The organism is Dyella amyloliquefaciens (assembly GCF_004296575.1).
Lineage (GTDB): Bacteria > Pseudomonadota > Gammaproteobacteria > Xanthomonadales > Rhodanobacteraceae > Dyella > Dyella amyloliquefaciens.
Genome location: NZ_SAYT01000001.1, coordinates 745,635 through 860,977 on the forward strand (window position 1 = coordinate 745,635; position 115,343 = coordinate 860,977).

Genomic DNA, 115,343 nt, shown 5'->3' on the forward strand with positions numbered 1-115,343 from the left:
CGTTCTACACGCCGAGGAACCAGGAGCAGCAGAATCCGCTGGTGCGAGGTTTGCGCCTGTTCGATGCGTACGTGAACGTCACCGGCTACAACACCTACAGCTTCGAGGAGTGCGCGAAGAGCCGCCCGTTCAACATTCCGTCGAGCCGTTTCCTGCGGCCGTATACACCGTCCGTCGCGTGGCTGGACGGCCTGCGCCTGCATCGCATCAAGAGCGCGATGCGCCATGCGGCGATGAACCATCGGTTGTTCCATCTGTGGTGGCATCCGCACAACTTCGGCGCGCATGTGGAGGAGAACCAGCGATTCCTCGGGCGCATCCTGGAGTACTACGGCGAGCTGCGGCAGCGTTACGGCATGCAGTCGTTGAACATGGGTGAAATTTCCACCCTGCTGGAGCAGACGCATGCCGCCTAGGCCCCGCATCGTGATGTTGGCGGGTCCTGGCCTTTCCACCGTGCTCATGTACAACGGCCTGCGGGATACCTGCGATATCGTCGCCGTGGTGCTGGAAGAGAAGCCGTCTTCCAGGAACATGATCAAGCACCGGGCGAAGACGCTGGGCTGGGGCACCACGCTGGGCCAGCTCGCCTTCATCGTGTACAGCCGATGGCTGGGCGTGCGATCAAGCCCCCGCGTGCGCCATCTGCTGGATCGCTACGAACTGGACGATGCACCACTGCCTTCGCATGCCGTCACCAAGGTCGTCAGCGCCAATCGGCGCGAGGTGATCCAGCTGCTGAAGAAGCTGGCACCGGATGCCGTGGTCGTGAACGGTACACGCATCCTGTCGGGCAAGCTGCTGGGATCGATCGATGCTCCCTTCATCAACACCCACATGGGAATCACGCCGGCCTATCGCGGCGTGCACGGAGGGTACTGGGCACTGGCCATGGACGATCGCCGCCATTGCGGGGTTACCGTGCACATGGTCGACGAGGGCGTGGACACCGGCGGCGTTCTCTATCAGTCCACCATCGACATCGAAGACAAGGACAACTTCGCGACTTACCCCATCCATCAGATCGCCAAGGCGATCCCGATGATGCAGACCGCGCTGAACGACGCCGCGCAACGCCGCCTTGCGCCGCACGCGAGTGAAGGCCCCTCGCAGCAGTGGTATCACCCCACGCTGTTCTTCTATCTGAAGCAGCGCCTGCGGAACGGGATCAAGTAGCGTCTGGTCCGCTTGGGTGATGAGGCCGCTGGCCCATCGGCGAGGAATCCTGCTTCCGGGCTTTGCTGCAGCCATTTCACCGGCAGGGGGCGGCTATACTCCAGGAGCTTGCCCGTGCGGCTGGCCCGCCTGGGCCCGTCGCTGCTTTGCCTGGGCAGTTTGATGTCTGGCTTCGAGAGCTCCGGTTTCTTCTGTCATGAAAAACGCACCAGAATGGACTTTCCTGCGTTCCCTGCCGCGCCCATCGAGGATAGGTCGCGTGCGACAGGTCCTGCTGGCTGGCCTGGTTGCGCTGGCCAGTGCGAGCTCGGCCATGGCCACCGAGGCCCCGCTCGCCGCCACCCAGCTGGTGGAGCGCCAGCAGGCCGGGCAGGCGCCGCTGCTGCTCGATGTGCGACGTGCCGACGAGTATCGCGACGGCCATATCGCGGGTGCGCTGAATATCCCCGTCGAGCAGTTGGGTAGCCGGGCCGGTGCGCTGGGCGTACCCCGTGACCGCGAGATCGTGGTGTACTGCGTCTCGGGGCGGCGTGCCGCACGTGCGCAGGAAACACTGCAGTCGCTGGGCTACAGCCACGTGCGACTGCTCGATGGCAGCCTCAACGCCTGGCGCCAGCAGCAGTTGCCGCTGGTGCAGGAAGGCGGCGCGGTCCCCGAACACACACACTGACAGGTCGGCATGGTCAACAAGGCAATTTCCCTGATCGGCGTTCCCACCGACATTGGCGCGGGTCATCGTGGCGCGTCCATGGGTCCGGAAGCGCTGCGCGTAGCCAACCTCGGCGCCAAGCTCGCCAAGCGCGGTCTCGATGTGGTTGATCGCGGCAACCTGCAGGGGCCGCTCAATCCGTGGCAGCCGCCGCACAACGGTTATCGACACTTGCCTGAAGTGCTGGCCTGGAATCAGGCCGTGCACGAAGCGATTTACGCGGAGCTAGTGGCGGGACGCGTTCCGGTCATGCTGGGTGGCGATCACTGCCTCGCCATCGGTTCCATCAGCGCGGTGGCGCGCCACTGCCGTGAGCAAGGCAAGAAGCTTCGCGTGCTGTGGCTGGATGCGCACGCTGATTTCAACACCGCTGAAGTCACGCCGTCGGGCAACATCCACGGCATGCCGGTGGCGTGCCTGTGCGGCAAGGGTCCGAAGGAACTGGTGGAGGTGGGTGGCCAGGTGCCCGCCACCACGCCGGATGTGTACCGGCAGGTCGGCATCCGTTCCGTGGACGAGGATGAAAAGCGCCTCGTGCGCGAGTCGAAGGTCAGCATCTTCGACATGCGCCACATTGATGAAGTGGGCATGAAGCGCACGATGGAAGAGGCGCTGGGCGACGTCGATGACAACACGCATCTGCACGTCAGCTTCGACGTGGATTTCCTCGATCCGGCCATCGCGCCGGGCGTAGGCACCACCGTTCGCGGCGGACCGAACTATCGCGAAGCGCAGCTGTGCATGGAGATGATTGCCGACACGGGCCGCATCGGTTCGCTCGACATCGTCGAACTCAACCCCGCTTTTGACAAGAAGAACCAGACCGCGCGCCTCGCGGTGGATCTGGTCGAATCGCTGTTCGGCAAGTCCACGCTGATCCGATGAACACTACTCACCACAACATCAAGAACGAACGCTCATGAAGACCCGCGTACTTACCGGCATCACCACCACCGGCACGCCGCACCTCGGCAACTACGTCGGCGCGATCCGCCCGGCAGTGACCGCCAGCCTGCGCGATGACGTGGATGCGTTCTACTTCATGGCCGACTACCACGCGCTGATCAAGAGCGACGATCCGGCGCGCATCGAGCGTTCGCGCCTGGAAATCGCCGCGACCTGGCTGGCCGCAGGTCTCGATCCGCAGCGGGTCACGTTCTACCGCCAGTCGGACATCCCGGAAATTCCGGAACTGACCTGGTTCCTCACCTGCGTCACCGCCAAGGGCCTGCTCAATCGTGCGCATGCCTATAAGGCGTCGGTGGACAAGAACACCGAGGCGGGCGAGGACGCCGACGCCGGCGTCACCGCCGGCCTCTACATGTATCCGGTGCTGATGGCTGCCGACATCCTCGCGTTCAACGCGAACAAGGTGCCGGTGGGCCGCGACCAGATCCAGCACATCGAGATGGCGCGCGATATCGCGCAGCGCTTCAACCACATCTACGGACGCGAGTTCTTCGTGCTGCCGGAAGTGGTGATCGAGGAGCAGGTGGCAACGCTGCCGGGCCTCGACGGTCGCAAGATGTCCAAGAGCTACGACAACACCATCCCGCTGTTCTCCGGTGGCCAGAAAAACCTGCGCGAATCGATCATGCGCATCGTCACCGACTCGCGCCTGCCGGGCGAAGCGAAGGACCCGGACAGCTCCTCGCTGTTCACCATCTTCCGCGCGTTCGCCAGCGAGGCCGAATCGGAAGCCTTCCGCCAGGCGCTGGTCGGCGGCATCGGCTGGGGTGAGGCCAAGCAGGTGCTGTTCGAACGCATCGAAGTGGACGTGGCGCCGATGCGCGAGAGCTATGACGCGCTGATGGCCCGCCCTGCGATGATCGAGGAGATCCTGCAGGAAGGCGCCAAGAAGGCGCGCGCCATCGCTGCGCCGAAGGTGGCCGAGCTGCGCGACGCCATCGGCCTGCGTTCGGGCGTTTCGGTGGCGCCGCAAGCTGCAGCAGCCAAGCCTGCGCCGAAGACCGGGAAGATGCCGCGCTTTGCGAGCTTCCGCGATGCCGATGGCAGCTTCCGCTTCCGCCTGTTCTCCGCCGATGGCGAAGAGCTGCTGCTGTCCCGTTCATTCGCCGATCCCAAGGCCGCAGGTGTGCTGCAGAAACGCATCAAGGAGCTGGGTGCCGCCAGCGCCGTGGTGCAGGTGCAGCCGCTTTCCCTGGTACTGGAGCTGGATGGCGAGCATGTGGCCGTGACGCCCGATTACGACGGCGAGGAGGCCCGCGACGAGGCCCTGACCCGTCTGCGGGGCGCCCTGGAACAATTGGCCGCGCAGGAATAAGCGCGGCAGGCACCGGCATCCAAGGAGTGAACTGACGCATGCGTTACCTGGCCATCCTGCTGCTCGCGCCCTGGTTGCTGATCCTCGGCTGGGCGTACTGGGCGTATCCCAAGAGCCTGCCGCGTACGTCCGCACGGCGCGGCTTCGACATGGCGGCGCTGCTGCTGGCCGCTTTTGCGGCCGTGGAATGCGCGGGTGCGGCGTTCGACACCGCCAGTGTCCCCGCCGTGGGTCAGTACGGCCCGGCCAGCGGTGCTATCTGGCAGCAGGTATTGCCGGCGCTCTATGGCTATGGCGCCTGCGTGGTGGTGCTGGTGCTGGCGATGATCGTGCGCCACCTTTTGTGGCGCACGCGCGCCCATTGATCGACGAGGTTTCTCCCATGCAAGACGCTGCGCTCCAGCAATACCTCCTGCAACTGTTCCAGCGCCACGGCGTCGAGCTCGAGCCCGACGAAGACTGGTTGATGACCGATGGCGACTTCCCGGCAGTGCGTGCCACGTGGACCGAAGGCGCCAGTGGCCAGCCCGGTCGCCTGGATGTCGATATCGTGCTCAGCGAAGAGCGCCACATCGAGGAGAGCTTTGCGGGCCATGGCAGTGGTGACGCCGGCTGTCGCGATGCCCTGGACACCTTCGAGCGAGGGGCGCTCCATGTGCTGCTCGCTGCCTGCTGGTATGTGACCGACGAGCGTCGTCTGCAGACCTATGGCTGGGAGCTTGGCCTGCGTACCTGGGATGTGTTCGTCGGCCCCTGGTTGTCGAATCGCGAAGATGCGGCCATCCCGCAGGACCTCCTGCCGGCGCTGCGTGAAGCCTTGCAGCGCGAGGTGCTCGGTGGCGAGCCGCACTGGATACGCCTGTTCCATCGCCGGGGCGATGACGGCCGGGTCAGCGCCGAGGTCCTGCTCGACAATGCGCCGTGGCCTGCGGGCGATCGCGCGCTTGCGTCGCTCACCTGGCCTGCGGACAACGGTTACAGCGTGCGAGGCTTCGTCATGCTGGACATCCGGGACTACTGAGTCCCCGCACAACCTATGTAGGAGCGCACCCAGTGCGCGATCGCCGTTCCGCGAGTTCCTCGTGACCTGATACGTGCGTGGTCGCGCACTGGGTGCGCTCCTACAGGATAGTCAGGGCAGCAATTTCCCTGGATTGAGTATTCCCTCGGGATCGAAGGCGGCCTTCACGTTCCGCATCAGCTGCAGCGTTGTCGGTTGCAGGGCGAGCGGCATGAACTCGCGCTTCACCAGTCCGATGCCGTGCTCGCCCGACAAGGTGCCGTCCAGCGCGATCACCAGCGCAAACACCTCGGCCAGGCAGGCATGCGCGCGTTCGCGCTCGGCCTCGTCACGTGGCAGCAGGTTCACGTGCAGGTTGCCATTGCCGGCGTGACCGAAGCTCACGATCAGTACGTCGTGCTTTTTCGCCAGGTGCTTGATGCCATCGACCAGTTCGGGCAGCCGGCTGACCGGTACCACCACATCCTCATTGATCTTGTTCGGCGAGATAGTTCGCTGAGCTGGCGACAAAGCCTTGCGCGCCGACCAAAGCGCTGTGGTTTCCTCGGCAGTCTCCGCCACGCGTAGTTCTTCCAGTCCTTCGCCGCGCGCGGCACGCGAGACCGCTGCGACCGCACTCGGCAGCGTGTCCGGTTCGCCGTCCACTTCGATCATCAGCATGGCGCCGGCCACCGGTACGCTATCCCCGCCATGGTCGCGTGCGAGCTTCAGCGCCACGTCGTCGATGAACTCCAGTGCGCAGGGCGTTACCGGCTGCGCCATGATGCGGGCAACGGCACGTGCCGCGGCGCTTACATCGGTGTACGTGGCGCGCATGGTGCGCAGGCCGGAAGGCTTCGGCGTAAGCTTGAGCGTGGCTTCGGTGATCAGTGCGAGCGTGCCCTCCGAGCCGATCAGCAGGCGCGTGAGGTCGTAACCCGTCGCTCCCTTGCTGGTATAGGTGCCGCAGCGGAAACCGTCGCCCGTGCCCGCTACCGCCCGCAGGCCCAATGTGTTCTCGCGCGGGCTGCCGTACTTCACCGTGCGCGGGCCGGCCGAGTTGCAGGCGAGGTTGCCGCCGATGCTGCACCACGGGGAAGAGGTCGGGTCGGGTGGCCAGAAGAAACCGTGTGGCTTGAGTGCCTGCTGCAGGTCGCCGTTGAGCACGCCCGGTTCGACCACGGCCAGGCGGTTATCCGGATCGATGCGCAGGATGCGGTTCATCCGCTCGAAACTCACCACCACGCCGCCGTCCACCGGCACGGTGGCGCCCGTGGTGTTGGTACCGCGCCCGCGTCCGATCACCGGCACACGATGTTCGCGGCAAAGCTGCAGCAGAGACTCGACCTGTTCGTGGGTGGTGGGGAACACCACGGCATCCGGTGAGGCATTACGGCGCGAATTGTCATACGCATACGCAAGACGCTCGGCCATGTCGACTGACATCGCGTTGCCGGGAAAATGCTGGCGCAGTGCGGAAAGGAGGGCATCGGGCAGGTTCATGCGCGCAGTATCCCACTGCGGGCGACCAAGCGGCGTCGCGCTGGATGGTTCGGGAGCGATCCGGTCGGGCGCGTGGCCGGCGCGGCATTCATCCTGCGGGTCTGGCCTGCGCCGTGGTCGATGAGGCCGGAATCACGTCCTCGATGCGGTCGTGCACGTACGGGTAGAAGGGATTGGAGCTGATACGCAGTACCGCATCGAGGTTGAGGATCAGCGCCCCGCGTTCGCCCCGTGGTGCCTGCGTGCCCAGGCGAACACCGTAGTTCTCCGACGTGTCGGGGTCGGTGCCGTAAAGCGGATCATTGGGCGGGAAGGGTAGGGCAATGTGCGACAGCGAGAAAATGTTGTCCGGATAGATGATGGACAGCGGCGTGGCGGTGACCTTGTCACTGTCGGCAGGCGTGCTGCGAGCGACGGTGTGGCTGTCGTTCTCCGCTTCATTGGCGATCACGGTCGTCTTGTAGTGCTGCGGTCCGGGCGGCAGCAGGTTCTTCAGGGCCTGCAGCGAACTGGCGCGCAGCAAGGAGTCGAAGCGATGGTTGCGATTCACGTCGAACAACACGATCTCGCTGCCGTTGTCCGGTAACTGTGCATAGAGCGTGCGCACCACGGCCCGTGCACTCACCGTGTCGTCGATGACCGACTGGAAGGTGAGGATGGGTGGCAGACGAGATAGCTGGTGCTCGCGGCCAAGGCGCAGCAGCTGGCTGCGCAACACATCCGTCAGCAGGTAGGTCTGCCGGGCTGCATTCACGGGGAACGAGTTGTACTTGAACGGGTTGTATTCCGGCAGCAGGTCCAGCCACGCGGCCTTCGCAAAGGCTGGCAGGAGTGCGGGCAGTCCTGCCAGGCCCGCAAACCGCGCAAACGTCGTGACACCGATCATCGGCGACAGCAGTACGAGTCGCGATGGCATCGCCAGCTCCGGGTGCTCGCAGGCATCGAGTGTGTACTTCACTGCGAGCGCGCCTCCATTGGAATATCCCACCATATGGATCGGCGCCTGCGGGCCGACGCGCCGACGCGCTTCGCGCATGGCCAGCCGCGTTGCCGCCAGCCAGTCGGGCCACTGCGCCTCGGTCAGCGCCGCCGGCACCGTGCCATGCCCGGGTACGCGCAAGCCGATCGCGACAAAGCCGCGCGCGCGATACAGCTCGGCAATATCGCGCAGGCTATAGGGAGAATCGGTCAGGCCGTGGATCAGCACCACCGCACCGACCGGAGGCCTGGTGGGTTCAAGCACGTACGACCGGTTCCAGTCCACCTTGAAGTGCTCCGGATACATCGGCGCGCCTTCGAAATAGCGATTGGTCCCCACGCGCTCCGACGCATCCAGCTTGTCGCTGACCTGCGTGCGCACCTCGTCGAATACGCGTTGTTCCGCAGCGATATAGCCCGCCCAATCCGTGGCATCGATCTCCGTTGCGGTCAGTTCGTGGGGGATATAGGTCTGCCATGGCGCCAGCGGATCGCCTCGCTGCGAATCCCAGGCACGGATACCCAGCAGGGAGCACAGGAAGATCAGGATGACGATGGACGTCCATTTGCCGATCTTGACCAGAGCGCGAAGCATGCTGATCCCCTGAGGTTGACCCGTCGCCCGACGACTATGCCCGGCAGTTTGCCCTACGAGATATGAGCAAATCGTTGAGGAGTTTTCCCGGTACCGAGGGCGGCGTCTTCCGCTCAGGCCGGCATATCAATGGCCGCGGCAGCAGGGTGCCTGCTGCTGGACGGGCGGGCAGGGCACCGTTCCATAGGAACAAAATACGCAGCAGTCCCCGGCTTTGGGACGTAACAGCGCGCCGCATCCCGCGCAGTCGTAAAAGAAGATGCAGGCGTTCGTTGGCATGACTTCGGTGGTCTGATGACCGCATTCAGGACACGTCAGCGTGGACTCCAGAATCGGAGTTTCCGTATGAGTGCTCATGGCGGCTTTCTCCGCGACATCATGCGTCTACGCGCAGGTGGCGTCGGGTGGTCGATTCCCTGCAACGAGGAAAGCCTGGCATGATCGAGATGCCCGAATTCCCGTCAGCGCCGCAATGGGTTCTTTTCGGCCCTGGGAACTTGTGGAGCCTGACCAGAGTGCGTCGGGTCACGGGCAAAGCGGTTCGTCGATTGGAAGCCTTTGGTCTGGTCCACTGCGGTGGAGATTTTCTTCCCCGCATAGACCGAATGGATAGTAGCGACCGACAGAGGCTTGGGTGTGTCGTTCATTCGGACACCTGTGTACGTGGCGGGCAGTTGGACCAACATACACCTTCTTCAAGGCGGCTGCATTTGGGGGCTTGGCCCGCACGCGTTAAGGCCGTGGTTCCGGGTCAGAACTTCATGCGTCGACCCAAAAGCATGCCGATCAAGCTGCCTGCCGCGCAGAAGGCAAACGCGAAATTGCCCAGCCCCCATGCGGGCGCGATCGGCAGCGTAAACACGGATGCAAGCGCCCATGGCGCGGGAAACATCAGTGCGCCGGCAGTCAGCATGCCCATGTATCCACTGGCCCTGAGCGCCTGAGTACTCACTGCGGTTGAGGGTTTCGATGCCATGTCTCCCTCCCGTGGGTTTCAGACATGGATGCTACGCTCAATCGACTTGTGCGCGTGGCTACGGTGATGATCAGTGCGATGCGCTTCGTCTCCTGGCGTCATCACGGAATCACCCCGCGCGTTCGTGGGTTTCCACGTTACGATCGGGTGAATTTTCGACGCAACAGCGGGTGCGGTTCAGCTGCAGTGCCCTGCGCGTTCACCCTGTTTCAGCAACAGCCAGCTTCGCGCGACTAAGCTAAAAAAAATGGGATGAGACCTGAGGTGCCGCCATGTCCGCGGATACGAAGACTCCGTTCGAACACGTGAACGACGTCCTTGCGCAGCTGAAAGAGATGCGCCATTACGCGAAGAACAATGTCGAAGCTCTGACGGCGCAATGGCTGTTGTTTGATGGTGAACTGAAGAAGCTCAAGCGGGCCGGTCCGATTGAAACCTTGATGACGCGCCAGAGTGAGCTGCACGACGCGTTGAACGATGAAATCGCTGCACTCGAGGAGTTGGCTGTGACACTGCAGCCAGCGGAGGAGGAGGAGGCGGCACCTCCGGCCCAGCCGGCGGCACGCGGCAAGTCGTAGGCGGCCGCGCTCAGCATCCGTCGGGCACCACGTGGGCCCCGTGATTCGCTGGCATCTACAGCTCGATTACTTCTGGTTCGCCAAGCCCTGGAGACGCAGCTGTCAAAACGCAGCGCTTGGTCCGTTGATGAAGAGGCCATGCATGCAGCTCATCGGAGATGACATGTCACGTCGCTTCGAACGCGCTGCGCCACCAGGTCATTGTGGCACTGTCAGTCGGCCCGTCGTAGCTCACAACGTCGAAGCGGCAAGGCCGGCTGGCATGTTGGGGGTGGTGGGACAGCCAGAGCTCGGCAGTCTGGATAAGTTTGGCCTGCTTGCTTGCCGTGACGCTCACGGCGGCACTGCCGTGGCTGCTTGTCAGGCGGTGGCGCACTTCGACGAAGACAAGGGTGTCCCGATCCAGCATCACCAGATCGAGCTCGCCATAGCGGGTGGTGTAGTTGCACTCCAGCAGTTTGAGGCCTGCGCGTTGCAGTTCCGCGCAGGCCCGTTGCTCGAAGACTGCGCCGGCGGCGCGCATCAGCCGTTGTTGGGGTGGTCGTTGGCCGGAGGCGGCGTGCTGTTGTCGGTCGGCGGCGCGAGTGCCGGCGCGCTGTCCATCTGAAGGCTGCCGTTGATCGGGCGGGCCAGTCCGTCCTGGAACTTGGCCCATACCAGCACACGGCGGATGCGGCCGAACTGATCCGCCGTGAGCTGGCCGCTGGCACCCGGGAGATAGCTGCCGGGGTGCGCGCGCAGCCAGTCGACGTAGGGTGCGAGGTTCCACGCATCCATGCCGAAGGCGAACAGGCGCGCCGAGGTACCGCGTGCGGCGGGCAACAGGCCCGCGATGTCGCCGTGGTTGGGCAGGCCGGGCTGCACGTCGAACAACCAGGGGGCGTCGCAGAACTCGACGCCTTCCAGGTCGCGGTTGGCGCCGGCATCGTCCACGCCGGCGTAGATGTGCGAGGTGCCGAACACGGGCAGGTTCACCCGGGCCAGCTTGAGCTGCGGCAGCAGCAGGCGCGCCTGTTGCGGGCGCATGCTGATGAAGATGCCGGCGTTGTTCGTGGCGGTCGCGGCGGCTGCGTCGCCGCTGTCGGTGGGCATGCCCAGGCCGCTGATGGTCGAGGCGTAGTTGACGCCGGTGGCACCGAGATTACCCATGCCGGCGACCTTGCCGCCGCGCGCTTCCATCTCTGCCTTGAACGACTTGGCCGCGCGCTGCGCAAAGTCGTCGTTGCCGGCGATGACGTAGGCGTTGGTGATGCCGCCTTCGGCCATATGATCCGCAGCTTGCGATCCTTCCGTTTCCGGCAGCAGGCCGAACTCGCTCACGCCGTTGGCGGGCAGGCTCTTGTCGTCAGGATGGTTGAGCGCGAGCAGCGGTACCGGAAGCTGCGGCAGGCCGAACAGGGCGGACACTTCACCGCGCGTCAGCGGGCCGATCACCAGTTGCGCACCGTCGTTGACGGCCTGCTGATAGGCCTTGATCGCACCGTCGGCAGTGCCGGCGCTGTCGTAGATGCGCACGGGCGGGCGCGGCACGTGGTTGCGTCCGGCGTCGGCATAGGCAGCGAGGAAGCCTTCACGCACGGTGGTGCCCGCTGAGGCGGTGCTGCCGCTGATCGGCAGCAGCAGTGCCACATGCGCAGGCATCTTGAAGCCTTCGCGTACGTTGGCGCCTTCTCCCGGAATCATGGTGCCCACTTCCTGCTCCAGTGACGGAGCGGGGCGCGCCACGGCAACGCCGAGCTGGGTCAGCGCCTCGTTGACCCACGGCAGCATGCGGTCGCCTTGCTGCATGGCGGCGGCACGCTGCTTGAGCGGTTCGACTCCGAGCTGGGCAAGCACGGTGACGATCTGCTTGCGATTCTGTGCCTGGTCGATGCCACTCAATTGGCCGTCCATCTCGACGCGCGTGCGCGCGGCGCCCCACAGGTCACCGGTCTGCTGCATGGCCTGCGAGCGCAACTCCAGCAGGCGAACCTGCAGAGGGGTAGGCACGCTGAGGTTCGGTTGCGTGGTGAGCTGCAGTGCGCGCGGGGCGTTGTGCTGCTTGAGCGCGAGCTCCGCCTGCAGGAGATCCAGTCGCACCGGCTCGTCGTCGGTGAGGCGTTGTCGGCGAATGCTGTCGAGGAAGGGTGCCGCACGATCGAGCTGGCCTTCCTGGCGGTAAGCCTCGGCGGCGAGCAACTGATACTCGTCGCGATTGCCGCTGGTCTGGGCCAGCGTGAGGTACGCCTGTGCCGCCTCGTCGAACTTGCCTTGCTGCGCCAGTACCTGGGCCTGCTGGGCCGCGGCAATCTCTGCGGGAGATCGCTGGGCTGCGGGGGGTACGCAAGCAGTGAGTGCGAGTGAAATCAGCAGGGCGATGCCTGCAGCGCGGTACAAGCGCATGGCCAAATCCCTTCGAGCTTTTTACGCAGATGGGCGATGATAGCCCATTGGATCGCCGCCTCGCGGCGCACGATATGAGTACGGAGTCTACGATGTCACAGATTCAGCCCGGCCAGCTATGGGTTGTCGCCACGCCGATCGGCCATCGCGACGACTTTTCCGTGCGTGCCATCGAAACCTTGCGCTCGGTGGCGGTGATCGCCGCGGAGGACACGCGGCACAGTCGCCCGCTGCTCATGCATTACAACATCGGCACGCCACTGGTGGCCTTGCACGAGCACAACGAGCGCGATGTGGTGGATGCGATCGTGCGGCGGCTGCAGGGCGGTGAATCGGTGGCGCTGATATCCGATGCGGGCACGCCGCTGATCAGCGATCCGGGCTTCCGGCTGGTCCGCGCGGCGCGTGCGGCAGGGATCCGTTGTGTACCGGTGCCGGGCGCGTGCGCCGCCATTGCGGCGTTGTCGGTGGCAGGGTTGCCCAGCGATCGTTTCGTATTCGAAGGCTTCCTGCCGCCCAAGGCGGCCGCGCGGCGTTCGCGCTTGCAGGAACTTGCGGGCGATGCGCGTACGCTCATCTTCTATGAATCCTCGCATCGCGTGGCCGAAAGCCTCGCGGACATGCGCGATGTATTTGGCGAAGCGCGCGAAGGCGTGCTGGCGCGCGAGCTGACCAAGCTGTTCGAGACGGTGATCGGCGAGCCGCTGGGCGAGCTGGCGGCTCGCGTGGCGAATGATCCGGACCAGCAGCGCGGTGAGTGCGTGCTCCTGGTCGCGGGACGCGGTGAAGAAACCGATGCGCGCGAGGCGGAAGGGCGGCGGGTATTCGCCATCCTGCGTGAGGAACTGCCACCGGCGAAGGCCGCGAAGCTGGCGGCGGCGATCAGCGGGGCGCCGCGGAAGTTGTTGTACGAGGGTTGAGGGTCGGGCGACCCGCTATTTGTAGGAGCGCACCCAGTGCGCGACTACGGTCGGGCAAGCGCCTGACAGCTGGTGCGAAAACCCAAAACTGATGCCTTGCTGTGGCTCTCCGGTCGCGCACAGGGTGCGCTCCCACAAATAAAGCTGCGGATTTCCGTTAAACGGAGTTGTTCGCACTTCCAACTCTCAAGCGCTTTGATCCTCACATTCCACTAGAATGCGCCCCGGAGTCGGCCGGACAGTCGCGTCGCGCGCAAGCGCATCGAGGAAAGTCCGGGCTCCATAGGGCAAGGTGCCAGGTAACACCTGGGCAGCGTGAGCTGACGGCCAGTGCAACAGAGAGCAGACCGCCGAACGGCATCTCCGGATGTGCGTGGTAAGGGTGAAAGGGTGCGGTAAGAGCGCACCGCGTGCGGGGCTAACGCCGCATGGCACGGTAAACCCCACCTGGAGCAAGACCGAATAGGGGAACGATAACGCGGCCCGCGTTGTTCCCGGGTAGGTTGCTGGAGCCTGGCGGTGACGCCAGGCCGAGAGGAATGACTGTCGCGCCGCAAGGCGTACAGAACCCGGCTTACAGGCCGACTCCACCCTCCTTCTTGCCGGCCGTTGCCGCCGTGTCGAGTCCCGACACGGTGGCAACGGCCGCGTATGGAAGGTCTGAACGGACGGTTCATGCGGGATGGCATTTCGGCGGCCGGAGAGCAGTCCGGGGATGGTGGCCAGGAAACAAAAAATCCTAGTCATTCAAGCACCTTCGGATGGTTCCTCATAAAAGGCTGGAATTACTGCCAGATCACCGCCTTTCTCATTGATTCACAAGCAAAATTCCCTTGACAGTCTCAGGGGGCGAGACTATCGTGGGTTCCTGTGTGAAATCGTGGGAATTAGTGGAGCCTAACGGTCGTGTTCCAGGGCGAAACCGCCATCACTGTTGACGATAAGGGCCGGCTGGCCATTCCGACCGCGTACCGCGAGTTGGTGGCCGACGCCTGCGCCAATCGTCTGGTGATCACCTACAACCCCTTCGAGACGGGCTGCCTGTGGCTGTTCCCGTATGCCGAGTGGGAAAAGGTGCGCGACCAGGTGAACGCATTGCCCAAGGTCAAGGCCGCCCATCGCGACATGCAGATGAAGCTGGTCGGTGCCGCGGCGGTGGTTGAGCCGGATGGCGCCGCCCGCCTGCTGTTGCCTGCCAGCCAGCGAGCCACCACGGGCATCGAGAAGAAGGCGGTGCTGCTGGGCATGGGCAACAAGTTCGAGCTTTGGAGCGAACAGGCCCACCTGGCCAAGATCCGCCAGACCATCGGCGAAGACGAGATCACTGACGAGATGGCGGAGCTGCAGCTGTAACCGGCAACGGTGGCAGCGCGGCGGAATTAACGGGACGGGAGCGGGAGTGCGGCATGGCCGAGCAGTTGCGGCACATCCCGGTGATGCTGGGTGAAGCAGTGGAGGGACTCGCCGTGCAAACTGGCGGGCGCTATCTCGATGGCACCTTCGGACGCGGCGGTCACGCCCGCGCCGTGCTGTCGCGTCTGGGTCCCGACGGCCGCCTGCTGCTGATGGACCGCGACCCGCAGGCCATCGCCACCGCCCAGGCCGAGTTCGCCGGCGATCCGCGCGTCTCCATCCGCCACGCCAACTTCTCGACCATGGCCGAGTGGGATGAAACCGCTGGCGGCCTCGACGGCATCCTGCTCGATCTCGGCGTGTCCTCGCCCCAGCTCGACGAAGCCGCCCGCGGCTTCAGCTTCATGGCCGATGCGCCGCTCGACATGCGCATGGACACCACCCAGGGCGAGAGTGCTGCGGATTTCCTCGCGCACGCCTCGGAGAAAGAGATCGCCGACGTGCTGTGGATTTACGGCGAGGAACGCTTCAGCCGCAAGATCGCCCGCGCCATCGTCGAAGACCGCACCGAAAACCCGATCACCCGCACCGGTCAGCTGGCCGGGCTGATCGAGCGCGTGGTGGGCCGCCGCGAGCCGGGCAAGCATCCGGCCACGCGCAGCTTCCAGGCGCTGCGCATCCGCGTGAACGGTGAACTCGACGCGCTGGCGCAGGGTCTCGAGTCGGCGCTGGAGCTGCTCAAAGTGGGCGGCCGTCTTTCCATCATCAGCTTCCACTCGCTGGAAGATCGCGCCGTGAAGCTGTTCATCCGCGACCACTCCGGTCGCGTGCAGGGCAGCCGTCGTGGTCCGCCGGTGGCTGCAGCGCCGGCACGCCTGGCAGCCGTGGGCAAGGCCCAGTTTCCTTCGGACGAAGAGCTCTCCGTCAATCCGCGCTCCCGCTCGGCCGTGCTGCGCGTGGCGGAGAAACTCGGATGAAGGCCATCGGCGCCCTCTTCATGCTGATCCTGATCGCGGCGGTGCTGTCCAGCGCCATTGCCGTGGTGTGGACGCGCCATGAGAGTCGCGTGCTGTTCGTCGAGCTCACCCGTCTGCAGAACGCGCGCGACGACATCAACATCGAATACGGCAAGCTGGAACTGGAGCAGGCCACCTGGGCCGAGCCGCGCCGCGTGGACGAAGAGGCGCGGAAGCTGGGCATGCTCAATCCCAAGCCGCAAGACATCCAGCTGGTGCGTCGATGAAGCCGCGCCCGCGCACGACACCTTCGCCCACCCGCCGCCGCACCGCGGCCCCCAGCGCCCGCCGCCGCATGTTGCTGGTGGTGGGCGTGCTGTCGCTGGCCTCGCTGGGCCTGGTGGCGCGTGCGTTCGACCTGCAGGTGGTGCGCAAGGAGTTCTACCAGAACCAGGGTGACGCCCGTTTCCTGCGCGAAGTGCCCATCGCGGTGTCGCGCGGCACCATTTTCGATCGCAACGGCGAGCCGCTGGCGGTGTCCACGCCGGTCGTTTCGATCTGGGCCAATCCGTCCGAGGTGCTGAACAGCGAAGACAAGCTGCCGGCGCTGGCCAAGGCCATCGGCATGGATACGGACGCGCTCAAGCAGTACCTGATGCAGCGTTCGGAGCGCGAGTTCGTCTACCTGAAGCGCCAGATGTCGCCGGATGCGGCACAGGTGGTGCTCGACCTCGCCGTGCCGGGCGTCAACGGCCAGCGCGAATTCCGCCGCTTCTATCCGTCGGGCCCGGTGACCTCGCACGTGCTGGGCTTCACCAACATCGACGACCACGGCCAGGAAGGCCTGGAACTGGCCTTCGACGACTGGCTAGCAGGCAAGCCGGGTGCCAAGCGCGTGATCCGCGATCGCATGGGCCACGTGGTGGAAGACGTGGAACTGGTGCGCGCGCCGCAGCCGGGTCGCGACATCACGCTAAGCATCGACCGCCGCATCCAGTTCCTCGCCTACAACGAGCTGAAGAACACCATCGAGCAGTCCGATGCGGACTCCGGTTCGATGGTGATCCTCGACGTGCATACCGGCGAAGTGCTGGCCATGGTCAACTGGCCGACCTACAACCCGAACGCCTTGCGCGGCAGCAATCCGTCGAGCCGCCGCAACCGCGCGATGACCGACGTGGTGGAGCCGGGCTCCACCATCAAGCCGTTCGTGATGGCGGCGGCGCTGTCCAGCGGCAAGTACACGCCGACCGGTCCGCTGGTCGACACCGGCAACGGCCACTTCTATTACATCTCGCACGATATCCGCGACACACACGCCTACGGCATGCTGTCGCCGACCGGCATCATCGCCAAGTCCAGCAATATCGGCGCCGCCAAGGTCGCGATGACGCTGGATACCGGCCTGATGTACGACACCTACCGTGCCTTCGGCTTCGGCAACAGCACCAACAGCGGCTTTCCGGGCGAAGCCTCCGGTTACCTCAAGCCAGGCAAGAGCTGGGGCATGCTGGAGAAGGCCATCCTGGCTTACGGTTACGGCCTCAACGTGACGCCGCTGCAGCTGGCGAACGGCTACGCCACCATCGCCGACAGCGGCGTGATGCACCTGCCCACCTTCGTGAAGGGCTCGGACAACGACGCCAAGCAGATCGTCGATCCCAAGATCGCCAACGAGCTGGTGCAGATGATGGTGGCGGTGACGCAGCCGGGTGGCACCGGTGCACCCTACGCGTGGATCGCCAACTACGGCGTGGCCGGCAAGTCGGGTACGGCGCACAAGGCCACCGCCGGCGGCTACTCCAAGAACAACTACAGCTCGGCCTTCGCCGGCATCGTGCCCGCGTCCAATCCGCGCCTCGCGGCTGTCGTGATCATCGATAACCCCAGGAAGGGCAGCTACTACGGCGCGCTGGTCTCCGGTCCCGTGTTCTCCAAGGTCGTGGACGGCGCACTGCGCCTGCTGGACGTGCCGCCAGACAATATCGGGCGCTGGTACGTCGGCGGCCCGCTGCAGGGACAGAACGGTTTGACCAGCAACAAACAGCCCGACGTGGAACCGGTGCCCGACGCACCGATCGAGGAGGCGACACCATGAGCGCCCGCCTCGACCGGCTTCTCCACGGCATCGCCGACACCCCGGGTGTTGGCGATATCGTCGTTTCAGGGCTCACGCTGGATTCGCGCGAGGTGAAGCCCGGCGATGCATTCTTTGCACTTCGCGGCACGCGCGAGCACGGCATCAGTTTTGCGAAGGGTGCGGTGGCACGCGGCGCACGCGTCGTGCTGGCCGAAGCGCCTGCGGCCGACGCTGCGGGCATCGATGTGCCGGTGCTGTGGGTCGATGGCCTGCATGGCAAGGTCGGTGAGATCGCCGCGCGTTTCTTCGGGCGTCCGTCCGAGTCGCTGCACGTGATCGGCGTGACCGGCACCAACGGCAAGACCTCCACCGTGCAGCTGCTCGCGCAGGCGCTGGAGCTGCTCGGCCATCGCGCCGCCACCATCGGCACGCTGGGCGCCGGGCTGCATGGCCAGATCAACGAAGGCGAGCGCACCACGCCGGATGCCATCAACGTGCAGGGCCTGCTGGCCTCCTTCCGCGAGCAGGGTGCATCGCACGTAGCCATGGAAGTGTCCTCGCATGCGCTGGAACAAGGTCGCGTGGGCGCGGTCGCATTCGAGGTGGCTGCGTTCACCAATCTCACCCGCGACCATCTCGACTACCACGGCAGCATGGAGGCCTACGGCGAAGCCAAGGCCAAGCTGTTCGCGTGGCCGACGTTGAAGGGCGCCGCGATCAATGTCGATGACGCGTTCGGCCGCACGCTGGCCGGCCGCCTGCCGCAGGGTGTGCATGCGCTGCGCCTGAGCGCCGAGGGCGATGCGGCTGCCGAGGTGCGCGCGACCGACGTGGTGACCTCCGCCGAAGGCCTCGCGTTCACCCTGCATACGCCGTGGGGCGAGCGCGCCGTGCGCAGCCGCCTGCTGGGCCGCTTCAATGTCGCCAACCTGCTGGCCGTGGTGGCCTGCCTCGGTGCCATGGGCGAATCGTTCGAGCGCATGGCTGACGCCATCGCCGTGCTGGAGCCGATCAACGGCCGCATGAACCGCCTCGGTGGCGTCGACGGCGTGCCGTTGGCGGTGGTCGACTACTCGCATACGCCGGATGCGCTGGAGCAGGCGCTCAAGGCGCTGCGCGCGCATTGCGAAGGCCGCCTGATCTGCGTGTTCGGCTGCGGCGGCGACCGCGATGCCGGCAAGCGTCCGCAGATGGGCGAGATCGCCGAGCGCCTGGCTGATGCCATCATCATTACCGACGACAATCCGCGCACCGAGGACGGCGACGTCATCGTGGCGAACATCGTCGCCGGCCTTCGTCGTCCCGAAGCCGCCACGGTCGAGCGCGATCGCGCCGCCGCCATCCAGCATGCGCTCGCGTCGGCCAAGGCCGGCGACGTGGTGCTGATCGCTGGCAAGGGACACGAGACGTATCAGGAAGGCGCGACGGGGAAGCGCCCGTTCGACGACCTGGCGGTCGCCCGCCACGCGCTGGAGACACGAGCATGATGCGCTTGAGCGCCATTGCCCTGTGGACCCGTGGACGCCTGATCGGCGAGGACGTCGACGTCACCGGCGTCGCCATCGATACGCGCAAGCTGCATTCCGGCGACCTGTTCGTGGCGATCAAGGGCGAGCGCGTCGACGGGCACGATTTCCTGGCCGACGCGAAGGCCAAGGGCGCGATCGCCGCGATGGTCACGCGCAAGGTCGACTTCGACCTGCCGCAGGTGCTGGTCGACGATACGGAGCTCGCCCTGGGCGACCTCGCCAGCGCCGTGCGTGCGCAGAGCAACGTGCGCGTGATCGGCATCACCGGCTCCAACGGCAAGACCACGGTGAAGACGCTGACGGCGTCGATCCTGTCGCGCCATGGCCGCACGCACGTCAACGCCGGCAACTACAACAACGAGCTGGGTCTGCCGCTGACCCTGCTGGCGATGCCGCAGGATACCGAGTACGCCGTGCTCGAAATGGGCGCGGGCAAGCCGGGCGACATCGCCTACCTCGCTGCCATCGCGCGGCCCGATATCGGCCTCGTCAACACCATCGCGCCCGCGCATCTTGAGCGCATGGGCAGCGTGGAAGTCGTGGCCGAGACCAAGGGCGCGCTGTATCAGGCATTGCCGGTCGACGGTGTGGCGATCATCAATGCGGACGAGGCGTTCGCGAGCTTCTTTACGGGGCTGGCCGGGACGCGCCGCCAGCTGCGCTTCGGGCTGGACCACAAGGCCGATGTGGGTGCCGACATCCTCGATCAGCGCGTGGACGGGTCGCACTTCCTGCTCAGTACGCCGGTGGGCGATGCCGAAGTGCAGCTGCCGCTGGCGGGCCACCACAACATCGCCAACGCGCTCGCCGCGGCGTCGATCGCGCTGGCGCTGGACGTGCCGCTCGACACCATCGTGGAAGGCCTCGAGAACGTACCCGGTGTCGCCGGTCGCCTGCAGTTCGAGCGCATGCCCGGCGGCTGGACGCTGATCGACGACAGCTACAACGCCAACCCCGGTTCCGTCGGTGCCGCCATCGACACGCTGGCCCTGGCCGAAGGCGAACGCTGGCTGGTGCTGGGCGACATGGCCGAGCTCGGCGAGAACGCCGTGGCCCTGCATGCCGGCATCGGCGAGCGCGCGCACAAGCGCGGCATCGATCGCCTGTTCGCGGTCGGCCCCCTGAGCGCCGCAGCGGTGAAGGCGTTCGGCGAACGTGGCGAGCACTTTGCCGACAAGGCGGCGCTGGCCGCCGCATTGAAACAACATCTGCACAGCGGCGTCGCCTGTCTGGTCAAGGGCTCGCGCTCGTCCGGGATGGATCAGGTGGTCGCTGCGCTCCGCGACAACAAGAAAACAGGGGAGGGCGCATCCGATGCTGCTTGAACTCGCAGACTGGATGGCACGGCACTTCACTGCCCTCCACCTGTTCCAGTACATCACGTTCCGCACCATCATGGCCGCGCTTACCGCGCTGGCGATGTCGCTGCTGTTCGGACCCAACGTCATCCGCAAGCTGGCCGAGCTGAAGGCGGGCCAGGTCGTGCGCAAGGACGGCCCGCAGACGCACCTGTCCAAGGCCGGCACGCCGACCATGGGCGGCGTGATGATCCTGCTGGCAGTCAGCCTCTCCACCATCCTGTGGACTGACCTGCACAACCGTTATGTGTGGCTGGTGCTGGCGGTGCTGCTCAGTTTCGGCGTGATCGGCTTCTACGACGATTACAAGAAGCTGGTGCTGAAGGACAGCCGCGGTCTCGCCTCGCGCTGGAAGTATTTCTGGCAGTCGGTGTTCGGCCTGGCTGCCGCGTTGTTCCTCTACTACACCGCGCCGCATGGCGTCGCCAACGCGCCGGTAGCCGAGACCGCCCTGTACGTGCCGCTGTTCAAGCAGGTGGCCGTACCGCTCGGCGTGCTGTTCGTGGTCATCGCCTATTTCATGATCGTGGGCTTCTCCAACGCGGTGAACCTCACCGACGGCCTGGATGGCCTCGCCATCATGCCGACCGTGCTGGTCTCCGGCGCACTGGGCGTGTTCGCGTATCTCGCGGGCAACCGCCTGTTCTCCGAATACCTCGGCATCCCGTCGATTCCCGGCGCCGGTGAACTTGCGATTTTCTGTGGTGCGCTGTCCGGCGCAGGCCTGGGCTTCCTGTGGTTCAACACCTATCCGGCCCAGGTGTTCATGGGCGACGTGGGCGCGCTGGCGATCGGTGCGGCGCTCGCCGCGATCGCCGTGATCGTGCGCCAGGAAATCGTGTTGCTGGTGATGGGTGGCGTGTTCGTGATGGAAACCGCCTCGGTGATGATCCAGGTGGCGAGCTTCAAGATGACCGGCAAGCGTGTGTTCCGCATGGCGCCGATCCATCACCACTTTGAACTCAAGGGCTGGCCGGAGCCGCGCGTCATCGTGCGTTTCTGGATCATCAGCGTCGTGCTGGTGCTGATCGGCCTCGCCACGTTGAAGGTGCGCTGATCATGTTCTTCGACACCACCCAGGCCAAGCGACGACAGGGACCCCGCGGCAGCTTCGACATGCCGCTGGTGATCGCGCTCGTCGGTCTGGCCTGCATCGGGGTGGTGATGGTGGCGTCGAGCTCGATCGCCGTGGCCGAAAGCCAGCACATCGGCGCGTTCTACTTCCTCAAGCGCCACCTGCTGTTCCTCAGCATTGGCATGGTGCTGGCGGGCATCGCCATGCGCACCGAGCTGAAGCTGATGGAGAAGAACGCCTACCTGCTGCTGGCGGGCGCGGTCGTGTTGCTGTTGCTGGTGTTCGTGCCGGGCATCGGCATGCGCATCAATGGTGCGCGCCGCTGGCTCAACTTCCTGATCACCAGCTTCCAGCCGGTCGAGGCGGTGAAGCTGATCCTCGTGGTCTACACCGCAAGTTACCTGGTGCGCCATCGCGAGAGCGTGGAAACCAGCTTCTGGGGCCTGTTCAAGCCCATCATGGTGGCGGGCCTGTTCGTGTTGCTGCTGCTGGCGCAGCCGGACTTCGGTTCAGCCACGCTGATGATCGCGGTGACCATCGGCATGATCTGGATGGGCGGTGCCAAGCCCATGTACCTCGGCGGCATGGGCCTGCCGGTGGTGGCGCTGCTGTGGTTCGTGGCGAAGTTTGAGCCGTACCGCATGCGTCGCCTCACGTCGTTCATCGACCCGTGGGCCGATCCGTTCAACGACGGTTTCCAGCTGACCCAGTCGCTGATGGCGATCGGTCGTGGCGAGTGGACCGGCGTGGGCCTGGGCTCGAGCGTGCTCAAGCTGTCCTACCTGCCCGAAGCACATACCGACTTCATCTTCGCGGTGATCTCCGAGGAGCTGGGCCTGGCCGGCATCCTGCTGGTGATGGGCCTGTTCGCGCTCGCCGTGGGCCGCGGCTTGTACATGGGCCTCAAGGGCATGGAGATCGGCCAGCGCTTTGCCGGTTACGTGGCCTGCGGCGTGTCGCTGATGCTGGGCCTGCAGACCATGGTGTCGATCGGCGTGAACCTCGGCGCGCTGCCGACCAAGGGCCTGACCCTGCCGCTGATCAGCTACGGCGGTTCGTCCATCGTGCTCACCTGTGCGATGGCCGGCGTCCTGTTGCGCACCACCTATGAAATCAACCGCGCCCTCGATGCACGCCAGATGGCGGCGCGCATGCCGGCGAACGCCGTGCCGGACGCGAACACGGCCGTGGCTGCGACGCCTGCGCGCGAGGCGGTGACCGCATGACGGCGCCCGTGCTCATCATGGCCGGCGGCACCGGTGGCCACATCTTCCCGGGACTCGCCGTGGCCGAAGCGCTGCGCGCGCAGGGCGTGCCGGTGGTATGGCTGGGTGCCGAAGGTGGCATGGAGACCAAGGTCGTGCCGGCGCATGGCATCGAGCTGGTGACCGTGCCGGTGGGTGGGTTGCGCGGCAAAGGTTTGAAGACGCGTCTGCTGGCGCCCTTCATGCTCGCGCGTGCACTGCTCGCTTCGCTCGGTGCGCTTCGCCGCATCAAGCCGCGCAGCGTGTTGTCGATGGGCGGCTACGTGGCCGGCCCCGGCGGCGTCGCTGCGCGCATCACGCGCCGGCCGCTGCTGGTGCACGAGCAGAACCGCGTCGCCGGCTTCACCAATCGCAAGCTCGCCGAGCATGCGCAGCGTGTATTGGCTGGCTTCAGCGATGCGTTGCCGGGCGCCGAGTGGGTGGGTAATCCGGTGCGTGGCGCCATTGCCGCGCTGCCGACGCCGAGCGAGCGCATGGCCGCACGCACCGGTCGTGCGCGCCTGCTCGTGCTGGGTGGCAGCCTGGGTGCCCGTGCGTTGAACATCGCTTTGCCGCAGGCGCTGGCGCTGCTGTCGCCGTCGCAGCGCCCGGAAGTGCTGCACCAGTGCGGCAACCGCGGCATCGACGAAGCGCGTGCCGCCTACGCCAAGGCCGGTGTCGAAGCGCAGATCGTGCCGTTCATCGAAGACATGGCCGGCACCTACGCCTGGGCTGACCTCGCGGTATGCCGCGCGGGTGCGCTCACGCTGGCCGAGCTCACGGCTGCCGGACTCGGCGCCGTGCTCGTGCCGTTCCCCTATGCGGTGGATGACCACCAGACCCGCAATGCCGAGGCGCTGGTCGCCGTGCATGCGGCCGAATTGATTCAGGAGAAGGATCTGGACGTACAGCAGTTGGCGCAGCGCCTCGAGGCGCTGCTGGATGATCGCGAGCGACTGGTCGCGATGGGCGAGGCTGCGCGCACGCTGGCCAAGCCCGACGCCGCGGCAGTGATCGCACGCGCCTGCATGGAGGTGGCCGCATGACGCCGCGTCGTTTGCTCGCGCACGAAGACTTGATGACCACGTTCCGCCGAGTGCATTTCATCGGCATCGGCGGCGTGGGCATGAGCGGCATCGCCGAAGTGCTGCACAACCTGGGCTATGCCGTCTCCGGTTCCGATCGCGCCAACTCACCGACCGCACAGCGCCTCTCCGCGCTGGGCATCGAAGTGCATGTCGGCCACGCCGCCGAGAACATCGGCGACGCCGACGTGGTGGTGACTTCCAGTGCCATCAACGCTGAAAATCCCGAATTGCAGGCCGCCCGCGCTGCACGCATCCCCGTGGTGCCGCGCGCCGAGATGCTGGGCGAGCTGATGCGCTTCCGCCGCGGCGTCGCCATCGCCGGCACGCACGGCAAGACCACCACCACGAGCCTCGCGGCGAGCGTGCTGGCCGAGGCCAACTACGACCCGACCTTCGTGATCGGCGGACAGCTCAATGCGGCCGGCGCGAATGCGCGCCTGGGCACGGGCCAGTACATCGTGGCCGAGGCCGACGAATCGGATGGTTCGTTCCTGATGCTGTCGCCGGTGGTCGCGGTGGTTACCAACATCGACGCCGATCACCTGGAGAACTACCACGGTGACTTCGCGCTGGTGAAGAAGGCCTTCGCCGACTTCCTGCATCGCCTGCCGTTCTACGGCCTCGCCGTGCTGTGCGTGGACGATCCGGAAGTCGCCGAGCTGGCCAAGTCCACCACGCGTCGCGTGATGACTTACGGCATCGAGACCCAGGATGCCGACGTGCGCGCGAGCAACCTCTCGCAGCACGGCTTCGAGATGCATTTCGACCTGTGGCTGCCGGGTCGCAACGAGGCGTTGCACGTCAAGCTGAACCTGCCGGGTCGACACAACGTGCTCAACGCGCTCGCTGCCGCCACGGTTGGCTGGCAGCTGGGCGTGGAAGCCGAGTCGATCGCGCGAGCGTTGGAGAACTTCCAGGGCGTGGGTCGCCGATTCCATCGTCGTGGCGAGATCGCCCTGGACAAGGGCACGGCCCTGCTGGTCGACGACTACGGCCACCATCCGCGCGAACTCGCGGCGGTGTTCGCCGCAGCACGCGGCGGTTGGCCGGATCGTCGCCTGGTGGTCGGCTTCCAGCCGCATCGCTACAGCCGTACGCGCGACCTGCTGGACGATTTCGCCAATGTGCTGGCCGAAGCCGACGTGCTGGTGCTGACGGACGTCTATCCGGCCGGTGAGGCACCGATCGCCGGTGCCGATGGTCGCGCGCTGGCACGCGCGGTGCGTGCGCGCGGCAAGGTCGATCCGGTGCTGATCGACCATCCGCGTGAATTCAAGGAAACGCTGCCCGCGCTGTTGCGCGACGGTGACCTGTTGCTGCTGCTCGGAGCCGGCGATATCGGCGCGGCGGCGGTGGAAATGGCGAACGCCGGTCAACTGAAGACGAGCAAAGCATGAGCAAGACGATCACCGATCCCGCACAGTTTGGCCGCGTCGCCGTGGTGATGGGTGGCAGCTCGGCCGAGCGCGAGGTGTCGCTCGACTCCGGCCGCAACGTGCTGGCCGCGCTGCAGGCGCGCGGCGTGGATGCGCACGCCATCGACGGCATCCCGGCGCTGCTGGACGCCGTGCGCGCCGGCCACTTCGCCCGCGTGTTCAACATCCTGCACGGCGGTGGCGGCGAGAACGGCGAGCTCCAGGGTGCGCTGCAGTCGCTGCGCATTCCGTTCACCGGTTCCGGCGTGCTGGGTTCGGCGCTGTCGCTCGACAAGATCCGCGCCAAGCTGGTGTGGCAGGCGATGGGCCTTCCCACGCCGAAGTTCAAGGCGCTGCCGCGCGGTGCCGACGTGCATGCCGCTGCACGCGAGATCGGTTTCCCGCTGATCGTGAAGCCGGCCTGGGAAGGCTCCAGCGTGGGTGTCAGCCGCGTGTTCAAGGAAGAGGATCTCGATGACGCCGTGGCGCTGGCGCAGCGCTATCCCGGCGACATGCTGATGGAGACCCTGATCGAGGGCGGCGAGTACACCGTCGGCGTGCTCGATCGCCAGGTGCTGGCCACCATCAATATCGTGCCCAAGGGCGAGTACTACGACTACAACGCCAAGTACATCGCCGAAGACACCCAGTACATCTGCCCGGGCCTGCACGGCGACGCCGAGCGCGAGATGCAGGAACTGGCGCTGCGTGCGTTCGATGCGCTGGCCTGTTCGGGCTGGGGACGCGTCGACGTGATGCGCGACAAGCAGGGCAAGAACTGGCTGCTGGAAGTGAACACCGCGCCTGGCATGACCTCGCACTCGCTGGTGCCCAAGGCCGCTGCCGTCGCCGGCATCGATTACCAGACGCTGTGCTGGCGCGTGCTTGAAACGAGCTTCCGGGAGGGCGTGTGAGGGGAGCTATCCGCCTCGTTGCCTGGGTTCTGGCCATCGCGCTCGTGGCGCTGCCGATCGTCGGCGTGCTGCGCGGATGGTTTGCGGCCAATCGTTGGCCGGTGACCCAGTTGACGGTGCAGGCCGAGTTCAAGCATGTGACCGAGGATGAGCTCCGTTCGGTCGTCATGCCGCGCCTCGGCAAGGGGTTCTTCGCACTCGACCTCGATGGCGTGCAGAAGGCGGTCTCCGCGTTGCCGTGGGTGGAGTCGGTGGAGGCGCGCAAGCGCTGGCCCGACACGCTGATCCTGCGCATCTACGAGCGCCAGCCGTTCGCGCGCTGGAACGAGAAGCGCCTGATCAGCCGCCAGGGCCTGGTGTTCGACGCGCCCGACGTGTCGGCCAATACCGATCTGCCGGACCTGCGCGGCCCCGATGCGCGCCTGGCGGAAGTGGTGAGCTTCTATGCGGAAACGCAGAAGGCGTTTGCCAATACCAAACTGAAAATCACCGGCGTCTCGCTCACCGAGCGTGGCAGCTGGAGCCTCACCACGAGCAGTGGCGCGCAGATCGTCATTGGCGACCGCGACCAGGCCGGTCGCCGCCTGCGCCGCTTCCTCGACGTCTACCCACAACTCATGGCGGGCCATGCCGATGGCTTCGCCTACGCCGATCTTCGTTACACCAATGGATTTGCCGTTCGATGGCCGCCGCAGGCGAGCACCGTGAACGCTGGAGGCTCACCCCGCACATGAAACCCAAGAACGACAAGCAGCTGGTCGTAGGCCTCGATATCGGCACCTCGAAAGTGGTGGCGATCGTCGGCGAGTACGAGCCTGGCGAGCCGATCGAAGTGATCGGCATCGGCACCCACGTCTCGCGCGGCATGAAGCGCGGCTCGGTGGTGGACATCGAATCGACCGTGCACTCGATCCAGCGTGCCGTGGAAGAAGCCGAGCTGATGGCCGGCTGCGATATCCGCTCGGTCTACGCCTCGATCTCCGGCAGCCACCTGGAAACCAAGAACTCCCATGGCACCGCCGCGATCCGCGATCGCGAAGTGACCCCGGGCGATCTCGACCAGGTGCTGGAAGCCGCCAGCGCAGTGGCGATCCCGGCCGACCGCAAGGTGCTCTACAAGGAATCGCAGGAATACCGCATCGACGGCCAGGACGGCATCCGCTCGCCGGTGGGCATGAGCGGCGTGCGCCTGGAAGCGAGCGTGCATCTGGTCACCGGTGCGGCCGCGGCGGTGCAGAACATCTCCAAGTGCATCCAGCGCTGCGGCCTGACCGTGGACGAGCTGGTGCCCTCGGCGGTGGCCAGCGCCAAGTCGGTGCTGACCGACGACGAGCGGGAGCTGGGCGTGTGCCTGGTCGATATCGGCGCGGGCACCACCGACATCGCCATCTATACGCAGGGCGCGATCCGCTACACCAAGTCGCTGCCGGTCGGCGGCGACCAGGTCACCAACGACATCGCCTACGGCGTGCACACGCCGACCGCGCATGCGGAGGAGATCAAGATCAAGTACGCCTGCGCGCTGGCGCAGCTGGCGCACGCGGAAGAAACCATCCAGGTGCCGAGCGTCGGCGATCGCCCGCCGCGTCGCCTGGCTCGCCAGTCGCTGGCGCAGTCGGTGCAGGCGCGCTACGAGGAAATCTTCGAGATGGTGCAGGACGAGCTGCGTCGCTCCGGCTACGAGAGCCTGGTGGCGGCGGGCGTGGTGCTCACCGGCGGTGCCTCGCGCATGGAAGGTGCGCTGGAGCTGGCCGAGGAGATCTTCCACAAGATGGTGCGCATCGGCGTGCCGCAGCACGTGTCGGGCCTGGGCGAGGTCGTTGCCAATCCGCTGCATTCCACCGGCGTGGGCCTGCTGCTGCATGGCGCGCGCAATGGCGGCATGCGCGTCAGCGGCCCGGCGGGCGGCAGCGTGGGCGGACTGGTCGACAAGCTGCGCGGATGGATTACCAAGAATTTCTGATTTGGGTGGGGCAGGAGGCCTCGCCACGGACGAATGGATGTTCGTCCACCACCAAGGGGCGACAGGAACGTCGACACCCGCGGTTACAACGACAACAGAGCTCTACGGAGGACGGGAAATGTTTGAACTGATCGAAAAACTCGCACCCAATGCAGTCATCAAGGTCATCGGCGTGGGTGGCGGCGGCGGTAACGCCGTGGCCCACATGCTCAATGCAAACATCGAAGGCGTCGAGTTCGTCGTCGCCAACACCGACGCGCAGGCCATGAAGAGCTGCGGTTCGCGTACGCACCTGCAGCTGGGTGCCAACGTGACCAAGGGCCTGGGCGCCGGCGCCAACCCGGAAGTGGGCCGCCAGGCCGCACTGGAAGACCGTGAGCGCATCGAGGAAGTGCTCGAGGGCGCGGACATGGTGTTCATCACCTGCGGCATGGGCGGCGGCACCGGCACGGGCGCAGCCCCGGTCGTGGCGCAGCTCGCCAAGGAGAAGGGCATCCTCACGGTGGCCGTGGTCACCAAGCCGTTCCCGTTCGAAGGCCGTCGTCGCATGCAGGTCGCGGCCAAGGGCATCGAAGACCTCTCGCAGCACGTCGATTCGCTGATCACCGTGCCCAACGAGAAGCTGTTGTCGGTGCTGGGCCGTGAAGTGACGCTTCTTAATGCGTTCAAGGCCGCCAACGACGTGCTGCAGGGTGCCGTGCAGGGTATCGCCGACCTCATCACCGCGCCGGGCCTGATCAACGTCGACTTCGCCGACGTGCGCACCGTGATGTCCGAAATGGGCATGGCGATGATGGGTTCGGGCACCGCCCGCGGCGACGACCGCGCGCAGGCTGCCGCCGAAGCCGCCATCAACAACCCGCTGCTGGAAGACGTCAACCTCAATGGCGCCTGCGGCATCCTCGTCAACGTCACCGCCGGTCCGAACCTGACCATGCGCGAATTCGACGAAATCGGTCGCATCATCCACGACTTCGCCAGCGAAGACGCCACCGTGGTCATGGGTACCTCGCTCGACCCGGAAATGCAGGACGACGTGCGCGTCACCGTTGTGGCCACCGGCCTCAACCGCGCTGCGGCCCGCCAGCCGATCCGCCCGGTCGTCACCCAGCAGGTCGAAATGCGCCAGCGTCCGCGTCCGGTCGTGCTCCGCACGGGTACCGGCAACGAAGTGGTGGATTACGCCCAGCCGGAAGTGACCACGACCAGCCGCGTCGAGGCCAGCACCTCGGCCAAGAGCGCCGATCCGAGCTTCGACTACCTGGACATTCCGGCCTTCCTTCGCCGTCAGGCCGACTGAGATAGCTGACAGGGCAAATAATTTGAAGAAAAATTGAACAAATCGCCGGTTTCACTTGTCAGTAACGAAACGCACGCCTGATCCTTTTTCATGGAAAGCGGGTGTGCGCAAGGTCTTACGCCCTTTGGGCGGTATGTCCACTGACGTGGCCGGCGTGCGTTCTGAACGTACGCAAGCTCCAACGACTGTGCTTCAGGGATGACGCATGGCCTGCCGAGAAATGATTTTTCGGCTGGCCCGGCACCCCGTGACCGGAATCCCGTCCCGGTCCGGGGTGCTGTGTCAGAACCTAAGTTATTGAAGTTGTTGGAGATGTAACTGATCACCCCATGAATGAATGTTATTCATGAATGAAAGGAACATGAAAGGGTGAACAGTGTGTGCGGAATGGATCGCCTTTTCACAGGTTAAGACTGTGTTAGCATCCGTTCCCTAAATTGGCTGCTGCCCCTTACAGGTACCCAAAAAATGATCAAGCAGCGTACGCTCAAGAACATCATTCGCGCCACAGGCGTCGGTCTGCATACCGGCGACAAGGTGTACATGACGCTTCGCCCCGCGGCCCCTAATACGGGCATCGTGTTTCGTCGTACCGATCTGAATCCGCCGGTGGAAATCCACGCCCGTCCCGACAACGTCGGTGACACGCGTCTGTCCACCACGCTGGTCAACGGCGATGTGCGCGTCTCCACCGTGGAGCATCTGCTCTCGGCGATGGCGGGCCTTGGTATCGACAACGCTTATGTCGATCTTTCCGCGCCGGAAGTGCCGATCATGGACGGCAGCGCGGGTCCGTTCGTGTTCCTGCTGCAGTCCGCAGGCATCGAGGAACAGAACGTCGCCAAGCGCTTCATCCGCATCAAGAAGCCGATCAAGGTGCAGGAAGGCGACAAGTGGGCCACTTTCGAACCGTTCGAAGGCTTCAAGGTTGGCTTCTCGATCGAGTTCAACCACCCGATCATCAGCAAGCGCACCTCCAAGGCGGAGATCGATTTCTCCACCACGTCGTTCGTGAAGGAAGTGAGCCGCGCCCGCACCTTCGGTTTCATGCGTGACATCGAAATGCTGCGCGAACACAACCTCGCGCTCGGCGGCTCGATGGACAACGCCGTGGTGCTCGATGACTACCGCGTGCTCAACGAAGACGGCCTCCGTTACGAGGACGAATTCGTCAAGCACAAGATCCTCGACGCGATCGGCGACCTCTACCTGCTGGGCCACAGCCTGGTCGGCGCCTACTACGCGCACAAGTCGGGCCACGAGCTCAACAACAAGCTGCTGCGCACCCTGATGGCCGACGCCACGGCGTGGGAAGAAGTGAGCTTCGCGGACGACCCGGCCACCGCGCCGATCTCCTACGCGCATCCCGCCCAGGCGATCTGATCGCGTAAGTACTTCACAAAGCTGAATAAACTGAACGGCCGCGTCTTCAGGGACGCGGCCGTTCGTTTTGTGATATACCTCGCGCCTTCCATTGGCAGCTGTTCACGTACTGATGACATCAGGGTCTATCAGGGCCGTGGGGGCGTGGTATAAACCCACCCGGGCCGACCTCAGGGTCGGTGCAGGGGAAGTACCGCAATGGTATCGGTGGAGCGCGGACGTCAGTCCGTCGGTTCACCGAATCGGGAATCAGAAACTTCGGCGACGGACGCCAGCTCAAGGAACAGTTCCCGCAATTCGGGGTCTGTGGTTGAGGCTGCGGCGGCTCTCAGGTGAGAGGCGGCGGCCTTCGAAAGCGGTTTTGACCGATCCGGCACGATGTCTGCCGGTGGAGGGGGGGCCACTTTCACGGTGACCGAACTGGCGTACGTGCCTACAGCACGCGCGGTCGAGAGGATTTGCGTCTGGAGAAGACGCAGCCTGGCGGCCAGGGCCGGCGAGGGAGCCAGAAAAACGAGGCGGCCGTCTTGCAGGTTGGCGAAGCGAACCTGCTCGCGGAGTGGTGACGGTAACGTCTGGCGTAGTGCGCGATCCAATGCATCCAGCTCACGGGCTTTGCGGGCCAGTGAGGCAATGGGGCCGAAGGCGGTGACGGGCGTAAGCCCAGAACCCTTGCGGCGGGAGGGTGGTGGAGCGTCGCGCTGCATGGATACCGACATCTTCGACGAAGAAAGACATGCAAATCATACTTGTGTCCCGCACCAAAAAGGTGCCCAAAACGTTCAATCTCGCCGACCGGCGCCTGCGATGGCGACTGTTGGGCGTGGCGGTCGCGGCGGTGGTGGGATGTGCGGGATTGGGCGGTGCCCTCGCGATGGCCGTGGCCAGTCCGCATGACCGCGCGTTGACCGAGATCCGCCAGCTGCGCCAGCAGGTCCAGCAGCAGGACAAGCAATTGGTCGGCGTCCGCAAGGATGCCCAGCGCGATATCGATGCCCTGGCCGTGAAGTTGGGCCAGCTCCAGGCTCAGTCGACCCGTCTCAATGCGCTGGGCGAACGCCTCACCCAGGTCGGCAAGCTCGACGATGGCGAGTTCAATTTTGACGAGCAGCCTGCCGTCGGTGGTGTGGAAGACTCGCTGGGCGGCGGCTACGCCCTGCCGCAGACCCTCGATACCAGCATCAACCAGCTAGCGAACCAGTTCGACAGCCAGCAGGCGCAGCTTTCCGCGCTGCAGAGCCTGTTGCTGGACGCCAAGATCGAATCCAATCTCAAGCCCACCGGCATGCCGGTCGACGGCTACATCTCCTCCTATTTCGGTGGTCGCCCCGACCCGTTCAGTGGGCACAGCGCGTATCACACGGGTCTGGATATCTCGACGCCCAAGGGCACCGAGGTGCATGCGGTCGCCGAAGGCATGGTCACCTACGCCGGCGAGCGCACCGGTTACGGTGAGGTGATCGAAATTGACCACGGCAACGGCTACATGACCCGCTATGCGCACAACAGCAAGCTGGATGTCCGTCCGGGCCAGCGTGTGCACGTGGGCGACGTGATCTCCGAGGCCGGCTCTACCGGGCGGTCGACGGGTTCTCACGTGCATTTCGAGGTCTGGTACAAGGGGCGCGTGGTCAACCCCCTGGCCTTCGTGAAAAACCATCGCTGACCGCGGTCCCGGGAGGCCCCTTGCCGCCCTTGAAAGCCTTTGCGCGAGCCGCCACACCTAGACCGGGACGATGATCGGGGGAGTCCGCGGGGCGCCATGACGGCGGATGTCCCGCCAGGCCGCGGGAGGGTGACCTCCGGCGTTTGGGATAGCCCGCCGACCCTAGTATCATCAATCCTTTCGTCCCGCCCGGTTTACCCGGAGCGGGCGGCTCATGAATCCTGATCCGGAAGATCGATGCTCAACCGTGCCCTGACGAGCCTTTTCGGTAGCCGCAATGAACGCGTGCTCCGCCAGCTCTCCAAGACTGTCGCGCGCATCAACGCGCTGGAACCCGAGTTCGAGAAGCTGAGCGACGAGGCGCTGCGCGCCAAGACCGACGAGTTCAAGCAGCGTGTTGCCGGTGGCGAGTCGCTGGACAAGTTGTTGCCGGAGGCTTTTGCGGTCGTGCGCGAGGGTGCCAAGCGCGTGCTCGGCATGCGCCACTACGACGTGCAGATGATCGGCGGCATGGTGCTGCATTCGGGCCGTATCGCCGAAATGCGCACGGGTGAAGGCAAGACCCTGGTCGGCACGCTGCCGGTGTACCTCAACGCCCTGGAAGGCAAGGGCGTGCACGTGGTGACGGTCAACGACTACCTGGCCCGCCGCGACTCCGCCCAGATGGGCAAGCTGTACGGCTTCCTGGGCCTGACCACGGGTGTGGTGTGGCCGGGCATGGACCATGCCGACAAGCATGTCGCGTATTCCGCCGACATCACCTACGGCACCAATAACGAATTCGGCTTCGACTACCTGCGCGACAACATGGCGCTCAGCAAGGATCAGCGCTACCAGCGCGGCCTGCACTACGCCATCGTCGACGAAGTCGACTCCATCCTGATCGACGAGGCGCGTACGCCGCTGATCATCTCCGGCCCGGCCGAAGATTCCCCGCAGCTGTACATCTCGGTGAACAAGATCGTCCCGAAGATGATCCGCCAGGAAAAGGAAGATGCGTCCGGCGATTATTTCGTCGACGAGAAGCAGAAGCAGGTGCACCTGTCCGAAGAAGGCATGTCGCATGCGGACGAGCTGCTGCGCGAAGCCGGCGTGATCGATCCGGAAAGCGGCCTGTACGACTCCAAGAACCTGGCCGTCGTGCACCACCTCAATGCGGCGCTGCGTGCGAACGCGATCTATCACCGTGACGTGGACTACATCGTCCGCGACGGCGAGGTGGTGATCGTGGACGAATTCACCGGCCGCACGCTGCAGGGCCGCCGCTGGTCGGATGGCCTGCATCAGGCAGTGGAAGCGAAGGAAGGCGTGCCGATCCAGCGCGAGAACCAGACGCTGGCGACGGTTACGTTCCAGAACCTGTTCCGCATGTACAAGAAGCTGGCCGGCATGACCGGTACGGCCGATACGGAAGCGTACGAATTCCAGCAGATCTACGGCCTGGAAGTGGTGGTGATTCCCACCCACAAGCCGATGATCCGCAAGGACAACCCGGACATGGTCTTCCTTGGCCAGCAGGCCAAGTACAACCATGTGATCGAGGACATCAAGGATTGCAACAAGCGCGGCCAGCCCGTGCTGGTGGGCACCACGTCCATCGAAGTTTCCGAGCTGCTGTCGAACCTGCTGCGCAAGGAAAAGATCCCGCACGAGGTGCTCAACGCCAAGCAGCATGAGCGCGAGGCGCACATCGTGGCCCAGGCCGGTGCGCCGGGCTCGGTGACCATTGCCACCAACATGGCCGGTCGCGGTACCGACATCGTGCTGGGTGGCAGTCTCGAAGCGGCGATGGCGACGTTGCCGGAAGACGCTTCGGAAACCGAGCGCGCGAAGACCAAGTCCGACTGGAAGAAGCGCCACGAGCAGGTGCTTGCCTCGGGTGGCCTGCACATCGTGGGCACCGAGCGCCACGAGTCGCGTCGTATCGACAACCAGCTGCGTGGCCGTTCGGGCCGCCAGGGCGACCCGGGCTCCTCGCGCTTCTATCTGTCGCTGGAAGACAACCTCCTGCGCATCTTCGCTGGCGACTGGGTCGGCCGCTGGATGCGCATGTTCGGCATGAAGGAAGATGACGCGCTGGAAGACCGCATGGTCAGCCGCCAGATCGAAAAGGCGCAGCGCAAGGTCGAACAGCACAACTTCGATATCCGCAAGCACCTGCTGGAGTTCGACGACGTCGCCAACGACCAGCGCAAGGTGATCTATGCCCAGCGCGACGAACTGCTGGAAGTGGACGACGTGTCCGACACGATTGCCGACATCCGCGACGACGTGGTCACTGACCTGGTGCGTCGCCACGTGCCGGCGGACAGCGTGGACGAGCAGTGGGATATCGCCGGTCTCGATCGCGAACTCGAGAGCGAGTTTGGCCTGTCGCTGGATATGAAGCACTGGGTCGAACAGCAGCACGAGATCGACGACAAGACGATCCTCGAGCACGTGCGCGAGGGTCTCGAGCAGCTGTTCAAGGGCAAGGAGCAGCAGATCGGCGGCGAGACCATGCGCCAGCTCGAGAAGCACATCATGCTCAGCGTGGTCGACAACGCCTGGAAGGAACACCTGGCGAGCATGGACTACCTGCGCCAGGGCATTTATCTGCGCGGCTATGCGCAGAAGCAGCCCAAGCAGGAGTTCAAGCGCGAATCGTTCGAGCTGTTCTCCAGCATGCTCGACCGCATCAAGAGCGAAGTCGTGCAGATGCTGGCGCGTGTGCGCGTGCGCAGCGAAGAAGAAGTGGCTGCGATGGAAGCCGAGCAGCAGCGCCTCGCCGAACGACTGCAGCGCCAGATGCTGGCCAGCGGTGGTGGTGCGCCGGTTGGTGCGCTGGGCGCGGATGCGGAAGCCGTGGCGGCGAGCAGCATGGCTGCGGTGCCGCAGGGCAACCAGGAAGGTTCGCGCGTCGGTCGCAACGATCCTTGTCCCTGTGGCTCTGGCAAGAAGTTCAAGCACTGCCACGGTCAGCTGAGCTGATACGAAAAAACCCCGCCTTGGCGGGGTTTTTTTATGGCGCCCGGTTTCTTCTTTTGTAGGAGCGCACCCAGTGCGCGATCAACGCAGCGTTGCTATCCGTTGGCCGGGCTACTGCGTTGCCGCTTCGTAGGCTTTTCGCGCACTGGGTGCCCTCCTACAAAAAAGCGGGGCGAGATGGTGGCGTCAGTCACCGCCGCCAGGCGGACGCTTGCGATAAGGCTCCGCGTCGACGGCGATATAGCGCGGCTCTTCCTCGTCGAGGCGTAGTGCGGTGAGCTGGCCGCCCCACACGCAACCCGTGTCGATCGCATGGATGCCCAGGCCGGCGAACCGACCGAGCGCAGACCAGTGGCCGCACACGATGCGCGTCTCGCGGCGACGCATGCCGGGCACTTCGAACCATGGATACATGCCCGGCTTCTGCGTGCCGGGAATGCCCTTGCTTTCGAAGTCGATGCGCCCCTGGATATCGCAATAACGCATGCGCGTCAGCGTGTTGATCGAGGCGCGCATGCGCTCGATGCCCTGCAGGCGACCGTTCCAGGCGGCGGGGCGATTGCCAAACAGATTCTTCAGCAGGCGCGGGTGACGCGGACTGCCGAGTTCGCGCTCGATTTCCTGCGCGGAGCGCTGCGCCTGGCGTAGCGTCCAAGAGGGCGCGAGTCCGGCATGGACCATGGTCCAGTTGAGCTGCTCGTCATGATGCAGCAGCTTCTGCGAACGCAGCCATTCCATCAACACGGGCGCATCGTCCGCGAACAGCACCTCGCGCAGCTCGGGATTCACCTTTGACTGCGCTTCGGGACGCCGCTGCGCGATCGCCAGCAGACTGAGGTCGTGGTTACCCAGCGTCACCACGGATTGCTCGCGCAGGCTGTGGATCAGGCGCAGGGTCTGCAGGGACTGGCCGCCGCGATTGACGAGGTCGCCACAAAACCACAGGCGATCACTGGCGGGGTCGAAACGAAGCTTGTCGAGCAGGCGCTGGAGTTCGGGATAGCAGCCCTGCACATCACCGATCGCATAGATAGCCATCAGTGCAGCGTTCGCGGAATGGACAAGGTGAACGCCGGGATCGCCGCTTCGAAGTGGGTGCCGTCATCGGCCAGCATCTGGTAGCTGCCCTCCATGATGCCTACCGACGTTTCCAGCACGGCGCCCGAGGTGTACTCGTAACGATCGCCGGGGCGCATCCACGGCTGCTCGCCGACCACGCCCTCGCCAGTGACTTCTTCCACCTTGCCGTTGGCGTCGGTGATGACCCAGTGGCGCGACAACAGGCGTGCAGGTACATCGCCCGCGTTGTGCAGGGTGATGGTGTAGGCGAAAACGTAGCGGTTGTCGCCGGGACGGGATTGGTCGGGGACAAAGCGGGGTTCCACCTGCACGTCGATCGTGTAGGAAGATCTGTCGTTCATGCCGCGATTGTACGGGTTGTCGCATCCCATGGGGGAAGCTTGCATGCGTCGGGCTGAATCGGGGCGCGATGCGCGCGGACCCTTCGTATTCACTCCACGACGACACGCGCGAGGCGCACGTAATCCTGGGGCGAAAGCGTTTCTGCGCGCGCCTTGGGGTCGACATCGGCGGCCATGATCGCCTGGGCATCCATGACATGCTTGAGCGCGTTGCTCAGCGTCTTGCGACGCTGTGCGAACGCTGCCTTCACGATCGCGTAGATGCGCTCGGGGTCGGCATCCGGCAACTGGGCGGGCTCCAATGGCACCAGGCGCACCACGGCCGAATCGACCTTCGGCGGCGGCCGGAACGCGCCCGGTGGCACCACGAACAGTGGTTCCACGCGACAGGCCAGTTGCAGCATCACGGAAAGGCGTCCGTACACCTTGCTGCCCGGCTCGGCCGCCATGCGGTCGACCACTTCCTTTTGCAGCATGAAGTGCATGTCCTGGATCGCACGCGCATGTTCCACGCAATGAAACAGGATCGGGCTGGAGATGTAATACGGCAGGTTGCCGGCGACGCGCAGCCGCTCCACGCCATGCCGATGCGCGAGCGCCGTGAAGTCCACCTTCAGTACGTCCGAGTGGATGATGCTCAGCTCTCCCACGCTGGCGGCGCGCGCCTGCAGGTCGGGGATGAGATCGGTATCGAGCTCGATGGCCGTGAGTTTCTGCGCCGCTGCGAGCAGGGGCAGGGTCAGTGCGCCTTCGCCGGGGCCGATCTCGACCACGAAGTCGTCCGCGCGCGGCGAGATCGCGCTGACGATCCGCTCGATGTAGCGCTTCTCGTGCAGGAAGTGCTGGCCGAAACTCTTCTTGGGGCGGGCGTTCATCGGGGGAGACATAGGCTGCAAACCTCGGTGAAGTGGATCGTGTCGTTCTTCACGACATGTCGGCGCGGCGACGGATCAGGTCCAGCGCCATATTCGCCGCGGCGATCAGGCTGGACGGGTCGGCCTTGCCGGTCCCGGCAAGGTCGAGCGCGGTGCCGTGATCGACCGAGGTGCGGATGAAGGGCAGCCCCAGCGTGAGGTTGACCGTGCGGTCGAAGGCTTCGCTCTTGAGCACCGGCAGCGCCTGGTCGTGGTACATGGCGAGCACCGCGTCGTAGCGTCCGCGTTGGGCCGGTACGAAAGCGGTGTCAGCCGGGAGCGGTCCCACCAGCGACATGCCCTCGCTGCGCAAGGCGTCGAGCAGGGGGATGATCGTGTCCAGTTCCTCGCGCCCCAGGTGCCCGCCTTCGCCCGCGTGGGGATTGAGGCCGAGCACGCCGATACGCGGCTCGGCGAAGCCGTACTTGGCGCGCAATTCATGGTGGACGATGCGCAGCACGCGCCCGAGCACCTCGCGGGTGATCGCCGCGGGTACGGCGGACAGCGGGAGATGCGTGGTGGCGAGCGCCACCCGCAGCTCGGGGCTGGCAAGCATCATCACTACGTCGGCCTGGGCACGCTCGGCGAAGAACTCGGTGTGACCGCTGAAGGGGATGCCGGCTTCGTTGATGGACGCCTTCTGCAGCGGTGCCGTAACGATGGCGTCGTAACGGCCCGCCATGCAGCCATCGGCGGCCTCGGCGAGCGTGGCAAGCACATGGCTGGCATTGCGCGGGTCGGGGTGGCCGGGCTGCTCTGTGGCGGCCAGTGGCACGTGGTGAACGCGCAGCTGGCCCGCCGCGCGCCGATCCGTCGCCGTGCCGTCGTCATCGATCAGCTCGATGTCCAGCCCACAGCGCGCTGCGGCGCGGCGTAGCAGTGCGCGGTCGCTCACCGCAACGAAATTGGCCGCCAGCGGAGTGGCGGCCAATCGGATGAGCAGTTCGGGACCGATCCCCGCCGGCTCACCCGCGGTAACGGCCAGCCGGGGCAGGGCGCGGTCAGCGTTCAATGCGGCCTCAGGAGGACTTGCCGCCCTGCGGCTGGCTGCCCGGTTCACGCAGCTCGGGCACCAGGATGTTCACGTAAGCGCTGGAACGCATCTCGCGCAGGTAGTCGTCGTACACCTGCTCGGCCTTGCGGTTACCGATGGCCTGGCGCGCCTGGTTGCGCTCCATTTCATCGGTACGGTCGCTCTGGCGGGTGCCAAGGCGCTCCAGGATGTGCCAGCCCACTTCGCTCTGGAAGGGCTGCGTGATCTGGCCGTCCTTCAGGTTGGCCAGCTGTTGGCCGATGCTCGAACCCCAGTCGCCCTGGGCGAACCAGCCCATGTCGCCGCCGTTGTTGGCGGTGGTGTCGTCCTTGGAGTTCTCCTTCGCCAGCTTGGCGAAGTCCTCATGCTTGTTGACGATACGGTTGTACAGGTCTTCCGCCTTCTGGTGGGCCTGTTCCGGCGTCAGCAGTTCGCTGGGCTTGATCAGGATCTGGCGGGCGTGGAACTCCTGCACGACCTGGCGGCTCGGGGTGCGCTGCTCGATCAGCTTGAGGATGTGAAAGCCGGTGGGGCCGCGCATGGCCGGAGTGACGTCGCCCGCCTTCATGTTGGACACGGCGTCGGCAAAGGCCGGCGGGATTTCGTCCAGGCGGCGCCAGCCGAGGTCGCCGCCGTCCAGGGCATCCTGGCCGTCGGAGTAGCGGATGGCCGCGGCGTGGAAATCCATGCCGCCCTTGATGGCGTCCACGGCCTGGGTGGCCTTGTCCTGGGCGGCCTTGATGTCCGCGGCGCTGGCGCCGGCCGGCAGGCTGACCTGGATGTGGGCCAGGTGAACTTCGCCCGCCTTGTAGGTCGGGCTGGCCAGCATGTTGTTGATTTCGCTGTCGGTGATGCTGACCTGGTCGCGCACCACGCTGTCGTGCAGGCGCTGCGCTACCAGCTGGTCACCCAGCTGATGGCGGAAGGCGGCCCAGCTGGAACCGTCCTGCTCGACGGCCGCACGCAACTGGTCCGACGACATGTGGTTCTGCTGCGCCACGGCGTTCACGGCCTGATCGACGTCGGCGTCCGAGACACGGATGCCCTGGTCGTCGGCGCGCTGCACCTGCAGGCGCATCAGGATCAGGCGATCCAGCACCTGACGCTGCAGCACGTCCATCGGCGGCAACTGGCCCGGGTTGCGCGCGTACTGCTGCTGGACGGAACGTACCGCCTCGTTCAGCTCGCTCTGCAGGATCACGCCCTCGTCCACCACCGCCACGATACGGTCAAGCGGCTGCTTGCCTGTCGCCGCTTGCGGCAACAGCTGGGCATGGGTGGGCAGGGCGGTCGCGGTGGCGATCGCGAGCAGGAACAACGCCAAAGGCTGCTTCATCAGTCGGGGGCCTTCAATCGCCAGAGGCGACAGGGAAGTTATTGATAACCAAGAATACCATTACGCAGGGAGCTTTCCGACTGACCGGTGAACCCGCCCATGCCCTTGAACTCGACTTCCAGCATGATTGCCGTGTTGGCCGAGCCCAGCTGCGTCGAGTAGTTATAGGTGTTCACGTAGTGCCGGCCGATCAGGCGCAGTGCCACGCAGCAGCTGTCGTACTCCACGCCCGCCAGGGCCTCCACCGTCTTCTTGTCGAGCACTGAATAGGTCCAGTGGCCGAGCAGGCGCCAGCGATCGGAAATGGGATAGACCACCGAGGCGTCATATTGTTCCAGCAGGGGCGTTTCCGTACCCGGCTGGCGACGATAACGGTAGGAGAAGTTGATGATGCCGTCGGTCTTGATGCGCTTCTGCAGGGTCAGGGCGCCCAGGTCGGTCAGGCTGGTATTGGGGTTCCACTGGTACTGCGAGGTCAGGCGCCAGTCGTCGCTGAGCTGGGTATTGAGCTCGACCACATAGTCCGAGCCGGACCAGTCGGTGGCCGGCGAGACCGTGCTCTGGCCATTGGGCAGCTGCACTTGCTGCTGGGTGAAGTAGCGGATCTGGCCGAAGGTGGCCGACAGCCGTTCCACGCCGTTATCGTCGAGCAGGCGGGAGGTGAGCGCGGCACTCAGGTTGTTCGCGTTCATCTGACGGTCCGCGCCCGAGTACGTGTTCGTAGTGAATAGCTCCCAGGTGTCGAACGACATCAGGTTGGTATCGAACAGCGGAATGTTGTCCTGGTTGCGATACGGCACGTACAAGTAGTACAGGCGCGGTTCCAGCGTCTGTGTGTAGTTGGTGCCGAACAGTGACGTGCTGCGATCGAAGACCAGGCCGCTGTCCACGCTCACGACCGGCAGCGAGCGGCTGGGCGAGTTGCTGGTGAACGGTGAGGCTTGGTTCGGCACAAGCGGGCCCTGGTAACCGTATTGCTCGTAGTTGCCCTGCAGGTCATAGGCGGTATAGCGGTAGGCGACCCTGGGCTTGACGAACCATGCGGCGCCGCGGAAGTCCGCCGCGATATACGGGTACAGGTCCAGGCGGTTGCCTTCCACCACGTCTTCCTTGCGGAACGCGACGGCCTCGGTGTTCGCGCCGACATCCAGCCAGCGGTTGATCGGGTAGTCCACGTTGAAGGCGCCGCGCGGCCAGCGCTTGTACTGCACCACGCTGTCGGGCAGCGAAGGGTCCACGTTCTGGTAGTAGTCCGCACCCAGTTGGGCGTTCCAGTAGGCGCTGCCCCAACGGCCAGCACCATTGATATAGGTACTGGAGCCGAGCGTGCCGATGGCCGAGGTGTACAGGTCGTTGCCGAAGTCGCGCAGGTAGTTGCGATCAGAGGCGCGATTGATGGAGGCGCTGAGTGACCACGGGCCATACAGGTGCGTGATGTCGTTGTACTTCAACAGCCAGCGATTATCGCCCTGAGTGTTCTCGGTGCTGTCCGGGTCCGACTCGCCGCGGTCATTGGGCAGGAATTCGAAGTTCAATTGGCCGAGGCTGCCCGGGACCAGGTAGCGAAATTCACCGCCCAGCATCACGCCGCGATCGGTATAGATGCGCGGATCCAGCGTCGCGTCATAGTTCGGCGCAAGGTTGAGGTAGTACGGCGCGCTGACCGTGAAGCCCGAGCGGCTGGAGTTGCCGATGGTCGGGGTCAGGAAGCCGGTCTTGCGTCGATCGTCGATCGGGAACGAGAACGTGGGCAGGTAGAAAAACGGCACGCCATAGACCGACATGGTGGCGTCATGCGCGACGCCTTCGCCGGTCTCCTTGTCCATCCGGATGTCCTTGCCCTTGATCTCCCAGATGTGATCGCCCACGTCGCAGGTGGAGTAGGTGGCCTGCGTGTAACGACTGCGCTGGTCGTCCAGCATCTGGCCCTGCTGGGCGACGCCGTTGCCGCGGTTGGTCAGCATCTGATAGCTGACGTTGTCCGCGATGGCCGTACTGGCGGTCTGGTTGCCGCGGATATGGTCCGCCGACATCAGCTGGCCGGCTTCCTGGTAGCGCACGTTGCCGCGGGCGTCGTAGTCGGTGGTGTCGTCGTTGTAGTCCGCGACGTCCGCCTGCATGCGCTGGTCGGCGCGGTCCACCTTCACCTCGCCTTCCAGGTGATAGACGGTCTGGTTGGAACCGTCCACGCGCTGGGCGGTGACGTAGGTGTTGGAGGTGTCGCGTACCGAGCTGTCCTTGCTGAGTGTCGGGTCGTAGAACGACAGCATGGCGTTGGGGCGGCACATGGCATAGTTCACCGGACGCGTCGGGCAGCGGAACGCGCCCAGCGGACAGTTGGCTATGGCCGGCGGCGGCGTGTTGCTGGCCGGCGCCGTGGGCGCGGGCTGGTCCGAGGTCGACTGGGCCTCCACCGGGCCACCGAACAGGGCGAGCGCGGCAGCGACCGCCAGCAGGCGGCGCGGGGGCAGGTGGCGCGAAGTCGGCTTGGGCGTCACGTTGGCGGTCTGTCGGCTGGGAGGCTCGTAAAACTAGCAGAAAGCCCCCATGGAAGGCAGTTGGACACCACCAGGATCAGAGGAGGATTCACGTGAGCGAGCAGAACCCGAGCACGAAGGACGACCAGTGGCGCAGCCGGCTGACGCCCGAGCAGTACGCCGTATGCCGCTGCTCCGCGACCGAGCCGCCGTTCAGTGGAAAGTGGTACTGGCACAAGGCCGCTGGCACCTACATATGCGTCGCGTGCCGCGCGAAGTTGTTCGCGTCCGAGGCCAAATACGATTCGGGCTCCGGTTGGCCCAGCTACTTCCAGCCGATTTCACGGGCGGCCGTCAGCGTGCTTCAGGACGAGAGCCATGGCATGCGCCGCACCGAGGTGCGCTGCGCCGGATGTGACTCCCATCTGGGACACGTGTTTCCCGATGGTCCCAAGCCCACCGGACTGCGTTACTGCATCAACTCCGTGGCGCTGGATTTCCTGCCGATCGCGTGAGGGCTTCAGGCCTCCAGCAGTTCGCCGACGTGCGCGGCGACGCTGGTGGCCAGGGCCAGCAGGTTGTAGCCACCTTCCAGGGTCGAGACCAGGCGGCCCTGGGCGTGGGCGTCGGCCACATTCACCAGGCGGCTGGTGATCCAGGTGTAGTCCTCGCTGCCCAGTCGCAGGTCGGCCAGCGGATCGTTGCGGTGGGCATCGAAGCCTGCGGACACCAGCACCAGCTGCGGCTTGAACGCGTGCATGCGCGGCAGCAGCACGCCCTCCCACAGCTCTCGGAAGGCGTAGGAACCATCGCCGGGTGACAGGGGGCCATTGACGATGTTGCCGGCGCCACGTTCATCCTCGCGTCCGGTTTCCGGGTACAGCGGCATCTGGTGGCTGGACAGGAACAACACGCGCGGCTCGCGCTCGAAGATGTCCTGCGTGCCGTTGCCGTGGTGCACGTCGAAATCGGCGATGGCTACCCGCTTGAGGCCATGCGCGGCGATGGCATGGGCCGCGGCCAACGCGACGTTGTTGAACAGGCAGAAGCCCATCGCGCGGTCGGGCGTGGCGTGATGGCCGGGCGGACGAACCGCACAGAAGGCACGTCCACCTTGCGGGCCCAGCACGGCATCGACCGCCGCCACCAGCGCGCCGGCAGCACGCAGTGCAGCCTCGGCGGAGCCCGGGGACATCAGCGTGTCCTCGTCGAGCCGTACCGTGCCGGTCTCGGGTAGGGTGCCGAGAATGCGATCGATGTGCTCCGCCGTGTGCACGCGCAGGAGCTGTTCGCGCGTGGCGCGCGGTGCTTCGATGCGGTCGAGCGCGGCGAAGCGATCGTGATCGAGCGCCTGCAGCACGGCACGCAGGCGCCCGGGAGACTCGGGTTGATCCGGGCCGGGATCATGCTGCAGGCAACTTGGATGGGTATAGAGCCGCAGCATGGGTGGCGTTCAGGCCGTGGGCTTGCGACGGCGCTCGTGCTGCCACAGCACTTCGCCGTGGCCGCTGGCCCGGGCCAGCACGCGAGAGATCACGAACAGCAGGTCGGACAAGCGGTTGAGATAACGCTGCGCCTGCGGACGGATCTCCTCGACGCGGCCGAGCGCGATGACTTCACGTTCGGCGCGGCGGCACACGGTGCGCGCCAGGTGGCAGCACGAAGCCGCCATGCCGCCGCCGGGCAGGATGAAATCCTTCAGCGGGGGCAGCGGGTCGTTGAAGCCGTCGAGCACCTGCTCCAGCCGCTCGATGTCCGGATCGTGGACCATCGCCATGCCGGGAATGCACAGCTCGCCGCCCAGATCGAACAGGTCGTGCTGGACCTGCGTCAGCGCCTCGCGCACGTCGTCGCCGACGTTGTCGGAGGCGAGCACCATGCCGATCGTGCTGTTGAGTTCATCGACCGTGCCATAGGCGGACACGCGCAGCGAATCCTTGGCGACGCGGGAACCGTCACCAAGCCCCGTGCTGCCGTCATCGCCCGTACGCGTGTAGATCTTCGAAAGACGATTGCCCACGCGCTGCCTCAGTGCGGCAGCTTGGAGTGGCTGGCATGACCCAGCGTGCGCGAAAGCTGTGTGGCGAGCGCATGCACCACCAGGCCAAGTGCGATGTAGAGCACCGTGGCTTCAAGGAAGAACAGGTACCAGTCGCCCATGTTGGCGAACCAGGCGCCCATGCTGCGCGGCTGCGGCACGCTGTTGCTCAGCCAGTAGAAGCTGCCGTTGGAGATGACGTAGCAGGCCACCCAGCCGCCCAGCACGGCGACGGCCGCCATGCCCAGGCCACGCAGGTTCAGGCCCGGCTGCTGGCGGGCGAGCCAGCTGCCGCCCAGCCACAGGCTGAAGTAGGAAGGCACCAGGAACCAGTAGGCCGCCGACACGCAGTAGTGATCCCAGAAGCTGATGCCCTGGTTGCTGATCACCACGTAGTCCACCAGCACCGCTTCGACCATCAGCAGCGGGAAGGCCCAACGGACCGAGCCGCGCAGCCAGAAGCCGGCCAGGAAGAAGATTGCCCAGGAGGCGTCCCACACGTCGTGGTGGAACAGCGAGAGATGCACGCGGGTGGCGGCCATCACCAGGGCGAGGGCCAGGAAAATGCCGAGCCGCTGGTTTTGCGTCGTAGCCATGAATTGCTCCAAGTGTTGCGCAGAGTGCAGACGATAAGTCTATCCCAAACCGGCGTGGCCCTGATGGGGCTGAGGGCTGCCTGCGCGTATCATTCGGCGCCATGACTACCTCTTCCCCCAAGCTCGCCACCGGGCAGCCGCCGGTTCTCATCATTGGCGGTGGGCTGGTTGGCGCCAGCCTGGCCATCGCGCTGGACGCCGCAGGCATCGAGGCCGTGATGGTCGAGGCTGCGGCGCCGCGCATCGGCGAGCAGCCAAGCTACGACGAGCGCAACCTTGCGCTGGCCCGTGCCACCGTGAACGGCCTGGCCGCCATCGGCGTGTGGCCGCATGTGTCGGCGCAGGCCACGCCGATCCGTCACATCCACGTCACGCGTGCGGGCGAGTTCGGCAGCGTGCGCATGGACGCGGACCGTCATGGCGTCGACGCGATGGGCTGGACCCTGCCGGCGCGCGAACTCGGTGCGGGCCTGCTGCGCCGGCTCGATGAGTGCCGCCACCTGAAACGGTTGGCGCCGGCCAAGCTGGAGGCGCTGGAATCGACACCGGGTGGCTGGCGCGCACGCATCGGCACGGCCGAGGGCGTAATTGAACTCGACACGCCGCTGCTGGTGGGTGCGGACGGCACCGCGTCGTTCGTGCGCGACCGCCTGGGCGTCGCTGCCGAGCGCCACGACTATGGCCAGACGTTGTTCGTCTGCACGGTAACGCCGGAGCGCGATCACGCGTATCGCGCGTACGAACGTTTTGCCGACGATGGCCCGGTGGCCTTGCTGCCGCTGTCGGGGCGTCGTTGCGGCCTGGTGCTGACCGTGCCGCGCGAGGAGGCCGAAGCCGTGGCGGCGCTGGACGACGAGGCTTTCATCGCACTCGCTCAGCAGCGCTTCGGCTGGCGTCTCGGTCGGCTCAGCCGGCCCGGTCGCCGCCATCCGTATGCCATCCAGCGCGTGGCGGCGAAGGAGCTGATCGGTCCTCGTGCCGTGCTGGTGGGTAATGCCGCGCAGACCGTGCATCCGATCGGTGCCCAGGGATTCAATCTCGGCTTGCGCGATGCGTTGACGCTGGCCGAACTGGTGGCAGGCGCCGATGATCCGGGGGCGGAGGCTCTGTTGGAACGCTACGCGGCGCGTCGTGCGGCCGATCGTGACGGCACCATGGCGATGAGCCATGGCCTGGTGCAGCTGGCCTGCCTGCAGCAGCCGCTGCTGGGTCCGCTGCGTTCGATGGCGATGCTGGCATTCGATCGCGTGCCACCACTGCAGCGCCTGATGGCACGGAGCGGCATGGGTTTTCGCAGTGAGCCGCCGCGTGCGGTGCTGGAGCGCTTGCCATGAACACCGCATCGTTGTCCCGGACCGAATCGGCCCGTCGCCGCGGACCTGCGCTGGACGTGGCGGTGGTGGGCGGCGGCATGGTCGGTGCCGCCACCGCGCTGGCCTTGGCACGCGCCGGTTTTGCCACCGCGCTGATCGAAGCCCGTGCGCCGGCGCCCTGGTCGGTACAGGACGAGGTGGACCTTCGCGTGGTCGGCCTGGCGCCTTCGTCCGTCGCGCTGCTCGATGACCTGGACGTCTGGGCTTCCATCCGCTCGCAGCGCGCCGGCCCGTATGCGCACATGCATGTGTGGGATGCGGCCACCGGTGCGGCGATCCATTTCGATGCGGCTAACGAAGGTCGCGACCTGCTTGGCTACATCGTCGAGAACAGCCTCGTGCAGTGGCAGCTGTGGCAGGCGCTGGAGCCGGCTGGCGTGCGGCGCCTGTGCCCCGCGCAGGTCAGCGGTTTCGACGTTCTCGAAGATCGCGTGCAGCTCACGCTGGAGGGCGCGGAAACCGATGCGTTGTCCGCACGATTGCTGGTAGCCGCCGACGGCGCGAATTCGCCGCTGCGCACGCTGGCGGGGATCGAGACGCAGGGTCGCGACTATGCCCAGCGTGGCGTGGTTGCGCACGTCAGCACTGAGCGTCCGCATGAAGGCACCGCATGGCAGCGCTTCCTGGAGACCGGGCCGCTGGCGCTGCTGCCACTCGCCGATGGACGCAGCTCGATCGTCTGGTCGCTGCCGGAAGCCGAAGCACAGCGCGTGATGGCGCTGGACCATCAGGCCTTCCTCGACGAACTGGGCGTGGCCAGCGACTTCCGGCTGGGACGCATCGTGGGAAGCACGCCGCGCGCTGCGTTCCCGCTGCGTTTGCAGCTGGCGAAGAGCTACCAGTCCGAACGTTTCGTATTGCTGGGTGATGCCGCGCACGCGGTACATCCGCTGGCGGGGCAGGGTGTGAATCTGGGCCTGCGTGACGTGAGCGAACTGCGTGATGCCTTGGTGGAAGCACGCGAAGACGGCGTCGATATCGCCGCTCCGCAGGTGCTGCGCCGCTACGCTCGTCGCCGGCGCAGCGCCGATACGCTCGACGCGCTCGGCTTCGATGCGCTGGCGCGCGTCTATGGCTGGACCTTCCCACCACTGGTGGCCGCACGTGGTCTCGGCGTGCGCCTGCTCGACCGTTTGAGTCCCATCAAGCGCCGGCTCGCCGAACACGCGGCCGGCCTCTGATCTTTTCGATCCTGCAACGAGGAGTGCAAGTCATGCGCATGGCCCGACTTTGCTGTTTGCTGTTGCTGTCCGGATTTGCCTTCGCCGCCCAGGCGAAGATGGTGCACAAGCCGGTGGAATGGACCGAGGGCGGTACCAAGTTCCACAGCGTGCTCGTTTATGACGATGCCGTCGCCACCAAGCGACCTGGCCTGGTGATGGTGCCGAACTGGTATGGCGTCAACGACGGCGCCCTGAAGAAGGCTGATGGCATCGCCGGCAAGGACTACGTCATCCTGGTCACCGACATGTACGGCGAGACCGTGCGTCCGACCAGCGACGATCAGGCGATGGCGGCGGTGAAGCCGCTGTACGGCGACCGTGCGCTGATGCGCAAGCGCATCGACGTGGCGCTGGAACAGCTGAAGGCGCAGGGAAAAGATGCGCCGATCGACCTGACCAAGCTGGGCGCGATCGGCTTCTGCTTCGGCGGGTCGGCCGTGCTGGATCTGGCGCGCAGCGGTGCGGACGTGGCAGCCGTGGTGTCGTTCCATGGCGGCCTGCAGACGGATGACCCGTCGCTTGCCAAGCAGATCAAGGCACGCGTGCTGGTGATGAATGGCGCGGACGACAAGGGCACCATGCCGGATGCCGACAAGTTCATGGACGAGATGCGCGGCAGCAAGGCCGATTGGCAGTTCGTAGTGCTGGGCAACGCGGTGCACTGCTTCACCGAGACCGACCAGCACAAGCCGGGCTGCATGTATGACGAACGCGCCGCGCAGCGCAGCTACCGGCTGATGCGCGACTGGCTGCATGGGGCGTTTACCGGAACGCCGTGATGCGTGCGGCGGCGGGGCGAGCCTCGCCGCCTGGTGTTCAGTCGAGTTCGCGCCAGTGCACGCTGGCGCGGATGCAGGAAAATAGAAACGCCAGCGCCAGCACCGTCAACCCCGAGAGCAGGGCGTAGCTCGTCCAGAAGGCTGCGGCATCGAAAGTCATCGAGACGTACAGGTCGCCGCCGAAATGAGTGCGCCCGCGGACGTCCGTGAAGTCGGAGTCGCCGCAGCGCTTGAGGAGGCACGGCATGGCTCCGTTCGATAGCGCGAGATAGGAGATCCATCCCAATGGGCCGATCGCGCTGATCGCGGCGAGCAGGCCCATGACTACGCCGCCACGGAATCCGGGAACTGGTTTCTTCGTCTTTTGGTAATGGCGTGATTCGCAGACGAGCGCAACGACGATGGTGACCACGGCCACGGCGATCATCTGCCACGGCGCCAGGGCATCGCTGTTCAGTGCGATGCGAAACGAATGGAACGTGTTCGCGGCCCACTGCGGGTCGGTCTCAGACATCGTGTCATCCTTGAGCGCGGAACAGATCCCGGGCCAAGTATGTCCTGCGGTGCCATCGCGAGAAAGTCCCACCCCCGTTCGCGTCGGAGCCGGTGAATTTCGAGTCGCAAGCCCGGCGGGCCAGCCGGGCACGGAAGATCAGAAGCTGCGCTGCACCGAATAATCCGCGAGTGTGGCCATGGCTTCGCGCCACGGCGAATCCGGCAGCGAACGTAGCGCATCGCGGGCGGCGTCGGCGTGGAACACGGCGCGCTCGTGCGTGCGCTCCAGCGCACCCGAATCGCGGATGGCGGCGATGATGCGGTCCAGCGAATCCAGGCCGCCGTGTTCGATGGCGTGGCGCAGCGAGCGCTTCTGCTCCTCGTCGGCGTTCTGCAGCGCGTAGATCAGCGGCAGCGTGGGTTTGCCCTCGGCGAGGTCGTCGCCGATGTTCTTGCCCAGCGTGTCGGCGTCGCTCACGTAGTCGAGCAGGTCGTCGGCGATCTGGAAGGCATAGCCCAGCTCCATGCCGTAACGGCGCAATGCCGCGACCTGGTCTTCCGGCAGCCCGCCCAGGAGGCCACCCAGTTCGGTGGCGGCGGCGAACAGCACGGCGGTCTTGCGTTCGATCACCGCGAGATAGGCGGCTTCGTCCACATCGGCATTGCCGATGTTGAGCAGCTGCAGCACCTCGCCTTCGGCGATAGTGTTGGTGGTGTCGGCGAGGATACGCATGATGCGCATGTCATCCAGTTCCACCATCAGCTGGAACGAGCGCGAATACAGGAAGTCACCCACCAGCACGCTGGCAGCGTTGCCCCACAGTGCATTGGCGGTCTTGCGGCCACGGCGCAGGTCCGACTCGTCCACCACGTCGTCGTGGAGCAGGGTGGAGGTGTGGATGAACTCGATCACCGCGGCCAGCTTGATGTGCTGGTCACCCTGATAGCCAGCGGCATTGGCGGCCAGCACGTGCAGCATCGGGCGCAGGCGCTTGCCACCGCTGGCGATGATGTGATCGGCGATCTGGTTGATCAGCACCACGTCCGAGGACAGGCGAGTGCGTATCAGCGCGTCGACGCGCTGCATGTCCCCGGCAGCGAGCCCTTTGACGGCGGCAAAGTCGGCGGTACGGCGAGTGTCGGCGTGAGTCGTGGTCATGAGGGAGTCGCAGCGTCTTGTGCCGTGATTATAGAGAGACTTCATCGCAAGAAACCGCCGCGACACGGGACCGCGTCTTGTTTTGCGGGTCCAAACGTATAATCGGGGGAGAAACCGCCCAGAGAAGAACCCTCGGTGAGCAAACTTTCCCCACTCGAACGGCGCAGCGCGCTGACGCTGGCCTGCGTGATCAGCCTGCGGCTGTTCGGCCTGTTCCTGATCATGCCGGTGTTTTCGCTGTACGCGCAGAAGATGCCGGACGCCACGCCGCTGCTGATCGGGCTGGCGCTGGGCGTCTACGGGCTGGGGCAGGTGCTGCTGCAGATTCCGCTGGGCCTGCTGTCGGACCGTATCGGCCGCAAGCCCGCGATCACCCTGGGCCTGCTGGTGTTTGCCGCCGGCGGCCTGGTGGCGGCGCTCTCCCACAGCCTGCTGGGCATCGTGATTGGCCGTGCGCTGCAGGGCATGGGCGCCGTTGCGGGTGCCGGCACGGCGCTGGCCGCCGACCTCACGCGCGAGGAAAACCGCGGCAAGGTGATGGGCATCATCGGCGTATCCATCGGCGTAGCCTTCCTGCTCGCCCTGATCCTGGGGCCGCCGCTGGAGGCGATCCAGGGGCTGTCCGGTCTGTTCGGCGCCACCTCGATCCTGGCGCTGGCCGCGCTGGTGCTCTTGTGGCTGATCGTGCCCACGCCGGAGCGCCGCAAGGCGCCGGCGGCCGCGGCATTCGGCAGCGTACTGTCCATGCTGCGCGACGGTCGCATGCTGGTGTTGAACGGTTCGGTGTTCTTCCTGCACATGCTGTTGACGGCCAGCTTCGTCGGTCTGCCGCTGTTGCTGGCCGACCGGCTGCAGTTGCCGGTGAACCGTCACTGGGAGCTGTACCTGCCGGTGATGGTGATTGCCGCGTTCGTGATGGGCGCCAGCCTGCATCGCATGCGAGACGTGGCCCAAAGCCTGCGCATCGTGGGCATCTGCGTGGTGGCGATCGGACTGGGTCTGCTCGGGTTTGCGCTGTCGGGTCATCATCTGGCGGCGTTGGGCGTGGCGGCGGCGGTGTTTTTCTCTGCGTTCAATCTGCTCGAGGCGGCACTGCCGAGCCTGGTCTCGCGGTTGGCGCCTTCGCATCTGCGCGGCGCGGCGATGGGGGCCTATTCCACCAGCCAGTTCCTGGGCGCCTTCGTGGGTGGTGCGGCGGGCGGCATCGCGCTGGGGCGACTGGGCACGGATGGCGTGTTTCTCTGTGCCGCCGCGATGACGCTGCTATGGTTGCCGCTGGTGCTGGCCGGCGCACGCCGGATCCGCGAAGGTGACGCCGACATCGATTCGGCCGTGGTGGCGCGGGGCGCCTGACCCCTCAGCGGACTGACCCGCGGCGCGCTGCCCGACATGTGGCGGCGTTCCTTGGCAGCGGTGCGGCCAGGGTGTATGACGACACGTCTTGCAGCGTGATGTGGCGGTGGCGCAGTTGGCCATGACGCATGGCGCCGCGCTTCCTGTTACGTCGACGAGGCCGTCCGCATGGCGATATCCCGCATTTCGCGTTTCCCAGCCGTCACCTTGTTGGCCGCGGCGACCAGCCTGCTTGCCGGCCAGGCGCTGAGCGCCGACATCGGCCGGGGCGATCGTTACTCAGGCAACACCTGGGCCTCTCGTTCCCCGGTGATCGCCCAGCACGGCATGGCGGCCACCGAGCAGCCGCTGGCTTCCCAGGCGGCGCTGGATGTCCTCAAGAAGGGTGGCAGCGCGGTCGACGCGGCCATTGCCGCCAATGCGGCACTGGGCTTGATGGAGCCGGTGCTCAATGGCATCGGTGGCGATTGCTTCGTGATCGTGTGGGACCCGAAGACGCACAAGCTCTATGGCTACAACGGTTCGGGCCCGTCGGCCAAAGGCCGTGACCTGGCGAAGATGAAGGCCGAGGTGAAGGCTGCCTACACCAAGGCCGGCATGCCGGTGAAGGAGCACATCCCCGCCGTGGGTTCGTTGCCGGTGACCGTGCCGGGCACCGTCGACGCGTGGTTCGCGCTGCACGAGAAGTTCGGCAAGCTGCCGATTGCCGAGGATCTCGCCCCCGCCATCGGCTACGCGAAAGACGGCTTCCCGATCACCCAGCTCGTCGCCAAGTACTGGAAGGGCAACTTCGCTGCGTTCGAAAAGCAGAAGGGCCTGATCGAGGAACTCGACAACGCCCGTCACACGTATCTGATAGACGGCCATACGCCCGCCGAGGGCGAAGTGTTCCGCAACCCGGATCTCGCACGCACGCTGTCGATCATCGCGAAGGATGGTCGCGACTCGTTCTACAAGGGCGAACTCGCGCACACGATGGATGCGTATTTCAAGCGCATCGGTGGTGACCTTCGTTATGAGGATTTCGCCGATTACCACGGCGAATGGGTGACGCCGCAATCGGTCAACTATCACGGATACGACGTCTACGAACTGCCGCCCAACGGGCAGGGTTTCGCGGCACTCGAGATGCTGCAGATCCTCAAGGGCTTCGATCTGCGCAAGATGGGCGTCGGCAGTGCTGAAGCCATTACCGCCATGCTGGAAGCCAAGCGGCTGGCCTATGAGGATCTGGCGAAGTTCTACGCCGATCCTAAATTCGTGAAGGTCCCGATGAAGGGGCTGATTTCCGAAGGCTACGCCGACCAGCGCCGCAAGGAGATCCATCTCGATCACGCCAACCCGTCGATCGGCCCGGGCGATCCGCGCCTGTTCGACGGCGACACCACCTATTTCACCACCGCCGACAAGGACGGGATGATGGTGTCGATCATCCAGTCCAACTATCGCGGCATGGGCTCGGGCCTGGTGGCTGACGGCCTTGGTTTCATGTTCCAGGATCGTGGCGAGCTGTATTCGCTGGATGCCAAGGCGGCAAACGTCTATGCGGCGGGCAAGCGTCCCTTCCACACCATCATTCCGGGCTTCGTGCTGAAGGATGGCGAACCCTTTCTCGCGTTCGGCGTGATGGGTGGCGACATGCAGCCCCAGGCCCATGTGCAGGTGCTCACCAACATCATCGATTTCGGCATGAACGTACAGGACGCCGGCGACGCCGCGCGCTGGCGGCACTATGGCAATGCCGAGACGACCGGCGAGCCGTCCATCGGTATCGGCAAGGTTGAGATGGAGTCGGGCTTCGACCCAGCGGTGAAGGCTGAACTGGCTCGGCGCGGCTATACGATCGAGCCGGGTACCGGCAATTTCGGTGGCTACGAGGCGATCCTGTTCGACGCCAGGCAGCGGGTGTACTGGGGCGCCACGGAAATGCGCAAGGACGGCGAGGTGGTGGGGTACTGAAAGCTCGCACCCCGGCCAACCGGCCAATTGTTTTCGGCCCGTGTCGACCCAATGAACGGCGTGCTGCAGGAACATCGATGGTGAGGTTCGCATGGCCCATCAAATCGTCGCGCTGATTGCCCAGTACGGTTTGCTGCTGGTGTTCCTCAACGTGCTCGTCGAACAGGCGGGTGCGCCGGTGCCCGCGGTGCCGACCATGATCGTGGCGGGTGCGCTGGCCGCGATGGACAAGCTACCGTTGGGCGGAGTGCTGGCGGTGGCGTTGGTAGCCTGCCTGCTGGCGGATTTCGCCTGGTACCTGGCGGGCCGTTACTTCGGCGGCGGGGTGATGCGCACGCTCTGCCGCATCTCGCTTTCGCCCGATTCGTGCGTGAAGCAATCCGAGCTTCGCTTCCAGCGCTGGCGCGGCAGCGTGCTGCTGCTCGCCAAGTTCGTGCCCGGTTTGTCGACCGTGGCGCCGCCGCTGGTGGGCGCCATGGGATTGCGTGTGGTGCCCTTTGCCTTGTTCGATGGCATCGGCTCACTGCTCTGGATCGGCTTGCCCGTGTCATTGGGCTTTGTGTTTGCCGATCAGGTCGATGGCGTGATCGAGGCGCTGGCCAATGCTGGCAGCGTCGCACTGATGCTGGTGGGCTGCCTGCTCGCCTTGTACATCATCGCCAAGTGGTGGCAGCGGCATCGCCTGCTGAAGACGCTGCGCATGGCACGCATCACCGTAAACGAGCTCAACGAGGCGATCGAGGGTGGTCGCACGCCGGTGGTGGTGGACGTTCGCTCCGACGCGTCCCGAACGATCGACGGCCGCATCATTCCCGGCGCCTTGCTGGCGGACGTGAACAGCGTCGAGCGCATCGCTGCCGAAGTGCCGGTCGAAGCCGAGCTCGTGATCTATTGCACCTGTCCGAACGAGGCCTCCGCGGCGATGGTGGCAAAGGCGCTGATGGATCATGGCTACAAGCGCGTACGGCCGCTGTTGGGTGGGTTGGACGCGTGGGAGACGGCGGGTTTTCCGGTGCATCGGGTGACGGGGGAAGAGTCGGTGGTGGTTTCGCACGCGGCGTAAGTGCATACCGTTTGTAGCGTTGATAGCGACGCTAGGTGCCAAGGTGTCGGCTGCGTGGCGTGCCAGTAATCCCCGCCCTTGCTTTAAGTCCTCAGTGCACCGGCGCGTTGCGGTGTAGCGGCGCCCTATGAGGTAACACGTCCCTGATTCGGCTTGCCCCGATCATCCGACGCTTCTATCCCCCGGACTGCTATGAGCCCTGGCTCTAAAGGCCATTTTCTTTGGGTTACTTTTCTTTTGGGCCAGCAAAAGAAAAGTGACTCGAGCGCCGGCAGGGGATCGAAACGCCCGCCGCGTCCCACAGGGACTAGCATTGCGTCGTAGGCGGCAACCTGGCGGCAACGCATCATCGGGAGCCGGGTATTGGGGTGACCAGCCATGGGCCGCTAGCTCCAGCCACTAGTAGGACAACAGCGGGTAGGGGACTGCGCGAGAGCCGCACCCTCTCCCCAGCCCTCTCTCCCACAGGGACTACCTTCGGGTCGCCGGGGGAGAGGGAGTAACGGCTCGCTTCCTGGGGCGTGTTCGTCTCCGTTTCCAGGTGCACCCGAAAGACGGCATGGGAGGAATCGGGGCGCGCCTATCGCGCACTGGGTGCGCTCCTACAGGTGGAGGAGCGAGGACGTTGCGGGGCGGGGCGTCAAAATTTTACGGGTTCTATACGCGCCCGCCGGGTTTCGCTACCCCTTTCTTATACGCAGGTTCCGACAATTTGCATCGTTGAAGAACACGATGAGTCGGTGCCCATGGATGTCGTCTACCTCCTCTTTTCGTTGGTGCTGTTCGCCGCCTCGATCGGCTTCCTGCTGATCTGCGACCGCCTCGGCCGACGTCCCTGATCGACCGCCGCCGCCCGGACGGCGGCGCCTTCCCAGCTCGCGCCCTTCCTGCGGGAGATCCAACCATGAATGTCATCTACCTCGTGGCTGCCGTAATCGCGGTGGCCCTGACGGGCTACCTGTGCGTGGCCCTGCTCAAGCCGGAGTGGTTCGAATGACCACCAATGATTTCCTCCAGACAGCGATCTACCTGGTCGTCCTGTTGCTGCTGCTGAAGCCGGTGGGCAGCTATATGGCGAAGGTGTTCGCCGAAACGCCCAACGGCGTGCTGCGTGCCGGCCGTCCTGTGGAAAACCTGCTGTATCGCCTCAGCGGTGTGCGCGCCGAGGAGCAGATGGGCTGGCGTCGTTACGCCATCGCCATGCTGATCTTCAACATGGCGGGCCTGGTCGTAGTGTATGCGTTGCAGCGCCTGCAGCAGTGGCTGCCGCTCAACCCGCAGCATTTCGGTGCGGTGACGCCGGATTCGGCGATGAATACCGCCATCAGCTTCGTCTCCAATACCAACTGGCAGGGCTACGCGAGCGAAAGCACGATGAGCTACCTGACCCAGATGCTGGGCCTGGCGGTGCAGAACTTCCTGTCGGCGGCCACGGGCATCGCGGTGCTGGTGGCCGTGGTGCGCGGCTTCGTTCGTCGTGGCGCCGACAGCATCGGCAACTTCTGGGTCGACATGACCCGCAGCACGCTCTACATCCTGGTGCCGTTCTCGCTGGTGATCGCGCTGCTGCTTGCATCGCAGGGCGTGGTGCAGAACTTCCGCTCTTACGTCGACGTGCCGTTGGTGGAGCACACCACGGCGGTCGAGACGGTGAAGGATGCGGCCGGCAATACCGTGAAGGATGCCGCCGGCAAGGATGTCACCAAAGAAACGACGGTAACCACGCAGACCTTGCCGATGGGCCCGGCCGCGTCGCAGATCGCGATCAAGCAGCTCGGCACCAATGGCGGCGGCTTCTTCAATGCGAACTCCGCGCATCCGTACGAGAACCCGACGCCGTTCAGCAACTTCATCGAGATGTTGGCGATCTTTCTGATTCCGGCAGGTCTTTGCTTCACTTTCGGCAGCATGGTGGGAGACCGGCGGCAGGGCTGGGCGATCCTCGCCACCATGCTGCTGATCTTTGTGCCGCTGGCGCTGGGTGCGGTGGCTGCGGAACAGGCCGGCAACCCGGCGCTGCACGGGCTGGCGATTGACCAGCAGGCCAGTACGCTGCAGGCCGGCGGCAACATGGAAGGCAAGGAAACGCGCTTCGGCATCGCCGCCAGCGGCCTGTTCACCGCCATCACCACGGCCGCCTCGTGTGGCGCGGTGAACAACATGCACGACTCGCTGACGCCGCTGGGTGGCCTGGTGCCGATGTGGCTGATGCAGCTGGGCGAGGTGATCTTCGGCGGTGTCGGTTCGGGCCTCTACGGCATGCTGGCCTTCGCCGTGGTCGCGGTGTTCATCGCGGGCCTCATGGTGGGTCGTACGCCGGAATACCTCGGCAAGAAGATCGAGGCACACGAGATGAAGATGGCGAGCCTCGCCGTGCTGGTGCCGTGTGCGCTGGTGGTGATCTGCACGGCCATCGCGGTGGCTACGCCGGCGGGCGTGGCAGGCGTAGCGAACCCCGGCGCGCATGGTTTCAGCGAGATGCTCTACGCCGTCACCTCCGCGTCCAACAACAACGGCAGCGCGTTTGGTGGATTGTCTGCCAACACGCCGTTCTGGAACGTGCTGCTGGGCCTGTGCATGTATTTCTCGCGCTTCCTGCTCGCCATCGCGATGCTCGCCATGGCCGGCTCACTGGCCGCCAAGCGCCATGTGCCGCCGTCGGCGGGCACGCTGCCCACCCATACACCGCTGTTCATCACGTTGCTGGCATGCGTGGTGATCGTGGTCGGTGCGCTCACCTTTTTGCCGGCGCTCGCGCTGGGGCCCATCGCCGAATTCCTGATGTCGGCCCATTGATGCCCAACGGATATCGATCATGACAACGACTCATACCCACGTACACGCGGTACGCAGTTTCGACCGCGGATTGATCCTCCAGGCCATCGCCGATTCGTTCCGCAAGCTGTCGCCGCGGTTGCAGTTTCGCAATCCGGTGATGTTCGTGGTGTTCGTGTGCAGCGTGCTCACCACCTTGTTGTGGGTGCAGGCACTGGCGGGCCATGGCGAGGCGCCCACGGCCTTCATCTTCTGGGTGACGATCTGGTTGTGGTTCACCCTGCTGTTCGCCAACTTCGCCGAGGCGCTGGCCGAAGGCCGCGGCAAGGCACAGGCGGCCGCGCTGCGCAGTTCGCGCAAGGACGTGGTGGCCAAGCGCCTGGCGTCGCCGCATCGTGATGCCGCGGTAACCTTCACGCCTTCGTCCGAGTTGCGCGTAGGTCATCTGGTACTGGTGGAAGCCGGCGACCAGATGCCGGGTGATGGCGATGTGGTGGTCGGTGCGGCAAGCGTCGACGAAAGTGCCATCACCGGCGAATCCGCACCGGTGATCCGCGAGTCCGGCGGCGATCGCAGCGCGGTGACCGGTGGCACGCGTGTGCTGTCCGACTGGCTGGTGGTGCGTATCAGCAGCAACCCGGGGGAGAGCTTCCTGGACCGCATGATCGCGATGGTGGAAGGCGCCTCACGCCGCAAGACGCCTAACGAGATCGCGCTCACCATCCTGTTGGCGAAGTTCACCCTGATCTTCTTGCTGGCCTGCGCCACGCTGCTGCCGTACTCGATCTACAGCGTGCAGGCGGCAGGCTCTGGCCATCCGATCACCATCACCGTGCTGGTCGCCCTGCTGGTGTGCCTGATCCCCACCACCATCGGCGCGCTGCTGTCGGCCATCGGCATCGCCGGCATGGATCGCATGATCCGCGCCAACGTCATCGCTACGTCCGGCCGCGCCGTCGAAGCAGCGGGCGACGTGGACGTGCTGCTGCTGGACAAGACCGGCACCATCACGCTGGGCAATCGCCAGGCGGTGGCGTTCCTGCCGGCGCCGGGTGTGGAGGAGGGGCGCCTCGCCGATGCCGCCCAGCTGGCTTCGCTGGCTGACGAAACGCCGGAAGGCCGCAGCATCGTGGTGCTGGCCAAGGAGCGCTTCAACCTGCGCGAGCGGCAGCTGGAAGAGGGGCATGCGGAGTTCGTGCCGTTCACCGCGCAGACCCGCATGAGCGGCGTGAACATCGGCGAACGTCATATCCGCAAGGGTGCGCTGGATGCGGTGGAGCGTTACCTGGAAGCCAACGGCAGCCACCTGCCGCCGCTGGTGAAGCACATGGCCGAGGACATCGCGCGCCGCGGTGCCACGCCGCTGATCGTCACCGAAGGCATCGCCGCGCTGGGCGTGATCGAGCTGAAGGACATCGTGAAGGGTGGCATCCGCGAGCGCTTCGCCGAAATGCGCCGCATGGGTATCAAGACCATCATGATCACCGGCGACAACCCGCTGACGGCAGCCGCCATCGCCGCGGAAGCTGGCGTCGATGATTTCCTCGCCGAAGCGACGCCGGAGGCCAAGCTCAAGCTCATCCGCAAGATCCAGGCCGAGAACCGCCTGGTGGCGATGTGCGGCGATGGCACCAACGATGCGCCTGCGTTGGCCCAGGCCGACGTGGCGGTGGCGATGAACACCGGCACGCAGGCGGCGAAGGAAGCCGGCAACATGGTCGATCTCGACTCCAACCCGACCAAGCTGATCGAGGTGGTGGAGATCGGCAAGCAGATGCTGATCACCCGCGGCGCGCTGACCACGTTCTCCATCTCCAACGACGTGGCCAAGTACTTCGCGATCATTCCGGCGGCGTTTGCCACCACGTATCCCGCGCTCAATGCGCTCAACGTGATGCATCTGGCTACACCGCAGAGCGCGATCCTGTCGGCGGTGATCTTCAACGCGCTGATCATCATTTTCCTGATTCCACTCGCGCTGAAGGGCGTGAAGTACCGCGCGCTGGGTGCTGGCGCACTGCTGCGGAGGAACCTGCTGGTCTACGGCCTGGGCGGCATCGTCGTGCCGTTCCTTGGCATCAAGCTGATCGACATGCTGCTGGTCCTGTTCGGACTGGCCTGAAGCGAGGTTTGAATCATGCAAACGCTCAAGCTGCTTGTTTCGATGCCGGATGAGACTCATCCGGACATGGAGCTCCGCCTTTCCGCGAATGACTCGCCATGCGACGTGGTGATCGCGCTGCCCGTCGCACCCCGTGCGCGCACGCAGTCGCGCGATACCGAAGCACCGCATAGCGACCAGGACGACTACGTGCTTGGCGGTTACGCCGGCATCTGATCCAGGCGCCTGCGCGGCGCCTCTACTCACCAGAAAAGGACGGCTCGCCCCGAGCCGATATTCAGGAACACCCATGATGTCCAAGAAGTTTCTTTCGTGCGCGCTTCTTTTGGCTCTCGCCCCGGTTGGCGAAGCCGTTGCCTCGACAACGCCGCTGGCGTCCTCCACTGACGTGACCGCCGCGGCCGACCTTGGTGAGGTCGCTTCGTCCACGCCGGCAGCGGCCAGTGATGACTGCTCGCAGGGCTTCTTCTCGCGCCTGGCCAACGCCTATCGAGAAGACGCGCAGCCTGCCGACCCGAACGCGCCCGCTGCGACCCGCCGCGCGATGGATGCCCCGCTGGACTCGCCCCCGTTCCCCAACGGGGAATGGCAGCTTGGCGGCGTGGCCGCTCCGATTGGCGTGCCGGTGGCCTACGGCCAGTACCCCGTGCAGAAGGCGCTGGCGTGCACCAGGCTTGGCAACTGGATGCAGCGAAACCGTATCGAGATCAACGGCTGGATCAATCCGTCGGTGAACGTCAGTTCGTCCAGTTTCACCAACTATCCGCTGTCGTACGCAACGCGGCCCAATCGCGTGGAATTCGACCAGCTGGTGTTCAACATCACCCGCGTCGAAGACACCGTGCAGACCGATCATGTGGACTGGGGCTTCAATGTTTCGGTGCTGTACGGCTACGACTATCACTACACGGTGACCAAGGGCGTGTTCAGCAACCAGCTCCTGAACAGTCCCAAGTCGAATAGCGCGCTTCAGGGCAATATCTATGGCATCGACCCGATGCTGTTCTATTACGACCTCTATATCCCGTCGGTGGCCGAGGGCATGGTGATCCGTATCGGTCGCTATCTGTCGCTGCCGGACATCGAGGCACAGTTCTCGCCGCAGAACTACCTGGTGACGCATTCGATCCTGTACACGGTCGACCCGTACACGCAGACCGGCATCATGACGACGACGAAGTTCAGTCAGCAGTGGACGCTGCAGGTGGGTATAAACGGAAGCAACGACACCGCGCCGTGGAATGGCTCGGCTCGTCCCACGTTGCAGGCTTGCGTTCGCTGGGTGTCGAAAGACAACAACGACATGCTCTACCCCTGCATCAACAGTCTCAATTCGTTCGACTACAACTACAACAACGTGCAGATGTACGTGATGACCTGGGGTCATCGCTTCAACGCGAGCGTGCACATGCAGACCGAGGCGTACTACATGTACGGGCGGAACATCCCGGGCTTCGGTCCGGATGGCGAGCCGGGCGTGGTGGCATCGTCCCCGTATCCCGGCAAGGCCGGTGAATACGGCGTGGTGAACTACCTCAACTTCGAGTTGAACTCCAGCAACATGCTGTCGTTCCGCAACGAGTTCTACAACGACCAGAAAGGCCAGCGCACCGGCTACGCCACCAAGTACAGCAGCCATACGCTGGGCCTGACGCATTGGGTGTCGTCCGATCTGGAGATCCGTCCGGAGCTGCGTTACGAGCACTCCTACGACGTGAACGCCTATGACGGCGGCAAGAAAAACTACCAGGCGATCGCGCTCGTCGACGCGATCCTCCACTTCTGAGGTGATGAACATGGTCAGGCTGATTCGTAGCGCGATCGTGATGCTGCTTTTGTTGACCGCGGTGACGGGCGTGTTCTACCCGCTCGTCGCCACCGGTCTGGCCCAGGCGTTGTTCCCATCGCAGGCGAACGGCAGCCTGATCGAGAAGGATGGCAAGCCCGTTGGCTCCACACTGATCGGCCAGTCGTTCACCGGCGCCAAGTACTTCTGGGGCCGCCCGTCCGCCACCACGCCGCAGCCGAACAACGCGGCGGCGTCCACGGGTTCCAACCTTGGGCCGACGAATCCCGCGCTCGCGGATGCGGCCAGGCAGCGTATCGACGCGTTGCATGCCGCCGACCCGGACAACCACGCGCCGGTGCCGGTAGACCTGGTCACCGCGTCGGGCAGCGGCCTGGATCCGGAGATATCACCGGCTGCGGCGGCCTACCAGGTGCCTCGGGTGGCGCGTGCCCGCGGACTGAGCGAATCGCAGGTGCAGGCGATGGTCGCAATGGCGACCACGGGGCGGCAGCTCGGCGTGCTGGGCGAGCCGCGCGTCAACGTGCTCAAGCTCAATATGGCGCTGGATGCCCATTAAGGCATAACGTATTCATCCATCACCCACGGCACTGCGACGCATGTCCGAACCCTCCCGCGAAGCACGCGCCGATGCCCTGCTCGATTCGGTGCAGGAAGAGAACGGCCGGCGGCTGAAGATCTTTCTTGGTGCAGCGCCCGGTGTGGGCAAGACCTACGCCATGCTCTCCGCCGCGCGCGAACTGAAGCGCCAGGGCATCGACGTGGTGGTCGGCCTGGCGGAGACCCATGGTCGCGCGGAGACCCAGGCGCTGATCGAAGGCCTCGAAGTGCTGCCTCGGCGCAAGGTGAACTACCGTGGCCGCGACTTCACCGAGTTCGACCTGGACGCGGCCCTGCAGCGGCGTCCGGCCGTGATCCTTGTTGACGAACTGGCACACAGCAACCTGCCGGGCGGGCGCCACGAGCGCCGCTGGCAGGACATCGCCGAACTGCTGGATGCCGGCATCGAGGTGTACAGCGCGCTCAATGTGCAGCATCTGGAGAGCCTCAACGACCAGGTACGACGCATCACCAACGTGACCGTGCGCGAGACGGTGCCCGATGCCTTCCTCGATCGCGCACGTGACATCGTACTGGTCGATCTGCCGCCACGTGAGCTGATCCAGCGCCTCAAGCAGGGCAAGGTCTATGTGCCGGAAACGGCGGCGGCGGCGCTGGATGCGTTCTTTTCGCCGACCAACCTGGTCGCGCTGCGCGAACTGGCGGTGGATACCGTGGCCGGCCACGTGGACAGCGATCTGCGTGAACAGATGCTGGCGCGCGGTGGCGTCATGCCGGTGCGCCGTCGCGTGATGGCCGCCATCGATGGCCATTCGCAAAGCGAGTACCTGGTGCGCATTGCGCGGCGCATTGCCGAGCGGCGTGGCGCGCCGTGGAGCGTTGCCTTCGTCGACACCGGTGCGGCCTTGGACAAGGCGCGTCGCGAACGCCTGGACTCCGCCATGCGCCTGACGCGCCGGCTGGGTGGCGATACCGTGGTGCTGCGCGGCCACGCTGTCGCGGACGAACTGATCGCGCACGCGGATCGCGAGGGTATCGGCCAGATCATCCTTGGCCGCACACGCGAGCGTCCGTTGGCGCGCATGCTGGGCCGCTCGCTGACGCAGCTGCTGTTGCGTCGCGGCGCTCATCTCGAACTGACCATCATCGCCACCCCGGCGGAGCGTGCGAAGTCGCGCATGCGCCTTCGCATGCCGGGCGGCCCCGGTCGCCGCGACGAGTATGTGTTCGCCACCATCGCCACCTTGGCGGCCTTCGGCCTGTCCTTCCTTGCGGACCGCTATCTGTCGGTGGCGAATCTCGCGCTGATCTTCCTGATGGCCGTGATGGTGGTGGCCGCCAGGACGCGCATGTCGGTGGCGGTGTATACCGCGATCCTGTGTTTCCTCGGCTACAACTTTTTCTTCGCGCCACCACGCTACACGCTGGCCATCGCCAGCTTCGACGATGTGCTGGCGGTGTGCCTGTTCCTGGTGACGGCGCTGGTGTGCAGCCGGTTGGCGACGCGGCTGGCGAGTCAGGTGGAGTCGTTGCGCGTCGCGCATGCCAATGCGCGGGCGCTGCTGTCGTTGGGCCAACGCCTTTCCACCAGCACCGATGCTGCCGGGATTCGCAAGGTGGGCGTGGACATGCTCTCCCACGTCATGCGCTGTGATGCGGCCATCCTCGCGCGCGATGCCAGTCAGGTGCTGCGCGTCGTCACCACGGCACCGCGCGATTTTCCACTCACCACGCAGGATCTCGGCGCTGCTTCATGGAGTGAACAGCACGCCGAGCAGGCCGGACGTTATACCGACACGCTGAATGCGGCGCCGTGCTGGGTGCTGCCGCTGGGCAGCACCGACAATCCGCTGGGCGTGGCCGCACTGCGCTTTCCGTCGGAGCTGAGGGAGCCGCCGGTCGACGAGCGCAGCCTCGCGCTGGCCATGGTGCAGGACATCGGCCAGGCATTGCAGCGTGCCCGACTCGCCGATGAACTGGAAGGCGCGCGCGTACAGGGCGAGACGGAGCGCCTGCGCAATGCGCTGTTGTCCTCCGTGTCGCATGACCTGCGCTCGCCGCTCGCATCGATGATCGGTTCGGCTGGCACGCTGGCCAGTTACGGCGACCAGCTTCCCGCCGGCGAACGTCGCGAGCTGCTCGAGGCGATTCTTGGGGAAGGGCAGCGGCTGGATCGTTATATCCAGAACCTGCTGGACATGACCCGTCTGGGACACGGCACGCTCAAGCTCAATCGCGACTGGACCGACGTGGCCGAGATCGTGGCCGCAGCGTCCACCCGATTGCGCAAGCTGTTTCCCGATCTGCGGCTCGATACGGTGCTGCCGCCCAGCACGGTCCTGCTCTATGTCCATCCGGCGCTGATCGAGCAGGCCTTGTTCAACATCCTCGAGAATGCCGCGCGCTTCTCGCCTCCCGGCGAGGCCGTGCGCATCGTGGCGCGACCGAACGGCGAGAAGGTGCAGATCGACGTCACCGACCGCGGTCCCGGCATCCCCGAGGACGAACGCGCGCTCATCTTCGACATGTTCTATTCCGTAGCGCGGGGCGACCGCGCACCGCAGGGCACGGGCCTTGGGCTTGCCATCTGCCGCGGCATGATCGGTGCCCATGGCGGCAGCGTGGAAGCCTTGCCCGGAGACGGCATTGGCACCACCATCCGCATCACCTTGCCGTTGCCGGCGCCGCCCGATAACAACGCATGACTGCCGCTACGCCCTGTGTCCTGGTCATCGACGACGAGGCGCAGATCCGGAAATTCCTCGACATTGGCCTGCGCGCCGAGGGTTACGAGGTGCTGCTCGCGCCGAACGCGGCCGAGGGCCTGGCGCTGGCTGCCACACGATCGCCGGACCTGGTGGTGCTAGACATCGGCCTGCCCGACCGCGAAGGCCACGAGGTGCTGGCCGAGCTGCGCCAGTGGAGCCAGGTGCCGGTGCTGATGCTGTCCGTGCGCGACTCGGAGAGCGAGAAGGTGAAGGCGCTCGACGCCGGCGCCAATGATTACGTGACCAAGCCGTTCGGCATCCAGGAACTGATGGCCCGCCTGCGCGTCCTGTTGCGCAGCCGCCCTGGCGAGCCCGAGGCACCGCAGCGCTACGACGACGGCCGGCTGGCCATCGATCTGGCCCGGCGCGAAGTCGCGCTGGACGGCCAGCCGCTGGCGCTTACCCGCAAGGAATACGCCGTGCTGGCCCTGCTGCTGCGCCATGCCGGGCGCGTGGTGACCCAGCAGCAACTGTTGCGTGACATCTGGGGCGCCACCCACACCCACGACAGCCATTACCTGCGCATCGTCGTGGGCAAGCTTCGCCAGAAGCTGGGGGACGACCCGGCTACGCCCAAGTGGCTCAAGACCGAGCCCGGGGTGGGGTACCGCTTCATCAGCGGCAACTGATCAGCAAGAACGCCTGCTGTGGGAGCGCACCCTGTGCGCGACCGTCCCCTGCACGGAATCTCTGTCCTGGGCTGCCGCGACCGGGCAGGGGTCGCAGGACCCGTCGCGCACAGGGTGCGCTCCCACAAAATCGGGTCCCCGCTGTGTCGCAGCCGCTGAGAACCGCCAGTGGTCTGATTCGGCGGGTTTTTCGTCCGATCCGGACGTCGGCCGGGGCCGTTGCCGGGCCGGCAGGCGGGTCGCGACGGAAAAATCCATCCTGTTTTCGACGGCCGACCCACGGTTATGATGGCCGCCGGTTCAACCATCCCGGCGCTGACTGCCCCAGAACGCAGCGCCGGCTCACAGAGGACATTCCTTCCATGGCACGTGGCATCAACAAAGTCATCATTGTCGGCAACCTCGGTGCCGATCCGGAAACCCGCTACACCAGCGGCGGCGCGGCGATCACCAGCCTGCGCATCGCGACTTCCGAGAACTGGACCGACAAGCAGAGCGGCGAAAAGCAGGAGCGCACCGAGTGGCACCGCGTGAAGCTGTTCGGCCGTCTCGCTGAGATCGCCGGCGAGTACCTGAAGAAGGGCCGCCAGGTCTACATCGAAGGCTCGCTGCGCACCGACAAGTACACCGACAAGGACGGCATCGAGCGCTTCAGCACGGACATCATCGCCAACGAGATGCAGATGCTCGGCGGCGGCTCCGAAGGCGGCGCAGGCGGCGCAGGTGGCGGCGGTGGTGGCTTCCAGCGCTCGCAGGGCGGTGGTGGCGGTGGCGGTGGCCAGCGCCAGGGTGGCGGCAATTACGGTGGCGGCCAGTCCCGTGGCGGCAACGACTACGGCAACCAGCGCGGTGGCGGCGACAACTACGGCAATCAGCAGCGCCAGTCCGCTCCGGCGCCGGCCCAGAACAACAGCTTTGACGACGACGATATTCCGTTCTGATCAAGGCCGCCTTCCAAGGCGCTGCGTATCCAAAAAGGCCATGATCTTCATGGCCTTTTTTTGTGCTCGAAGAAGACCGTTTTGGGTGCAAGGAAGCCCGTGCTCCAGGTCATGGGGCAGTGCGCCTTCGAGGAGGGCCTCAGCCTCAGGGGAGGGAGCCCGCGTGCTAACCCCTCGCACCGCCTGGAAATATTGCCCAGCCCATAACGGAATCCACACCTGGGCGCCACCGAGGCTTGCGACGGGTTTGGTGTAACCTGAACCAGACCGGGAGCGGCAAGGGAGGTCGAGCAAATGGCCACAGAGTCCGCCTCTGCTGCCTGGATTGCATTCGGCACGATCGAGATCGATACCTTGGGCCATCGCCTGTTTGTCGATGGCGAGGAAGTCGGGCTCGAGCGCAAGGCATTCGCCGTACTCGTTCTGCTGGCGCGCGATTCCGGTCGCGTACTGGGCCGAGACGAGATCCTCGACGAAGTGTGGGGGCATCATCACGTCACGCCCGGTTCGCTCAGTCGCGTCATCGCCTTGCTGCGTCATGCGCTGGGTGAGAGCGGGGATGAATGCCGTTACCTGCATACCGTGCATGGCGTCGGTTTCCGCCTCGATGCCGATGTCCGGTCCGCCGCGTCGCGCGAAGAGTTGATGGCGGACCGGGCGTCAAGCGTCGCGGAAGTGGACGACGTGCCGGCTCTCATCAGCGAACTCGGCACGTCTCCAGCCCCACCGGTTGAGAGCGAAGCGCCCCTCGTGCAGCCTGCCAGACCGCGCCGAATCGACAGGAGATTGATCGCGCTGATCGCGGGCGTGCTCGTGGTGGTGGCTGTCCTGCTTGGCCGCTACACGTTCATGCACCATCCTGGTGGCGCGGCTGCGGACGCGGATCTCAAGTCGATCGCGGTGTTGCCGTTCGCGAACCTCAGTACAGACCAAGACAATGCTTATTTCGCCAGCGGCATGCAGGACATGATCCTGACCCAGCTGGTGGGCATCGGTGGGCTCAAGGTGATTTCCCGCACCTCGACCGAGAAGTATCCGAGCCATCCCGAAGACGTGAAGACCATCGCCCGGCAACTGGGCGTGGCGACGCTGCTCGAGGGCACGGTACAGAAGGCCGGTAACCAGGTGCTGATCAATGTGCAGCTGATCGATGCGAACAGCGGCAACCACCTCTGGGCGAAGGCGTATACGCGCACGCTCGACAACGTTTTCAACGTGGAAGGCGAGGTCGCGCAGAACGTGGCCGAGGCGCTGAAGGTACAGCTGACGTCGGCCGAGACCGCGCGCATGGATCGCATGCCTACCTCGAACGCCGAAGCCTATGACCTGTACCTGCAAGCCGGCGTACACGCCAACCGGGCCTACGACGATACGTTGCAGTCATCGTCCGAGCTGCCGCTGGCGATCTCGTTGTATCAGCAGGCCCTGGCTCGGGATCCGAACTTCGCACTCGCCTCGGCCGCGCTGGCTCGTGCGCACATGCACATGTATTTCTTCGCACCGGATCGCACGAATGCGCGATTGGCTGAGGCGAAGGCCGCTGCCGAACGCGCCCTGGCGCTGCAGCCCAATCTGGGCCAAGGGCACTACGCGTTGGGGTTGTATGACTACTGGGGGCATCGCGATTACGCCCATGCCAGTGCCCAGCTGGAGTTGGCGCGGCAGGCTTTGCCCAACAGCGCCACCGTCGAGCTCCTGATCGCCGCGCTCGCCAGGCGGCAGGGGCGCTGGGATGAGGCCGTTGGGCTTTTCCACGCAGCGACCGTTCTGGATCCGCATAGTGAATTCGCGTTCAACCAGCTTGGCGTGACCTACCAGAGCATGCATCGCTACGCCGATGCCGATAAGGCTTTCGCCGCTGCTCTCGCGGTGAGCCAGAATGCCACTGGCGAACGCATGGCCCAGGATTTCAACGACTTGATGTGGAAGGGCAATGTGGCACCGATGCGTACTGCACTCGCGGGGCTTACGCCGGGCAGTGATGCTTACGCCGGCAATGTTGCGGGCATGTATTTCGATCGCTCGCTGGCGCGTGATTATGCCAACGCAATCAAGGTGGTCGAGGCGGACAAGCAGGAGTACTGGTCCGATCCCAACAACATAGCGTTGCCCCGTCGCCTGTTCCTGGCGTGGGCGTTGCAGTCGGCCGGAGACACGGACAAGGCGACCGCGGCGTATACGGAAGTGGCGGCGACTTCCCGTGCTGCCCTCGTCGATCGGCCGGACGACGCGGACCTGCATCTCGCATTGGGCTTTGCCTATGCGGGACTCGGCCGAAAATCCGAGGCTGTCGCCGAGGGTGAGCGCGCCGTGGCCTTGATGCCGGTCGCTGAGGATGCCCTCACCGGAGCGGACATGCTCGCGCAGCAGGCGGCGCTCTATGTGCGTGTCGGCCAGCCCGACCAGGCGATTCCCTTGCTCGAACGGGTGTTGTCCATGCCTACGGGCATGATCCTGTCCGGTGCCTTGTTGCGCATCGATCCGCTGTGGGATCCGCTGCGTGACGATCCGCGCTTCCAGGCGCTGCTGCAGAAGTATCCCAACGGCAGCTAGGCCACCATTCGCTTTCGAGGACGATGCAAACCCCATGGGGACGACCTCTTCCGTCGAGGTCGTTTCGACGACTTTGCCCATTCGATCGTGGTGTCCGGAAATCGGCCCAGATTGAAATAGACGTCTTACGCTTCCTTTGTCACCCTACGGTGCGCGCGACTCGTCGCTAAGCACGGCATATCCGTGTGCGATGCTTGGCGGACAGTGTGATCAGGGGCAAAGGGGAAGACGTGGTCAAAGCAAGCGCAGTTCTCAAGGGGAGCCGGGTCAAATTCGCACTCGCGCTGCTGTGCCTTTCCATGCCTGCCATCGCGGCACCTGCCGTGCCGGCCACGCCGATCGATTGGGTCAACCCCTATATCGGGACCCAGGGAAGCGGTTCGGAATACGGCGGCACCATGCCCCTGGTCACCACCCCGTTCGGCATGACCAACTGGACGGCGCAGACGCGCCAGAACAGGGTCGGCGTCAGCTCCTACAACTACGCCGACAGCCGCATCGAGGGCTTCATCGGAACGCATCAACCGGCCATCTGGATGGGCGACTACGGGTACGTCACCCTGATGCCTGAAATCGACGACGCCAAGTACACGCCCGATGCCCGGAAGCTGCGCTTTTCGCGCAAGGACGAAACGGCCTCGCCCGCCTACTACGCGGTGATCATGCAGGCAGGCAGCGGACGGCAGCTCCGCACGGAAGTCACGGCAACCGATCACTGCGGCTACCTGCGCTTCTGGTTTCCCAAGGCCGCCAATGCAGGCGTACTTATCGAGGCCACGCGCCCAGGCATCCACGGTTACGTGGAGGTCGACCAGGAACACAACGAAGTCCGCGGTTACAACCCGGATCGCCAGGACGCCCAGCTGGGTCCGTTGGCGTTGCCCAACTTCAAGGGCTATTTCGTGGTGCGCTTCAAGCAACCCATGAAGTCCGCGCGCGTCTACCGGGAAGCTGCGGCCGTACAGGGGCGCAGCAATGTGGAAGGCAATAACGTGGGTGCCTACGTGGCATTCGAGACACCGGAAAGCGAGCCGGTCGAAGCACAGGTAGGAACCTCGTTCATCAGCGAGGCGCAGGCCGAGGCCAACCTCGATGCCGAGCTGCCCGCATGGGACTTCGATGCGCGTCGCCAGTCACTGAAGGACACCTGGAACGCCAAGCTGGGCCTGATCGATGTCGACGGTGCCGATACCGATCAGCGCCAGATCCTGTACACGGCGCTGTACCACGCACTGCTGTACCCGCGACTCTTTTCCGAGCACGGGCGCTACTACAGCGCCTTCGACGACCAGGTGCATGACGGCGAGTCGTATACCGATTATTCGATCTGGGACACTTTTCGCGCCGAACACAGCCTGCTGACGCTGCTCGCGCCCGAACGCATCGACGGCATGATCCAGGCCTTGCTGCAGGATTACCGCGAGGGCGGATGGATGCCCAAATGGCCCAATCCTTCGTACACCAACATCATGATCGGCACCCACGCCGACTCGCTGGTCGCGGAGGCGATCGCCAAGGGTTTCCATGGCTTCGATTGGCAGCTGGCCTACGCTGCCGTGCGCAAGGACGCCATGACGCCTCCGGACGGCGACACCACGCGGCGCTGGAGCGATCGCGAACCGCATACGCCCTATGAGGCGCGCGCCGGCCTGACCTACGCGTTGAAGCTGGGTTACCTGCCGTCCGACAAGGTGGCGGAGTCGGCCTCGAGCACGCTCGAGGAGGCCTATGACGACTATGCGGTTGCCCGCGTGGCTCAGGCCACCGGTCACGCCGATGACTACGCTTACTTCCTGCAGCGCTCATCCAATTACCGGCTGCTGTTCAATCCTGCACGCGGCTTCATGCAGGCGCGTCGCGCCGATGGCTCCTGGGCGTGGTCGTGGGAGGGCTGGACGGAAGGCGACCAATGGGCCTACCTCTTCGCGGCGCTGCATGACATTCCCGGCACCATCGAACTGCTGGGCGGCCCGTCTGCGGCGGAGGCAAAACTCGATGCCCATTTTCGTGGCGGCCATAACCACCACGACAACGAACCGAGCCATCACTACGGCTACCTCTACGACTTCATGGGCGTGCCCTGGAAGACGCAGGCCCAGGTGCGCGACATCGCCACCCATGCCTACTCGAACACGCCGACCGGCATCCTCGGCAACGAAGACTGCGGCCAGATGTCGGCGTGGTATGTCTTCACCGCGATGGGCTTTTATCCGCTCAATCCCGCCAGCGGCGAGTACATGATCGGCAGCCCGCTGTTCAGTCGCCTTTCGTTGAAGCTCGGCAACGGCAAGAGCTTCCTCGTGACCGCACAGAACAATTCGACGGAGAACGTGTATATCCAGTCCGCCACGCTCAACGGCAAGGTGTTGGATACACCGATGATCACCTACGACCAGATCATGGCCGGCGGAACGCTGGCTTTCGTGATGGGGCCGCGGCCATCGACCTGGGCGGCGTCATGGCGGGCGCAGCCACTCAAGCACTAGGCGATCGTCAGGCCTCTGCAAACGGCCTGTCCCGTCTCCGGCGATAGGCCTGGTGAAAGCCCGCTGTGTGATGCAGCTGGGTGCCTTCGGCGAGCGCTTCGTCGGAAGCCATGCGGCCGAGGAAGAACGTGTGCGAGCCCATGGTCTCGCTATGCACGATGGCCAACTCGCGAATGCGCAGGGCGGCGGCAACGGCCGGTAGGTCGAACTCGCGCGAGGGCCGAGTGGGAAAGGGCAGCAGGTTCCAGTCCTGCAACGCCTGCTTGTGGTGTTCGCTGAGTTTGTACACGACGGCCTTCATCGTGGCCGGCATACTGGAGAGCGCCACCTTGCGCATGTTGCGCATGACCGGCTCCGAGACATTGGTGCTGCGTAGCGCGAGCGAGAACAGTCCGCTGCGCTCCAGTGGACCGATCAGGTCCATCGGGAAAATATTCTGGTGGCCGGGTGCGCCCACCGAGACCAGGATCACCGGGCGGGGACACAGGTAGGCGATCATCAGCTGCTGCACCGACGCCGGTTCCATGAGGTCATGGTGCGCGTTGTTGCCCCTGCGCATGGCGCGGTTCTGCAGCCATGCATTCCACGGGCGTCGCGCCCAGCTGAGGCAGCGATGCCCGCCGCCGGCCACGCGGTAGATGGCGATGGATGCGCCTTCGGTGGCGATCGACGTTGCCTTGGCGAGGCGCAGCACGCCGAGCAGCTTGCCCGTGGCGTTGTCCGAGTACTCGATGGAGGGATGCTCGCCGGCATCGACGCTCGTAGCGATCGCCAGTGGCTTGAGCGAGGCCACGGTGTGGTCCCTGGTCACGTCGGCCCATTGGCCGTCCCAACGGAGGGTGGCCGTGACGGCCTTCTGCGGCGGATCGACCGCAATGGTCGACCACTGCGGCAGCGGGCGTACGAACGGTCGTATCCAGTCTTTCCACATGTCAGGTGCGCCTGAACAACAGGAACATATAGAGGTGGGTTGCGAGTCCAAGCCCGCGCGGCGTGATGCGCTCGAGCTTGAAATACGGTGCCGCAGCACGTGCCACGACACGCGGCGCGAAGCGGTGGATGCGGCTCTCGCTCTCGATGGCGTAACGGCCGGTGCGCATCAGGGTCAGCAGGTTGTGCCGCCACCAGCGATAACGCGCATCGCCCAGGTAGTAGGGATTGAGCATGCTGGCCAGCACGAAGCCGCCCGGATCGACCACGCGATACAAGGCTTCAAAGAGCGGAGCGTGGTTCTCTATATGGTTGAGGACGGCGAAGTTCGCGGTAACGGCCTGTACCTTGCAGTCATCTGGCGAATCGATCGCGACGACGGTCTTGCGAACGATCTCGTCGCGGCAGTGATGTCCGAGATACGCGCGCATGGCCTCCGACGGTTCGTAAACGAACGTCTGGTGTCCGTGCGTGGAATACGCCTTGGCGTCGATGCCGGTTCCGGCGCCGAAATCGAGAATGTCCGCTCCCTTGGCAAGCAGATCCAGCGCCATCTTCTGAAACTGATCGCGTACCGCGTGGTCGCGTTCAGAGGCCAGCATGAACTTGTGGTACTGCTCGCCTGTATGCATGTCGCCGGTGCCTCTAGGGCAGATCGATTGACAGCGCGACATGGCGCGCGGGTCTCACCGTGGTGAGTGCCCGCGGAATCTGGAAAGGTTGCCGGGCCCGTAGCCGTCCAGCAGCGGTGGTGCCTGGGTGTCCCGTCAGGCAGCGGTGCCTGAGCCCCACCAGGCCGCGATCTGGTCGGCAAGGGTGGGCACGGGGTCGAGGGCATGGACGGCCAGCACGCGAGCCTCGCCGACAGGAGACTCCAGATCGTGGAACTGGCTGTCGACCAGGGAGGCCGGCATGAAGTGGCCCGACCGATGCGCCACGCGCTCGATGGCTTCCTCCCGCGATAGCTCCAGAAAGACGAAGCCGAGATGAGGGACGGCATGGCGTAGCGAGTCGCGATAGCGTTGCTTGAGTGCCGAGCAGGCGAGTACGGCGAGCTCATGGCTGGCGAGCACGCGCGTCAGCTCCCGCCCCAGGCTGTCCAGCCAGTCTTTTCGGTCCGCATCCGTAAGCGGAGTGCCTGAGGCCATCCTGCGGATGTTCGCTTCGGAGTGAAACGCATCGCCTTCGATCAGGTGCGCGCCCATGCGTTCGCACAAGGCCGTGGCGACGGTGCTTTTTCCGCAGCCGGTCACGCCCATCACGACGATGGCGCGCATGTGATTCGGCATGGTCGGTGTTTTCGGCATAGACATGTCGGACAGCATATCCGGTGCGTCGGAATGCCGGGTGTTGATAGCACCGGCGATGTCGTCGCGGCTTGTCCGCGGATCGGTGGCAGCGTTCGGCCAGTTCGATTTCGTAGACGCAGGCCGCAGCGCCCTTGGGCAGGCTGCCGGGGTGAGGTTTAGGTCCTGCGCCGTGCTTTGCCAGCTCACCGGCTGCGCGGAGCCGAGCAGCTTCACGCTGCGCACGCCATCGGCCGGCGTGGCGCCAAGCCGATGGCAGCGTGGCGGAGTGGCGGAGTGGTGACGGCGCCGCGTGCTGCGGCGCGGGAAGGCAACATCAGAACTTGCTGTGCTCCACATCGCGTTCGCGATGCATCAGGGTCCACTCGGCATGCTCGGTCAGGGCTGCGTCGCCCAGTGCGAGGAGGATTTCGCGTTGCTTGGCGGGATCGCTGGTGCGATCGAGCGCGGCGCGCGCGCTGGCGAAGATGCGTTGCATGAAGCGGTACTGGCGGATCAACTCCTTGTCGGCCTTGCGATACGCATAGGCCTCGCGCACGGCGGCGACGATGGAAAGTACCGCCATCATCATGACCATGGTGGTCTTGACGCTCTCGGGAAGATGCAGCGCGAATATCGCCAGGAACACGCTGATCGAGATGCCACCCCACAAGCTGATCATGCCGATGGTCTCGGTGACATGGTGCAGGCCGGTGCGCTCGATGGTCTTGCGCTGGAAGTAGTACAGCTGGCCGCTCTTGCCCGATTCGCCCACCCACTCGTCGATGACCTCGGATAACGCCGACGCGCGGGGAGTGTCGACGTTGGGCAAGGGATCGACGCCAGCCACGCGCATCATGTGGCGGATCCAGCCCAGCTCGATGTTCTGCTTCTGCAGGAAGTTGTCATGGGCGAATTCGTGTTCGCCTGTGGCCGATATGCCGGCATGGCGCCAGTAGGCTTGCACGCGCAGGCCTTCGGCGAGCGCCCGGTAATCAAGGTACTTGCGGTGCCAGCCGCGATGTCGCGCGAGTATCGCGATCAGGGCGCCGAGTCCAAACAGCAGCAGGAACGTATAGATGAGGAAGTCCTGTGCGGACATGTGCGCGTAGAAGGTGAAGGCAATGCCCATCAAGGCTGCCAGCACGTAGGTGAGCCTGAGCGCGAGCAAGACGCGCTTCTGGAAATGGATTGCCAGCCAGTCCGCCGCGCGGAAGATGCGCGCGAGTGCGCTGCCATTGGTGAGTATGCTGTCGGGATCGTCGTCCGGTTCTGCCGCGATGTCATCCGCATACTTCGTGCAGTCGGCGTTGAACTCCGACATGTGTGCGAACATCTGGCAGAACTCGGGTGGAGGCGTGCGATCGGTGGTGGTGAAGTCACCGCAGCGCCAGTATGTCTGCAGTGGTTGCAGGCCTGGCGCGACGTCGCCGTGGTCACCCTCGCGCGAACAGACGATATGGTAGAGCAGGCGCTCATCGCCGCTGCCCAGGACGTGCCTGGCTTCGCGGTGACGCTCGACGAGGCCGGGCAAGGTGCCATTAAGATGGTAGTTGACGACCTGTGCCGTGCCTCCGAGCCGCCCCGAGTCCTTGCCGTCCCAGATGGCGAGCAGGATGTGGCAGTGACTGGCGATGAATACGCCTGCCTTGGCGTACTGCCGGTCGCGCGATGGTCCCGGCAAGGCGATCGCGTGATGCGATGGCCCGCGTGGCAACGGGAGTGTAAGCACGTGGGCCTGTTCGCACAGGGCCTCGAAGCGCGCGCGCGCGGAAGGAGCGGGAAAGTCGTCGAGATAGAGCTCTGCAGGTAGCGGCAAGGGGGCGATCAATCGTGCACCGGCTTCCAGGGCGACATGTGCGACCAGCTGGTCGCCGCCTTCGGCCAGCGCGGAGAGCACGCATAGCGGCAAGCCCGGGAATTCCTGTCGCAGCATCGCGAAGAACGCGGTCACCCGCTCGCGTATGGGCTCGATCTCGGAGGCTGAGATGTTGCGGTGGCTGGTGATGCCGACGACCAGAGGCGTCATGGTGGCGCCGGGTTGTATCGCCGACGCCGGATAACTTGTCTGGCCAGATGACGGGCCATGCATCGCAGGTGGGTTCATCGACACGTCCTGCGATTCCACATCCGAGTTGTCCCTGCGATGCATGGCAGCTCCTTGCGGTCGGTCAGTTGTTCTTGATCGATGGGTTGGTGGCGGTTCCGACGCCGGTGGTGGCGATTGGATTGCTTTGATAGGTGTTGCCGCCAACAGCGACCGTCAATATGTAAAACCATTCACCCGTGGTGTTGCTGCTGTTGTTGAGGTCGGCCATGGCCATCGAATTTCTGGCCGGAGAAAATGTAGGCGCCCCAAAAATGCCGCTCCGTGGCGGAGTGCCGGCCCAGGTCAAGGACACGATGCTTCCCGTCGCGGCATTGCCGTTGAGGTGCCAGTCGACGCTCTGCAATGCTTCGCTGCGCGCCACGTGATGGGCGTTGCCCGTCTGGTCGATATCGACGGTCCACGGATTCGTGCTCTCGTTCAGGGTCACTCTCAGGTTGTTGGCCACAGTTTGCTCCTCATTTCCGGATGTAAAGGGACCCGTGTTAGGCAATGCTTCCAGGCGGAATGCTCGCTACTGCGGATCGCTCCTGGCTGGCGCTGCCGGCACGCGCTGCTGGAATGCGGTCAGTTGTTCTTGATCGATGGGTTGGTGGCGGTTCCGGTGATGGCAACGGCGCCGCTGTAGTAAATGGTGCCGTTTGCGACGAGCTGGACCCCTATCTGGTAATACCATTCGCCCGTGGTGTTGCTGCCGTTGTTGAGGTCGCTGAGAGTCATCGATTTCCCGTTCGGAGCGATGACGAATGGCCCGAAAATGCCGGAGGGTGGCGGGTTGAACGTAGGTGGATCGTTGAGCCAGCTGCAGCTCACGATCCTTCCGGACGCCGCATTTTCTGTGAGCTGCCAGGTGATGGTCTGTTGGTTGTTGCCGCGTGGTACATGATTGGCATTGTCCTTCTGGCTGACATCCACGAGCCACGGGCTCGTGGTTTCGTCCAAAGTCACGGAAAGGTCGTTGGCCATCGTCTGGTCCTCAAGTCAGGATGCGGAAGGAACCCTGTTGGGCAGCTACTACTGGGCGGAATGCTCGTTACTGCGGATCGTTCCTGGCGAGCGCCGCTTGCAGGCGCTGCTGGAACGCCGCATTGGCGGGGTAGTCGATGTCGTGCTGTTTGAGCGTGACGAGAAGATCGAGATCGCGGTAGCCCGAATCCCATAGCTGCTGCACCAGCGGTGCTGCTTCGGGGCCACGGCCGAGGCTGAGCAAGGTGTCGACGCGCAAGGCGATCAGGCGTGGATCACCCGCGCCGCTGGAGACGGCGGTGACGTCCTTGAGCACGTCTTCGCGCCACTTGCTTGCCTTGTCGGCATCGTTGGTAGTGGCGGCGAGCAGCAGGCGTACGGTTGCCGTGTCCAGCAGCAACGTGCGCTCTGCAGGCTGGTTTTCATGCAAGGGTGAAAGCACGGCAAGCGCCTTGGTGGCCTGGTCATGCGCCTGGTCGGGGTTGCTGGCGAGTGACTGATTCGCCTGTTCCACCTGCGCCTCGGCGAAGTCCTGCTGCCACTCTGTATTGCTCGGATCGGTGTGTGTCATGTCGCCGAAGATCTTCAGCGCGCGGTTGTTCAGTTCCGTCGCCGTGGCGTCGTCGCCGGATAGTCGGCGCAGTCGCGCAAGTTGTGTGGAATACAGCGCCACCTTTGCATGGAAGCTCGTTTCGTTGGGCTCGAACTTTGCGAGCTCTATGGCTCCATCAACGGCTTGCTGGAGATGCTCGCTGCCCGCGTTGACATCGCCACCCAGCGCCATGGTTCGCCCGAGGATGGCGCGCACGCGCACCATGTTTTCCTTCTGGTCGTTGTTTTTAGGATCGCTCTCGCTCAGCGCGGTCTCGATCGCGTCGTCGGCACGGTATTCCGCGATAGCAGTGACAAGGTCGCCCTGCATCAGCGCCATCTTGCCGAGATTGTTGTGTGCTTCGCCCAGCAGCTCCTGCCAGTCCGTCTTGGGGTTCTTGCCGCGCACCAGCTCACGGCAGTGCGCAAGCATGCTCTGATACTGCGCGGTGGCTTGATCGAGCTTTCCCTGTGCCTCCAGCACGTGGCCAAGGTCGTCGTCCACGGTCGCCCATTGCTGGATGAATTCCTTGTCGGACGCGGAAGTCAGTGGAGTGCGCCGCAGGATGTTCTGCGCCATCGCGAATTGCTCCTCTGCCGAGGGAAGATTGCCGCGGTACCAGTCGGTCATGCCGATGAACGTGACGATGCGCGAGTAGGCCACCTGCCTGGCGACATCGGCGGGTGCATGCTGCGCGAGCCCCCCGGAGATTTTCGCGGCGGCCTGATAGGACTGCATGGCGGTGTCGAGATGGCCCTGACTGAGACGCACACCACCGATCTTTTCCAGCGCCTTGGCGCGCTGCTCGAGCGAGACGTCGGTGACGTCGTCGCTCGGCAGTGACTGGAAATAAGCCATGGCGCGGTCATCGACGGCTTCCATGATGTCCAGCCGTTGCACCTGGCCCAGCTTGTCGTTGAGGTCGCCGAGCATGAAGCCGACCAGGCTTTCGGCCTGGTTGCGCTCGCGCTCCGCCACACGCTGCGCCTGGACGGCGATGACGGCGAGCGTCGATGTCATCAGGGTGATGGCGACGGCAACGGCGGCGATCGCTGCGAGCCGGCGCTGATGGCGTTGCTGCTCTCGTTGCTTGAGCTTGTCGAAACCGATGTCGAGCATCCCGGCAATCAGTTTCAGCTTGGCATTGGTCCTGCCGTCCTTGCCGGGACGCGCATCGGCCGCGATGGGTTCGGTGCGCTGCTCGGACAAACCATCGGAGCCATCCCATTCGAAGCGCAGCGCCCGTGCGAAACACTCTTCGGCTTCGCGTCCGGCGACCTCGCTGGTGTTGGGTTCACCGCCGACGATCAGGCAGAAAATGCGATCGGAATGCCCAAGCCGCTTGAACGCCAGCACTTCCTCGTTGACCCAGTGCGACCGGGCCGACTGCGGGGAGCAGATCACGACCAGGTTGGCCGATTCGGACAGTGCTTCGTTGACCTTGCGGCCCAGGTCGGTCGCACTGGCCAACTCGTCGCGGTCGCGGAAGACCGGCAGCAGGCGCTTGGGCACTACGCCGGCAGGCGTGACCTGTCCGACCAGCCGTTGCGGAACCCGGTAGCTTTCCAATGAGCGGTGCAGCCAGTCGGCCCAGGCTTTGTCCTGGTGGCTGTAACTGATGAATGCGCGATACCGAAATGCCGGCACGCCGGATTCCTGCGCCATGACGAGTCGCACTCCAGTAGCAGGCAGCGCATTCCCTTGCCGGGAAGTCCACATTCATGGGCGGCGGTCACACTTGGCAGGCACGATGCACGATCGATACCGGCTCCCCTTCTCGCCAGCCTAACACGGTGTTCGAGAGCTTATGGACGGCCAGATGGCCGATTGGGTGGCCATATGGCCGACGATCATGGGCGTTCTCCTGGGCAGCAAGCCTGGCGTCAGCCATGCACGCCGCCCACGCGTGTGCACATCCGGGCGGCGGGATGTGCTTTCCGAGTGTGCGGTGGATCAGTTGTTCTTGATGCTGGGGTTGCGGGCCGGGTCCGCACCGGATGGCAGAGGCGGGGCCGGTGCGGGTGCCGGGGCCGGCGCGGGAGCGGGTGCGGGAGCAGGGGCTGGCGCCGGAGACTGTCCCATCGCATAAGCAAAGCCCGGGTCGAGTGCCCATTGACCCTCGATGTCTATACGGTACATGTCGTTCTCCCAAGGAATCAGGGTGGCTGGTCAGCGATTCTTGATCGTTGGATTGGTGGCTGCTGAGATCCCGTAGCCGTCACCTGGGCCAGGGATGGGGCCGGCAATAGTGGAGCCGCGCGTGGTGGCCGCGAGCATGCGGCTGCTGCGCAATGGTTTGATGCGGGCAGGATAGGGCGGCTGGAAGCGGGTGCGATAGACCACGCCGTCAATCGTGGCGCTGAGCCGGTAGTACCAGGTGCCGACCTTCTCCTCGAAGTTGAATTGGTCTTCCAGGGTGATGGTCTGCCCGCGATCGCCGACCTTGGGCGGACCGAAGATGCCGGGGAATGGTGGGCTTATCCAAAGAAAGCCCGGTGATATCGCGTCGTCCATCGCATTGAAGTGACCGGACGTCCCATGGTGCTGCAGCTGCCAGCGGATGGGCTGGGGCCGGGGCATCCGCTTGAGTCGGGTGGTTTCCCTGGGGACATCTACATAGAGGTAGGGCGGCGTGCCTCGCGGCACGATCAACCTCACGGTAATGGCGTGTACGGTCATGGGTTGCTCCTTTCCGTCAAGGGATGCGTTGGCTCGTCAACAGCAAGACCTTCCCGCCGCGCGTTGCGCGGATGTCGCTGAAAAAATCCAAAGGCACGACGAGGCTCCACGCGGAGGGCGTGGGCATGAGACAGGCAACGTCGGTTGATCGACACCATGCGCCATGGCGCGCCCGCTCCTGCACAAGGCAAATGTCATCCCTGGACGGGAAGTCCTCGTACGTCGGGCGGTAGGTCGTGTATCGCCAGCGTGATCAAGGCGGCTGGCGTCCCCTCGGTGGTGGAGACTAGCACGGCATCTTGCGGTCGGCGTGATCTCTTGCGTTCGCCATCTCACCGGAAACGCGCGAATTACGCTGCAATTTCACTTCATCGTCACGCTGGCGGCGAACGCGGATTATGTGCACTGATCCCGCAATACCGTAATTTTGCTTAGGCCGCATACGTAGACTTCCTGATTGCCATGGATGGGCAAATCCGCGACCGTTCAGACACCCACGTCAGCGAGACGTAATCACTTCGTCTGTCGATGGCCAGCAGGCGTGTTTCTGCAGGCCAGGTCCGGCGACGTGCCGACGCTCGCAATGCGACGTGGCGACCAGAGCAGTCGCAAGGAGAACGAGCGTGTACGTATCGAGTTCCACGGACGGGAGAGAGTGGACCCGCCGAAGCTCATGGGTTGCGCGCGTGCTGTCCGTGCTGCTCCTGCTTCCGTTGGCCTGGGGGAATGTCGCGTTCGCCGCACAGGACGCGTTGCCTTCGTGGAACGACGGGGCGGCCAAGCAGCAGATCCTGGATTTTGTGAAGAAGGTCACGACGACCGGGTCTTCCGACTTCGTGCCGCCTGATCAGCGCATTGCCGTGTTCGACAACGATGGCACGCTGTGGTCCGAGCAGCCCATTTACTTCCAGTTCTTCTTCGTCATCGACCAGTTGAAGGCACAGGCGCCGCAGCATCCGGAGTGGAAGACCACCGAGCCGTTCAAGTCCGCGCTGGCGGGTGATCTCAAGGGCGTGGCCGCCTCTGGCGAGAAAGGCATTGCCCAGCTGATGGCGGCAACACACGCGGGCATGACCACCGACGAGTTTGCCAAAAGCGTCAACCAGTGGGTGTCCACCGCGCGCCATCCGAAGACGCATCGCGTGTTCACCGAGATGGTTTACCAGCCAATGCTCGAGTTGTTGCACTTCCTGCGCGACAACGGTTTCAAGACCTACATCGTTTCCGGTGGCGGCCAGGACTTCATGCGTGCCTGGGCAACCGCGGTGTATGGCATTCCCCCCGAACAGATCATCGGCAGCCAGGGCGAACTGAAGTTCGAGCTGCGCGACGGTAAGCCCGTGCTGTTGAAGGAAGCGAAGGTGGCGTTGATCGATGACGGCCCGGGCAAGCCCGTGGGCATCGAGCGCTTCATTGGGCGCAAGCCGATTCTCGCGTTCGGCAACTCCGATGGTGACCAGCAGATGCTCGAGTGGGTGGCATCGGGCGACGGCGCGCGCTTTGCGGGCTTGGTGCACCACACCGATGCGGCGCGTGAGTGGTCCTACGACCGCCAGTCATCGGTGGGCAAGCTCGACAAGGCACTGGATGAGGCCACAGCCAAGGGATGGACCGTGGTCGATATGAAGAAGGACTGGAAATTGGTCTTTCCAGCGGACCAGAAGTAACGCAGTGAGGGTTGCGGCGCCAGGCCAGGGTGCCGTCATGGATTGGCTTGTGACTACCGCCGGTTGCCTGTGCAACCGCAACACCCAGGAGGTACCCCATGTTTCCCCCGTGGCAGCGCAGTACCTTGTTGAAATCACTCACGACGGTAGTCGCGACGGCTCTGCTCGTCGTAGGCGCCGTGACCATGGAGCCAAGTGCCGTCAAGGCGCGACCGGCGCAGGACCAGCAACAGGAGCAGGGCGACAACGGCAAGCCGAACATCCTGGTGATCTTCGGTGACGACGTCGGCCAGTCGAACATCAGTGCCTACACGATGGGCCTGGTGGGCTACCGGACGCCGAACATCGACCGCATCGCCCGCGAGGGCATGATCTTTACCGACTACTACGCCGAGAACAGCTGTACGGCAGGCCGTTCGACTTTCATCACCGGCCAGACCGTGTTGCGCACGGGCCTGTCCAAGGTCGGCATGCCGGGTGCTGCCCAGGGTCTGCAGGATCGCGATGTCACCATTGCGCAGGCGTTGAAGGGCCTCGGTTATGCGACGGCCCAGTTCGGCAAGAACCACCTGGGTGACCAGGATCGCTTCCTGCCGACCAAGCATGGCTTCGACGAATACTTCGGCAACCTCTACCACCTCAACGCCGAAGAAGAGCCGGAACGTCCGTACTGGCCGGGAAACAACCCCGCGTTCCTGAAAATGTACAACCCGCGCGGCGTGCTCCACACCTATTCGGACGGCAAGATCGATGACACCGGTCCGCTCACCGTCAAGCGCATGCAGACCATCGACGACGAGACGACGGGCGGCGCCATCTCGTACATCCAGAAGCAGGCGCAGGCCAAGCAGCCGTTCTTCGTGTGGATGAACTTCACGCGCATGCACATCTTCACCCATGTGCGGCCGGACTACATCGGCAAGGCTGGCCTTGGCAAGGGACACGAATATGCCGACGGCATGTGGGAGATGGACCAGAATGTCGGCAAGCTGCTGAAGACGCTGGATGACGCAGGCATCACCAAGAACACCATCGTCATCTTCACTACCGACAACGGTCCGAACTTCTTCACCTGGCCGGATGCGGCGAATACGCCATTCCGCAGCGAGAAGGATTCGAACTGGGAAGGCGCGTTCCGCGTGCCGGCGATGATCCGCTGGCCGGGGCACATCCGTCCCAACCTGGTGAGCAACGCCCTGATCTCAGGTCTCGACTGGTTCCCGACCCTGGTGGCTGCTGCAGGTGATGCGGACATCACCAACAAGCTGCTCAAGGGCACCAGCATCAGTGGCAAGTCGTTCAAGGTGCATCTGGATGGCTACAACTTCCTGCCATACCTGACAGGAAAGACGAATACATCGCCACGCGATGAATTCTTCTACTTCAACGACGATGCCGAGATGGTCGCGGTCCGATGGGATCCCGTCGAGGTAGGCGGTGTCAGGCCGGATGCCTGGAAAGCCGTGTTCTGCGACCAGCGCGCCCCGGGTGGCCTGCAGATCTGGATGGAACCGTTCACCTGCCTGCGCCTGCCCAAGCTCTACAACCTGCGCATGGATCCGTATGAGCGTGGCGACATCGGTCCGACCAGTGGCTACTACCAGTGGGAGACCGAGAATGCCTACCTGACCGCCGAAGCGGGCCGCCGTGCCGGCGAGTTCCTGGCGACGTTCAAGGATTATCCGCCCAGCCAGAGTCCAGGCTCCTTCACCATCGACAAGGCCGTCGAGCAGTTGAAGATGGAACTGCAGAAGCAGGGCAAGTAAGAAGGATGAATTCGGTGACAAGGACGTCGCCGTACCTCCCCGCATCGCCGGCCGCCAGCACTTGCGCTGCCGGTCGGCGATCCCCTCATACTCCTAGGGAGTCCATCCTCGCGTGAGTTCCATGCCCAGTGCCGTACAGCACCGCCGCGTTGGAAAGCTTGCTTCCGCGGCTACACCGGTGGCGTCGGGTGCCGCGTTCTGGCCCGCGCTGCTGCTGTTCGGATCCGGCGCCGCGTCGCTGGTCTATCAACTCCTCTGGATCAAGCAGCTTTCGCTGGTGGTGGGCGTAGAGGTCTACGCCGTCACCATTGCCGTGAGCGCATTCTTCGCAGGCCTGGCCATCGGTGGTGCATGGCTGGGCCGCATCTCCGATCGGCTTGAACATCCGCTGCGCCTGTATGCATGGCTGGAAGCCGCCGTGGCGTTGCTGGCTGTGGCATCCACGGTCCTGCTGGCGCACAGCGCCCCCGCGTTCGCATGGCTCGAATCACATGCCGGCTGGTTCGCCTGGCTGTTGCCGTTTGCGCTGGTGGGGTTGCCTGCCGTGGCCATGGGCGGCACCTTGCCGGTGCTGGTGCGCGCGAGTGCGCGCGGCAGCGTGGCGCGCACGGGCGGTCGCCTGTATGCCGCCAATACCGCCGGCGCGATCACCGGCGTGCTGTTGGCTCCGTTCGTGTTGCTGCCCGCGCTTGGCGTGCAGGGATCGGCGCTGGCGGCGGCGACGCTCAACGTGCTGGCGGCCCTCGTCGCCATCGTGCTCGATCGCTCGTCTTCGCTGGCGCAAGCTGCGCACCCGAAGGACGCGCCCATCGAGGCGATGCCCTCCGCGCGGCTCGCGCTGGTGCTCTATGCCGTCGCAGGCGGCATCGCACTCGGTTACGAGGTGGTGTGGTCGCAGACCGTGGTGCAGTTCATGAGCACGCGCGCCTTCGCCTTCGCCATGATGTTGGCTGTCTACCTGTTGGGACTGATGGCGGGTAGCGCGATCTACGCGCGCTTCGCCGAACGCGTGCGCGACGCGTGGACCGCGTTCGGCGCGCTCATTGCGCTGGCGGGATTGGTCGCCCTGCTGCAGATCAGCTGGCTGGGTCCCTGGCTCGGCAATGCGCAGGCCGCACTGGCCGGCATGGTCACCGATGCCACGGACAGCCGCCTCGCCGCGATGTGCGCCCGCTTTGCATTGGCGGCCGCCGCCATCGTGCTGGCGCCCACGTTGTTGCTGGGCGCGGCATTTCCCGCGGTCCTCCGTTTGTGCGCCCATCCGGAGCGGAGCGGGCAGGGGGTGGGAAGCGCGGTGGCTTTGAATACTCTCGGCGGCATCGTGGGCACGACGCTGACCGGTTTCGTGCTTGTACCAGCGTTTGGCCTGGTGCGGACGCTGGGCTTGCTTGCCGTGGCCGCTGCGCTGGTGGGACTGGTGGCGGTATTCGCCGGGCGGACCACGCGTGGCGGGCGACGCTGGCTGGTGCCGGTCGTGGCCCTTTGTTCGTTGGCGGTCGCCGTGTTGATGCCTGCCAACAAGATGGCCAGCCTGCTCGCGCAGGCACGCGGCGGTGAGGTGACCTATTACGAGGAAAGCCGCGGGGGCACCGTGGCCGTACTGGCGCAGGGCAACACGGATACCAGCTTCCACCGCCTGTATATCCAGGGCGTATCGAACTCCGGCGACACCTTGCCGTCGCAACGCTATATGCGGTTGCAGGCGTTGTTGCCACTCATCATCCACCAGGGCGAGCCGAAGTCGGCGCTGGTGATCGGCTTCGGCACCGGTATTACTGCCGGGGCCATGTCGCAGTATCCCGGGCTCACCTCGCGTGTCGTGGCGGAACTGCTGCCGGCGGTGGTGCGTGCCGCACCGCAATTCCAGGGCAATTACGGGGCGGGCACGACCGACAAGGGCCTCGACATCCGCTTGCGCGATGGTCGTCGCGAGCTGCTGCGCAGCACGCAGCACTACGACATGATCACGCTGGAGCCGCCGCCGCCTTCCGCCTCCGGCGTGGTGAATCTCTACTCGCGCGACTTCTACCGGCTCGCCGCTTCTCGTCTCAACGAGCATGGGCTGCTGGCGCAATGGTGGCCCATCGCAACGCAGAACGACGAGGACTCCCGCGCCATGGTGCGTGCCTTCCTCGACGCGTTCCCGCACGCGACGCTGTGGACCACCGAACTCCACGAAATGCTGCTGGTCGGCTCGAACGATCCCATCGAGCTGGATGCTGCGCAGATCGAACGGCGCTTCAACCAGCCGACGGTAGCGGCCTCGTTGCGCGAGGTGGGCGTCGGTTCGCCCGGCGCGCTGCTCGCCACCTGGGTGGCCGACCGCTCCGCGCTGGTGCGTTATGCAGGCGACACGCCGGCGGTGACGGACGATCGCCCCAGCATCGAGTACGCCACCTGGGTGCGTCGCAACGAGATCGTGCGCGTCCTTCCCGAGCTGATGAATCTGCAGACGCCACCGCCCGTGCATGGCGCCAGTGCGGATCTGCAAGCGGAGATGCAACTCCAACGCGACGTGCTGTTCACCTTTTACGCCTCAGGCTTGGCTGCGTACCAGGGCGATCGTGAGCGCTGGGGTGCTGCCATGGAGCAGGTGATGCGGGTGGACAGTGGCAATCCGTATTACCGGTGGATCGCAGGCGGCGGCCAGTAGGTACGGCACCCTGCCGTCGGGACGACACCGGGCAAGCAAGTCCGGAGGGAGCGAGAAAGCATGAACGCGCGAGAGGCGATCAACACACTGCAGACGGAGATGGAGCGTTCGATCATCGGCCAGCAATCGCTGATCCGGCAGATGATCGTGGGTCTGCTGGCGAACGGCCACCTGTTGCTGGAAAGCCTGCCTGGTCTTGCCAAGACGCGTGCGGTGAAGAGCATGGCGAAGAATCTCGATGCGCAGATGCGCCGCATCCAGTTCACGCCCGACCTGCTGCCCTCCGACATCACCGGCACCGAAGTGCTGCACCAGCAGGGCGGACAGAACGTGTTCCAGTTCCAGCCCGGTCCGATCTTCGGCAACGTGATCCTCGCCGACGAAATCAATCGCGCGCCCGCCAAGGTGCAAGCGGCGCTGCTCGAAGCGATGGAAGAGCGACAGATCACTGTCGCCGGCGCGACGCACAAGATGCCCGACCTGTTCATCGTGATGGCGACGCAGAATCCGATCGAGCAGGAAGGTACGTACCCGTTGCCCGAAGCCCAGCTCGACCGCTTCCTGATGAAGGTGCTGGTGGACTATCCCGATCGCGAAAGCGAGATCGGCGTGCTGGAGCTGGTGCGCAGCGAAGAGGTCCCGAGTGGCGGCGACGGCAGTGCCGGCGTCGAAACGGTGCGCATCGAACCCGAGCGTGTGTTCGAGGCGCGCAAGGAGATCCACGGCATCCACGTTGCGCCTGCCATCGAGCAATACATCATGGCCATCGTCGATGCCACGCGGCATCCCGACCGCTATGACAAGACCCTGGGCACATGGATACAGATCGGCGCCAGCCCGCGTGGCGGCATCGCGCTGGAACGCACCTCGCGCGTCAACGCCTGGCTGGAGGGTCGTCCGCATGTGACGCCGGACGATGTGCGCGCGATGGCGCATGGCGTGCTGCGTCACCGGTTGATCCTTACCTATGACGCCAGTGCCGAGGGCATCCATGCGGATCAGGTGATCGACAAGATATTGGAGCTGGTGGCAGTGCCGGCTTGAATTCACTCCCTCTCCCCTCGGGGCGACCCGGAGGTAGTGCCGTGGGAGAGAGGGCTGGGGTGAGGGGCTGGTGCTCGAGAAATCTTCGCAAGGAGGCGCGGCTCAGACAGGCCTTTTCGCAAGCCCCGCCCCCTCATCCCAACCTTCTCCCCAGAGGGGAGAAGGAGTCCAACGTGCTGTGGTAACCCACATGGCCCAGACACAATCCGACGACATTGGTACCGTCTACGTCACGCCCGCACATCTCGCGCGGCTGGAGTACGACGCGCGTCGTCTGGTGACGATGCCGCACCGGCCGCACCACAGCATCCTCGCCGGGCGCCATGCATCGCGCCTGCGCGGACGTGGGCTCAACTTCGAGGAAATCCGTGCCTACGTGCCGGGCGACGACCTGCGCCATCTGGACTGGAAAGCGTCCTCCCGCGTGGGGCATGCGCTGGTGCGCTCCTATACCGAAGAACGCGATCGTCCCGCGCTGTTCGTGGTGGACCAGCGCATTTCCATGTTCTATGGCACGCGGCGCGCGATGAAGTCCGTGGTGGCCGCGGAGATGGCGGCGTTGGGCGCGTGGATGGCGTTCCAGGCCGGCGATCGTGCCGGTGCCGTGGTGTTCGATGACACGCGCATTGATACGGTGCGGCCGCATCGCAGCCGTAGCCGCGTGCTCGCTACATTGGGCGCGCTGGCACGCAGCAACCAGGCGCTGCATGCCGATACCCCGGTGCGCCCCAATGCGGGCCAGCTGGATGCGGCGCTGCGCTCGGCGCTGCACCTGGCCACGCATGACTATCTGATCTGCGTGGTGAGCGACTTCCTCGGCGCGGATGAGCAGACGCTGCAGCTGATGCGTGAACTGGCCTCGCACAACGATGTGATCGCCGTGCTGGTCTACGACCCATCGGCTCGTTCGATGCCGGGCAGCGGCAAGATCGTGGTCACCGAAGGCGAGTTGCAGGTAGAGCTCGACTTCGGCCGCAGGACCGTGCGCGAACCGTTGGGCGCGATGTTCGATACCCGACTGCAGCAGACGGTGGATCTCCTGAAGCGCTGCGGCGTGCCGCTGCTCGTGCTCGACACCGAGCAGCCCACCGTGCATCAGGTCGCCCGGCTGCTGGGCAGCTTCTCGCAGCGGAGGGTCTGAGGCGATGCTTGCGCTGCCCGTACCGCCACCGGCGCCATCGATCGCGGACCTCAAGGAGATTCCGCTACCGCCGCCGGTTCCCTACACACCGCAGACGGCGGGCTGGTGGGTGCTGCTCGCGCTCGTGCTGCTGCTGGTGCTTTGGTACGTCGCACTGCGCTTGTACCGGTGGTGGCGCAACCGTTACCGACGTGCTGCGCAGAAGGAGTTGCTGGCGATCGAACAGGCCATGGCCGATCCGTCGCGGCGGCAACAGGCGCTGGCCGCGCTGCCAGCCCTGGTCAAGCGCACCGTGCTGACCTGGGCGCCACGTGACGCCGTCGCACCGCTCAGCGGTGAAGCATGGCTCGGCTATCTCGATCAGACGCTCGCCGGTGAGGGCTTCACGCACGGCCCCGGACGGTATCTGCAGGCGCTGGTCTATGGTGATGGCGCCATCGCGAGTGGAGATACCGATGCATTGATGTCCCTGCTGCATCGCTGGATCGACGACCATGTTCCAGCTTGAGCACCCCTGGCTGCTGTTGGTGCTTCCCCTGCCACTGCTGGTGTGGTGGCTGCTGCCGCCGTATGGCGAACGCACGCGGGCGATACGCGTGCCGTTCTTCGACGAGCTGGCGCGCATCACGGGACAGACGCCGTCGCGCGGTGCGGTGATCCTGCGCAGCAACTGGCTGCGGCGCATTCTTGCGCCGCTGTGCTGGGCGCTGGCGGTATTGGCGCTGGCCAGCCCGCAATGGCTGGAGCCTCCGGTCGAGCGCACCGAGTCGGCGCGCGACCTGCTGCTCGCCATCGATCTTTCCGGCTCGATGGCGACACCGGACTTCGTTGATGATCGCGCCGAACGCATCGACCGGCTCACGGCGGTGAAGGGCGTGGTGGACGATTTCATTCGTCGTCGCACCACCGACCGCATTGGCCTGATCGTGTTCGGTACCAATGCGTTCCCGCAGGCGTCGCTTACGCTCGATCACGTGGCCGTACGCGACCTGCTGCAAGAGCTTCGCGTGGGCATGGCCGGGCCGCAGACCGCCATTGGCGATGCGATCGGCATGGCGGTGAAGATGACCGAGCATTCGCAGCAACGCGAGCGCGTGCTGATCCTTCTTACCGATGGCAATGACACCGCCTCCAAGTTGCCTGCCGAAAAGGCGGCGGCCATAGCGAAGGAACACCACATCATCATCCACACCATCGGCATCGGCGATCCCCATGCCGTGGGCGAGAACCGCGTGGACCTGGACGCGCTCAAGCGCATCGCGGCGGCCACCGGCGGCCACAGCTACCGTGGCGAGAACCGGCAGCAGCTCGCCGACATCTATGCGCTGCTCGACCGCATCACGCCGAGCAAGGTGAAGCACTCCGTCTACCGTCCGAAGGTGAAGCTCTACTACGTGCCGCTCGGCGCGGCGCTGCTGCTGATGCTTGCCTACCATCTGCTGATGCTCGGTCTGGTGGCACCCATACGGCAGCGTCGCACGGCCGCCGCCGATGCTGTCACAGACACGGCGGAGGCCTGAGTGATGGACCAGGGCTTCCACTTCATCCGACCGCTATGGCTGCTGCTGGTGCCGCTGGGCCCGCTGCTGCTTTGGTGGTGGCAGCGTCGCAATGATCCGTTGCAGCGCTGGAAGGGCATGATCGCCCCGCATCTGCTGCCACACCTCGTGGTGGGCGATCACGGGCACTGGCGCGTGCGGCCCATCCATCTGGTGTGCGCCGTGCTGGTCATCGGCGGCATCGCCTGCGCCGGTCCGACCTGGGAGCTTGATCCGCCGCCGTTCGCCGAGGACCGCGCACCGATGGTGGTCGTCATCGACCTGTCGCCGGCGATGAATGCCATCGACGTGGCGCCGACGCGGCTGGAGCGCAGCAAGCAGAAGGTGCGCGACCTGATGAAATTGCGTGCGGGTGGCCGCGTGGGCCTCATCGTGTACACCAGCAGCGCACACATGGTGTTGCCGCCCACGGATGATCCAGGCCTGATGGATCTTTTCCTCGGCGCGCTGTCCACCGACTTGCTGCCGGGAAAAGGGCAGAACGCCGCCGCCGCGCTCACGCTGGCCGACCGCATGCTCGATGCGGAGACCGATCCCGGCACCATCGTGTTCTTCACCAGCGGCTTTGATGACACGCAGATCCAGGCGTTCATGCGGCATCACGAGGAGTCGCACCAGCAGGTGCTGATGCTCGCCGTGGGTACCACCAAGGGCGGTCCGCTGCGAGCGCCATCAGGCGCGCTGGTGACCGGTGCCGACGGCTCGCCGGTGGACGCCAAGCTCGACGACGAGGCATTGCAGCGTCTTTCCGACAAGGCGCATGTGCCGCTCGCGAGCATCACCACCAATGACGACGACATGCGCTGGGTGCAGCGCGAGGCCCTGCATCACCTGGCCATCATGAAGGACACGACCTCCACGGTGCGCTGGAAGGAGTACGGCTACTACCTGTGCTATCCGCTGGTGCTGCTGGCCTTGCTGTGGTTCCGGCGCGGCTGGGTGGTGCGTTGGGTATTCGTGATCGGCGCGCTTGGGCTCGGCGGCCTGCCAGCGCCGGCTCATGCTGACGACTGGAAGGTGGTGGACTGGTTCTTTACGCACGATCAGCAGGGGCGCTGGTACTACGAGCATCGCGACTTCGCCAAGGCATCGGAGCTGTTCGAGGATCCCTACTGGAAGGGCCTGGCGCTGTACGAGCATGCGCGCTACGAGGATGCGCAGAAGGTGTTCGCGACGCTGTCGACCCCCGAGGCGAAGTTCATGGAGGGCAATTGCTACGCCCGGCTCACGCAATACGAAGAAGCCAAGGATGCCTACGACCAGGCCTTACGCATGCACCATCCGTTCCCTCAGGCGCAGGCCAACATGCAGCTGATGGACAAGCTGCTGAAGCTGGCCGAGAAGGTGCCGCCCGAGGACGAAGATGAGGAATACAAGCCGGACAAGGTGAAGTTCGACAAGGAAGGCAAGAAGGGCACCGGCACGACCAAGATCATGGGCAAGCTGCCGCAACAGGTGCCGTCCGACGTATGGATGCGCAACCTCAACGTGTCGCCGGCGGACTTCCTGCGCACCAAGTTCAACATCGAGAACCAGGCGCCGCCGCCTGGACAGCCGACCACACCCGCGAAGGAAGTGATCAAGGAGCCGGGGACATGAAGGCCTGGCTCGCTTGCGCGCTGCTGTTGCTGGCCGCGGCGGCGTGGGCCGACGAGCCAGTTCCACCGCCGCCCCGCATGCAGGTACGCGTGCACCAGGAGCCTGCCGGTGCGCTGGTCGAGGGCGAGACGGCACGCATCGTGGTCGACATGCTTACGCCGGATTTCTTCACCGATGCACCGGTGTTGCCGGTGCCGCACGTGGAGGGCGTGTACGTTGCCCTTTCCGATGAGACGCCGGGGCACCTGGTCGATACCATCGACGGCGCCACCTGGTCGGGTGTCTCGCGCACCTACCTGGTCACGCCGCTGATCTCGGGCAAGGTTGAAATTCCGTCGTTCGACGTCGTCGCGCATATCGGTCCGCAAGCCACCGCCGTCACCGTGCAGACCACGCCGCTCATCTTGACCGTGCAGGCGTTGGTGCTGCCCAAGGGCGTGACCGAGGCGCTGATCGCCAGTTCGGTGAAGATCACCCAGACCGTGCTGCCCCAGGACAGCGGCCTGCATGTGGGCGACAGCGTCACGCGGCGCGTGGAAATCACCGCCGAAGGCGCACCTGCGATGATGTTGCCCCCGGTGAACTTCGCACCCATCAACGGGCTGGAGTTGTATGCATCGCCACCCGCCACGCGCGACGTGATCGGTAACCAGGGCGGCTTCGTGGGTGGCAGTCGCGTGGACTCGGCCAGCTACGTCATCCAGAAGCGCGGGCGCTACACGTTGCCGCCGATTACGGTGCGCTGGCTGGACAGCCGCACGCGTACATGGCGGGTGAGCGAAGCGCCGGCGGTGCGCTTCCATGCATGGTGGGGCACGCCCACGCGGCCGCGCTTTGCGTTGCCGGGGCAAGGCGTCATGCCCCGGCTGATCGGCTTCCTTACCAGTGACCTGGGCATCGCCATCCTGCTGCTGGCGGTGCTCGCCTGGTTCGCCTGGATCTTCCGCGTGCGCTTGCAGCGCTGGCGGGATGGCTACAAGGCATGGCGATATCGCCGGTGGCATTCCGAGGCAGCGGCATTCGCAACATTGCGACGCCAGCGACACACGACATCAGCGGTGACGCTGCACGGTGCGGCGGACGCATGGGCGCGCCGAAGTGCCGAGGATGGGGCTCCCGCATCCGTGGAGGGCTGGTGCAAGCGTTATGGCGATGCGGCGTTGACGTCGCAATGGACGGCGCTCGACACCTCGCTCTACGGCGCCGCCAGCGCACCCTGGTCGGCGCAGGCGTTGATCGAAGGCCTGACGGCCGCGCGGAAACGCTGGAAACACGAGCGCCGCCAACGTCGTCGCCGCGTCGTGCTGCCGCCCTTGAACCCCGCCTAGCGCGCGTCTTCACGAACTCATCGCATCGGCCCGCTACCATGCCTCGACACGGTAGTCGGTCGGCGCACGCAGATGTGCCGCATCCACGGGCGAAACAGGGGAGGAAGGCATGGGCCGTTCCAAAAAGCGCCAGCAACGACGCTCGACGGCCGCCACGCCTCCGCCTCCCGCATCGCCATCGCCATCGCCTTCGACATCCGATCACGTGCCGGGCCGCTGGTGGTGGCTGCCGCTCGTCGTGGGCCTGCTGGTGATCGTTGCGCTGGGCGTGTGGTGGTTGCGCAGGCCGGCGACGAAGAGTCCGACGCCGGTGGCATCGTCGACGGCGCCTGCGCCGTCCGCGCCGCCCAAGCCGGCCGCACATTACGTGGGAGCCCAGGCCTGCGTGTCATGCCACGCCAAGGAAGCCGCCGCGTGGCAGCAGTCGCATCATGCGCTCGCCATGCAGGCCGTGGATGAGCACACCGTGCTGGGCAACTTCGACAACACCAGCCTGAAGCAGGATGGCACCCAGGCCAGCTTCTTCAAGCGCGATCACGCCTACTTCGTGAAGACCGACGGGCCCGATGGCAAACCCGGCGAGTTCGAGGTGAAGTACACCTTCGGCGTCTATCCGCTGCAGCAGTACCTCGTGGCGTTTCCGGACGGTCGCATGCAAGCTTTGCGTGCCTCCTGGGATGCACGGCCCGCTGCCGAGGGCGGGCAGCGCTGGTTCAACCTCTACCCCGGCGAACACATCGATGCGCGCGACACGCTGCACTGGACGCGCCTCAACCAGAACTGGAACTACATGTGCGCGGATTGCCATTCGACGAATGTGCAGCGCAACTACGATGTAGCCAGCGATACCTTCAAGACCCGCTGGAGCGACATCAATGTCGCCTGCGAGGCCTGCCATGGCCCGGGTTCCCGTCACCTGGAATGGGCGAAGTGGAGCGATGCCCAGAAACAGGCGGATGCCAGCAAGGGCCTGTCCATCGCGCTCGACGAGCGCAAGGGCATGCAGTGGATACCCAACGCCGCCACCGGCAACCCGGTGCGCAGCACGCCACTCGCGACGCATCGCGAAGTGGAAACCTGCGCGGTATGCCACTCGCGGCGCAACATCATCGCCAAGGACACGGCGCCGACCGGCCGGCTAATGGATACGCATGACCCGGTGCTGCTGGTGGCAGGCCGCTATCACGCGGATGGCCAGCAGCTTGACGAAGTCTATGTGTACGCCTCGTTCCTGCAGAGTCGCATGTACGCCAAGGGCGTGACCTGCAGCGACTGCCACGATCCGCACACGGCCAAGGTGCGCGCGCAGGGCAACGCGCTGTGCGAAAGCTGCCACTCGCCCAAGGTTTACGACACCACCGCACACCACATGCATCAGGAAGGCAGCGCCGGCTCGCAATGCGTGGCCTGCCATATGCCCGCAAAGAACTACATGGTGATCAACGCGCGGCCGGACCACTCGATCCGCGTGCCGCGGCCGGACCTCACCGTGAAGTACGGCGTGCCCAATGCCTGCGCCAACTGTCACGCGGACAAGGGCGCCCAGTGGGCCGCCGATGCGATCGAGAAGGCGCATGGCCCCGAGCGCAAGGGCTTCCAGCACTTCGTCGAAGCGCTGGATGCGGGCCGCCACGGCAAGCCGAACGCGGCCAGCCTGCTCACGGATCTGGCGAATGACGCCAGCTCCCCGGTGATCGCGCGCGCCACGGCCGTGGGCGAACTGGAGCACTACGTCAGCCCCGCGGCCGTGCCCACCCTGCAGGCGGCGCTGGGCGATGCCGATCCGCTGATGCGCAAGGCGGCGCTGGAGGCGCTGACGGCATTCCCGACCCGCGTGCGCGGGCCGATGGCCGCGCCGCTCGCGGACGATCCCGTGCTGGATGTGCGCATCAAGGCGGGGCGCGTGCTCGCCGGAGTGCCCGACGCGGAGCTGGATGCGGGGCAACGCGCCGCGCGCGATCGCGCCTTTGCCGCCTTCGTCGCGTCGCAGGAGGCGATTGCCGAACGCCCCGAAGCGCATTACGACCTCGGTCTGGTTTACGCCGAACGCGGCGAGACGGCGAAGGCCGAGCAGGCATTTCGCCAAGCCCTGAAGCTGCAGCCCGATTTTGTGCCGGCTTACATCAATCTCGCCGACATGTATCGATCACTGGGGCGCGAGGACGACGCGGAAAAGGTCATCGACGAAGGCATCGCAGCGGTCCCGTCCAATGGCAGCCTGCTGCATGCAAAGGGACTCACGCTGGTGCGGCAGAACCGGCAGCAGGAAGCGCTGGGCTGGTTTGAACGCGCCCATCGGGCCGATCCGGCAAATCCGCGCTTTGCCTACGTGTATGCCGTCGCCCTGCACTCGGCGGGGAAGGAAGATCAGGCGCGGAAGGTGCTCGAGGATACGCTGCAGTCGGCGCCCTACGATCCTTCGCTGCTGCTTACCCTGGCCAGCCTGGAGCGTGATGCAGGCCATGCCGACAAGGCGCGTGACTACGCCCAGCGCGTACTGGCGGTAGCACCCCAGTCGAGCGAAGCCCAACAACTGATGCAGAGCCTGGGCGGGCCTGCGCCGAAGTAGCCGGGCTTGTCGTCAATCCGCTGCCTGCGGGCGCGCATCGTAGTCGCACGGCTGCGGTGCGTCGGCGAACCACGGTGCCGTACGATTCACCAGTCGCACCACCGACAGCATCACCGGCACTTCCACCAGCACGCCGACCACGGTGGCGAGCGCCGCGCCCGAGCGGAGGCCGAACAGGCTGATGGCTGCGGCAACGGCCAGTTCGAAGAAGTTGCTGGCGCCGATCAGGGCGGAAGGCCCCGCCACGCAATGCGGCACGCCGAGCCAGCGGCCCAGTCCATAGGCGATGCCTGCGTTGAGGTACACCTGGATCACGATGGGCACGGCGAGCAGTGCGATCACCAGCGGCTGGCGCGTGATCGTTTCACCCTGGAAGCCGAACAGGAGCACCAGCGTGGCGAGCAGGGCGAGCATCGAGCAGGGTTCGAGGCGGGCAAGCATCGCGTGCAATGCCGCTTCTCCGCCCTTTCGCAGCAGCAGCGCCCGCCAGGCTTGCGCAAGCACCACCGGCAACACGATGTAGGCGAGCACGGAAAGCAGCAGCGTGCCCCAAGGCACGTGGATGGATGCCACGCCCAGCAGCAGTCCGACGATGGGCGCGAACGCCAGCACCATGATGGTGTCGTTGAGCGCCACCTGGGCCAGCGTGAAGCGTGGATCGCCGCCGCACAGACGCGACCAGACGAACACCATCGCCGTGCACGGCGCGGCGGCGAGCAGCACCAACCCGGCGATATAGGCGTCGTGTTCGCCGGCGGGCAGCCAGGCCGCGAACACATGGCGCACGAACAACCATCCCAGCAGCGCCATGGAGAAAGGCTTGATCGCCCAGTTCACCACCAGGGTGACACCGACGCCGCGCCATTGCTCACGCACGCTGCCCAGCTGGCGCAGATCCACGCGCAGCAGCATGGGCACGATCATTACCCATACCAGCGCTGCGACAGGCAGGTTGATGTGCTGCAGTTCCGCCGATGAAAGCATCGCGAATGCACCGGGAAGCAGGCGCCCCAGTGCGATGCCGACGATGATGCAGAGCGCGACCCACAGCGTGAGGTAACGCGCAAACAGCCCGATCGGCGCCGCGTGGACGGGTTCAGTGCGCATGACCGATAGCGCGCAGTTCACGTTGGAGTTCGGCCGTGCCGAGGCGATCGATCGGCAAGGCCAGCAATCGCTCGACGCGCTGGCGCAGCAGTGCGCAAGCGGACTGGAATGCCTGGCGGCGATCTTCCTCGCTGCCTTCGGCGGCGACCGGATCGGGCACGCCCCAATGCGCAGTCACCGGATGACCGGGCCAGATGGGACAGACCTCGCCTGCGGCGTTGTCGCAGACGGTGATCACTGCATCGATCGGCACGGCATCCGCTTGCGCGAATTCGTCCCAGCTCTTGCTGCGCAGAGGGACCCGGTAGCCAAGGCCATGCGCGATCTCGGCTGCGATGGGTTGCACCATGCCACTGGGGAAGCTGCCGGCGCTGAACGCTTCAAAACGCCCGTAACCGAGCACGTTGAGCAGGGCTTCGGCCATGATGCTGCGCGCGGAGTTGCCGGTGCACAGGAAAAGCACGCGATACACAGGGGACATGGAGGCTCAGCAGCAAGGCGTAGTTGTGGGGACGCAGCAGGCGGTGGTGGCCTCCGAACGCACGGGGCCGCAGCAAGCATTCGCGGGACCCGGTGCGGTGTACGTGGTGGCTTCGCCGATCGTGTGGAAGGTTTCCCAGCGTATGCCCTGCGGGTCTTGTGCCCAGAACTTGTCCGAGCGCGCGTAGCAGCAAGTAGTGGCCTTTTCCACCAGCGCCACGGCGTCGGCATGAAGAAGGCGGTCGCCGATGGCGTTCAGCTCTTCGCTATCGTCTGCCTGAAGCCCGAGGTGATCGATCCCGGCTGCGCGGCCTCGCTGCGAAATCGCAAAGTTGACGCGTGGGTCGTCGAGCATCCACTTGGCGTAATCGTCCTTCACCACCGTCGGTTCTGCGCCGAACAGTGTCGTGTAGAAGCGGATGCTGGGACCGAGCTGGTCGACGTTCACATGCACGTGGAAGCGTTTCATCGCTTTCTCCTTGCGGGCTTGCAGCCGGACGGCGCGCAGCCGGCAGCAGGCGAGCCGGCGCAGCAGTTTTCGGTGAGGAAACCGAGCAGGGCGTCCATCTGCGCGTAATTGGCGCGGCACTGGATGACGCGGCCACGTCGCTCGTCGGTCACCAGTTCGGCGCGGCGCAGGATGTGCAGGTGATTGGTGAGCGTCGCGCCGGCAAGGCCGGTGGCGTCCGCCAGTTCACCCACCGCCATGCCTTCGTCGCCGGCCTGTACGAGCAGGCGGAACAGCGTGAGCCGATGCTCGTGGGCAAGGGCACCGAGTGCGGTGAGGGCGTCTGTCGATTCCATATTTCCATAATTATCGAAATATGGAATCGAGTCAATCGTCCAATCGTTCAAATCCGTCGGGAGGTCCGAACACTGCCAGCCATCGGGCGCGCCAGCCCCGGGCCTGCCGCATCGCATGCCAGAGCTTGATCCAGCCTTGCGTGGCGATGGTGAGCGGATTGTGGCTCAGCAAAGGGTGTACCAGTCCGTACTGGCAAGGCTCTTCCGCACGCTCGGCCGCGAAGGTGCCGAACAGGCGATCGAACACGATCAGGATGCCGCCGTAGTTCCGGTCGATATAGGCAGGGTTGCTGGCATGGTGTACGCGGTGATGCGCGGGCGTATTGAAGATCCATTCGATCGCACCCAACCGCGGGATCAGTTCGGTGTGCAGCCAGAACTGGTAAAGCAGGTTGAGCGACAGGGCCGCCGCAATCGCAACGGGCGGGAAGCCGGCGAGCGCCAGCGGCGCAAAGAACATGGCGCCGCCGCTCAGCTTGCCCGTCCAGCCCAGCCGATAAGCGGCGGCCAGCGAGTACTGGTCGGGTGAGTGGTGCACGCTGTGCGTGGCCCAGAACCAGTGGATGCGGTGATCGGCACGATGCATCCAGTAGTAGAAGAAGTCCTGCAACACCAGCAACAGCGGCCACGACCACCAGCGGTTCATCGGTACGTCGGCGATGCGATGGCGATACGCCAGGGCGAGGACGAGACCGGCCACGCTGGCTCCCACCAAGCGGTTGAGCGCGATGCGGCCGGCAAGGTCGCCGAGCGATGCAAAGTACGCACGCCAGTCGTAAGCCTGTGTACCTCGACGCCGCAGGTACCAGCCCTCCAATGCTGCCGCGAGCAGCAGGAATGGCAACGGCAACAGAAAGGCGCGCGGCAGGGCAGCGAGATCCATGGCGCGCCCTTTACGGTTCGCACTGCACGGCGAGGTGGCGACCTGTTTCCTTCATGGCCGCCATGCTCTCGTGGGTCGTGTGGTTCGTAGCATGGCCTTCGCGCCGCGGATCAGGGTGAGCGACACCCTAGTCCGCGCGACGCTTCAAGGTGTGTCGCGTTTGCCCGCAGTTGTAAGCGTTTGTAAACGGCGTGGGTGCGATGGCCTGCCGCTCACGTTGCCGAGGCGCGCAACGGCAATACCAGCGTGGCCTCGAAGCCGCCGAGGGGAAGATTGCGCAGCACCAGTCGCCCGCCATGCTGGGTTGCGATGCGTCGCGTGCTGGCCAGGCCAAGCCCGCTGCCTACGGCATCGCTGCGCGCCTCGTTGCCGCGCACGAAGGGCTCGCCCAAGCGTGACAGTTGCGACTCGGGAACACCCGGGCCGGTATCCGCGATGCTGCAGCGGAGCTCGCCATGGATGTCGCGCAGCGTGGCCTGGAACGGCGGCTCGCCGTGATGCATGGCGTTGCGGATGAGGTTGTCCAGCGCACGGCGCAGGGCCAGCGGCTTGCCTTGCACGGCGGATTGCAAGGGTGCCTGCACCTGCCAGCGGTTGCCGGATGCATCGTTCAGTGCCACGAGATCACGCAGCAGGCCGCCGATGTCCACGGTGCCGCTCGCCTCTTCACTGCCATCGCGTACGAAGGCGATGAACTGTGCGCTCAACGCATCGAGTGCTTCGATATCGGCCACCATGCCCTCGCGCAAGCTGGCATCGATCGACGTCGATGCCAGCTCCAGCCCCAGTCGCAGACGCGCCAGTGGCGTGCGCAGGTCGTGCGAGATGGCGGCGAGCATCACGTCGCGTTCGCGGGCATTGCGGCGGACGTCGGCGGCAGCCATCGCCAGCGCGGCGTTCAGCTCGACCAGTTCGCGCACTGCACCGGAGGGAAGCTCCGGCGGCGGCGTGCCGGCGACCACGGTGGGTGCGGCATCGGCCAGCCGTTTGAGCGGATTGGTGAGGCTGCGCGCATAGGCGGCAGCGATCAGCAACACCAGCAAGGTGGAAAGGCCCACCGTAAGCACCGTGCTGCGCACCAGCGGCATGCGCAGATCGATGAAGGGGATGCCGAGCCATCCATTCGCGGGCGTCGCCGCGCTCACCCACAACACGGGCTCGTGGCGGCCGGACACCATCACGCTGCGTCCCGGCAGCCTTGTCTGCAGATCGGCGATTACATGGCGCAGCAGCGGTAGCGTGGGATCGGACGCGGGGGGCGGTGTCGCGCGATGGCTCACGCCGATGGCCGCAAGATCGCTGTCGCTACGACCTTCTGCAACGAGCGTATCGGCGGCGGCCACCTGCATGGCGAGCACCCGCCCGCTGTAGTTCACCGCTTCGCCATTGGCCGTAAGGCGCAATGCAAACAGGCCCACCAGCAGCACCAGGCAGATGGTGCCGACGAGCAGCCAGACCAGGCGCGAAAACAATCCGGAAGATCGCGTGCTCATAGCGGCTTGCCGTCCGGCACGAAGACATAGCCATGGCCCCACACGGTCTGCAGCCAGCGCGGCTGTCGCGGGTCGTCCTCGATCAGGCGGCGAAGGCGGCTGAGCATCACGTCCATGCTGCGCTCAAACGCATCGTGCTCCCGCCCCCGCGCCAGGCTCATCAACTGATCCCGCGTGAGGGGCTGGCCGGGACGCCTGACCAGGGCCGAGAGCACGGCGAATTCGCCGGTGGTCAGGCGCAGCGCTTCGCCATCGCGCAGCAACCGGCGCGTATCCAGTTCCAATACAAAAGCGCCGAAGCGGACCGCGCCACCTTCGGCCTGAGGCGCGCCTGGCGCAGGTCGCCCGCGGCGCAGCACGGCATGGATGCGTGCCACCAGTTCGCGGGGATTGCCGGGCTTGGGCAGGTAGTCATCGGCGCCAATCTCCAGGCCCACGATGCGGTCGACGTCGTCACCCAGTGCGGTGAGCATGATGATCGGCGTCGTGCTGCCCTGGCCGCGCAGGCGGCGGCAGATCGACAGGCCATCTTCACCAGGCAGCATCAAGTCCAGCACGATCAGATCGATGTGCCGCCGCGCCAGTTCCCGGTCCAGTTCGCGGCCATCACCTGCCACGCAGACCTCGAAACCTTGTTGCTCGAGATAGCGCTGCAGAAGGTCGCGCAGGCGGCGATCGTCGTCCACGATCAGGACGTGCGGGCTGGAGGTGGTGCTCATGGGCCGATTCTGCCCTGTGGCGGGAAAACGGTTGTAACAGGATGTTTCCGAAACTCGTGATCGCAACATCCGTTTTCATTCCTTAGCGTTCGGGATACGCCCGCGGGGCCTCGGCGCGCCAGCATGCTGGCCGTCTGCCACCCACAACGCACCGAGGAGGAAAACGTGAACACTCCCTTCGCCAGCTGGTCCTTTCCCGATGGAGGCCCGGGGGTTGCCCTGCGCGCTGCCGCGGTCCGGCGATGGTGCCGTCGTGGGGCCGTGCATCCGGTTCCGTGCTTGAATGCGGCCGGGCAGGGCACGGACGTTCATGGCATACGTGGGGCTTGCATGGCGGGTTGGCGCTGGCTTTTGACCTTGGGGTGGCTGCTGGTCCCGGTGCCTCCCGCCAGTGCCGGGGAGGTGCTGCGCGATCTTGCCTATGGCCATGCGCCTGCACAGCGTCTGGACGTGTATCGGCCTGATCAGGCGCATGGCGCGCCCGTTATCGTGATGGTGCATGGCGGGGCATGGATCTTCGGCGACAAGGCCGCCACCGGCGTGGTGCAGCCGAAGGCAAGCCACTGGGAATCGGCAGGCTATGTCTTCGTATCCGTGAACAACCGGCTATGGCCCGATACCGGCCCGCTCGACCAGGCGAAAGATGTTGCGTCCGCGCTGGCCTATGTACAGCGGCACGCCAGCGAATGGGGCGGCGATCCCTCGCGTGTGGTGCTGATGGGGCATTCGGCTGGAGCGCACCTGGTGGCATTGCTGGACGCCTCGCCTGCATTGGCGGAAGCGCAGGGCGCAAGGCGATGGCTGGGGACGGTATCGCTCGATGCGGGCGCGATCGATGTGCCAGCGCTGATGGGAGCACCGCATGCACGGTTCTACGATCGGGTGTTCGGCAACGATCCGGCGTACTGGCGCAGCGCTTCGCCGTTCGATCAGCTGACGCGCAATGCACCGCCCATGCTGCTGGTGTGCTCGTCCCGGCGCGCAGCTTCGTGTCCGCACAATCACGCCTTCGCGCAGCGGGCGAAGGAGCTTGGCGTACGTGCGAGCGTGCTCGAGATGCCGCTCAGCCACGGTGACATCAACGCCACGCTGGGTGCGCCCGGCGACTACACCGCGAGCGTCGATGCCTTTCTGCGCGGCCTTGGTCTGCCGTGATCCTTCGCAACGGCGCGACCGCGCGGGGCGCCGTTGCCGATGCTTATCTTCCGTCCAGTGAATAGCGGCCGGGGCCCACGATGCACAGCAACAGCAGGCCTCCGGAAATGCTTACGTTCTTGTAGAAATTGATCATCGCCTCGATGCGATCCGGATCGATCATGTGCCAGAACTGGTGTCCGATCACCGCGGCACCGAGCGTGTACAGCCCCAGCAACAAGGCGAGTGGTCGCGTGTAGAAGCCGATCACGATCGCCAGCCCGACGAACAACTCCATGATCACGGTAATGCCGGCAGTGAGGGTGGGCAGTGGCAGGCCCACGGAATCCATATACGTAACCGTGGCACTGAAGCCCAGCAACTTGCCCCAGCCGAAGATCACGAAGAGGACCATCAGCAGGATGCGTGCGAGGAGAATCATGCCGTCCCTGCTGCCTTCCAGTAACGTGTATCGCATGGTCTTTCTCCCATGTCTTTACTTGGCGCGTGCAGGCGTGCCGCCCGCATCGACCGTCGCCGCCGGGCGGCGGTCAATCACACTATATGCCTCTGGGAGCGCTCCGGTGATACCGAATTGTGTAGACGGCCAAACGGCAAGGGCGAGTCAGGCGTCTTCGGGGATGTCGCTCTTGTAGCGGTCCGCCGCACGGCTGCGTGACAGCTCCGGCGCGAGTCGCCTGCGGGCTTCGTCGTAACGACGCCACTCATCACCATCGGGTAGCGACGGGATGGTGACCAGCTCGCCCATGTCGTAGCCCGCCAGCGCGGCGTCCACCATCTCGTCCACTTCCATGATCATGTGCTCGGGGAAGCTCCCGATGTCCTTGCCCGCATGCTCCCAGATCGCAGTGCGCGTGATGCCGGGCAGCACGGCCTGTACCTGGATGCCGCTGTCGCGGAGCTCCTTGTGCAGCGTCAGCGTATAGGTGAGCAGGTAGCTCTTGGTGGCGGCATACGCGCCAGCCGACAGTTCCGGTGCGATCGCCAGCGCCGACGCGATATTGACGATGCTGCCTCGGCGGCGCGCGAGCAGGCCGGGTAGCACGGCGCCGATCAGTCGCGTGGGTGCGACCACGTTGAGCTGGATCATCGATTCGATGTCGTCCAGGGCGACGTCGGCGAGTCCTCCGGGGACGGATGAGCCTGCATTGTTCACCAGCACGCCGATCGACTCGTCTTCACGTAGGCGTCGTTCCACCTTCGAACGCTGCTCCGGTGACGCGAGGTCGGCGGGAAGCACGTCGACTTTCACACGATGCTCACGCGACAGGCGTTCGGCCAGCGCTTCAAGCTTTTCCCTGTTCCGCGCCACCAATACCAATGGGTGGCCGCGTGCGGCGAAGCGATCGGCATAGACTGCGCCGATGCCGGTGGAGGCGCCGGTGACGAGTGCCGTGTCGAAGGATTCCTTGGGCAACATGACGGACATCTCCCTGGGGATGGAAAGATCGCGGGGTCTCAGCCTTGGGGCATCGCCCAGCCTAGCCCTCCGTGCCGCGACTGTCATGCCTTGATGCATCGGCCGGCAGTTGCGCGTATTCGGTAGAACTACCTAGCCGCGATGGGTGGTTTTACGCTCGTGGATGGCCGCGTACTGGCCGAACATGGACACCATCATGGGAGCGGCCACCGTCCTCGCCCAACCGAACTGTTGCCGGCGACGAAGCCCTGTACAGGGCCAATCCCGATGTCCGACGAAGGGTCGCCCGTCAAAGGGTGTTGCGGCTGTGCATTCGAACCAGTCGAGTCAACCAGGAGGAGGTGTGAAATGAACCAACGGTATCAGTTCCGCAGGGTCGCCATGGGGGTTGCGCTCGCCATGGCGATGCCGGCGTATGCGCTTGCCCTGCCGCAGCAGGCTACCGAGGAGGCCGCCGTCAACAGCACGGCGCATGAACTCAATCGCGAACAGTCCACCTTGAACGCCACCGTGGTGAGCGTGGACCAGGAGACCCGCGAGGTGGTGCTGCGTGGCCCCAAGGGCAACGAAGAAACCATCAAGGCCGGTCCGGAGATCAAGAACCTTGACCAGTTGCACGCGGGCGACACGGTCACCGCCAAGTACGAGCGCGCCGTCGCGCTGGAACTGCTTCCGGCGGACAGCGCGGAAGCGGGCATGGAATACCAGAACGGCATGCAGACCGCCGAGAAGGGCGCCAAGCCCGGTGGCGTTGCCGACCAGTCGGTGTCGGTGACATCGAAGCTAACCGCCGTGGACCTGAAGAACCACACCGTGACGCTGACCGGTGCCGACGGCAAGTCGCGCGTCCTGGAAGTGAAGGATCCCAAGCGTCAGGCGCAGATGAGCAAGCTGCAGGTGGGCCAGATGGTGCGCATCACCTACGTCGAAGCACTGGCCATCAGCGTCACCAAGGGCAAGGCCAAGAAGTGAGCGCGGCGCCGGTCGCGGGGTCAGCCGCCTCGCGACCGGCCGCAGCCAGCCATGAGGAAGTCGTCTGCAGGGACGGCGGGAAGACAGCGACGAGCTGTGGCGACTGCCCCGACTGCTGAGGAAGGTGTTGCGTGATCGACGCAAGGCGTGTGTGTGTTGCGTTGGCTTGTTGCCTGTTTTCCATGTCGGTGCTGGCGCAGGACCGGCTGGTGCTGCAAGTCCTCAAGGGGCAATTGCAGCAGCGCGCCAATGGTGTCTTGGCGCTCATGGGGTATTCGCAGACGCCCGATGTCACCTCGGGCGCGCTATCGGTCACGGATCGTTCCACCGGCGATCCTTCCTTCGACAATACGTCCTTGGGTGGCGGCTTCACGATCAGTGACAGCGTGCCGATCTATCTCGAGGGCACCATCGGCTATGCGCGCTATGATCCCAAATTCGTGGGCAGTGACGGTACCGAGACTCGCGAGCTGCCCACGCGCTGGAACAGCGCGATTGCCACCGCAGGCGTGGGCTGGGACTTCCACCTGACCGACGACCTGGTGCTGCGGCCCATCGCCATGGGCAGCTATGGACGCGTCAAGAGCGACCTGTCGCTGGGGAGCCTGTACATCACCAATCACACAAGCGCAGACCTGGACTTCCTCGCGCACGGCCATCTCGATGCGGCGGGCGCGGGTGGGTCACTGATGCTCGACTACGAGCATTACGTGGAGGCCTACGAGGTGGACGTGGAGCTGCGCTACACGAACATCTACCTGCATAGCGTCAACACGCCCTACAAGGCGGTGCAGGGTGATTCGCGCAACGAAAACGCCAGCCTGTGGGCCCGCTATCGGGCGCCCACCGGCTGGCATGCCTTGAGCCGGCCCGTGCGTTACGTGCTGGAGTTTGCCCACACCTCGTATTTCGGTGCGGATGCCCAGGTGCTCAACTTCAACCACCTGACCTCGCTCGGTGCGGGGTTGGAGCTGGATACCAGCAAGTACCACCCGCTGTGGATCACGCGAGCTCGCGCCGTGGTGCGCTACGTGTTCGGGCAGAACGTGCAGGGCGTGTCGCTGGGACTGGCGGTGACGTTCGATTGATCGTCACGCGGCGCCTTGAATGGCTGGAACGACTGTGGGAGCGCACCTTGTGCGCGACGGCCGTCCGCAATTGCGTTTCCTATCCGTCACTCCTGCGAACGCAGGAGTCCAGCGACTTTTGCTCTTGATCTGGCGTCCCCTCCAGCTTGCCGCCTACGCGGCGGGCGTTTCGACTGCCTGCCTGCAGCCGAGTCACTTTTCTTTGCTTGCTCACGCATGCGCAGGAGCGCGCGCGAACGGCGAAGCCGGCCCGAAGAGCGGAGGGCAGGATGCCCGGAGTCAAGAAAAATAACCAAAAGTAAGAGCACCCCGCGTGGCGCTGGCCGAGCTGCGCCCGACCAGTCCGTGAGGGGAATATTCGAAGGCTCGTGCCATGGCACGGCACATCGCGTCGCCGAGCTATTAACGCGCTCTATCTGTAGGAGCGCACCCAGTGCGCGAAAAGCCTACGGAGCGGTGACTCCGTGGCTCTGCGGTCGCGCACTGGGTGCGCTCCTACAACGAGGCATCAGGGCTCGCCGCCGTCGCGGATCAGCGCGATGACTTCATAGCAGGCGCCCATGGTGTGGTAGTCGACCTTGCCGGCCGGGCTCTTCTCGTCGTCGTACTTGCGGTTGTCGCGGGTGAGGATGCGATACCACGCGCCGTACTTGTGATCGACGAAATGTTCCCACGAGTACGCCCACAGCTTCTCGTACCAGCTGTCGTACTCGGCCAGCCCCGTGCGCGCGTGCAGTAGTGCGGCGGCGGCCAGCGATTCGGCCTGCACCCAGAAATACTTGTCGTCGTCGCACACGCTGCCGTCCGGTGCGAAGCCGTAGGCAATGCCGCCGAACTCGTTGTCCCATGCACGCGCCAGCGCAGTATCGAACAGGTGCTTGGCGGTGGGCACCAGCCAGTCTTCCTCGCGGCCGCGTTCGAGCAGCAGCGGTTCCATGATCAGCAGCAGCTTGGACCATTCGGTCTGGTGGCCGGGCTGGAAGCCCCACGGGCGGAACAGGTGCTTGGGATTGTCGAGGTTGTACTTCCAGTCGACATTCCAGTTGATGTCGTAGTGCTCCCACACCAGGCCATCGGCCTTGGCGGCCTGGCGGCGCGTCATGTGGTCGGCGAGCTGCAGGGCACGCTCGAGATAACGCGGCTCGTCGCTGGCCTGGTACGCCGCGAGCATCGCTTCGCACATGTGCATGTTGGCGTTCTGGCCGCGATAGCCGGTGAACTGCCACTGGTCGTTCGCCTCGTCGCGATAGAGGCCGGCATCGGCGTCCCAGTAGTGCTTTTCGAGCAGCTCCCAGGTTTCGTCCATCCACGCCTCGGCCTCGTGCACGCCGGCCTTCTTGGCGGTGGAGTAGGCGAGCAGGACGAAGGCGATGCCGTACGCGTGATACATGGTGTCTTCGGGCTTGCCGTCGCGGATGGTCCACGCGTAGCCGCCCGTGGCCGGGTTGCGGTGCACGTCGCGCAGGTAGCGCAGGCCGTGGTGCAAGGCATCGAGGTATTCGGGATTGCCGAACTCGATGTGCGCCATGGCGTAGTTGAAGACGAAGCGCGTGCTGCTCACCAGGTGACGATGGCTGCGGTCGTAGATCGTGCCGTCGTCCTTGTAGTAGTGGAAGAAGCCGCCTTCGGGATCGATCGCGTGCGGGTGGTAGAACGCCATCGTCTGCGCGATGTGTTCGCGCAAAAATGCCTCGCTGCGGAAATCAGGCGTGGTCATGCGTAGTTCTCCATGAATGCCAGCACTTCAGCTTCGTCGGGCATGGCGGTAAACGAACCCTGGCGGGTCACGGTGAGCGCGCCGCAGGCAGCGGCGAAACGCAGCGTGGCGTGCAGGCGGGGCAGCTCGGTGACGAGGTGATCGATGCGGTCTTCCGAGGTTTCCAGCGTGGCCAGTCGATGCAGCAGGCCGCCGACGAACGCATCGCCCGCCGCCGTCGTGTCGACCGCGGGCACGGCATAGGCCGGCAGCTCGCCCTCCGCATCGGGATGGAACCAGCGCAGCGCGCCCGGGCCGTCGGTCACCACCAGCAGACGCGTGCGACCTTCCCACAGCTTCTCGAACACGGCTTCCTCGCCATCCACGGCGAGCCAGGCGAGTTCTTCGGTGCTGAGCTTCACCACGTCGGCCAGATGCAGCGCTGGCCACACCAGCGGGCGTGGATCGATATCGCGAGGCCACAAGGCAGGACGCAGGTTGAGATCGAAGCTCACCAGCGCGCCGGCCGCGCCTGCGCGACGCATGCCGTCGCGCGTGGTTTCGGCCAGCGCGGGGTCGGTCATGCTGTTGGAGCACACGTGGAACACCGCTGCGTTGTGCAGGCTCTCCTCGCGAAAATGCTCGGGTCGAAACAGCAGATCGGCCGAGGGCGGGCGATAGAAGGTGAAGCTGCGCTCGCCATGGGCGTCCAGCGACACGAAGGCGAGCGCGGTGTTCGCCTCGTCCGTGCGCGCGATGCCTGAGGTATCCACGCCGGCGCTGTGCAGGCTGTCGAGCAGGAAGTCGCCGAAGACGTCCTTGCCGAGCATGCCGGCGAACGCCGCCGCGCCACCGAGGCGCGCAACGGCCACCGCCACGTTGGCGGGAGCGCCGCCGGCGAAGGGCACGAAGCTGCGCGGAAACCCGTGGGAGTCGTTGCCTTCGCTGTGGAAATCGATCAGGGCTTCACCAAAACAAAGAATAGAGCGGGACATCAAGCGTTCTCAGCGGAGGCGGCGGGTACAGCCGGGTTGCGGATCAGCGAACCGCGCAGGCCATAGAAGACGATGTAGCCGTAGCAAAGCATCGGCAGCACGAAGGCGTGCTGGATGCCCAGGTGATCGGCAAGCACACCTTGCGCCAGCGGCAGCAACGCGCCGCCGACGATGGCCATGATCAGCAGGCTGGACGCCTTGCCGGTCAGCGGGCCCATGCGCTCGATGCCCAGCGAGAAGATCGTCGGGAACATGATCGAGTTGAACAGGCCGATGGCGATCACGCTCACCATGGCCGCCTGGCCGTGCGTGAGCATGGTGGTGAGCACCAGCAGGCCGGCAACAGCGGCGAAGACGGCCAGCAGCTTGCGCGGGTTGATCCACACCAGCAGGGCCGAGCCGGCGAGGCGTCCCACCATCGCGCCGCCCCAGTACAGCGAGACGTAGTGCGAGGCGTCCTGCTCGCTCATGTGGCCGATCTCGGGCAGCGAGAGGTAGTTCACCAGGAAGCTGCCGATCGACACTTCGGCGCCGACGTAGAAGAAGATCGCCAGCACGCCGTAGAACACATGGCTGTGGCGCAGCGCGTCCATCAGCGTGTGATGCACGGTATCGGCCTGCTCGGTGGTCTCGGTGAGCGGCGGCAGGCGGAACAGCCATACGCCCACGGCCAGCAGCAACAGCACCACGCCGAGGCCGAGGTAAGGCACCTGCACGAGCTCGGCCTGCTTCTGGCGGAAGGCCTGCAACTGCTGCGTCGTCTCCGGCAGCAGGCTGGCGCGAACCCTGGCGAGCTGTTCGGCCTGCGCAGCATCCAGGCGCGAAGCGGTGAGCTTGTCCAGCGCACCGGCCAGTCGATCGACGGGCAATGCCGCGAGCTGCTGCGGCGACTGCGCGGTCAGCGTGGCAAGCAGCGATTCGCCGGGCAGTTTGTCGAGCACGTTGGTCAACTGCTCGGGCGACAGCGGCTTGAGGCTGGTGGCGACGGCATCGGCGGGCAGGCGATCGAGCGCGGTGGCGGCAGCGTCATTCAGCGCGGCGACCAGACGGTCAGCCGGTGCCTGCTGCATGGCCTCGACGGCCTGTGCCGGTGCGCCATCGTTGAGCACCTGCACCAGTTGCGCTGTTTCCGGCGCCTTGCGCACGTCGTCGGGAATGCTGGTGACGGTGACCGCGGAAAGGATCAGCAGGCCACCGAACCACGGGCCGAGCGTGGTGCCCAGCGAGTTCATCGCCTGCGCCAGCGTGAGTCGGCTGGAGCTGGTGCGTTCGGGACCGAGCAACGCCACATACGCGTTGGCCGCGACCTGCAGCACCGTGATGCCGGTGGCGAGCACGAACAGCGCGGCGAGGAAGGCGGCATACGAGTGCAGCGCGGCCGCCGGCCAGAAGCCGAATGCGCCGAGCGCTGCGATCGCGAGGCCCGCCACGATGCCTTTCTTGTAACCCAGTGCGGCCACCAGGCGGCCGGCCGGCAACGACATCAGGAAGTACGCGCCGAAGAAGGTGAACTGCACGAGCATCGCGCGTGCATAGTTCAACTCGAACACCGACTTCAGGTGCGGAATCAGGATGTCGTTGAGGACGGTGAGGAAGCCCCACATGAAGAAGATCGTGGTGGCCACCGACATGGCCATGGGGTAATCGGTGTAGCGCGTGCTGCCGGTAGCGGGCGCGGAGCTTGCCGTCGACCGCGGGGAAGGAGCTGCAAAGGCCATGCGAGATTCCGTGGTTAGAGGCGGCTCAATTTAGGAAAGGGGACAGCTGCTTTCGCGCACGACCAGCTCCACCGGCGCGATCACGGTGCTCGCCGGCGCCTGCGGGTCACGCAGGCGGGCGAGAAGAAGTTCGGCAGCCTGGCGGCCGCGTGCTCTCGGTGCGGTGGAGAGCGTCGTCAGCGGCGGCACGCTCATGGCGGCCTCGGCGATATCGTCGAAGCCGGTGACGGCGAAATCGCGTCCGGCCTGCAGGCCGCGCTGGTGCAGGCCGAGGATCAGGCCCAGCGCCACCGCGTCGTTGTAGCAGACCGCCGCGGTCGGCATGCTGCCGCCTTCGAACAGCGCCGGCGTGGCGCGCACCGCATCGATGCGCGTGGGCGTGCTTTGCACGCGCCAGTGCGGTTCGATCGGAAGTCCGGCCGCCTTCATCGCCTGCACGTAACCGGCATGGCGTTCGCGCGTGGAGCTGGCGTCGTCATGGCCGCCGAAGAAGGCGATGCGCCGGTGACCACGCGAGATGAGGTGCTCCGTCACCATGCGCGCACCAGGCTGGTTGTCCAGCATCAGGCGATCCCAGTGCGCGTATTGCGGCAGGCGTCCGCCCAGTTCGCGGTTGAACAGCACCACCGGAAGATGCCCGCCGATGGCGCTGAGCACGTCACGCGCTTCGCTGCCTTCGGCCGGCGAAAGAATGATGCCGCCCGGACCATGTTCGATCAGCGAACCGAGCACGGCCTGTTCGCGCGTGACCGATTCGCCGGTGCTGCCCAGCAAGGTGACGAAGCCCGCTTCGCCCAGGGTTTCGTCCACGCCTGCGGCGAATTCGGCGAAGAACGGATTGGACAGCTCGTTGACCACCAGCGCGATGCTGGACGACGTGCGTCGACGCAGGTTGGCGGCGGCCCGGTTGTAGACGTAACCCTGCTTGCGCAGCTCTTCTTCCACGCGGGCTCGCGTGTGCTTGTTCACCAGCGGGCTGCCGCGCAATACCAGCGACACCGTGGCACGCGACACACCGCAGCCGGCAGCGATGTCGCTGAGCGTGGTCTTGCGGTGGACGGGGGCGGAGCTTTCCGTGGCCATGATGTCGGCTTTCCGTGAGTTGGAACGATCCAAATGTAACCTAAATCCTGTGTCGTTTAGCCATATTGCAATGCGGCATGCATCGTGTCGCGACGAGATGCTACCGTGGAATATAAATCGATCTAAATCGGGGGAAAACCGCGATCCGTGATTCTTGCCCGCGACGACCTGGGGCGCGCCGGCGGCTGTCCGGTGGCACCTGGCCGGATGGGCATGGCATGGCTCCGGATGACACCCGTCGGTGAGACGCCCGGGTGGCGTAGGTCCACCCGGTTGTCAGTAGGTTCTACAGCGTTATTGGACCGGTTCCTGGCGTGGTAGCCATGAATCCTGCAGCTGTGAGACAGGTATCCAGATGATCGTACCGAAGCACGCAGGCGAGACACGCAGCAAAGGGAAGTGCAGGCGCCGAACGCGCACGGGGCGATCGGGCTTCTTCACGAGGGCATGCCTGCTCCTGGCACTGATCCCCGCGCTGGCCTGGTCGGCGCCGCTCACCACGCTCACGCTCGACCAGGGCTGGCAATTCCGCCTTGCGCCGGGTGATGGCGCCGCGGCAACCCATCCCGAGGTCACCAAGTGGCTGCCGGCCAGCGTGCCGGGCACGGTGCAGACCGACCTGCTGGCCGCCCGCCAGGCGGCCGATCCGTTCTACCGCGACAACGAAGCGAAGATCCAATGGGTCGGCCTGGCGGATTGGCAGTACCGCACCACCTTCGAGGTCGATGCGGCCACGCTGGCGCGCGAGCACGTGGAACTGGTGCTGGACGGCCTGGATACCTATGCGGACGTCTTGTTGAACGGCAACAAGCTGGTCGCGGCCGACAACATGTTCCGCCGATGGCGCGTACCGGTGAAGAACGTGCTGCGCAAGGGCGAGAACAAGCTGGACGTGCGGCTGTACTCGCCGATCAAGCGCCTGCAGCCGTGGCTGCTCAAGCAGCCCTACGCGTTGCCCGGCGAGTTCGACTCGGCCTTTGGCGACGAACCCAAGGGCAAGCAGACGGCCAATTACGTGCGCAAGGCCAATTACCAGTACGGCTGGGATTGGGGCCCGCGCATCGTCACCGAGGGCATCTGGCAGGACGTGCACCTGGACAGCTGGGATGCGCTGCGCATCGCCGACTTCCACGTGGAGCAGAGCCAGGTCGATCGGGATGCGGCGCATGTCAGCGCCATGATCGACGTGGATGTCGATGCGAGCCAGCCGCTGACGGTCAACCTGGATGTGCTGGGACCCGACGGCGAAGCCGTGGCCCATCTCGCGCGGGAAGTGACGGTGGATCCCGGCAATCATCCGATCAGCCTGCCGCTGCGCATCGCCGATCCGCGGCTGTGGTATCCGACGGGTTACGGCGCGCAGGACATGTACACCTTCAAGGTCACCCTGCGTGACAGCGATGGCGTGCTGCATGGCGCCGAACGGTCGGTGGGCCTGCGTAGCGTCGAACTGCGCAGGCAGCCGGATCGCTGGGGCAGGAGCTTCGAGTTCGTCGTCAACGGCATCCCCGTGTTCGCCAAGGGCGCGAACCTGATCCCGTTCGACAGCTTTCCATCGCGTGACGCCGCGTTGCGCATGCACGACATAGTGGCGTCCGCCCGCGATGCCAACATGAACATGCTGCGCGTGTGGGGCGGCGGCTATTACCTGCCGGATCGCTTCTACGAGCTGGCCGACCGCTTCGGCATCATGGTCTGGCAGGACTTCATGTTCGGCGGCGCGATCCCGCCCAACGACACCGCCTACGTAGAGAACTCGCGCCAGGAAGCGATCGAACAGGTCAAGCGCTTGCGCAACCATCCCAGCATCGTGCTGTTGTGTGGCAACAACGAGGTGCAGACCGGTTGGGAGTCATGGCCGGATCGCGATGCGTTCGCCAAATCGCTGACCGGCAAGGAGCGCGACCTCATCGTCACCGGCATGGTGAACCTGTTCGGCAACGTGCTGCGCGACGTGGTGGCGCGTTACGACCACGACGTACCGTACTGGGCAAGCACGCCCAGTACCGACTACGAAGGCCCGGCGAACGTGCCCGACAATGGCGACATGCATTACTGGGACGTGTGGTCAGGGCAGGCGAAGCCGCTGACGGAGTACCTCAACGTCACGCCGCGCTTCCAGTCGGAATATGGCCTGCAGTCGTTCCCGGTGATGCGAACCATCCGCGCGTTCGCCGCGCCGGAGGACATGCAGGCCGAGTCGCCGGTCATGCGCGCCCACCAGAAGTACGACAACGGCAATGGCAATAAGCGCCTGCTGCTCTACATCGAGCGTAGCTACGGCACGCCGCGGGATTTCCCGTCCTTCGTCTACCTCAGCCAGGTGATGCAGGCGCAAGGCATCGAGTTGGCCGCCGAGCACCTGCGTGCATCGCGGCCTCAGTCGATGGGTTCGCTGTACTGGCAGATCAACGATGTCTGGCCCGGTGCGTCCTGGTCCAGCATCGACTACTACGGTCGCTGGAAGGCCCTGCAGTTCCATGCGCGGCGCTTCTATGCCCCCTTGCTGGTCGCTGCGCTGAGGCATGACGGCAATACCGCGGTGTCCGTGGTCTCCGATCAGCTGGCGTCGTTCAGTGGCCACCTGCGCGTGCAGCTGATGGATTTCAGCGGCAAGGTGCTCGATGAGCACAAGCGTGCGGTGAGCGTGCCTTCCCTGAGCAGCGTCCAGTCGGGCAACTACACGGATGCGCAATTGCTGCATGGCGCCGATCCGCTCGCGGCCTTCGCCGTGTTCGAGCTGACCGATGGCAACGGCGTCGCATCGCGCAGCCTGGTGTTCTTCGATGAGGCGAAGAACCTCAAGCTGCCGTCGCCGCATATCCGCACGAAGCTGGAGCCGTCGGTGGACGGCTACAAGCTCACCCTTTCCACCGATGCGCTGGCGCGCGACGTGTGGGTATCGTTCGGCGATATCGACACCGAGATGGACGACAACGCCTTCGACATCCTGCCGGGGCAGAGCGTCACGGTCGGCATCAAGAGCAAGGCCTCGCTCGACGACATGCTCCATGGGCTGCAGGTCCAGAACCTCGCAGGCGTGATGCAGGGAGACGCCGTGGTGGGCTCATCCATGGAACAACACGGAGCAAGACATGCCATCACGCCGTGATGTATTGAAATGGTTTGGCGCTGCCGCCGTCTCGGCGGCGACGCTGGACATCACGCCAGCACGCGCGTTGGCGGGCGGAACGTCGCCCTATGCGAGCCAGCGTCCGCCCGTGGGCAAGCGCAAGTTCGTCAGTCGCGCCGTCGAGCAGCAGCTGGCCGCGGTGAAGGCCGGCATCGCCGATCCCAAGCTCGCCTGGATGTTCGAGAACTGCTATCCGAACACGCTCGACACCACGGTGGAGCTGGGCACGCTCGACGGCAAGCCCGATACCTTCGTGATCACCGGTGACATCAACGCCATGTGGCTGCGCGATTCGTCGGCGCAGGTGTCGCCGTACCTGTCGCTGGCAAAGCAGGATCCCGCGCTGCAACGTTTGTTCCGTGGCCTGATCCGGCGGCAAGCGCGTTGCATCCGTATCGATCCTTATGCGAATGCGTTCATGCCCGACCCTCAAGCGCAGCCGCTGTCGTGGTCACTGCACGACGACACGGACATGAAACCCGGCGTGGGCGAGCGCAAGTGGGAAATCGACTCGCTGTGCTATCCGATCCGCCTCGCGCATGGTTACTGGCAGGCGACAGGGGACACCGAGCCGTTCGACGACGACTGGCGCGACGCGATGGCGCGCGTGCTCAAGACCTTCCGCGAGCAGCAGCGCAAGGACGGTCACGGGCCGTATCATTTCCAGCGTCCGTCCAAGATCCCCACCGATACCCTGATGCTGGACGGCTACGGCAATCCGGCGCGGCCGAACGGGATGATCCATTCCATGTTCCGGCCGTCCGACGACGCCTGCCTGTACCCGTTGTTCGTGCCCGCGAACCTGTTCGCCGTCACCAGCCTGCGCCAGCTGGCGCAGATGATCCGAGCGATCCATCGCGATGAATCGTTCGCCGCCGAGTGCACGGCGCTGGCCGACGAGGTGGAGCAGGCGGTGCATCGCGATGGCCGCATGCGCGACGAGAACGGCCAGGAACACTGGGCCTACGAGATCGACGGTTACGGCAATCGGGTCTTCATGGATGACGCCAACGCACCCAGCCTGCTGAGCCTGGCCTACCTGGGCTGCTGCGATCGCAAGGACCCCTTGTACCAGCGCACGCGCGAGCGCGTGTGGAGCACGCACAACCCCTACTTCTTCAAGGGTAGTGCCGCCGAAGGCATCGGCGGCCCGCATGAGGGCTTGCGCATGATCTGGCCGATGTCCCTGATGATGTACGCGCAGACCAGCGACGATCCCGCCCGCATCCGCCAGTGCCTGCGCTGGTTGCGCGACACCGATGCGAACACCGGCTTCATGCACGAAACCTTCGACCAGGATGATCCGACGCATTTCACGCGCGCCTGGTTCGCCTGGGCCAATACCTTGTTCGGCGAGCTGATCGTCGATCTTCATCGGACGCAACCGGCGCTGCTGCGCTGACCTGCTCTTCCATCGGCAACGTCAATTCCAGGAGTACCGTTCCACATGGTTTCCCG

Annotated in this window: 100 protein-coding genes, 1 other RNA gene and 1 pseudogene (2 of these 102 cut by a window edge); 61 read left to right on the forward strand and 41 right to left on the reverse strand. The window is 65.1% G+C overall.

Annotated features, from left to right (window positions below; translation table 11 throughout):
- The 7 genes from EPB08_RS03030 to EPB08_RS03060 all read left to right on the forward strand — a co-directional run.
- A protein-coding gene (locus EPB08_RS03030) for a polysaccharide deacetylase family protein (protein ID WP_130617568.1) crosses the window boundary here: on the forward strand, positions 1-416 show its 3' end. 565 nt of this gene lie to the left of the window's left edge; 416 of the gene's 981 nt are visible here — the last part of the coding sequence; its start codon lies off the left edge, out of view; it ends in the stop codon at positions 414-416.
- Positions 406-1,176 (forward strand): formyl transferase, encoded by a 771-nt coding sequence (locus EPB08_RS03035; protein WP_130617569.1) that lies wholly within the window; start codon positions 406-408, stop codon positions 1,174-1,176. The genes EPB08_RS03030 and EPB08_RS03035 overlap by 11 nt, the downstream gene beginning before the upstream one ends.
- Before the next feature lie 259 nt (positions 1,177-1,435).
- The gene (locus EPB08_RS03040; protein ID WP_165418381.1) at positions 1,436-1,846 is read left to right on the forward strand and encodes a rhodanese-like domain-containing protein; all 411 of its coding nucleotides are present in this window, start codon (positions 1,436-1,438) and stop codon (positions 1,844-1,846) included.
- 9 nt (positions 1,847-1,855) lie between these two features.
- Positions 1,856-2,770 carry an arginase gene (gene rocF / locus EPB08_RS03045; protein WP_130617571.1) on the forward strand — a complete coding sequence of 305 codons (915 nt, stop codon included), beginning with the start codon at positions 1,856-1,858 and terminating at the stop codon, positions 2,768-2,770.
- A gap of 34 nt (positions 2,771-2,804) precedes the next feature.
- Positions 2,805-4,169 (forward strand): tryptophan--tRNA ligase, encoded by a 1,365-nt coding sequence (locus tag EPB08_RS03050; RefSeq protein ID WP_130617572.1) that lies wholly within the window; start codon positions 2,805-2,807, stop codon positions 4,167-4,169.
- 38 nt (positions 4,170-4,207) lie between these two features.
- Positions 4,208-4,534: a hypothetical protein gene (locus EPB08_RS03055; protein WP_130617573.1), complete on the forward strand. Its 327-nt coding sequence runs from the start codon at positions 4,208-4,210 to the stop codon at positions 4,532-4,534.
- 17 nt (positions 4,535-4,551) lie between these two features.
- The gene (locus tag EPB08_RS03060) at positions 4,552-5,190 is read left to right on the forward strand and encodes a DUF6348 family protein (protein WP_130617574.1); all 639 of its coding nucleotides are present in this window, start codon (positions 4,552-4,554) and stop codon (positions 5,188-5,190) included.
- Between the two features lie 111 nt (positions 5,191-5,301).
- Here the strand turns inward: EPB08_RS03060 and EPB08_RS03065 are convergent, their stop codons facing one another.
- From EPB08_RS03065 to EPB08_RS20985, 5 genes are all read right to left on the reverse strand, one after another.
- Positions 5,302-6,672: an FAD-binding oxidoreductase gene (locus EPB08_RS03065; RefSeq protein WP_130617575.1), complete on the reverse strand. Its 1,371-nt coding sequence runs from the start codon at positions 6,670-6,672 to the stop codon at positions 5,302-5,304.
- Positions 6,673-6,760: 88 nt separating this feature from the next.
- On the reverse strand, positions 6,761-8,245 hold the full coding sequence (locus EPB08_RS03070) for an alpha/beta hydrolase (protein ID WP_130617576.1): 1,485 nt from the start codon (positions 8,243-8,245) through the stop codon (positions 6,761-6,763).
- 126 nt (positions 8,246-8,371) lie between these two features.
- Positions 8,372-8,602: a GDCCVxC domain-containing (seleno)protein gene (locus tag EPB08_RS21215; RefSeq protein ID WP_130617577.1), complete on the reverse strand. Its 231-nt coding sequence runs from the start codon at positions 8,600-8,602 to the stop codon at positions 8,372-8,374.
- 104 nt (positions 8,603-8,706) lie between these two features.
- Complete coding sequence (locus EPB08_RS21130; RefSeq protein WP_130617578.1) at positions 8,707-8,892, reverse strand: hypothetical protein; 186 nt, start codon at positions 8,890-8,892, stop codon at positions 8,707-8,709.
- Positions 8,893-8,996: 104 nt separating this feature from the next.
- Entirely contained in the window at positions 8,997-9,158 is a 162-nt protein-coding gene (locus EPB08_RS20985; protein ID WP_165418382.1) for a hypothetical protein, read from the reverse strand.
- Between the two features lie 368 nt (positions 9,159-9,526).
- Here EPB08_RS20985 and EPB08_RS03085 point away from each other — a divergent pair, with 368 nt between their 5' ends.
- The gene (locus EPB08_RS03085) at positions 9,527-9,799 is read left to right on the forward strand and encodes a hypothetical protein (RefSeq protein WP_229238190.1); all 273 of its coding nucleotides are present in this window, start codon (positions 9,527-9,529) and stop codon (positions 9,797-9,799) included.
- Positions 9,800-9,965: 166 nt separating this feature from the next.
- On the opposite strand, the gene EPB08_RS03090 is transcribed toward EPB08_RS03085, so the two are convergent.
- Together EPB08_RS03090 and EPB08_RS03095 are read right to left on the reverse strand one after the other, a co-directional pair.
- Positions 9,966-10,322, reverse strand: coding sequence for a YraN family protein (locus tag EPB08_RS03090; RefSeq protein ID WP_130617580.1), 357 nt, complete (start codon positions 10,320-10,322; stop codon positions 9,966-9,968).
- Positions 10,322-12,181, reverse strand: coding sequence for a penicillin-binding protein activator (locus tag EPB08_RS03095; RefSeq protein WP_130617581.1), 1,860 nt, complete (start codon positions 12,179-12,181; stop codon positions 10,322-10,324). Before EPB08_RS03095 ends, EPB08_RS03090 begins: the two co-directional genes overlap by 1 nt.
- Before the next feature lie 92 nt (positions 12,182-12,273).
- On the opposite strand from EPB08_RS03095, the gene rsmI reads away from it, so the two are divergent.
- The 17 genes from rsmI (at position 12,274) to lpxC (ending at position 30,759) form a co-directional block, all read left to right on the forward strand.
- Entirely contained in the window at positions 12,274-13,101 is an 828-nt protein-coding gene (gene rsmI / locus EPB08_RS03100) for a 16S rRNA (cytidine(1402)-2'-O)-methyltransferase (RefSeq protein WP_130617582.1), read from the forward strand.
- 226 nt (positions 13,102-13,327) lie between these two features.
- An RNA gene (gene rnpB, locus EPB08_RS03105) (RNase P RNA component class A) lies at positions 13,328-13,694 on the forward strand.
- Between the two features lie 313 nt (positions 13,695-14,007).
- The gene (mraZ, locus tag EPB08_RS03110; protein WP_038621199.1) at positions 14,008-14,454 is read left to right on the forward strand and encodes a division/cell wall cluster transcriptional repressor MraZ; all 447 of its coding nucleotides are present in this window, start codon (positions 14,008-14,010) and stop codon (positions 14,452-14,454) included.
- 53 nt (positions 14,455-14,507) lie between these two features.
- Entirely contained in the window at positions 14,508-15,431 is a 924-nt protein-coding gene (gene rsmH, locus EPB08_RS03115; RefSeq protein WP_130617583.1) for a 16S rRNA (cytosine(1402)-N(4))-methyltransferase RsmH, read from the forward strand.
- A gap of 5 nt (positions 15,432-15,436) precedes the next feature.
- Positions 15,437-15,697, forward strand: a complete 261-nt coding sequence (gene ftsL, locus EPB08_RS03120; RefSeq protein ID WP_165418393.1) for a cell division protein FtsL — start codon at positions 15,437-15,439, stop codon at positions 15,695-15,697.
- The gene (locus tag EPB08_RS03125; protein WP_130617585.1) at positions 15,694-17,508 is read left to right on the forward strand and encodes a peptidoglycan D,D-transpeptidase FtsI family protein; all 1,815 of its coding nucleotides are present in this window, start codon (positions 15,694-15,696) and stop codon (positions 17,506-17,508) included. The genes ftsL and EPB08_RS03125 overlap by 4 nt, the downstream gene beginning before the upstream one ends.
- Positions 17,505-18,977: a UDP-N-acetylmuramoyl-L-alanyl-D-glutamate--2,6-diaminopimelate ligase gene (locus tag EPB08_RS03130; RefSeq protein ID WP_130617586.1), complete on the forward strand. Its 1,473-nt coding sequence runs from the start codon at positions 17,505-17,507 to the stop codon at positions 18,975-18,977. Before EPB08_RS03125 ends, EPB08_RS03130 begins: the two co-directional genes overlap by 4 nt.
- Complete coding sequence (locus EPB08_RS03135; protein ID WP_130617587.1) at positions 18,974-20,344, forward strand: UDP-N-acetylmuramoyl-tripeptide--D-alanyl-D-alanine ligase; 1,371 nt, start codon at positions 18,974-18,976, stop codon at positions 20,342-20,344. Before EPB08_RS03130 ends, EPB08_RS03135 begins: the two co-directional genes overlap by 4 nt.
- The gene (mraY, locus tag EPB08_RS03140; protein WP_130617588.1) at positions 20,334-21,434 is read left to right on the forward strand and encodes a phospho-N-acetylmuramoyl-pentapeptide-transferase; all 1,101 of its coding nucleotides are present in this window, start codon (positions 20,334-20,336) and stop codon (positions 21,432-21,434) included. The genes EPB08_RS03135 and mraY overlap by 11 nt, the downstream gene beginning before the upstream one ends.
- A gap of 2 nt (positions 21,435-21,436) precedes the next feature.
- Complete coding sequence (ftsW, locus tag EPB08_RS03145; RefSeq protein WP_205746259.1) at positions 21,437-22,678, forward strand: putative lipid II flippase FtsW; 1,242 nt, start codon at positions 21,437-21,439, stop codon at positions 22,676-22,678.
- Positions 22,675-23,742, forward strand: a complete 1,068-nt coding sequence (gene murG / locus EPB08_RS03150) for an undecaprenyldiphospho-muramoylpentapeptide beta-N-acetylglucosaminyltransferase (protein ID WP_130617590.1) — start codon at positions 22,675-22,677, stop codon at positions 23,740-23,742. The genes ftsW and murG overlap by 4 nt, the downstream gene beginning before the upstream one ends.
- Positions 23,739-25,181: a UDP-N-acetylmuramate--L-alanine ligase gene (gene murC, locus EPB08_RS03155; protein ID WP_130617591.1), complete on the forward strand. Its 1,443-nt coding sequence runs from the start codon at positions 23,739-23,741 to the stop codon at positions 25,179-25,181. Before murG ends, murC begins: the two co-directional genes overlap by 4 nt.
- Entirely contained in the window at positions 25,178-26,113 is a 936-nt protein-coding gene (locus EPB08_RS03160; protein ID WP_130617592.1) for a D-alanine--D-alanine ligase, read from the forward strand. The genes murC and EPB08_RS03160 overlap by 4 nt, the downstream gene beginning before the upstream one ends.
- Positions 26,110-26,847 (forward strand): cell division protein FtsQ/DivIB, encoded by a 738-nt coding sequence (locus EPB08_RS03165; protein ID WP_130617593.1) that lies wholly within the window; start codon positions 26,110-26,112, stop codon positions 26,845-26,847. The genes EPB08_RS03160 and EPB08_RS03165 overlap by 4 nt, the downstream gene beginning before the upstream one ends.
- The gene (ftsA, locus tag EPB08_RS03170; RefSeq protein WP_130617594.1) at positions 26,844-28,076 is read left to right on the forward strand and encodes a cell division protein FtsA; all 1,233 of its coding nucleotides are present in this window, start codon (positions 26,844-26,846) and stop codon (positions 28,074-28,076) included. The genes EPB08_RS03165 and ftsA overlap by 4 nt, the downstream gene beginning before the upstream one ends.
- A gap of 118 nt (positions 28,077-28,194) precedes the next feature.
- Positions 28,195-29,376 carry a cell division protein FtsZ gene (gene ftsZ / locus EPB08_RS03175; protein ID WP_130617595.1) on the forward strand — a complete coding sequence of 394 codons (1,182 nt, stop codon included), beginning with the start codon at positions 28,195-28,197 and terminating at the stop codon, positions 29,374-29,376.
- A gap of 468 nt (positions 29,377-29,844) precedes the next feature.
- Entirely contained in the window at positions 29,845-30,759 is a 915-nt protein-coding gene (gene lpxC, locus EPB08_RS03180) for a UDP-3-O-acyl-N-acetylglucosamine deacetylase (RefSeq protein ID WP_130617596.1), read from the forward strand.
- A 221-nt stretch (positions 30,760-30,980) separates the two neighbouring features.
- Here lpxC and EPB08_RS03185 read toward each other — a convergent pair whose 3' ends face one another.
- Positions 30,981-31,466: a DciA family protein gene (locus EPB08_RS03185; protein WP_130617597.1), complete on the reverse strand. Its 486-nt coding sequence runs from the start codon at positions 31,464-31,466 to the stop codon at positions 30,981-30,983.
- Between the two features lie 29 nt (positions 31,467-31,495).
- On the opposite strand from EPB08_RS03185, the gene EPB08_RS03190 reads away from it, so the two are divergent.
- Positions 31,496-32,425 (forward strand): M23 family metallopeptidase, encoded by a 930-nt coding sequence (locus tag EPB08_RS03190; RefSeq protein WP_130617598.1) that lies wholly within the window; start codon positions 31,496-31,498, stop codon positions 32,423-32,425.
- A 237-nt stretch (positions 32,426-32,662) separates the two neighbouring features.
- A complete protein-coding gene (gene secA, locus EPB08_RS03195) occupies positions 32,663-35,395 on the forward strand; it encodes a preprotein translocase subunit SecA (protein WP_130617599.1) in 2,733 nt (910 codons plus the stop codon).
- 183 nt (positions 35,396-35,578) lie between these two features.
- On the opposite strand, the gene EPB08_RS03200 is transcribed toward secA, so the two are convergent.
- The 6 genes from EPB08_RS03200 to EPB08_RS03225 form a co-directional block, all read right to left on the reverse strand.
- Positions 35,579-36,430: a symmetrical bis(5'-nucleosyl)-tetraphosphatase gene (locus tag EPB08_RS03200; protein WP_130617600.1), complete on the reverse strand. Its 852-nt coding sequence runs from the start codon at positions 36,428-36,430 to the stop codon at positions 35,579-35,581.
- Positions 36,430-36,813, reverse strand: coding sequence for a Co2+/Mg2+ efflux protein ApaG (apaG, locus tag EPB08_RS03205; protein ID WP_130617601.1), 384 nt, complete (start codon positions 36,811-36,813; stop codon positions 36,430-36,432). Before apaG ends, EPB08_RS03200 begins: the two co-directional genes overlap by 1 nt.
- A gap of 89 nt (positions 36,814-36,902) precedes the next feature.
- Positions 36,903-37,688, reverse strand: coding sequence for a 16S rRNA (adenine(1518)-N(6)/adenine(1519)-N(6))-dimethyltransferase RsmA (gene rsmA / locus EPB08_RS03210; RefSeq protein ID WP_130617886.1), 786 nt, complete (start codon positions 37,686-37,688; stop codon positions 36,903-36,905).
- 49 nt (positions 37,689-37,737) lie between these two features.
- Entirely contained in the window at positions 37,738-38,739 is a 1,002-nt protein-coding gene (pdxA, locus tag EPB08_RS03215; protein WP_165418383.1) for a 4-hydroxythreonine-4-phosphate dehydrogenase PdxA, read from the reverse strand.
- 7 nt (positions 38,740-38,746) lie between these two features.
- On the reverse strand, positions 38,747-40,096 hold the full coding sequence (locus EPB08_RS03220; protein WP_130617602.1) for a peptidylprolyl isomerase: 1,350 nt from the start codon (positions 40,094-40,096) through the stop codon (positions 38,747-38,749).
- A 38-nt stretch (positions 40,097-40,134) separates the two neighbouring features.
- Positions 40,135-42,594 (reverse strand): LPS-assembly protein LptD, encoded by a 2,460-nt coding sequence (locus EPB08_RS03225; RefSeq protein WP_130617603.1) that lies wholly within the window; start codon positions 42,592-42,594, stop codon positions 40,135-40,137.
- Positions 42,595-42,686: 92 nt separating this feature from the next.
- On the opposite strand from EPB08_RS03225, the gene msrB reads away from it, so the two are divergent.
- Positions 42,687-43,088, forward strand: a complete 402-nt coding sequence (gene msrB, locus EPB08_RS03230) for a peptide-methionine (R)-S-oxide reductase MsrB (RefSeq protein ID WP_130617604.1) — start codon at positions 42,687-42,689, stop codon at positions 43,086-43,088.
- 5 nt (positions 43,089-43,093) lie between these two features.
- Here msrB and EPB08_RS03235 read toward each other — a convergent pair whose 3' ends face one another.
- The 3 genes from EPB08_RS03235 to EPB08_RS03245 are packed head-to-tail and all read right to left on the reverse strand — an operon-like array spanning position 43,094 to position 45,207.
- A complete protein-coding gene (locus EPB08_RS03235; RefSeq protein ID WP_205746278.1) occupies positions 43,094-44,014 on the reverse strand; it encodes a histone deacetylase family protein in 921 nt (306 codons plus the stop codon).
- A gap of 12 nt (positions 44,015-44,026) precedes the next feature.
- Positions 44,027-44,593 carry a cob(I)yrinic acid a,c-diamide adenosyltransferase gene (locus EPB08_RS03240; RefSeq protein WP_130617606.1) on the reverse strand — a complete coding sequence of 189 codons (567 nt, stop codon included), beginning with the start codon at positions 44,591-44,593 and terminating at the stop codon, positions 44,027-44,029.
- An 8-nt stretch (positions 44,594-44,601) separates the two neighbouring features.
- On the reverse strand, positions 44,602-45,207 hold the full coding sequence (locus EPB08_RS03245; protein WP_130617607.1) for a hypothetical protein: 606 nt from the start codon (positions 45,205-45,207) through the stop codon (positions 44,602-44,604).
- A 101-nt stretch (positions 45,208-45,308) separates the two neighbouring features.
- Here EPB08_RS03245 and ubiH point away from each other — a divergent pair, with 101 nt between their 5' ends.
- Genes ubiH through EPB08_RS03260 form a run of 3 tightly spaced genes read left to right on the forward strand, consistent with a single transcriptional unit; the run spans position 45,309 to position 48,582 of the window.
- Entirely contained in the window at positions 45,309-46,541 is a 1,233-nt protein-coding gene (gene ubiH / locus EPB08_RS03250; RefSeq protein WP_130617608.1) for a 2-octaprenyl-6-methoxyphenyl hydroxylase, read from the forward strand.
- Positions 46,538-47,761, forward strand: a complete 1,224-nt coding sequence (locus EPB08_RS03255) for a UbiH/UbiF/VisC/COQ6 family ubiquinone biosynthesis hydroxylase (protein ID WP_130617609.1) — start codon at positions 46,538-46,540, stop codon at positions 47,759-47,761. The genes ubiH and EPB08_RS03255 overlap by 4 nt, the downstream gene beginning before the upstream one ends.
- Positions 47,762-47,793: 32 nt before the next feature.
- On the forward strand, positions 47,794-48,582 hold the full coding sequence (locus EPB08_RS03260) for a dienelactone hydrolase family protein (protein ID WP_130617610.1): 789 nt from the start codon (positions 47,794-47,796) through the stop codon (positions 48,580-48,582).
- A 37-nt stretch (positions 48,583-48,619) separates the two neighbouring features.
- Here EPB08_RS03260 and EPB08_RS03265 read toward each other — a convergent pair whose 3' ends face one another.
- Complete coding sequence (locus EPB08_RS03265; protein WP_130617611.1) at positions 48,620-49,096, reverse strand: hypothetical protein; 477 nt, start codon at positions 49,094-49,096, stop codon at positions 48,620-48,622.
- A gap of 138 nt (positions 49,097-49,234) precedes the next feature.
- Positions 49,235-50,236, reverse strand: coding sequence for a polyprenyl synthetase family protein (locus tag EPB08_RS03270; protein WP_130617612.1), 1,002 nt, complete (start codon positions 50,234-50,236; stop codon positions 49,235-49,237).
- 135 nt (positions 50,237-50,371) lie between these two features.
- Here EPB08_RS03270 and EPB08_RS03275 point away from each other — a divergent pair, with 135 nt between their 5' ends.
- The 14 genes from EPB08_RS03275 to EPB08_RS03340 all read left to right on the forward strand — a co-directional run bounded on the left by EPB08_RS03275 (position 50,372) and on the right by EPB08_RS03340 (position 71,253).
- On the forward strand, positions 50,372-51,589 hold the full coding sequence (locus EPB08_RS03275; RefSeq protein ID WP_130617613.1) for an MFS transporter: 1,218 nt from the start codon (positions 50,372-50,374) through the stop codon (positions 51,587-51,589).
- Between the two features lie 183 nt (positions 51,590-51,772).
- A complete protein-coding gene (gene ggt, locus EPB08_RS03280) occupies positions 51,773-53,548 on the forward strand; it encodes a gamma-glutamyltransferase (protein WP_425598238.1) in 1,776 nt (591 codons plus the stop codon).
- 91 nt (positions 53,549-53,639) lie between these two features.
- The gene (locus EPB08_RS03285) at positions 53,640-54,611 is read left to right on the forward strand and encodes a DedA family protein/thiosulfate sulfurtransferase GlpE (RefSeq protein ID WP_130617615.1); all 972 of its coding nucleotides are present in this window, start codon (positions 53,640-53,642) and stop codon (positions 54,609-54,611) included.
- A 904-nt stretch (positions 54,612-55,515) separates the two neighbouring features.
- Positions 55,516-55,608 (forward strand): K(+)-transporting ATPase subunit F, encoded by a 93-nt coding sequence (gene kdpF, locus EPB08_RS03290; protein WP_130617616.1) that lies wholly within the window; start codon positions 55,516-55,518, stop codon positions 55,606-55,608.
- Positions 55,605-57,407 carry a potassium-transporting ATPase subunit KdpA gene (kdpA, locus tag EPB08_RS03295; protein ID WP_130617617.1) on the forward strand — a complete coding sequence of 601 codons (1,803 nt, stop codon included), beginning with the start codon at positions 55,605-55,607 and terminating at the stop codon, positions 57,405-57,407. The genes kdpF and kdpA overlap by 4 nt, the downstream gene beginning before the upstream one ends.
- Before the next feature lie 19 nt (positions 57,408-57,426).
- Complete coding sequence (kdpB, locus tag EPB08_RS03300) at positions 57,427-59,508, forward strand: potassium-transporting ATPase subunit KdpB (protein ID WP_130617618.1); 2,082 nt, start codon at positions 57,427-57,429, stop codon at positions 59,506-59,508.
- Positions 59,509-59,523: 15 nt separating this feature from the next.
- On the forward strand, positions 59,524-59,724 hold the full coding sequence (locus tag EPB08_RS03305; protein WP_130617619.1) for a hypothetical protein: 201 nt from the start codon (positions 59,524-59,526) through the stop codon (positions 59,722-59,724).
- A gap of 73 nt (positions 59,725-59,797) precedes the next feature.
- Positions 59,798-61,294 (forward strand): outer membrane beta-barrel protein, encoded by a 1,497-nt coding sequence (locus EPB08_RS03310; protein WP_205746260.1) that lies wholly within the window; start codon positions 59,798-59,800, stop codon positions 61,292-61,294.
- 10 nt (positions 61,295-61,304) lie between these two features.
- Entirely contained in the window at positions 61,305-61,874 is a 570-nt protein-coding gene (gene kdpC, locus EPB08_RS03315) for a potassium-transporting ATPase subunit KdpC (RefSeq protein WP_130617620.1), read from the forward strand.
- A gap of 40 nt (positions 61,875-61,914) precedes the next feature.
- On the forward strand, positions 61,915-64,581 hold the full coding sequence (locus tag EPB08_RS03320; protein WP_130617621.1) for a sensor histidine kinase: 2,667 nt from the start codon (positions 61,915-61,917) through the stop codon (positions 64,579-64,581).
- A complete protein-coding gene (locus EPB08_RS03325) occupies positions 64,578-65,273 on the forward strand; it encodes a response regulator (RefSeq protein ID WP_130617622.1) in 696 nt (231 codons plus the stop codon). Before EPB08_RS03320 ends, EPB08_RS03325 begins: the two co-directional genes overlap by 4 nt.
- Before the next feature lie 362 nt (positions 65,274-65,635).
- Entirely contained in the window at positions 65,636-66,214 is a 579-nt protein-coding gene (gene ssb / locus EPB08_RS03330) for a single-stranded DNA-binding protein (protein WP_130617623.1), read from the forward strand.
- 294 nt (positions 66,215-66,508) lie between these two features.
- Complete coding sequence (locus EPB08_RS03335) at positions 66,509-68,767, forward strand: winged helix-turn-helix domain-containing protein (RefSeq protein ID WP_130617624.1); 2,259 nt, start codon at positions 66,509-66,511, stop codon at positions 68,765-68,767.
- A gap of 299 nt (positions 68,768-69,066) precedes the next feature.
- Complete coding sequence (locus EPB08_RS03340; protein ID WP_130617625.1) at positions 69,067-71,253, forward strand: GH92 family glycosyl hydrolase; 2,187 nt, start codon at positions 69,067-69,069, stop codon at positions 71,251-71,253.
- Between the two features lie 7 nt (positions 71,254-71,260).
- Here EPB08_RS03340 and EPB08_RS03345 read toward each other — a convergent pair whose 3' ends face one another.
- The 8 genes from EPB08_RS03345 to EPB08_RS03385 all read right to left on the reverse strand — a co-directional run bounded on the left by EPB08_RS03345 (position 71,261) and on the right by EPB08_RS03385 (position 79,813).
- A complete protein-coding gene (locus EPB08_RS03345; protein ID WP_130617626.1) occupies positions 71,261-72,184 on the reverse strand; it encodes a hypothetical protein in 924 nt (307 codons plus the stop codon).
- A gap of 1 nt (position 72,185) precedes the next feature.
- On the reverse strand, positions 72,186-72,815 hold the full coding sequence (locus EPB08_RS03350; protein WP_130617627.1) for a class I SAM-dependent methyltransferase: 630 nt from the start codon (positions 72,813-72,815) through the stop codon (positions 72,186-72,188).
- 135 nt (positions 72,816-72,950) lie between these two features.
- Entirely contained in the window at positions 72,951-73,706 is a 756-nt protein-coding gene (locus EPB08_RS03355; RefSeq protein WP_229238191.1) for a gluconokinase, read from the reverse strand.
- Between the two features lie 100 nt (positions 73,707-73,806).
- On the reverse strand, positions 73,807-75,621 hold the full coding sequence (locus tag EPB08_RS03360; protein WP_229238192.1) for a DUF4231 domain-containing protein: 1,815 nt from the start codon (positions 75,619-75,621) through the stop codon (positions 73,807-73,809).
- 19 nt (positions 75,622-75,640) lie between these two features.
- Complete coding sequence (locus tag EPB08_RS03365) at positions 75,641-76,024, reverse strand: hypothetical protein (protein ID WP_130617628.1); 384 nt, start codon at positions 76,022-76,024, stop codon at positions 75,641-75,643.
- A gap of 119 nt (positions 76,025-76,143) precedes the next feature.
- Positions 76,144-76,542, reverse strand: coding sequence for a hypothetical protein (locus EPB08_RS03370; protein ID WP_130617629.1), 399 nt, complete (start codon positions 76,540-76,542; stop codon positions 76,144-76,146).
- Positions 76,543-76,609: 67 nt separating this feature from the next.
- On the reverse strand, positions 76,610-78,799 hold the full coding sequence (locus EPB08_RS03375) for a toll/interleukin-1 receptor domain-containing protein (RefSeq protein WP_130617630.1): 2,190 nt from the start codon (positions 78,797-78,799) through the stop codon (positions 76,610-76,612).
- Between the two features lie 504 nt (positions 78,800-79,303).
- Entirely contained in the window at positions 79,304-79,813 is a 510-nt protein-coding gene (locus EPB08_RS03385; RefSeq protein ID WP_130617632.1) for a hypothetical protein, read from the reverse strand.
- A 686-nt stretch (positions 79,814-80,499) separates the two neighbouring features.
- Between EPB08_RS03385 and EPB08_RS03390 the strand changes: the two genes are divergently transcribed.
- The 10 genes from EPB08_RS03390 (at position 80,500) to EPB08_RS03435 (ending at position 95,139) form a co-directional block, all read left to right on the forward strand.
- Entirely contained in the window at positions 80,500-81,480 is a 981-nt protein-coding gene (locus EPB08_RS03390) for an HAD family hydrolase (protein ID WP_229238193.1), read from the forward strand.
- Positions 81,481-81,578: 98 nt separating this feature from the next.
- A complete protein-coding gene (locus EPB08_RS03395) occupies positions 81,579-83,246 on the forward strand; it encodes an arylsulfatase (RefSeq protein ID WP_130617634.1) in 1,668 nt (555 codons plus the stop codon).
- Positions 83,247-83,367: 121 nt separating this feature from the next.
- Complete coding sequence (locus tag EPB08_RS03400; protein WP_130617891.1) at positions 83,368-85,899, forward strand: fused MFS/spermidine synthase; 2,532 nt, start codon at positions 83,368-83,370, stop codon at positions 85,897-85,899.
- A gap of 60 nt (positions 85,900-85,959) precedes the next feature.
- Entirely contained in the window at positions 85,960-86,943 is a 984-nt protein-coding gene (locus EPB08_RS03405; RefSeq protein WP_205746261.1) for an AAA family ATPase, read from the forward strand.
- A gap of 190 nt (positions 86,944-87,133) precedes the next feature.
- Complete coding sequence (locus tag EPB08_RS03410) at positions 87,134-88,084, forward strand: DUF58 domain-containing protein (RefSeq protein ID WP_130617635.1); 951 nt, start codon at positions 87,134-87,136, stop codon at positions 88,082-88,084.
- 4 nt (positions 88,085-88,088) lie between these two features.
- A complete protein-coding gene (locus EPB08_RS03415; protein WP_130617636.1) occupies positions 88,089-88,592 on the forward strand; it encodes a DUF4381 domain-containing protein in 504 nt (167 codons plus the stop codon).
- Positions 88,579-89,604 carry a VWA domain-containing protein gene (locus EPB08_RS03420; protein ID WP_130617637.1) on the forward strand — a complete coding sequence of 342 codons (1,026 nt, stop codon included), beginning with the start codon at positions 88,579-88,581 and terminating at the stop codon, positions 89,602-89,604. The genes EPB08_RS03415 and EPB08_RS03420 overlap by 14 nt, the downstream gene beginning before the upstream one ends.
- Positions 89,605-89,607: 3 nt before the next feature.
- Positions 89,608-91,242 (forward strand): VWA domain-containing protein, encoded by a 1,635-nt coding sequence (locus EPB08_RS03425; protein WP_130617638.1) that lies wholly within the window; start codon positions 89,608-89,610, stop codon positions 91,240-91,242.
- Positions 91,239-92,570 (forward strand): BatD family protein, encoded by a 1,332-nt coding sequence (locus EPB08_RS03430; RefSeq protein ID WP_165418384.1) that lies wholly within the window; start codon positions 91,239-91,241, stop codon positions 92,568-92,570. The genes EPB08_RS03425 and EPB08_RS03430 overlap by 4 nt, the downstream gene beginning before the upstream one ends.
- 109 nt (positions 92,571-92,679) lie before the next feature.
- Positions 92,680-95,139 carry a tetratricopeptide repeat protein gene (locus tag EPB08_RS03435; RefSeq protein WP_130617640.1) on the forward strand — a complete coding sequence of 820 codons (2,460 nt, stop codon included), beginning with the start codon at positions 92,680-92,682 and terminating at the stop codon, positions 95,137-95,139.
- Between the two features lie 12 nt (positions 95,140-95,151).
- Here EPB08_RS03435 and arsB read toward each other — a convergent pair whose 3' ends face one another.
- The 7 genes from arsB to ompR all read right to left on the reverse strand — a co-directional run bounded on the left by arsB (position 95,152) and on the right by ompR (position 100,625).
- The gene (arsB, locus tag EPB08_RS03440; RefSeq protein ID WP_130617641.1) at positions 95,152-96,246 is read right to left on the reverse strand and encodes an ACR3 family arsenite efflux transporter; all 1,095 of its coding nucleotides are present in this window, start codon (positions 96,244-96,246) and stop codon (positions 95,152-95,154) included.
- Positions 96,236-96,727: an arsenate reductase ArsC gene (locus tag EPB08_RS03445; RefSeq protein WP_130617642.1), complete on the reverse strand. Its 492-nt coding sequence runs from the start codon at positions 96,725-96,727 to the stop codon at positions 96,236-96,238. Before EPB08_RS03445 ends, arsB begins: the two co-directional genes overlap by 11 nt.
- Before the next feature lie 6 nt (positions 96,728-96,733).
- The gene (locus tag EPB08_RS03450) at positions 96,734-97,195 is read right to left on the reverse strand and encodes an ArsI/CadI family heavy metal resistance metalloenzyme (RefSeq protein WP_130617643.1); all 462 of its coding nucleotides are present in this window, start codon (positions 97,193-97,195) and stop codon (positions 96,734-96,736) included.
- Complete coding sequence (locus EPB08_RS03455; RefSeq protein WP_130617644.1) at positions 97,192-97,530, reverse strand: ArsR/SmtB family transcription factor; 339 nt, start codon at positions 97,528-97,530, stop codon at positions 97,192-97,194. Before EPB08_RS03455 ends, EPB08_RS03450 begins: the two co-directional genes overlap by 4 nt.
- 31 nt (positions 97,531-97,561) lie before the next feature.
- On the reverse strand, positions 97,562-98,413 hold the full coding sequence (locus tag EPB08_RS03460; RefSeq protein ID WP_130617645.1) for a sterol desaturase family protein: 852 nt from the start codon (positions 98,411-98,413) through the stop codon (positions 97,562-97,564).
- A 212-nt stretch (positions 98,414-98,625) separates the two neighbouring features.
- A complete protein-coding gene (locus tag EPB08_RS03465) occupies positions 98,626-99,906 on the reverse strand; it encodes an ATP-binding protein (protein WP_130617646.1) in 1,281 nt (426 codons plus the stop codon).
- Positions 99,903-100,625 (reverse strand): osmolarity response regulator transcription factor OmpR, encoded by a 723-nt coding sequence (gene ompR, locus EPB08_RS03470; protein WP_130617647.1) that lies wholly within the window; start codon positions 100,623-100,625, stop codon positions 99,903-99,905. Before ompR ends, EPB08_RS03465 begins: the two co-directional genes overlap by 4 nt.
- 330 nt (positions 100,626-100,955) lie before the next feature.
- On the opposite strand from ompR, the gene EPB08_RS03475 reads away from it, so the two are divergent.
- On the forward strand, positions 100,956-101,780 hold the full coding sequence (locus EPB08_RS03475; protein WP_130617648.1) for an alpha/beta hydrolase: 825 nt from the start codon (positions 100,956-100,958) through the stop codon (positions 101,778-101,780).
- 43 nt (positions 101,781-101,823) lie between these two features.
- Here the strand turns inward: EPB08_RS03475 and EPB08_RS03480 are convergent, their stop codons facing one another.
- Complete coding sequence (locus EPB08_RS03480) at positions 101,824-102,237, reverse strand: DoxX family protein (protein WP_130617649.1); 414 nt, start codon at positions 102,235-102,237, stop codon at positions 101,824-101,826.
- A gap of 147 nt (positions 102,238-102,384) precedes the next feature.
- Positions 102,385-103,200, reverse strand: coding sequence for an SDR family NAD(P)-dependent oxidoreductase (locus tag EPB08_RS03485; RefSeq protein WP_130617650.1), 816 nt, complete (start codon positions 103,198-103,200; stop codon positions 102,385-102,387).
- A 348-nt stretch (positions 103,201-103,548) separates the two neighbouring features.
- Here EPB08_RS03485 and EPB08_RS03490 point away from each other — a divergent pair, with 348 nt between their 5' ends.
- Together EPB08_RS03490 and EPB08_RS03495 are read left to right on the forward strand one after the other, a co-directional pair.
- Positions 103,549-104,172 carry a hypothetical protein gene (locus tag EPB08_RS03490; RefSeq protein ID WP_130617651.1) on the forward strand — a complete coding sequence of 208 codons (624 nt, stop codon included), beginning with the start codon at positions 103,549-103,551 and terminating at the stop codon, positions 104,170-104,172.
- Between the two features lie 131 nt (positions 104,173-104,303).
- Positions 104,304-105,260 carry a hypothetical protein gene (locus EPB08_RS03495; protein WP_205746262.1) on the forward strand — a complete coding sequence of 319 codons (957 nt, stop codon included), beginning with the start codon at positions 104,304-104,306 and terminating at the stop codon, positions 105,258-105,260.
- A 508-nt stretch (positions 105,261-105,768) separates the two neighbouring features.
- Here the strand turns inward: EPB08_RS03495 and EPB08_RS03500 are convergent.
- The 5 genes and pseudogenes from EPB08_RS03500 to EPB08_RS03515 form a co-directional block, all read right to left on the reverse strand.
- Entirely contained in the window at positions 105,769-106,977 is a 1,209-nt protein-coding gene (locus tag EPB08_RS03500) for an AGE family epimerase/isomerase (protein ID WP_130617652.1), read from the reverse strand.
- Positions 106,974-107,951 (reverse strand): carbohydrate kinase family protein, encoded by a 978-nt coding sequence (locus tag EPB08_RS03505; protein WP_130617653.1) that lies wholly within the window; start codon positions 107,949-107,951, stop codon positions 106,974-106,976. The genes EPB08_RS03500 and EPB08_RS03505 overlap by 4 nt, the downstream gene beginning before the upstream one ends.
- On the reverse strand, positions 107,951-108,892 hold the full coding sequence (gluP, locus tag EPB08_RS21400; RefSeq protein WP_425598239.1) for a glucose/galactose MFS transporter: 942 nt from the start codon (positions 108,890-108,892) through the stop codon (positions 107,951-107,953). The genes EPB08_RS03505 and gluP overlap by 1 nt, the downstream gene beginning before the upstream one ends.
- Positions 108,887-109,669, reverse strand: a pseudogene (locus EPB08_RS21405) (MFS transporter); the annotation flags it as partial. The gene gluP and the pseudogene EPB08_RS21405, both read right to left, overlap by 6 nt.
- Positions 109,670-109,699: 30 nt before the next feature.
- Positions 109,700-110,752 (reverse strand): LacI family DNA-binding transcriptional regulator, encoded by a 1,053-nt coding sequence (locus EPB08_RS03515; RefSeq protein ID WP_130617655.1) that lies wholly within the window; start codon positions 110,750-110,752, stop codon positions 109,700-109,702.
- Positions 110,753-111,107: 355 nt separating this feature from the next.
- On the opposite strand from EPB08_RS03515, the gene EPB08_RS03520 reads away from it, so the two are divergent.
- The 3 genes in view from EPB08_RS03520 to EPB08_RS03530 are tightly spaced (at most 45 nt apart) and all read left to right on the forward strand, a layout consistent with a single transcriptional unit that may run on beyond the window.
- Positions 111,108-113,864 carry a beta-mannosidase gene (locus EPB08_RS03520; protein ID WP_130617656.1) on the forward strand — a complete coding sequence of 919 codons (2,757 nt, stop codon included), beginning with the start codon at positions 111,108-111,110 and terminating at the stop codon, positions 113,862-113,864.
- Positions 113,848-115,287 (forward strand): glycoside hydrolase family 125 protein, encoded by a 1,440-nt coding sequence (locus EPB08_RS03525; protein WP_130617657.1) that lies wholly within the window; start codon positions 113,848-113,850, stop codon positions 115,285-115,287. The genes EPB08_RS03520 and EPB08_RS03525 overlap by 17 nt, the downstream gene beginning before the upstream one ends.
- Before the next feature lie 45 nt (positions 115,288-115,332).
- Positions 115,333-115,343 carry the beginning of a GH92 family glycosyl hydrolase gene (locus EPB08_RS03530; RefSeq protein ID WP_130617658.1) on the forward strand. Its footprint extends 2,434 nt past the window's final position, so 11 of the gene's 2,445 nt are visible here — the first part of the coding sequence; it begins with the start codon at positions 115,333-115,335; its stop codon lies beyond the right edge, outside the window.

Bases quoted from the DNA above. Each gene is read 5' to 3' on its own strand.
- EPB08_RS03035 (WP_130617569.1), top strand. From the start codon at position 406: ATGCCGCCTAGGCCCCGCATCGTGATGTTGGCGGGTCCTGGCCTTTCC.
- rocF (WP_130617571.1), top strand. From the start codon at position 1,856: ATGGTCAACAAGGCAATTTCCCTGATCGGCGTTCCCACCGACATTGGC.
- EPB08_RS03050 (WP_130617572.1), top strand. From the start codon at position 2,805: ATGAAGACCCGCGTACTTACCGGCATCACCACCACCGGCACGCCGCAC.
- EPB08_RS03055 (WP_130617573.1), top strand. From the start codon at position 4,208: ATGCGTTACCTGGCCATCCTGCTGCTCGCGCCCTGGTTGCTGATCCTC.
- EPB08_RS03060 (WP_130617574.1), top strand. From the start codon at position 4,552: ATGCAAGACGCTGCGCTCCAGCAATACCTCCTGCAACTGTTCCAGCGC.
- EPB08_RS03065 (WP_130617575.1), bottom strand. From the start codon at position 6,672: ATGAACCTGCCCGATGCCCTCCTTTCCGCACTGCGCCAGCATTTTCCC.
- EPB08_RS03070 (WP_130617576.1), bottom strand. From the start codon at position 8,245: ATGCTTCGCGCTCTGGTCAAGATCGGCAAATGGACGTCCATCGTCATC.
- EPB08_RS21215 (WP_130617577.1), bottom strand. From the start codon at position 8,602: ATGAGCACTCATACGGAAACTCCGATTCTGGAGTCCACGCTGACGTGT.
- EPB08_RS21130 (WP_130617578.1), bottom strand. From the start codon at position 8,892: ATGAACGACACACCCAAGCCTCTGTCGGTCGCTACTATCCATTCGGTC.
- EPB08_RS20985 (WP_165418382.1), bottom strand. From the start codon at position 9,158: ATGCTGACTGCCGGCGCACTGATGTTTCCCGCGCCATGGGCGCTTGCA.
- EPB08_RS03090 (WP_130617580.1), bottom strand. From the start codon at position 10,322: ATGCGCGCCGCCGGCGCAGTCTTCGAGCAACGGGCCTGCGCGGAACTG.
- EPB08_RS03095 (WP_130617581.1), bottom strand. From the start codon at position 12,181: ATGCGCTTGTACCGCGCTGCAGGCATCGCCCTGCTGATTTCACTCGCA.
- rsmI (WP_130617582.1), top strand. From the start codon at position 12,274: ATGTCACAGATTCAGCCCGGCCAGCTATGGGTTGTCGCCACGCCGATC.
- rsmH (WP_130617583.1), top strand. From the start codon at position 14,508: ATGGCCGAGCAGTTGCGGCACATCCCGGTGATGCTGGGTGAAGCAGTG.
- EPB08_RS03125 (WP_130617585.1), top strand. From the start codon at position 15,694: ATGAAGCCGCGCCCGCGCACGACACCTTCGCCCACCCGCCGCCGCACC.
- EPB08_RS03130 (WP_130617586.1), top strand. From the start codon at position 17,505: ATGAGCGCCCGCCTCGACCGGCTTCTCCACGGCATCGCCGACACCCCG.
- EPB08_RS03135 (WP_130617587.1), top strand. From the start codon at position 18,974: ATGATGCGCTTGAGCGCCATTGCCCTGTGGACCCGTGGACGCCTGATC.
- mraY (WP_130617588.1), top strand. From the start codon at position 20,334: ATGCTGCTTGAACTCGCAGACTGGATGGCACGGCACTTCACTGCCCTC.
- ftsW (WP_205746259.1), top strand. From the start codon at position 21,437: ATGTTCTTCGACACCACCCAGGCCAAGCGACGACAGGGACCCCGCGGC.
- murG (WP_130617590.1), top strand. From the start codon at position 22,675: ATGACGGCGCCCGTGCTCATCATGGCCGGCGGCACCGGTGGCCACATC.
- murC (WP_130617591.1), top strand. From the start codon at position 23,739: ATGACGCCGCGTCGTTTGCTCGCGCACGAAGACTTGATGACCACGTTC.
- EPB08_RS03160 (WP_130617592.1), top strand. From the start codon at position 25,178: ATGAGCAAGACGATCACCGATCCCGCACAGTTTGGCCGCGTCGCCGTG.
- ftsA (WP_130617594.1), top strand. From the start codon at position 26,844: ATGAAACCCAAGAACGACAAGCAGCTGGTCGTAGGCCTCGATATCGGC.
- ftsZ (WP_130617595.1), top strand. From the start codon at position 28,195: ATGTTTGAACTGATCGAAAAACTCGCACCCAATGCAGTCATCAAGGTC.
- lpxC (WP_130617596.1), top strand. From the start codon at position 29,845: ATGATCAAGCAGCGTACGCTCAAGAACATCATTCGCGCCACAGGCGTC.
- EPB08_RS03185 (WP_130617597.1), bottom strand. From the start codon at position 31,466: ATGCAGCGCGACGCTCCACCACCCTCCCGCCGCAAGGGTTCTGGGCTT.
- EPB08_RS03190 (WP_130617598.1), top strand. From the start codon at position 31,496: ATGCAAATCATACTTGTGTCCCGCACCAAAAAGGTGCCCAAAACGTTC.
- secA (WP_130617599.1), top strand. From the start codon at position 32,663: ATGCTCAACCGTGCCCTGACGAGCCTTTTCGGTAGCCGCAATGAACGC.
- EPB08_RS03200 (WP_130617600.1), bottom strand. From the start codon at position 36,430: ATGGCTATCTATGCGATCGGTGATGTGCAGGGCTGCTATCCCGAACTC.
- apaG (WP_130617601.1), bottom strand. From the start codon at position 36,813: ATGAACGACAGATCTTCCTACACGATCGACGTGCAGGTGGAACCCCGC.
- rsmA (WP_130617886.1), bottom strand. From the start codon at position 37,688: ATGAACGCCCGCCCCAAGAAGAGTTTCGGCCAGCACTTCCTGCACGAG.
- EPB08_RS03220 (WP_130617602.1), bottom strand. From the start codon at position 40,096: ATGAAGCAGCCTTTGGCGTTGTTCCTGCTCGCGATCGCCACCGCGACC.
- EPB08_RS03245 (WP_130617607.1), bottom strand. From the start codon at position 45,207: ATGGCTACGACGCAAAACCAGCGGCTCGGCATTTTCCTGGCCCTCGCC.
- ubiH (WP_130617608.1), top strand. From the start codon at position 45,309: ATGACTACCTCTTCCCCCAAGCTCGCCACCGGGCAGCCGCCGGTTCTC.
- EPB08_RS03255 (WP_130617609.1), top strand. From the start codon at position 46,538: ATGAACACCGCATCGTTGTCCCGGACCGAATCGGCCCGTCGCCGCGGA.
- EPB08_RS03260 (WP_130617610.1), top strand. From the start codon at position 47,794: ATGCGCATGGCCCGACTTTGCTGTTTGCTGTTGCTGTCCGGATTTGCC.
- EPB08_RS03265 (WP_130617611.1), bottom strand. From the start codon at position 49,096: ATGTCTGAGACCGACCCGCAGTGGGCCGCGAACACGTTCCATTCGTTT.
- EPB08_RS03270 (WP_130617612.1), bottom strand. From the start codon at position 50,236: ATGACCACGACTCACGCCGACACTCGCCGTACCGCCGACTTTGCCGCC.
- EPB08_RS03285 (WP_130617615.1), top strand. From the start codon at position 53,640: ATGGCCCATCAAATCGTCGCGCTGATTGCCCAGTACGGTTTGCTGCTG.
- kdpF (WP_130617616.1), top strand. From the start codon at position 55,516: ATGAATGTCATCTACCTCGTGGCTGCCGTAATCGCGGTGGCCCTGACG.
- kdpA (WP_130617617.1), top strand. From the start codon at position 55,605: ATGACCACCAATGATTTCCTCCAGACAGCGATCTACCTGGTCGTCCTG.
- kdpB (WP_130617618.1), top strand. From the start codon at position 57,427: ATGACAACGACTCATACCCACGTACACGCGGTACGCAGTTTCGACCGC.
- EPB08_RS03305 (WP_130617619.1), top strand. From the start codon at position 59,524: ATGCAAACGCTCAAGCTGCTTGTTTCGATGCCGGATGAGACTCATCCG.
- EPB08_RS03310 (WP_205746260.1), top strand. From the start codon at position 59,798: ATGATGTCCAAGAAGTTTCTTTCGTGCGCGCTTCTTTTGGCTCTCGCC.
- kdpC (WP_130617620.1), top strand. From the start codon at position 61,305: ATGGTCAGGCTGATTCGTAGCGCGATCGTGATGCTGCTTTTGTTGACC.
- EPB08_RS03320 (WP_130617621.1), top strand. From the start codon at position 61,915: ATGTCCGAACCCTCCCGCGAAGCACGCGCCGATGCCCTGCTCGATTCG.
- EPB08_RS03325 (WP_130617622.1), top strand. From the start codon at position 64,578: ATGACTGCCGCTACGCCCTGTGTCCTGGTCATCGACGACGAGGCGCAG.
- ssb (WP_130617623.1), top strand. From the start codon at position 65,636: ATGGCACGTGGCATCAACAAAGTCATCATTGTCGGCAACCTCGGTGCC.
- EPB08_RS03335 (WP_130617624.1), top strand. From the start codon at position 66,509: ATGGCCACAGAGTCCGCCTCTGCTGCCTGGATTGCATTCGGCACGATC.
- EPB08_RS03340 (WP_130617625.1), top strand. From the start codon at position 69,067: ATGCCTGCCATCGCGGCACCTGCCGTGCCGGCCACGCCGATCGATTGG.
- EPB08_RS03345 (WP_130617626.1), bottom strand. From the start codon at position 72,184: ATGTGGAAAGACTGGATACGACCGTTCGTACGCCCGCTGCCGCAGTGG.
- EPB08_RS03350 (WP_130617627.1), bottom strand. From the start codon at position 72,815: ATGCATACAGGCGAGCAGTACCACAAGTTCATGCTGGCCTCTGAACGC.
- EPB08_RS03360 (WP_229238192.1), bottom strand. From the start codon at position 75,621: ATGCATCGCAGGGACAACTCGGATGTGGAATCGCAGGACGTGTCGATG.
- EPB08_RS03370 (WP_130617629.1), bottom strand. From the start codon at position 76,542: ATGGCCAACGACCTTTCCGTGACTTTGGACGAAACCACGAGCCCGTGG.
- EPB08_RS03375 (WP_130617630.1), bottom strand. From the start codon at position 78,799: ATGGCGCAGGAATCCGGCGTGCCGGCATTTCGGTATCGCGCATTCATC.
- EPB08_RS03385 (WP_130617632.1), bottom strand. From the start codon at position 79,813: ATGACCGTACACGCCATTACCGTGAGGTTGATCGTGCCGCGAGGCACG.
- EPB08_RS03395 (WP_130617634.1), top strand. From the start codon at position 81,579: ATGTTTCCCCCGTGGCAGCGCAGTACCTTGTTGAAATCACTCACGACG.
- EPB08_RS03400 (WP_130617891.1), top strand. From the start codon at position 83,368: ATGCCCAGTGCCGTACAGCACCGCCGCGTTGGAAAGCTTGCTTCCGCG.
- EPB08_RS03405 (WP_205746261.1), top strand. From the start codon at position 85,960: ATGAACGCGCGAGAGGCGATCAACACACTGCAGACGGAGATGGAGCGT.
- EPB08_RS03410 (WP_130617635.1), top strand. From the start codon at position 87,134: ATGGCCCAGACACAATCCGACGACATTGGTACCGTCTACGTCACGCCC.
- EPB08_RS03415 (WP_130617636.1), top strand. From the start codon at position 88,089: ATGCTTGCGCTGCCCGTACCGCCACCGGCGCCATCGATCGCGGACCTC.
- EPB08_RS03420 (WP_130617637.1), top strand. From the start codon at position 88,579: ATGTTCCAGCTTGAGCACCCCTGGCTGCTGTTGGTGCTTCCCCTGCCA.
- EPB08_RS03425 (WP_130617638.1), top strand. From the start codon at position 89,608: ATGGACCAGGGCTTCCACTTCATCCGACCGCTATGGCTGCTGCTGGTG.
- EPB08_RS03430 (WP_165418384.1), top strand. From the start codon at position 91,239: ATGAAGGCCTGGCTCGCTTGCGCGCTGCTGTTGCTGGCCGCGGCGGCG.
- EPB08_RS03435 (WP_130617640.1), top strand. From the start codon at position 92,680: ATGGGCCGTTCCAAAAAGCGCCAGCAACGACGCTCGACGGCCGCCACG.
- arsB (WP_130617641.1), bottom strand. From the start codon at position 96,246: ATGCGCACTGAACCCGTCCACGCGGCGCCGATCGGGCTGTTTGCGCGT.
- EPB08_RS03445 (WP_130617642.1), bottom strand. From the start codon at position 96,727: ATGTCCCCTGTGTATCGCGTGCTTTTCCTGTGCACCGGCAACTCCGCG.
- EPB08_RS03450 (WP_130617643.1), bottom strand. From the start codon at position 97,195: ATGAAACGCTTCCACGTGCATGTGAACGTCGACCAGCTCGGTCCCAGC.
- EPB08_RS03455 (WP_130617644.1), bottom strand. From the start codon at position 97,530: ATGGAATCGACAGACGCCCTCACCGCACTCGGTGCCCTTGCCCACGAG.
- EPB08_RS03460 (WP_130617645.1), bottom strand. From the start codon at position 98,413: ATGGATCTCGCTGCCCTGCCGCGCGCCTTTCTGTTGCCGTTGCCATTC.
- EPB08_RS03465 (WP_130617646.1), bottom strand. From the start codon at position 99,906: ATGAGCACGCGATCTTCCGGATTGTTTTCGCGCCTGGTCTGGCTGCTC.
- ompR (WP_130617647.1), bottom strand. From the start codon at position 100,625: ATGAGCACCACCTCCAGCCCGCACGTCCTGATCGTGGACGACGATCGC.
- EPB08_RS03475 (WP_130617648.1), top strand. From the start codon at position 100,956: ATGGCGGGTTGGCGCTGGCTTTTGACCTTGGGGTGGCTGCTGGTCCCG.
- EPB08_RS03480 (WP_130617649.1), bottom strand. From the start codon at position 102,237: ATGCGATACACGTTACTGGAAGGCAGCAGGGACGGCATGATTCTCCTC.
- EPB08_RS03485 (WP_130617650.1), bottom strand. From the start codon at position 103,200: ATGTTGCCCAAGGAATCCTTCGACACGGCACTCGTCACCGGCGCCTCC.
- EPB08_RS03490 (WP_130617651.1), top strand. From the start codon at position 103,549: ATGAACCAACGGTATCAGTTCCGCAGGGTCGCCATGGGGGTTGCGCTC.
- EPB08_RS03500 (WP_130617652.1), bottom strand. From the start codon at position 106,977: ATGACCACGCCTGATTTCCGCAGCGAGGCATTTTTGCGCGAACACATC.
- EPB08_RS03505 (WP_130617653.1), bottom strand. From the start codon at position 107,951: ATGTCCCGCTCTATTCTTTGTTTTGGTGAAGCCCTGATCGATTTCCAC.
- EPB08_RS03515 (WP_130617655.1), bottom strand. From the start codon at position 110,752: ATGGCCACGGAAAGCTCCGCCCCCGTCCACCGCAAGACCACGCTCAGC.
- EPB08_RS03520 (WP_130617656.1), top strand. From the start codon at position 111,108: ATGATCGTACCGAAGCACGCAGGCGAGACACGCAGCAAAGGGAAGTGC.
- EPB08_RS03525 (WP_130617657.1), top strand. From the start codon at position 113,848: ATGCCATCACGCCGTGATGTATTGAAATGGTTTGGCGCTGCCGCCGTC.